Annotated in this window: 99 protein-coding genes (1 of these 99 running past the window's edge); 47 read left to right on the top strand and 52 right to left on the bottom strand. The window is 71.2% G+C overall.

The genetic code is table 11. The annotated features are described in order from the left end of the window. The 4 genes from E1288_RS03565 to E1288_RS03550 all read left to right on the top strand — a co-directional run. Positions 1-543, top strand: partial view of an SRPBCC family protein gene (locus E1288_RS03565; RefSeq protein WP_132480637.1) — the 3' portion only. It extends 309 nt beyond the left edge of the window; the window shows 543 of its 852 coding nt (coding positions 310-852); its start codon lies beyond the left edge, outside the window; it ends in the stop codon at positions 541-543. A gap of 150 nt (positions 544-693) precedes the next feature. Continuing rightward, positions 694-2,010, top strand: coding sequence for a HEAT repeat domain-containing protein (locus E1288_RS03560; RefSeq protein WP_132480634.1), 1,317 nt, complete (start codon positions 694-696; stop codon positions 2,008-2,010). Positions 2,011-2,038: 28 nt separating this feature from the next. Then, positions 2,039-2,686: a DUF6073 family protein gene (locus tag E1288_RS03555; RefSeq protein WP_132480631.1), complete on the top strand. Its 648-nt coding sequence runs from the start codon at positions 2,039-2,041 to the stop codon at positions 2,684-2,686. Between the two features lie 90 nt (positions 2,687-2,776). Continuing rightward, positions 2,777-4,918, top strand: a complete 2,142-nt coding sequence (locus E1288_RS03550) for an SRPBCC domain-containing protein (protein WP_132480628.1) — start codon at positions 2,777-2,779, stop codon at positions 4,916-4,918. A gap of 460 nt (positions 4,919-5,378) precedes the next feature. Here E1288_RS03550 and E1288_RS03545 read toward each other — a convergent pair whose 3' ends face one another. Together E1288_RS03545 and E1288_RS03540 are read right to left on the bottom strand one after the other, a co-directional pair. Then, on the bottom strand, positions 5,379-6,572 hold the full coding sequence (locus E1288_RS03545; RefSeq protein WP_132480625.1) for a KR domain-containing protein: 1,194 nt from the start codon (positions 6,570-6,572) through the stop codon (positions 5,379-5,381). Continuing rightward, positions 6,569-7,852, bottom strand: coding sequence for an ABC1 kinase family protein (locus E1288_RS03540; protein ID WP_132480622.1), 1,284 nt, complete (start codon positions 7,850-7,852; stop codon positions 6,569-6,571). The genes E1288_RS03545 and E1288_RS03540 overlap by 4 nt, the downstream gene beginning before the upstream one ends. A gap of 652 nt (positions 7,853-8,504) precedes the next feature. Here E1288_RS03540 and E1288_RS03535 point away from each other — a divergent pair. The 7 genes from E1288_RS03535 to E1288_RS03505 all read left to right on the top strand — a co-directional run bounded on the left by E1288_RS03535 (position 8,505) and on the right by E1288_RS03505 (position 20,874). Then, positions 8,505-9,488 carry a DUF1702 family protein gene (locus tag E1288_RS03535; RefSeq protein WP_268951790.1) on the top strand — a complete coding sequence of 328 codons (984 nt, stop codon included), beginning with the start codon at positions 8,505-8,507 and terminating at the stop codon, positions 9,486-9,488. A 31-nt stretch (positions 9,489-9,519) separates the two neighbouring features. Then, the gene (locus E1288_RS03530; RefSeq protein WP_132480616.1) at positions 9,520-11,406 is read left to right on the top strand and encodes a CRTAC1 family protein; all 1,887 of its coding nucleotides are present in this window, start codon (positions 9,520-9,522) and stop codon (positions 11,404-11,406) included. Further along, the gene (locus E1288_RS03525) at positions 11,403-12,377 is read left to right on the top strand and encodes an enediyne biosynthesis protein UnbU (RefSeq protein WP_207954157.1); all 975 of its coding nucleotides are present in this window, start codon (positions 11,403-11,405) and stop codon (positions 12,375-12,377) included. Before E1288_RS03530 ends, E1288_RS03525 begins: the two co-directional genes overlap by 4 nt. A 20-nt stretch (positions 12,378-12,397) precedes the next feature. Continuing rightward, entirely contained in the window at positions 12,398-17,959 is a 5,562-nt protein-coding gene (locus E1288_RS03520; protein WP_132480613.1) for a type I polyketide synthase, read from the top strand. 3 nt (positions 17,960-17,962) lie between these two features. After that, complete coding sequence (locus tag E1288_RS03515) at positions 17,963-18,373, top strand: acyl-CoA thioesterase (RefSeq protein ID WP_132480610.1); 411 nt, start codon at positions 17,963-17,965, stop codon at positions 18,371-18,373. 256 nt (positions 18,374-18,629) lie between these two features. After that, positions 18,630-20,102 carry an MFS transporter gene (locus E1288_RS03510; protein WP_132480607.1) on the top strand — a complete coding sequence of 491 codons (1,473 nt, stop codon included), beginning with the start codon at positions 18,630-18,632 and terminating at the stop codon, positions 20,100-20,102. A 73-nt stretch (positions 20,103-20,175) separates the two neighbouring features. Continuing rightward, complete coding sequence (locus E1288_RS03505; RefSeq protein ID WP_235883312.1) at positions 20,176-20,874, top strand: winged helix-turn-helix transcriptional regulator; 699 nt, start codon at positions 20,176-20,178, stop codon at positions 20,872-20,874. Between the two features lie 6 nt (positions 20,875-20,880). Here the strand turns inward: E1288_RS03505 and E1288_RS03500 are convergent, their stop codons facing one another. Both E1288_RS03500 and E1288_RS03495 read right to left on the bottom strand, forming a co-directional pair. After that, positions 20,881-22,779 (bottom strand): Dyp-type peroxidase, encoded by a 1,899-nt coding sequence (locus tag E1288_RS03500; protein WP_165967972.1) that lies wholly within the window; start codon positions 22,777-22,779, stop codon positions 20,881-20,883. Continuing rightward, positions 22,773-24,311: a nuclear transport factor 2 family protein gene (locus tag E1288_RS03495; protein ID WP_165967971.1), complete on the bottom strand. Its 1,539-nt coding sequence runs from the start codon at positions 24,309-24,311 to the stop codon at positions 22,773-22,775. The genes E1288_RS03500 and E1288_RS03495 overlap by 7 nt, the downstream gene beginning before the upstream one ends. Before the next feature lie 198 nt (positions 24,312-24,509). Here E1288_RS03495 and E1288_RS03490 point away from each other — a divergent pair, with 198 nt between their 5' ends. Then, a complete protein-coding gene (locus E1288_RS03490; protein ID WP_165967970.1) occupies positions 24,510-24,968 on the top strand; it encodes a YdeI/OmpD-associated family protein in 459 nt (152 codons plus the stop codon). Between the two features lie 253 nt (positions 24,969-25,221). Here E1288_RS03490 and E1288_RS03485 read toward each other — a convergent pair whose 3' ends face one another. Next, a complete protein-coding gene (locus E1288_RS03485; protein WP_165967969.1) occupies positions 25,222-26,028 on the bottom strand; it encodes a helix-turn-helix transcriptional regulator in 807 nt (268 codons plus the stop codon). A 191-nt stretch (positions 26,029-26,219) separates the two neighbouring features. On the opposite strand from E1288_RS03485, the gene E1288_RS03480 reads away from it, so the two are divergent. Continuing rightward, entirely contained in the window at positions 26,220-27,530 is a 1,311-nt protein-coding gene (locus E1288_RS03480; protein WP_132480595.1) for an ABC1 kinase family protein, read from the top strand. 64 nt (positions 27,531-27,594) lie between these two features. Here the strand turns inward: E1288_RS03480 and E1288_RS03475 are convergent, their stop codons facing one another. Next, positions 27,595-28,446 (bottom strand): NAD(P)H-binding protein, encoded by an 852-nt coding sequence (locus E1288_RS03475; protein ID WP_132480592.1) that lies wholly within the window; start codon positions 28,444-28,446, stop codon positions 27,595-27,597. 266 nt (positions 28,447-28,712) lie between these two features. Between E1288_RS03475 and E1288_RS03470 the strand changes: the two genes are divergently transcribed. The 9 genes from E1288_RS03470 to E1288_RS03430 all read left to right on the top strand — a co-directional run bounded on the left by E1288_RS03470 (position 28,713) and on the right by E1288_RS03430 (position 35,461). Further along, positions 28,713-29,090 carry a VOC family protein gene (locus tag E1288_RS03470; protein WP_132480589.1) on the top strand — a complete coding sequence of 126 codons (378 nt, stop codon included), beginning with the start codon at positions 28,713-28,715 and terminating at the stop codon, positions 29,088-29,090. 158 nt (positions 29,091-29,248) lie between these two features. Further along, positions 29,249-29,695: an ester cyclase gene (locus E1288_RS03465; RefSeq protein WP_132480586.1), complete on the top strand. Its 447-nt coding sequence runs from the start codon at positions 29,249-29,251 to the stop codon at positions 29,693-29,695. 19 nt (positions 29,696-29,714) lie between these two features. After that, entirely contained in the window at positions 29,715-30,557 is an 843-nt protein-coding gene (locus tag E1288_RS03460) for an SAM-dependent methyltransferase (protein ID WP_132480583.1), read from the top strand. Positions 30,558-30,650: 93 nt separating this feature from the next. Then, positions 30,651-31,082, top strand: coding sequence for an ester cyclase (locus E1288_RS03455; RefSeq protein WP_132480580.1), 432 nt, complete (start codon positions 30,651-30,653; stop codon positions 31,080-31,082). Positions 31,083-31,117: 35 nt separating this feature from the next. Then, positions 31,118-31,585 carry an ester cyclase gene (locus E1288_RS03450; protein ID WP_132480577.1) on the top strand — a complete coding sequence of 156 codons (468 nt, stop codon included), beginning with the start codon at positions 31,118-31,120 and terminating at the stop codon, positions 31,583-31,585. A 103-nt stretch (positions 31,586-31,688) separates the two neighbouring features. Beyond that, positions 31,689-32,288, top strand: coding sequence for a flavoprotein (locus E1288_RS03445; RefSeq protein ID WP_132480574.1), 600 nt, complete (start codon positions 31,689-31,691; stop codon positions 32,286-32,288). Beyond that, on the top strand, positions 32,281-33,255 hold the full coding sequence (locus E1288_RS03440; RefSeq protein ID WP_132480571.1) for an ATP-binding cassette domain-containing protein: 975 nt from the start codon (positions 32,281-32,283) through the stop codon (positions 33,253-33,255). The genes E1288_RS03445 and E1288_RS03440 overlap by 8 nt, the downstream gene beginning before the upstream one ends. Beyond that, entirely contained in the window at positions 33,252-34,052 is an 801-nt protein-coding gene (locus tag E1288_RS03435; RefSeq protein ID WP_132480568.1) for an ABC transporter permease, read from the top strand. The genes E1288_RS03440 and E1288_RS03435 overlap by 4 nt, the downstream gene beginning before the upstream one ends. A 131-nt stretch (positions 34,053-34,183) precedes the next feature. Beyond that, entirely contained in the window at positions 34,184-35,461 is a 1,278-nt protein-coding gene (locus tag E1288_RS03430) for a cytochrome P450 (protein WP_132480565.1), read from the top strand. A gap of 74 nt (positions 35,462-35,535) precedes the next feature. Here E1288_RS03430 and E1288_RS03425 read toward each other — a convergent pair whose 3' ends face one another. Continuing rightward, positions 35,536-35,898, bottom strand: a complete 363-nt coding sequence (locus tag E1288_RS03425; RefSeq protein ID WP_165967968.1) for a VOC family protein — start codon at positions 35,896-35,898, stop codon at positions 35,536-35,538. A gap of 207 nt (positions 35,899-36,105) precedes the next feature. On the opposite strand from E1288_RS03425, the gene E1288_RS03420 reads away from it, so the two are divergent. Beyond that, positions 36,106-36,906: a helix-turn-helix transcriptional regulator gene (locus E1288_RS03420; protein WP_165967967.1), complete on the top strand. Its 801-nt coding sequence runs from the start codon at positions 36,106-36,108 to the stop codon at positions 36,904-36,906. Between the two features lie 8 nt (positions 36,907-36,914). Here E1288_RS03420 and E1288_RS03415 read toward each other — a convergent pair whose 3' ends face one another. The 4 genes from E1288_RS03415 to E1288_RS03400 form a co-directional block, all read right to left on the bottom strand. Continuing rightward, complete coding sequence (locus tag E1288_RS03415) at positions 36,915-37,496, bottom strand: DUF5655 domain-containing protein (protein WP_235883311.1); 582 nt, start codon at positions 37,494-37,496, stop codon at positions 36,915-36,917. Positions 37,497-37,575: 79 nt separating this feature from the next. Continuing rightward, on the bottom strand, positions 37,576-38,904 hold the full coding sequence (locus tag E1288_RS03410) for a cytochrome P450 (protein WP_165967966.1): 1,329 nt from the start codon (positions 38,902-38,904) through the stop codon (positions 37,576-37,578). 13 nt (positions 38,905-38,917) lie between these two features. Continuing rightward, complete coding sequence (locus E1288_RS03405) at positions 38,918-40,048, bottom strand: FAD-dependent oxidoreductase (protein ID WP_132480553.1); 1,131 nt, start codon at positions 40,046-40,048, stop codon at positions 38,918-38,920. Next, a complete protein-coding gene (locus tag E1288_RS03400; RefSeq protein ID WP_165967965.1) occupies positions 40,045-40,476 on the bottom strand; it encodes an ester cyclase in 432 nt (143 codons plus the stop codon). Before E1288_RS03400 ends, E1288_RS03405 begins: the two co-directional genes overlap by 4 nt. A 173-nt stretch (positions 40,477-40,649) precedes the next feature. On the opposite strand from E1288_RS03400, the gene E1288_RS03395 reads away from it, so the two are divergent. Continuing rightward, positions 40,650-41,348 (top strand): SDR family oxidoreductase, encoded by a 699-nt coding sequence (locus tag E1288_RS03395; protein WP_132480547.1) that lies wholly within the window; start codon positions 40,650-40,652, stop codon positions 41,346-41,348. A gap of 69 nt (positions 41,349-41,417) precedes the next feature. Here the strand turns inward: E1288_RS03395 and pafA are convergent, their stop codons facing one another. From pafA to dop, 5 genes are all read right to left on the bottom strand, one after another. Then, positions 41,418-42,776, bottom strand: coding sequence for a Pup--protein ligase (gene pafA / locus E1288_RS03390; RefSeq protein ID WP_132480544.1), 1,359 nt, complete (start codon positions 42,774-42,776; stop codon positions 41,418-41,420). A gap of 313 nt (positions 42,777-43,089) precedes the next feature. Continuing rightward, entirely contained in the window at positions 43,090-43,845 is a 756-nt protein-coding gene (prcA, locus tag E1288_RS03385) for a proteasome subunit alpha (protein WP_132480541.1), read from the bottom strand. A 74-nt stretch (positions 43,846-43,919) separates the two neighbouring features. Continuing rightward, positions 43,920-44,753 carry a proteasome subunit beta gene (prcB, locus tag E1288_RS03380; RefSeq protein ID WP_132480538.1) on the bottom strand — a complete coding sequence of 278 codons (834 nt, stop codon included), beginning with the start codon at positions 44,751-44,753 and terminating at the stop codon, positions 43,920-43,922. A gap of 129 nt (positions 44,754-44,882) precedes the next feature. Continuing rightward, positions 44,883-45,074, bottom strand: coding sequence for a ubiquitin-like protein Pup (locus tag E1288_RS03375; RefSeq protein WP_010310552.1), 192 nt, complete (start codon positions 45,072-45,074; stop codon positions 44,883-44,885). Between the two features lie 406 nt (positions 45,075-45,480). Further along, on the bottom strand, positions 45,481-46,980 hold the full coding sequence (gene dop / locus E1288_RS03370) for a depupylase/deamidase Dop (RefSeq protein ID WP_132480535.1): 1,500 nt from the start codon (positions 46,978-46,980) through the stop codon (positions 45,481-45,483). Between the two features lie 117 nt (positions 46,981-47,097). On the opposite strand from dop, the gene E1288_RS03365 reads away from it, so the two are divergent. Beyond that, positions 47,098-47,607 carry an NUDIX hydrolase gene (locus tag E1288_RS03365; RefSeq protein ID WP_132480532.1) on the top strand — a complete coding sequence of 170 codons (510 nt, stop codon included), beginning with the start codon at positions 47,098-47,100 and terminating at the stop codon, positions 47,605-47,607. Between the two features lie 181 nt (positions 47,608-47,788). Here the strand turns inward: E1288_RS03365 and E1288_RS03360 are convergent, their stop codons facing one another. Next, positions 47,789-48,739: an aldo/keto reductase gene (locus E1288_RS03360; RefSeq protein ID WP_132480529.1), complete on the bottom strand. Its 951-nt coding sequence runs from the start codon at positions 48,737-48,739 to the stop codon at positions 47,789-47,791. Positions 48,740-48,819: 80 nt separating this feature from the next. Beyond that, positions 48,820-50,610: a proteasome ATPase gene (arc, locus tag E1288_RS03355; protein ID WP_132480526.1), complete on the bottom strand. Its 1,791-nt coding sequence runs from the start codon at positions 50,608-50,610 to the stop codon at positions 48,820-48,822. A gap of 505 nt (positions 50,611-51,115) precedes the next feature. Here arc and E1288_RS03350 point away from each other — a divergent pair. Both E1288_RS03350 and E1288_RS03345 read left to right on the top strand, forming a co-directional pair. Continuing rightward, a complete protein-coding gene (locus E1288_RS03350) occupies positions 51,116-51,769 on the top strand; it encodes an Rv0361 family membrane protein (RefSeq protein ID WP_132480523.1) in 654 nt (217 codons plus the stop codon). Between the two features lie 37 nt (positions 51,770-51,806). Next, positions 51,807-52,559, top strand: coding sequence for a hypothetical protein (locus tag E1288_RS03345; protein WP_132480520.1), 753 nt, complete (start codon positions 51,807-51,809; stop codon positions 52,557-52,559). A 55-nt stretch (positions 52,560-52,614) separates the two neighbouring features. On the opposite strand, the gene E1288_RS03340 is transcribed toward E1288_RS03345, so the two are convergent. Next, positions 52,615-53,448, bottom strand: coding sequence for a tRNA (adenine-N1)-methyltransferase (locus E1288_RS03340; protein ID WP_132480517.1), 834 nt, complete (start codon positions 53,446-53,448; stop codon positions 52,615-52,617). A 151-nt stretch (positions 53,449-53,599) separates the two neighbouring features. After that, on the bottom strand, positions 53,600-54,739 hold the full coding sequence (locus tag E1288_RS03335) for a site-2 protease family protein (RefSeq protein ID WP_132480514.1): 1,140 nt from the start codon (positions 54,737-54,739) through the stop codon (positions 53,600-53,602). Between the two features lie 89 nt (positions 54,740-54,828). Between E1288_RS03335 and E1288_RS03330 the strand changes: the two genes are divergently transcribed. After that, positions 54,829-55,716: a RecB family exonuclease gene (locus tag E1288_RS03330; RefSeq protein ID WP_132480511.1), complete on the top strand. Its 888-nt coding sequence runs from the start codon at positions 54,829-54,831 to the stop codon at positions 55,714-55,716. Between the two features lie 138 nt (positions 55,717-55,854). Here the strand turns inward: E1288_RS03330 and E1288_RS03325 are convergent, their stop codons facing one another. From E1288_RS03325 to E1288_RS03305, 5 genes are all read right to left on the bottom strand, one after another. Further along, on the bottom strand, positions 55,855-56,700 hold the full coding sequence (locus E1288_RS03325; RefSeq protein WP_132480508.1) for a VOC family protein: 846 nt from the start codon (positions 56,698-56,700) through the stop codon (positions 55,855-55,857). 390 nt (positions 56,701-57,090) lie between these two features. Then, positions 57,091-57,939, bottom strand: coding sequence for an ATP phosphoribosyltransferase (hisG, locus tag E1288_RS03320; RefSeq protein ID WP_132480505.1), 849 nt, complete (start codon positions 57,937-57,939; stop codon positions 57,091-57,093). 260 nt (positions 57,940-58,199) lie between these two features. Next, positions 58,200-58,463, bottom strand: a complete 264-nt coding sequence (locus E1288_RS03315) for a phosphoribosyl-ATP diphosphatase (RefSeq protein ID WP_093260198.1) — start codon at positions 58,461-58,463, stop codon at positions 58,200-58,202. Between the two features lie 91 nt (positions 58,464-58,554). Next, complete coding sequence (locus E1288_RS03310; protein WP_132480502.1) at positions 58,555-59,523, bottom strand: homoserine dehydrogenase; 969 nt, start codon at positions 59,521-59,523, stop codon at positions 58,555-58,557. Continuing rightward, positions 59,523-60,227 (bottom strand): HAD family hydrolase, encoded by a 705-nt coding sequence (locus E1288_RS03305; RefSeq protein WP_268951789.1) that lies wholly within the window; start codon positions 60,225-60,227, stop codon positions 59,523-59,525. The genes E1288_RS03310 and E1288_RS03305 overlap by 1 nt, the downstream gene beginning before the upstream one ends. 248 nt (positions 60,228-60,475) lie before the next feature. Between E1288_RS03305 and E1288_RS03300 the strand changes: the two genes are divergently transcribed. After that, positions 60,476-61,369 (top strand): esterase/lipase family protein, encoded by an 894-nt coding sequence (locus E1288_RS03300; protein ID WP_132480496.1) that lies wholly within the window; start codon positions 60,476-60,478, stop codon positions 61,367-61,369. 1 nt (position 61,370) lies between these two features. Here the strand turns inward: E1288_RS03300 and metH are convergent, their stop codons facing one another. Both metH and E1288_RS03290 read right to left on the bottom strand, forming a co-directional pair. After that, positions 61,371-64,913, bottom strand: coding sequence for a methionine synthase (metH, locus tag E1288_RS03295; protein ID WP_132480493.1), 3,543 nt, complete (start codon positions 64,911-64,913; stop codon positions 61,371-61,373). Positions 64,914-65,086: 173 nt separating this feature from the next. After that, positions 65,087-67,456: a lysylphosphatidylglycerol synthase transmembrane domain-containing protein gene (locus E1288_RS03290; protein WP_132480490.1), complete on the bottom strand. Its 2,370-nt coding sequence runs from the start codon at positions 67,454-67,456 to the stop codon at positions 65,087-65,089. Positions 67,457-67,705: 249 nt separating this feature from the next. On the opposite strand from E1288_RS03290, the gene E1288_RS03285 reads away from it, so the two are divergent. Continuing rightward, a complete protein-coding gene (locus E1288_RS03285; protein WP_132481062.1) occupies positions 67,706-68,599 on the top strand; it encodes a PAC2 family protein in 894 nt (297 codons plus the stop codon). A 111-nt stretch (positions 68,600-68,710) separates the two neighbouring features. Next, positions 68,711-69,811 (top strand): chitinase, encoded by a 1,101-nt coding sequence (locus E1288_RS03280; protein ID WP_132480487.1) that lies wholly within the window; start codon positions 68,711-68,713, stop codon positions 69,809-69,811. Between the two features lie 63 nt (positions 69,812-69,874). Here the strand turns inward: E1288_RS03280 and E1288_RS03275 are convergent, their stop codons facing one another. The 3 genes from E1288_RS03275 to mshC form a co-directional block, all read right to left on the bottom strand. Then, positions 69,875-71,647 (bottom strand): C69 family dipeptidase, encoded by a 1,773-nt coding sequence (locus tag E1288_RS03275; protein WP_235883330.1) that lies wholly within the window; start codon positions 71,645-71,647, stop codon positions 69,875-69,877. A gap of 103 nt (positions 71,648-71,750) precedes the next feature. Beyond that, the gene (locus E1288_RS03270) at positions 71,751-72,980 is read right to left on the bottom strand and encodes a styrene monooxygenase/indole monooxygenase family protein (protein WP_132481056.1); all 1,230 of its coding nucleotides are present in this window, start codon (positions 72,978-72,980) and stop codon (positions 71,751-71,753) included. Positions 72,981-73,278: 298 nt separating this feature from the next. Next, positions 73,279-74,514 (bottom strand): cysteine--1-D-myo-inosityl 2-amino-2-deoxy-alpha-D-glucopyranoside ligase, encoded by a 1,236-nt coding sequence (mshC, locus tag E1288_RS03265; RefSeq protein ID WP_132480484.1) that lies wholly within the window; start codon positions 74,512-74,514, stop codon positions 73,279-73,281. Positions 74,515-75,053: 539 nt separating this feature from the next. Between mshC and E1288_RS03260 the strand changes: the two genes are divergently transcribed. The 3 genes from E1288_RS03260 to E1288_RS03250 are packed head-to-tail and all read left to right on the top strand — an operon-like array spanning position 75,054 to position 77,937. Beyond that, positions 75,054-76,112, top strand: a complete 1,059-nt coding sequence (locus E1288_RS03260; protein WP_408012858.1) for a quaternary amine ABC transporter ATP-binding protein — start codon at positions 75,054-75,056, stop codon at positions 76,110-76,112. Then, complete coding sequence (locus E1288_RS03255) at positions 76,105-77,001, top strand: ABC transporter permease (protein WP_132480481.1); 897 nt, start codon at positions 76,105-76,107, stop codon at positions 76,999-77,001. The genes E1288_RS03260 and E1288_RS03255 overlap by 8 nt, the downstream gene beginning before the upstream one ends. A gap of 36 nt (positions 77,002-77,037) precedes the next feature. Then, a complete protein-coding gene (locus tag E1288_RS03250) occupies positions 77,038-77,937 on the top strand; it encodes a glycine betaine ABC transporter substrate-binding protein (RefSeq protein WP_132481050.1) in 900 nt (299 codons plus the stop codon). Positions 77,938-77,991: 54 nt separating this feature from the next. Here the strand turns inward: E1288_RS03250 and E1288_RS03245 are convergent, their stop codons facing one another. Genes E1288_RS03245 through E1288_RS03235 form a run of 3 tightly spaced genes read right to left on the bottom strand, consistent with a single transcriptional unit; the run spans position 77,992 to position 80,650 of the window. Beyond that, positions 77,992-78,855: an NAD(P)-dependent oxidoreductase gene (locus E1288_RS03245; RefSeq protein ID WP_132480478.1), complete on the bottom strand. Its 864-nt coding sequence runs from the start codon at positions 78,853-78,855 to the stop codon at positions 77,992-77,994. Positions 78,856-78,896: 41 nt separating this feature from the next. Further along, entirely contained in the window at positions 78,897-79,760 is an 864-nt protein-coding gene (locus E1288_RS03240; RefSeq protein ID WP_132480475.1) for an NAD(P)-dependent oxidoreductase, read from the bottom strand. A 20-nt stretch (positions 79,761-79,780) separates the two neighbouring features. Continuing rightward, positions 79,781-80,650, bottom strand: a complete 870-nt coding sequence (locus tag E1288_RS03235) for an NAD(P)-dependent oxidoreductase (RefSeq protein WP_132480472.1) — start codon at positions 80,648-80,650, stop codon at positions 79,781-79,783. A 100-nt stretch (positions 80,651-80,750) separates the two neighbouring features. On the opposite strand from E1288_RS03235, the gene E1288_RS03230 reads away from it, so the two are divergent. Next, entirely contained in the window at positions 80,751-83,891 is a 3,141-nt protein-coding gene (locus E1288_RS03230; RefSeq protein WP_132480469.1) for a BTAD domain-containing putative transcriptional regulator, read from the top strand. Between the two features lie 5 nt (positions 83,892-83,896). Here the strand turns inward: E1288_RS03230 and E1288_RS03225 are convergent, their stop codons facing one another. Both E1288_RS03225 and E1288_RS03220 read right to left on the bottom strand, forming a co-directional pair. Continuing rightward, positions 83,897-84,544 (bottom strand): response regulator, encoded by a 648-nt coding sequence (locus E1288_RS03225; RefSeq protein WP_132480466.1) that lies wholly within the window; start codon positions 84,542-84,544, stop codon positions 83,897-83,899. Next, the gene (locus E1288_RS03220; RefSeq protein WP_132480463.1) at positions 84,529-85,626 is read right to left on the bottom strand and encodes a sensor histidine kinase; all 1,098 of its coding nucleotides are present in this window, start codon (positions 85,624-85,626) and stop codon (positions 84,529-84,531) included. Before E1288_RS03220 ends, E1288_RS03225 begins: the two co-directional genes overlap by 16 nt. Before the next feature lie 192 nt (positions 85,627-85,818). Here E1288_RS03220 and E1288_RS03215 point away from each other — a divergent pair, with 192 nt between their 5' ends. Both E1288_RS03215 and E1288_RS03210 read left to right on the top strand, forming a co-directional pair. After that, entirely contained in the window at positions 85,819-86,427 is a 609-nt protein-coding gene (locus tag E1288_RS03215; RefSeq protein WP_165967964.1) for a class I SAM-dependent methyltransferase, read from the top strand. Beyond that, positions 86,420-86,992 (top strand): DedA family protein, encoded by a 573-nt coding sequence (locus E1288_RS03210; protein ID WP_132480457.1) that lies wholly within the window; start codon positions 86,420-86,422, stop codon positions 86,990-86,992. The genes E1288_RS03215 and E1288_RS03210 overlap by 8 nt, the downstream gene beginning before the upstream one ends. A gap of 56 nt (positions 86,993-87,048) precedes the next feature. On the opposite strand, the gene E1288_RS03205 is transcribed toward E1288_RS03210, so the two are convergent. From E1288_RS03205 to E1288_RS03195, 3 genes are read right to left on the bottom strand one after another with little or no spacing between them, the layout of a single operon-like run. Next, on the bottom strand, positions 87,049-87,561 hold the full coding sequence (locus tag E1288_RS03205; protein WP_132480454.1) for a nitroreductase family protein: 513 nt from the start codon (positions 87,559-87,561) through the stop codon (positions 87,049-87,051). Further along, positions 87,558-89,510 carry a vWA domain-containing protein gene (locus E1288_RS03200; RefSeq protein ID WP_132480451.1) on the bottom strand — a complete coding sequence of 651 codons (1,953 nt, stop codon included), beginning with the start codon at positions 89,508-89,510 and terminating at the stop codon, positions 87,558-87,560. The genes E1288_RS03205 and E1288_RS03200 overlap by 4 nt, the downstream gene beginning before the upstream one ends. Then, positions 89,510-90,910, bottom strand: coding sequence for an ATP-binding protein (locus E1288_RS03195; protein WP_132480448.1), 1,401 nt, complete (start codon positions 90,908-90,910; stop codon positions 89,510-89,512). Before E1288_RS03195 ends, E1288_RS03200 begins: the two co-directional genes overlap by 1 nt. Positions 90,911-91,027: 117 nt before the next feature. Between E1288_RS03195 and E1288_RS03190 the strand changes: the two genes are divergently transcribed. Continuing rightward, entirely contained in the window at positions 91,028-92,266 is a 1,239-nt protein-coding gene (locus E1288_RS03190) for a serine hydrolase domain-containing protein (protein WP_132480445.1), read from the top strand. A gap of 43 nt (positions 92,267-92,309) precedes the next feature. On the opposite strand, the gene E1288_RS03185 is transcribed toward E1288_RS03190, so the two are convergent. The 3 genes from E1288_RS03185 to E1288_RS03175 are packed head-to-tail and all read right to left on the bottom strand — an operon-like array spanning position 92,310 to position 94,665. After that, positions 92,310-93,254 (bottom strand): MBL fold metallo-hydrolase, encoded by a 945-nt coding sequence (locus tag E1288_RS03185; RefSeq protein ID WP_235883310.1) that lies wholly within the window; start codon positions 93,252-93,254, stop codon positions 92,310-92,312. A 44-nt stretch (positions 93,255-93,298) separates the two neighbouring features. Further along, the gene (locus tag E1288_RS03180; RefSeq protein ID WP_132480439.1) at positions 93,299-94,093 is read right to left on the bottom strand and encodes an SCO1664 family protein; all 795 of its coding nucleotides are present in this window, start codon (positions 94,091-94,093) and stop codon (positions 93,299-93,301) included. Between the two features lie 5 nt (positions 94,094-94,098). Next, positions 94,099-94,665, bottom strand: a complete 567-nt coding sequence (locus tag E1288_RS03175; protein ID WP_132480436.1) for a DUF3090 domain-containing protein — start codon at positions 94,663-94,665, stop codon at positions 94,099-94,101. Between the two features lie 371 nt (positions 94,666-95,036). Between E1288_RS03175 and E1288_RS03170 the strand changes: the two genes are divergently transcribed. After that, complete coding sequence (locus E1288_RS03170; RefSeq protein WP_132480433.1) at positions 95,037-95,969, top strand: S66 peptidase family protein; 933 nt, start codon at positions 95,037-95,039, stop codon at positions 95,967-95,969. Here the strand turns inward: E1288_RS03170 and E1288_RS03165 are convergent. Continuing rightward, positions 95,966-96,532: a CGNR zinc finger domain-containing protein gene (locus E1288_RS03165; protein WP_132480430.1), complete on the bottom strand. Its 567-nt coding sequence runs from the start codon at positions 96,530-96,532 to the stop codon at positions 95,966-95,968. The genes E1288_RS03170 and E1288_RS03165 overlap by 4 nt on opposite strands. Positions 96,533-96,610: 78 nt before the next feature. On the opposite strand from E1288_RS03165, the gene E1288_RS03160 reads away from it, so the two are divergent. The 3 genes from E1288_RS03160 to E1288_RS46725 are packed head-to-tail and all read left to right on the top strand — an operon-like array spanning position 96,611 to position 98,296. Continuing rightward, positions 96,611-97,465 carry an alpha/beta fold hydrolase gene (locus tag E1288_RS03160; protein WP_132480427.1) on the top strand — a complete coding sequence of 285 codons (855 nt, stop codon included), beginning with the start codon at positions 96,611-96,613 and terminating at the stop codon, positions 97,463-97,465. Between the two features lie 13 nt (positions 97,466-97,478). After that, the gene (locus E1288_RS03155; RefSeq protein ID WP_132480424.1) at positions 97,479-98,108 is read left to right on the top strand and encodes a nucleoside/nucleotide kinase family protein; all 630 of its coding nucleotides are present in this window, start codon (positions 97,479-97,481) and stop codon (positions 98,106-98,108) included. Positions 98,109-98,140: 32 nt separating this feature from the next. Then, positions 98,141-98,296, top strand: coding sequence for a hypothetical protein (locus tag E1288_RS46725; RefSeq protein WP_165967963.1), 156 nt, complete (start codon positions 98,141-98,143; stop codon positions 98,294-98,296). On the opposite strand, the gene E1288_RS03150 is transcribed toward E1288_RS46725, so the two are convergent. Genes E1288_RS03150 through E1288_RS03135 form a run of 4 tightly spaced genes read right to left on the bottom strand, consistent with a single transcriptional unit; the run spans position 98,297 to position 103,622 of the window. Continuing rightward, positions 98,297-99,901, bottom strand: coding sequence for a dipeptide ABC transporter ATP-binding protein (locus E1288_RS03150; protein ID WP_132480421.1), 1,605 nt, complete (start codon positions 99,899-99,901; stop codon positions 98,297-98,299). Then, positions 99,898-100,794 carry an ABC transporter permease gene (locus tag E1288_RS03145; RefSeq protein ID WP_207954156.1) on the bottom strand — a complete coding sequence of 299 codons (897 nt, stop codon included), beginning with the start codon at positions 100,792-100,794 and terminating at the stop codon, positions 99,898-99,900. Before E1288_RS03145 ends, E1288_RS03150 begins: the two co-directional genes overlap by 4 nt. After that, complete coding sequence (locus tag E1288_RS03140) at positions 100,791-101,828, bottom strand: ABC transporter permease (RefSeq protein ID WP_132480418.1); 1,038 nt, start codon at positions 101,826-101,828, stop codon at positions 100,791-100,793. The genes E1288_RS03145 and E1288_RS03140 overlap by 4 nt, the downstream gene beginning before the upstream one ends. 3 nt (positions 101,829-101,831) lie before the next feature. After that, on the bottom strand, positions 101,832-103,622 hold the full coding sequence (locus E1288_RS03135; RefSeq protein WP_132480415.1) for an ABC transporter substrate-binding protein: 1,791 nt from the start codon (positions 103,620-103,622) through the stop codon (positions 101,832-101,834). Between the two features lie 169 nt (positions 103,623-103,791). On the opposite strand from E1288_RS03135, the gene E1288_RS03130 reads away from it, so the two are divergent. Then, positions 103,792-104,619 carry a M55 family metallopeptidase gene (locus tag E1288_RS03130; protein WP_165967962.1) on the top strand — a complete coding sequence of 276 codons (828 nt, stop codon included), beginning with the start codon at positions 103,792-103,794 and terminating at the stop codon, positions 104,617-104,619. Here E1288_RS03130 and E1288_RS03125 read toward each other — a convergent pair whose 3' ends face one another. Continuing rightward, on the bottom strand, positions 104,620-105,333 hold the full coding sequence (locus E1288_RS03125) for an Imm1 family immunity protein (protein ID WP_132480412.1): 714 nt from the start codon (positions 105,331-105,333) through the stop codon (positions 104,620-104,622). It abuts the gene before it with no gap. A gap of 125 nt (positions 105,334-105,458) precedes the next feature. Next, complete coding sequence (locus tag E1288_RS03120; RefSeq protein ID WP_132480409.1) at positions 105,459-106,085, bottom strand: TetR/AcrR family transcriptional regulator; 627 nt, start codon at positions 106,083-106,085, stop codon at positions 105,459-105,461. 153 nt (positions 106,086-106,238) lie between these two features. Here E1288_RS03120 and E1288_RS03115 point away from each other — a divergent pair, with 153 nt between their 5' ends. Further along, on the top strand, positions 106,239-106,973 hold the full coding sequence (locus tag E1288_RS03115) for a sugar isomerase domain-containing protein (RefSeq protein WP_132480406.1): 735 nt from the start codon (positions 106,239-106,241) through the stop codon (positions 106,971-106,973). Here E1288_RS03115 and E1288_RS03110 read toward each other — a convergent pair. The 4 genes from E1288_RS03110 to E1288_RS03095 form a co-directional block, all read right to left on the bottom strand. Continuing rightward, entirely contained in the window at positions 106,970-107,767 is a 798-nt protein-coding gene (locus E1288_RS03110) for an enoyl-CoA hydratase/isomerase family protein (protein WP_132481041.1), read from the bottom strand. The two genes, E1288_RS03115 and E1288_RS03110, sit on opposite strands and share 4 nt — an antisense overlap. 91 nt (positions 107,768-107,858) lie before the next feature. Next, on the bottom strand, positions 107,859-108,068 hold the full coding sequence (locus E1288_RS03105; RefSeq protein ID WP_093260265.1) for a helix-turn-helix domain-containing protein: 210 nt from the start codon (positions 108,066-108,068) through the stop codon (positions 107,859-107,861). Between the two features lie 188 nt (positions 108,069-108,256). Beyond that, entirely contained in the window at positions 108,257-109,885 is a 1,629-nt protein-coding gene (locus tag E1288_RS03100) for an ABC-F family ATP-binding cassette domain-containing protein (protein WP_132480403.1), read from the bottom strand. 241 nt (positions 109,886-110,126) lie between these two features. Next, positions 110,127-111,695, bottom strand: a complete 1,569-nt coding sequence (locus E1288_RS03095; RefSeq protein WP_132480400.1) for a deoxyguanosinetriphosphate triphosphohydrolase family protein — start codon at positions 111,693-111,695, stop codon at positions 110,127-110,129. 58 nt (positions 111,696-111,753) lie between these two features. Here E1288_RS03095 and E1288_RS03090 point away from each other — a divergent pair, with 58 nt between their 5' ends. The 3 genes from E1288_RS03090 to E1288_RS03080 form a co-directional block, all read left to right on the top strand. Continuing rightward, on the top strand, positions 111,754-112,953 hold the full coding sequence (locus E1288_RS03090; RefSeq protein WP_207954155.1) for a lycopene cyclase family protein: 1,200 nt from the start codon (positions 111,754-111,756) through the stop codon (positions 112,951-112,953). 188 nt (positions 112,954-113,141) lie between these two features. After that, positions 113,142-114,836 carry a GGDEF domain-containing protein gene (locus tag E1288_RS03085; RefSeq protein ID WP_132480397.1) on the top strand — a complete coding sequence of 565 codons (1,695 nt, stop codon included), beginning with the start codon at positions 113,142-113,144 and terminating at the stop codon, positions 114,834-114,836. A 207-nt stretch (positions 114,837-115,043) separates the two neighbouring features. Further along, a partial coding sequence (locus tag E1288_RS03080; RefSeq protein WP_165967961.1) for a helix-turn-helix domain-containing protein occupies positions 115,044-115,343 on the top strand: 300 nt, incomplete at its 3' end.

The following is a 115,343-nucleotide window of genomic DNA, read 5'->3' as shown; positions in this document are numbered from 1 at the left end:
GCGGACGGCGTGTCGGTGACCGTCCGCGACCACGACGACCGCCGGTCCCCCGCCGAGGCCGCCGAAATGCTGGAGGGCTGGACGGATTTCCTGTCCCGCCTGGAACGGCACCTGCGCACCGGCAAGAACACCCGCTACGGCTGGCGCGATGACATCGACGGTTCGGTGGAGCTGCCGGCCGGCGATTTCCACCCGCTGCGCGAATCCGAGTTGTACGAATGGCTGCCGATCGCCAGCGACGGTTTCGAACCGAGCTGGTTCTTCGTGCTCGACGAGGAAGGCCCGCGCCGGTTCCGGATCCGCGACTGGGCGCTGACGCAGGACCGCCTGCTGACCTTCACCGTGGAAATCCCGGACTCGCAGCATAATCCGGCGTGCACCGTGCGGTTGCGGGAAGCGGCCGGTGAAACCTGGAAGCTGAGCTTCGCCCACACCGGCTGGACCCGGCTGGGCTGGTCCGCGCAGCGCGCGCAATCGGTGCGCCGCCGGTTCGCCGCCACCTGGATCGCGGCCCTGGAGTCCGCCCGCACCCGCGCCGCGTGAATCGTGAGCGTTTTGGATTGCCATGGCGATCCAAAACGCTCACGAGTTTTTCCGCAACGCCAGTCGGCAAGTTGGGAGAAGCCCTTCGGGGCCGGTCGTCAATACCTTCGGAAGGGTCGAAACAGCCCGACGCCGAAAGGAATCAGTGCAATGGCGATCGATTTGTGCAACAAATCTCCCGGCGCACTCGCCGAGCACCACCCGGGCCGCTGGGACGCCGCCGTCCAGGATCCGAAGGCACTGGAGGACCTGGCCACCGAGCAGAAGGACGCGCTGAACTTCGCGTACCGCACCACGCTCAGCAACGTCGACCCGCGGTTCGTCGCCGGCGACCCGGCGGCGTGGGCCAGCGACTTCGGTTACGCCCTCGACCGCGTCGCCATCCGGCTGGACAACCGCAGCAACGACCAGCTGCGGGAGCAGGCGTTCCAGCACCCCGACCCTGCGATGCGCGAGCAGGCCCTGTTCGAGTACGCCGACCGCGATCACGAGGACGCGGTGGCGCTGCTGGCCGAAGCGGCCCGCACCGACCAGGACCGGCAGGTGCGGTGGGATGCGCTCTGGGCCATCGAGAAGCTCGGTGGGCCGACCGCGATCGCGGCGCTTGGCGAGTTCCTGACCGACGACGACCCGGAGATCGCCGAGTGGGCGAAGCTGTTCATCAGCGAGCTGCAGACCGGCGACCCGGCGTTCGACGGACGATCCGGGCTGTACACGCCGGACCGCACCTTCGACGAGACGATCTTCCTGCTGATCCACTGCGACCTGTACGTGCGCCTGGACCCGTCCAACACGCACTGGGGCAAGATCTCCTTGGCACCGCAGGGACTCGCGCGCATCTACGGCCAGGCGCACGCCTGCCCGAACGTGGCCACCAGGGAGAAGCAGCTGGTGATCGCCAAGACCATCGACGGGCTGCACCAGGACGGCTCGCCGCACTGCGACAACTACCTGTTCCGCGGGTTCACCGACCGCACCCGCCGCGACCGGGGGAACTTCTTCTTCGAGTCGCTGGTGCCCCGGACGTTCTTCAAGTCCGGGCAGGCCGATGACCCGAGCCAGGGCGTCCGGCAGGCCAACATCGGCTTCGCCCGCTACGGCACCTGGCACCTGGAGCCACGGTTCCAGGTGCGGGAGGAGGCCGCGATCCGCTACGTGCGCGGCCGGTTCCAGGGCTGGGGCTACGTGGACCTGAGCCGGATCGCGGGCAAGTCGCTGGAAGAGGTGCTGGTGCCCGGCAACGGCGTGCTGTCCACATTGCACGATCCCGAGGTCGGGCCGATGACCAACGCCTTCATCCTCGGCACGTTCAAGGGCAAGCTCAACGACTGGGACGGCGACGGCACGATCGACCTCAACTCGCGCGACGTCTACTCCACAGTGGACGGCGAGATCGACATGGACCAGGACGGCGTCGCCGACCGGCCCGGCCTGACCTGCTGCGACCACACCGCCCTGATGCCCTGAACCACCCGACGCCGAAGGGACGACCACCATGTCCACACCGACGCAGAAGCCGTCCGTGGTCTACGGCCGCCCGGTCACCACGGACGGCGTGCCCAACCTCTACTCCGGCACCGAGGTGCAGCCGTGGACGACGCCGGATCCCGGCATCGACAACCTCGGCATCTCCTCGATCGACACCTTTGCGGTGCCCGGCGTGGGCGAGTACACCGTGCCGTTCGACGGCTACGTGCGCGTGGTGCGCTCGCAGCCGACCGCGACCGAGTGGGCCAACGCCGAGGTCTACACGAACCTGATCGAGATGCGGATGACCGGCGAGTCCGAGGAGCTGGGCCGGATCACCGTGACCCTCAACCCGGAATGCCTGTCCGCGGGCCAGATCCGGACCCCGTTCGACCCGTACGCGGGCGAGGGACCGGCGGCGAAGGCCTGCCGGATGGCGGTCGGCGCGATCTTCGACATGCCGAAGCTGGGCCTGCAGCTGATCAACAAGGAACCGATCATCCTGACCATCGACGACGTCCGGCAGATCCCGCCGGCCGGTTCGCCGGGGAAGGGGCAGATCTACCGGATGCTGCCGCTGCACGACATCCGCCGTCCGGATGACGACCCGGTCGCCTACGTGACCAGCCTGCGCTTCACGATGGGCGGCTACCTCCCCAAGGAACAGATCGCGTGATTCAGAACCCAGCTGGAAGCCGGTGGTCGCGACCACCGGCTTCCAGTGGTGTCCGCCTGGTTTTCGTCGACGTGGCGAGGGAGAAGTCAGATGAGCACCGAACAGTTGCACGTCGGCGGTCCGCCCGGCCTGGGCGTACCGGTCGCCGACGAGGCCGCGGGCTTCGCGCCGCTGCGGGGTAGCGCCGTGCCGGTCGCCCAGGACCGGTGGGAACGGCTGGTCAGCACGGTCGTCATCCCGGAGCCGCCGCGGGCGGTGTGGGCCGCGCTCACCGACCCGGACCGGGTTTCCCGGTGGTTCGGGGTGTGCCGGGGGAACTGGGCCCGCACCGGCGCCGAGGTGATGCTCGACTTCGAGGACGGCGAGTTCTTCTGGTGCCGCACCCAGCAGAGCACCGCCCCGGGCGACGGCCGCCCCGGGGTGCTGCGCTACCTGTGGCGGTGGGTCGGCATCGGGCCGGCGACCTCGGTGACCTGGACCGTGGAACCGGCCGGGGCGGGCACCTCAGTGACGGTGGTCGAGGAGGCGGTCAACCCGCCGTCGGACTGGCGGTCCTGGAACGGCATGGGCTGGCCCGGCATCCTCGACCAGCTCGCCGCACACCTGCGCACCGGCACCGAGTGGCGGTGGCCGTGGCGCCGGATGGGCCCCTACCTGCAGATCCCGCTGCCCGCGCCGCCGTTCCAGGCGTGGGAGGCGCTCACCGCGCCGGGCGCGGTGCGGCACTGGCTGCAGCCGTGCGCCGGGTCGCTGGCGGCCGGCGAGGAGATGACCGTGGTGATGGGCGACGCCAGCGGCCGGGCGCTGCTGCGGGTCACCAAGCTGGTCGACAGCGGGCAGGAGTTCCCGTCCTACCTGCCGCGCCTGGAGTTCGAGCTGCGCCGGGCGTCGTGGCCGTCGGCGCTGGGCGGCCGGATCTGGATCGAGCCGGTGGGGCTGCGGGAGAGCCTGCTGCAGGTCTTCCACGACGGTTGGGAGGACCTCGGCATCCCGGACGCGGTGACCGAGCGCAAGATCGTCACCGGCTACTGGGTGTCGGCCGCCGCGCGGGCGCAGATGTTATTGCAGCAGCAGGGCCCGGCGGACGGCGCGCCGGTGGGGCCGCACGGTTGGTCGATCAGCGGCGGCGCGGCCGAGGCGGGCCGGACCAACGGGCACGGCCCGGCGCCGGCGGCCGTGCCGGCGGAGTCGCCCGCGATGGATTTCGCCGGGCGGGCGATGTCCGATCTCGGCGGTGCGATGACCAGCGTGCTGTGCGTGCTCGGGCTACGGCTGGGGCTGTTCCAGGCCTTGGCCGGCGCCGGTCGCGCCACCGCCGCCGAGCTGGCCGGGCTCGCCGGCTGCGACGAGCGGTACCTGGTCGAATGGCTGAACGGCATGGCGAGCGCCGGTTATCTGGAACGGCACGACGGGCAGCAGTTCTCGCTACCGGCCGGGGCGGCCGCCGTGCTCGCCGACGACTCGCCGATGAGCCTCGCAGCCGGTTACGAGCTCGTGCCGCAGCTAGTGGATGCGGTCCGGGACGTGGAGGAGGCGTTCCGCACCGGCGTCGGCGTGCCGCACGACCGCTATTCGCAGCAGTTGTTCCTCGCCATGGAGCGGATGAGCCGGACTTGGCTGGACACCATGCTGGTGCCGCAGTGGATTCCGGCCGTGGACGGGCTTTCCGAGGTGCTGGGGCAGGGCGGCACGGTGGTCGACGTCGGTTGCGGTGGCGGGCATGCGGTGCTCCGGCTGGCGCAGGCCTTCGGGGCCGCCGACTTCGTCGGCTTCGACCTGCACGAGCCGAACGTGCACCGGGCGCGGGCGGCGGCGGTGGAGGCCGGGGTCACCGGTCGGGTGCGGTTCGAGCACCAGGACGCCGCCGAGGGACTGCCCGATCAGGTCGACCTGGTCACGATGTTCGACGTGCTGCACGATGCGCCGGACCCGGGTGGGCTGCTCCGGGCGGTTCGCGGCGCGCTGCGGGAGGGCACTGGTGCGGTGCTCGTGCTGGAGACCAACTGCGCCGAGGACGCGGCGGACAACACCGGCCCCGGCGCGACGATCCTCTACGCCACGAGCACGCTTTACTGCCTGCCGTCGGCTCTTTCGCAGGGCGCGCCCGGATTGGGAACGCTCGGGCTGCCGCCGGGGAAGCTGCGCGAGCTGGCGACGGCGGCCGGTTTCCGCAGTGTCGACCGGATTCCGCTGCCGAGCCCGATGAACGCACTGTACGTGCTGCGACCCTGAGCACCGCTGGGCGTGGGTCTTTTGGGTTGAGAACTCGTTTGCGTAGTGGTGGATCCTGGTTGGCCGGTACGGAGCGAACGGCCCGTCGGCCCCAATAGACGAGACGAACAGTCCGTTCGCCTCACCCACCCGACCTCGGCAGGCACCAGCCGGTACGGAGCGAACGGCCCGCTCGCCCCAATAGACGAGACGAACAGTCCGTTCGCCTCACCCACCCGACCTCGGCAGGCACCAGCCGGTACGGAGCGAACGGCCCGCTCGCCCCAATAGACGAGACGAACAGTCCGTTCGCCTCACCCACCCGACCTCGGCAGGCACCAGCCGGTACGGAGCGAACGGCCCGCTCGCCCCAATAGACGAGACGAACAGTCCGTTCGCTTCATCGCTTTGAAGGCACAACCCGCTCTACCACGGCCCCGCACCACCACATCCGAACAAGCTCTGTAGCAGCCCAAAAGACTCACGGCCCCGGTGGGAAGGTGCGGTCGCCCAGCCCGGTCACCGCCAGCGAGTCGGTGCTCGGGTTGGTGAACAGGCGCAGCAGTACGTCCATGCCCGCTTGGAGCGGGACCGGTGGCATGCCCATGCTCCTGGCCTGGCGGACCGCGCCCATCCGGTGGGCCTGGCCCGCCCCGCTGAACAGCGACCACTCCACCGCCGTGCAGCCGCAGCCCGGGAGGTCGTCGGCAGCGGCGATGGTGCTGCGGCGGAGAAGTTCATTGGCCAGCGCGTATGCCCCCATGTTCGAGTGCGGCGACCGGGCCGTGATCGAGCCGAAGGTGATCAGCCGCCGCAGCGCGCCGCGATCCACCGCCGCCAGCACATTTCGCAGCCCCGTCACCTTCGGGGCTTGCAGCGCGGCGAGCCGGGACGCCGTCGCGCTCGCGACGAAACCGCCACGCACGTCGCCCGCGCAATGCACGATTCCGGTCACCTGCCGCGCCGCCAGTACAGTCCGCACCTGCGCCAGGTCGGTGACGTCTGCGTCGAGAACCGTTGTGCCGCCTGAGGATTTCAGCCTCGCCAGCGCCGCGTGGACGTCGCCGGAGATCTCGCCGCGGCCGAGATCGTCGAGCAGCACCGGCCGGATTCCGGTGCGGGCGCGCAGCATCCCGGCCACCCGGATGCCCAGCCCGCCGAGCCCGCCGGTGATCAGCACCTCGCCGCGCATCCGCGCCGGATCTACGCACGGAAAGTCCACATCGGACCATCCGGTGCGCCAGGCGTTGCCGTTTCCGTCGATCTCCACATGGCGGTAGCCGTCGGCGTGATGACCGGCGAAGGCGATCGCCGCTTCGACGGCCGGCGGCGTCGCACCGCCGGACAGCTCGATCTCGATCGCCGACAGCCGGCCGTCCTCGGCCACCGCGCAGTTCAGCAGGCTCCCGCCGCCGGAGCCGGTGTGCACCAGCACGAGCCGGCCGGATCCGGCGCGGGCGACCGCGAGGCCGCGGAGCAGGAATTCGTTGTCGTCCGGGCGGAATCTGTCGCCCAGCACGACGACCGGGACGGCCGGGCCGGATCGGGCGGCGGATGCGTGCAGGACGGCGCGCAGCGGCGCCGGGCCAGCGCCGATCACGAACCACGGCCGCGCCTCCGACCGGTCGGGCGCCACCGGCACCCGGTGCGCCCGCCACACCGCGATCCGGTTCACCGGTTCAGCGCGGGAAGCAGCGTCGGGATGGCTTCGGCCTGGAAGTCCACGTCCACGTCGAATTCGTTGATCATCCCTTCCAGCACCAGCATCGACAGCAGCGGGAACACGAACTCCGGCGCCGCCGCCACCCCGGAGCGGCGCTGCAGGTCGAACAGCCGGGTGGCGAACGGGGCGAGCCGGAAGTCACCGGCCCGGCGCCCGGCGGTGGTCGCCACCAGTTCGACGATGCCGGCGCGGAATCCCGGCAGATCGGCATCCGGTGGCACATGTTCGGCGCTGCGCAGCACGACCTCGGCGCATTCCGGCCCGCGCCCCAGCGACATGTTCAGGAAGAACTCCGCGAACAGCCGCTTCACGTGCGGTTGCAGCGGCACGACGAAGCCCGCGTCGAGCAGCACGACGTTCCCGTCCGGATTGAGGTAGAGGTTGCCGGGGTGCATGTCGCAGTGCACCAGGCCGTCGACGAACAGCATCCGGTAGACGGCGTGCAGCACCTGGCGCACCAGTTCGCGCCGCTGCTCGCGGGTGAAGCTGTCGGGGCCGAAGCGCCGCAGGTCGGGCACGAACTCCATGACCAGCGCGCCGTCTCCGCAGGCGACGGGAATCGGAGCGGGAATCCGCACCCGCGCGAAGTCGCCCAGGTTCGCGCGCAGCGTCTCCAACGCCCGCGCCTCCAGCTCCAGGTCGAGCTGCCGCCGGATCGCCTGGGACACCTGGTCGACGATGCGGGCCGCGGGCACCCGCCGCATCGCGGGCAGCCGCTGCACCAGCCCGGCACCGGCGGCGACCAGCCGCAGATCGGCACCGATGAGCCGGTGCAGGCCCGGTCGGCGCAGCTTGACCGCCACCTCGGTGCTGTCGTGCAGTTCCGCCCGGTAGACGCAGGCGATGCTGCCGCTGGCCACCGCCGTGGCGTCGAACCGGCGGAACGGCCATTCCCGCTGGGCGGGGTATGCGCGGTGCAGCGCCTGCACCGCCTGCGGGCGGGACATCGGGCGCACCTGGTCGTGCAGGCCGCCCATCGCGTCGCACCACTTCGGGTCGAGCAGGTCCCGGCGGGTGCTGAGCAGCTGGGCGCCCTTCACGAACGCCGGGCCGAGGTCGGCGACTAGCTCGGCCAGCCCGCCGGAGCCGTTCGGCGCCCGCCGCGCCAGGGCGCGGCGCGCGAGCGCCCGGCCGCCGTGCCGCAAAGCCGTTCCGGCAATCACGGCGGACCGCAACGCGAGGTGCCGCTTTCGCACTCCCGGTGCGGCGAGGTCGTCCCGATCGTCTGACACCGCTACCTCCCGACTCCCGGAATCGGCCGCGCAACGCGCGACGGATGTCGTCAATGTCGAGCAATGGCAGAAATCGCTTTACTTTTAGAAACCATTCTCGGACAGCATCGGCTACCGAGCGCGGTCCCCCCACGAGACCTCCCCCGTCCCGTCACGCCTTCGGCACACCCCAGAGCAGATGCGATCCGGACACTCGCGGTAACGTAGCGCACCGCCGCAGCTCGCGTCGAGCGCCGTTCGGACGCAACCGATCCAGTACCGCCATCCGACTGAAATCATCAGCATTTGCTGACAATTCTCAGCTTTCCGAGGCACTCGGAGCGACTTGCGCCGATGCCGCGGAGCCCGGCGGAGAATGCTCTGCGCGACATCGGCGCCGCCGGCGGAAACGCATCGCCGGGGCCGGCAACGGCCTTCCTCAGCAGGGCTGATCACCCCTTGACACCCCCGCGAATACCGATGTAGGAAATAGTAGTGACTGGGGGCAGCTGATTTCTGCTCCGGATCCCGGGGAGACCGGGCGCACGGCCCGCAGGGCCCGCCGCGCCTGGGAGGCACGCGACATCGGCGAAGCCGAGCCCCGGGACAGCGGCCGCGGCCGCGAGCTCCGCAAACCGGGACGCACTCCTTCATTGCCGCGCTGGGGGAATACGTGATTTCTCCGCCCGACCGCACCCGTTCGCACCCATCCGAGGACACTGATCGATCCGCGCCGGGCCACCGCCGGCCGCCCAGGATCCTGCGGCTGCCGATGGCCATGGCCGATTTCGCCCACCGCGGCTTCCGGGTGGACCGCCCGGAAAACCGCGCGCTGCTGGAAGAACACGCGCGATCGTTCCTGCACGGTTTCAACCTGGCCGTGTCGAACTGGCGGCACCCGCATCCGGCATTGGCCGATTTGCCCGACGAGGAAAGGGGATTCGCCTACGAGGGTGCGGCGATGCACGCCGGGATGCGGGATCTCGCCACCTTCGGCCGGGCGCGCGCACTGCACCGGCTGCTGGCCGGCCCCGGCTCCGCCTACGTCCACCTGATCCACGTCGGAGTGGGCTGGGCGCTGGCACCGCTGAGGATCCCGCTGCCGGTGCCGGTTCCCGCGACGCCGCTGCTGCGCTGGCTGGCGCTGGACGGCGCGGGCTTCGCGGAGTGCTTCTTCGCCGGTCCGGCCAGGCTGCGCAAGGCCTGCGCGAACCCGGAGGACGAACGCCGCCAGGCCCGCATCGCCGGTTGCGGCCGGGCGCTGTGGTTCATCGAAAGCGCCGATCCGGGCGGAATCCGGCACCGGATATCCACTGTGGACGAACGGGCCCGGCCGCACCTGTGGTCCGGCGTCGGCCTGGCTTCCTGCTACGCGGGCGGCCTCGACGCAACCGGGTTCCGCACGCTGCAAGAGGCCAGCGGCCCGCACTGGGCGCACCTAGGACAGGGCTGCCTGTTCGGAATCGCCGCCCGGGCGCGATCGGGCATCGTTCCCGAGCACACCGCGCTCGGCGCCAGAACCCTGTTCGCCACCGGCGCGGAAGACGCCGCCGGGTGGACCGACCTGGCCGCCGAAGGTCTCGACGGCAGCACCGGAATCGAGTCCTATACCGAGTGGAAGTCGCGGTTGCGGCGCACCGTGCTCGACAACTCCTGAACCCGGCACCCGATCTTGGAGGTTAACGCCCATGCCGAGCTCGCTGCGCCGCGCCCTCCCGGCCGCCGTCGGCCTGCTGCTGTGCCTCGCACTGGGACTGCTCACCGTCCGCCCGGCCCTCAGCGATGCCGAAACCCGCGATCTGGCAGGGGGTTTCGGCTTCGAATCGGTGCCGATCAACGCGCCACCGCCGAACGCGCGCACCGACCGGACCGTGGCTCCCGGCCTGGAGCACATCCGCGGCTGGATCTCCGCGGTCGGCGCCTCGGTGGGCCTGGCGGATCTGCGCGGACTGGGCCGCTCCGGAGACGCCTGCCTGGTCGATCCGCGCGATGACTCGGTGACCATCCTCCCGGTGCCCCGCAGCGGCGGCCCGCAGTACGAGCCGTTCCGGCTCCGGCCGGACGGGCTCCGCCAGGACGCCACGATGGCGCCGATGGGTTGCGTGCCCGCGGATCTGGACGAGGACGGCGACCAGGACGTCCTGGTCTACTACTGGGGACGCTCACCGGTGCTGTTCCTGAACACCGGCCGGCTGGACCCGGCCGGCTTCCGCCCGGTGGAGCTGGTGGAACCGATGGAGGTCTGGAACTCCACCGCGGTCAACGTCGGCGATGTCGACGGCGACGGCCACCTCGACGTCCTGGTGGGCAACTACTTCCCCGACGGCGCCAAGGTGCTGGACCCGGCGGCGGCCGACGATCCGCGGATGCGGATGCAGGACTCGATGGGCAAGGCGCGCAACGCCGGGACCAACAAGCTGCTGCTCGCCACCCCGACCGGCCGGCCCGACGACAAGCCGCGGCTGGTCGACGCCAGCAACGCGCTGCCGGACGCCTCGGCGCGGTCCTGGACGCTGTCGATCGGGCTGCAGAACCTCGCCGACGGGATGCTGCCGGACCTGTACTTCGCCAACGACTTCGGGCCCGACCAGCTGCTGGTCAACTCCTCGACGCCGGGCCAGGTCCGGCTCACCCAGGTCGACGGGCGGCGCGACGTCACCACGCCACGCTCCGAGGTCCTCGGCCACGACTCCTTCAAGGGCATGGGGGTCAACTACAGCTACTCCCGCGGGCAGCGGTTGCCGATGATGGTGGTCAGCAACATCACCACCCCGTTCGCGTTGCAGGAGAGCAACTTCGCGTTCGTCCCGACCGGCGAGGCGGCGGACCTGCGGCGCGGCGAGCTGCCCTTCGACGAGCGCGCCGAGGAGCTCGGGCTGGCCCGCGGCGGCTGGTCCTGGGACATCAAGGTCGGGGACTTCGACAACTCCGGCACCGACGAGCTGCTGCAGGCCACCGGGTTCCTCAAGGGCGAGCGCGACCGGTGGCCCGAGCTGCAGGAACTCGCGATGGGCAACGACGAGCTGCTGCGGTACCCGGCGGCGTGGCCGAAGTTCCAGGCCGGCGACGACCTCTCCGGCCACGAGCACAACCCGTTCTGGGTCCGCGCCGGCGACGGCCGCTTCCACGACCTCGCCGTCGCGGCGGGCATCGGCGCGCCGGACGTCACGCGCGGTTTCGCGCTCGGCGACGTCAACGGCGACGGCCTGCTGGACGCGCTGGTCGCCAACCAGTGGGAGGATTCGCGCCTGCTGCTCAACACCGCGCGCGGCGCCCCACCGGCCGCCGACCTGCGGCTGCTGCGGCCCGCCGCGGCCGGCGGCCGGACCCCGGCGATCGGCGCCGAAGCGGTGCTCTCCTTCCCCGACGGCGAACAGCGCGCCCAGCTCTACCCCGCCAACGGGCACGCCGGGGTGTCCGATTCGACGCTGCACTTCGGGCTGCCGGACGGCCGCGCCGTGCCGGCCGAGATCACCTGGCGCGACGGCACCGCCGTGCACACCGCCCGGATCGACATCGGTCCGGGAACGCACACCGTGTTGCTGAACCCCGACGGAACGGCGGTCATCCGATGACGAGCACCGCACCGACCACCACCCGCCAGCCCTCCCGCGACGAGCCCGATCCGGCCCCGGCACCACCGGTGGACAAGCGGATCAAGGCCCTGCGCCGGTTCGCCGTCTCGATCACCGTGTTCAACATCGCCGGGCACACCGTGCTCGGGTTCGAACAGTCCCCGATCACCCCGGTCGCCGCGGTGCTGACCAGCTACGCCGTCGCGTTCCTGCTGGAGTTCCTGGACAGCCGGGCGCGCGACGTCCGGCCCGCCTACCTGGGCGGCGCGCAGGCTGCGGTGAACTTCCTGCTGCCGGCCCACATCACCGCCCTGGCCTGCGCGATGCTGTTGTACGGCAACAGCTCGTTGTGGCCGTACCTGTTCGCCGTGGTGGTGGCCAACACGAGCAAGTACCTCGTGCGCATCCAGGTGGCGGGCCGGCTGCGGCACGTGCTCAACCCGTCCAACTTCGGCATCGTGGTGACGCTGCTGCTGTTCCCGTGGGTCGGGATCGCGCCGCCGTACCACTTCACCAACTTCCCCACCGGCACCGTCGACTGGTTGATCCCGCTGGGCATCCTGATGCTCGGCACCATGATCAACGCCAAGCTCACCGGCAAGGTCCCGCTGATCCTCGGCTGGGTCGGCGGGTTCGCCGCGCAGGCCGTGCTGCGCTGGCTGCTGCTGGACCACTCGCTGGTGGCGGCGCTGCTGCCGATGACCGGCGTGGCATTCGTCCTCTACACCAACTACATGATCACCGATCCGGGCACCACGCCGGTGAAATCCCGCAACCAGGCCGTTTTCGGCGCCTGCACCGCGCTCGTCTACGGCGCGCTGGTCGTCTCCGGCGTGGTGTTCGGGCTCTTCTTCGCGCTGGTGATCACCTGCGCCCTGCGCGGCGCGGTCCTGCTGCTGGCCCGTGCCACCGGATCCCGGGAGCGGCGCGCGCCGATGCGCGAGCGGCAGCAGCTCGATCCGATCCGGTGAGCACCGAACGGGAGGTTGGCATGGAAGGGATCGCCGTGGTCGGGATCGGCTGCCGGTACCCGGACGCCACCGGTCCGCAAGAGCTGTGGCAGAACGTGCTCGGCCGCCGCAGGGCGTTCCGCGCGCTGCCAGGGGAACGGCTGTCGGCCGGCTACCGCGGCGACCCGACCGAGCCCGATCTCACCTACGTCGACCGGGCGGCCCTGCTGCGGGACTGGGAGTTCGACCGAAGCCGGTTCGGGGTGCCGGGCGCGCTGCACCGGGCGGCGGACCACACCCACTGGCTGGCGCTGGAGACCGCCGCGGCGGCGCTGGCCGACGCCGGCCGCCCGGACGGCGACGGGCTGGACCGCGCCACCGCCGGCGTGATCATCGGCAATTCGCTGACCGGCGAGTTCACCAGGGCAGGCACGTTGCGCACCCGGTGGCCGTTCGTGCGGGACGCCGCGGCGACGGCGCTGCACCGCAGCGGCGTCGCCGACGACGTGGCCGCCGAAGTGGTGAGCCGGCTGGCGGAGCTGGTGAAGTCGCCGTTCCCGGTGCCCGGCGACGAGTCGCTGGCCGGGGCGCTGAGCAACACCATCGCCGGGCGGATCTGCAACCACTTCGACTTCCACGGCACCGGGTACACCGTGGACGGTGCGTGCTCGTCGAGCCTGCTGGCCGTCATGGCGGCCTGCCGGGCGCTGAGCACCGGAGAGCTGGACTTCGCCCTGGCCGGCGGCGTGGACCTGAGCCTCGATCCGTTCGAGCTGGTGGGCTTCGCCCGGCTGGGCGCGCTGGCCACCGACCGGATGCGCATCTACGACCGCGCGCCGACGGGTTTCCTGCCCGGCGAAGGCTGCGGCCTCGTGGCGCTGGCGCGCGCCGCCGACGCCGAACGGCTGGGCATGCGCGTGTACGCGCGCGTCGCCGGCTGGGGCAGTTCGTCGGACGGCGCGGGCGGACTCACCCGGCCCGCCGAGCACGGGCAGGCGCTGGCGTTGCGCCGCGCCTACCGGATGGCCGGGATCCGGCCCGATGCGGTCGAAATGGTGGAGGGGCACGGCACCGGCACCGCGGTCGGCGACGCGGTGGAGCTGGCCGCGTTGACCGAGGTGCGCGGGCCAGGTGCGGCCAAGGCGGCGCTGGGCAGCGTGAAGGCCAACATCGGCCACACCAAGGCCGCCGCCGGGGTCGCGGGGCTGATCAAGGCCGCGCTCGCCGCGCACCACGGCGTGCTGCCGCCGACCACCGGCTGCGAGACTCCGCACGAACTGCTGGATCGCGCGACCACGCCGCTGCGGGTGCTCACCGGGGCGCAGCCGTGGGATTCGCCGAGGCGGCTGGCGGCGGTGTCGTCGATGGGGTTCGGCGGCATCAACGCGCACGTCGTGCTCGAAGCCGGTGGCGAGCGCGGGCGGCGCCGGATGCCACCGGAGGTGCTGCAGTGGTCCGCGCCGCTCCCGGAGCACGAGATCGTGCTGGTGGCAGGACGCGACGAAACCGAGCTCGCGCACCGGTTGGACGTCCTCGCCCCGATCGCCGAGCGGCTCAGCGATGCCGAGCTGCACGACCTCGCGGCCACCCAGCGGCAGGAGGTGGGCGCGGTGCGCGCGGCGCTGGTCGCCGACAATCCGGCGGCGCTGGCCGATGCGGCGCGCGCCGCCCGCCGCGGGCTGCGGGGCTGGGACCGGCGGCTCGGCTTCGACGAGCAGGCCGGTTACGCGCTCGGTGCCGGCGCGATCCGGGTGGGCCTGCTGTTCCCGGGGCAGGCGGCGCCGGTCCGCACCGAGCTGCCCGGCTGGGCGGCCCGGATGCTGGTCCCGGACCTGCCCGCGGTGGACGAGTCCGAAGTGGACACCCGGCTGGCGCAACCCGCCATCGTCCGGCAGTCGCTGGCCGGGCTGGCCTGGCTCAACCGGCTGGGCTGCCGCGCCACCGCCGCGGCCGGGCACAGCCTCGGCGAGATCAGCGCGCTCGTCTGGGCCGGCGCGTGCACCGCCGGTGCGGGGCTTCGGCTCGCGGCCGAGCGCGGGCGCATCATGTCCGAGCACGGCGCGCCGGAGAGCGGCATGGCCGGGCTGACCGCCACGGCAGAACAGGCCGAACGGCTGCTGGACGGCACCGCGGCGGTGCTCGCCGGCCACAACGGCCCGGAACAGGTCGTGATCTCCGGTCCCACCGCCGACGTGCTGGCCGTCGTCCGGCGGGCCGCCGAGCACGGCATCACCGCGACGCAATTGCCCGTCTCGCACGGGTTCCACAGCCCCGCGATGCTGGGCGCGGTCGAGCCGCTGCGGCGGGCCCTGCGGGACTTCGAGTTCGACGCGCTCGCGGGCACCGTGCTGTCCACCATCACGGGCACCGAACTCCCCGCCGACGCGGCGATTCCCGCGCTGCTGGTCGAGCAGCTGACCCGGCCGGTGCGGTTCACCGCCGCGCTCGAACGCCTGGCGGCCCGCTGCGACCTGCTGGTCGAGACCGGCCCCGGCACCATCCTGTCCGGCCTGGCCCGGTCCGCCACCGCGACCCCTGCGATCAGCCTGGACTGCGGCGGCCCGGCCCGGCGGCATGCGTTCGCCACCGCCGTGCTCGTCGCCGGTGGCGCGGCCGATCTCGGCCCGTGGTTCGCCGACCGGCGGTTCCGGACGGTCCGGGCGGATGCGATGCCCCGGCTGCTGGCCAACCCCTGCGAGCAGCCCGCCGACCGCGTCGACGGCGCCGCCTTGGCGGTTCCCGGTGCCCCACCCGAGCCGGCCGCGCGGCCGCAGCTGCCCGCCGAGCCGCTACCCGCGCTCATCGAGCACCTCGCGGCGCAGCTGGAGCTGCCCGCCGAGTCGATCGGCCCGGGCAGTTCGCTGCTCGGCGACCTGCACCTGAACTCCCTGCAGGTGGTGCAGATCGTCGGCAGGGTGGCCGGCGCGCTCGGCAAGCGGCCGCCGAGTTCCCCGCTGTCGCTGGCGGATGCCACGGTCGGCGAAGCGGCCGCCGTGCTCGCCGAGCTCGACGCGGACGCCGCCGGCAGCGACGCCGAGGCACCGGCCGGGGTCCGGGGCTGGGTGCGCGCCTTCGCCGCCGACCGGCTCCCGGTAGCACCGGCCGAAGGCGGCGGGCTGCGCTGGTCGGTGCGGGCACCGGCCGGGCACTGGCTGCTCGACCACCACGACGACGGTGCCGGGAACCTGGCGGTCGTGCTCGACGAGACGCTCTCCCGCTCCGGGATCGCCGCCCTGCTGCGGGACATCGCGGAGACCGGGCCCGACCGGCTGCTGATCGTCCACAGTGGCCACGAAGCGGCGGCGGCCATCGGCCGCAGCGTCGCGGCGGAGCTGCACCCGGCCTGGGTGGGGGTGGTCGGGCTCGACGAGCCCGGAACGCGCTTCGTCCCGGATCGACTCCCGATCCGCGACGGCTACGCCGAACTGCACATCGACGCCGCAGGCAGCATCACGCGCACCGCGCTGCGGCACCGGGAACTCGTTGGCGGGCAACCACTTCCGCTGCAACAGGGGGACGTGTGCCTGGTGACCGGCGGGGTCCGCGGCATCACGGCGCATTCCGCCCTCGCGCTGGCCGAACGCACCGGTTGCACGCTCGTCCTGCTCGGCCGCACCGCCGCCGACGATCCGGAGATCTCGGCGGCGGTGCGGGACATGCGCACCAGGGTGGACGCGCACTACCTCGGCTGCGATGTCGCCGACCGGGCGGCGGTCGCCGCGATGGTCGCCGAAGCAAGCGCGCACGGGCCTGTCCGGGGTCTCCTGCACGGCGCCGGTGTCAACGAGCCGCGTCGGTTGGCCGACGTGACCGGTGATTCGCTGGCGGCGACGATGCGGCCCAAAGTGGACGGCCTGGAAGCTCTGCTGGCAGCGTGCGAGGACCTGCGGCTGGTGGTCGGCTACGGCTCGATCATCGGCCGGTTCGGGCTTCCCGGCCAGGCCGAGTACTGCCTGGCCAACGACGTGCTGCGGCACCGCCTGGAGGCGTGGGCCGCGCCGGGCCGCCGGGTCCACCTGCTGGAGTGGTCGCTGTGGTCGGGCATCGGCATGGGCGTTGACCTCGGCGTGCTGGAATCGCTGCGCGCGCAGGGCGTGGTGCCGATCGGCCCGGAGCAGGGCAACTCCGCGCTGCTGGACGTGCTCTCCACCCCGGACGCCCCGGTGTCGCTGCTGGTCACCTCCCGGTTCCCCGCGATGCCGACGGCGTCGTTCGACACCGGACCGGAGCCGCTGCTGCGCTTCGACGAGGACCGGCTGACGCGCACGCCGGGCGTCGAGGCCGTCAGCGACGCGCACCTGAGCCCGGGCGCCGACCGCTACCTCGACGACCACCGGATCGCCGGCGCCCCGGTCCTGCCCGCGGTGCTGGGCCTGGAGGCGATGGCGCAGGTGGCGAGCGTGGCCGGGGCCGACGAGGTGCGCTCGTTCGCCGACGTGGCGCTGCGCGAACCGATCGCGGTGGACGGCGCGGCGACCATCCGCATCGCCGCGCTCGCCGGCGGCGGTGACGTGGAGGCGGTGATCCGCGAGGCGCGGGACGACTTCCGCGCCGACAAGTTCACCGCCCGGATCACCACGGCGCCACCGGCCCCGCCCGCGATCCACGCGGCCGAACCGCCCCAGGAGAACCGGCAACCGCACCCGTACTACGGGAACATCCTGTTCCACAGTGGACGATTCCGGCGGTTGCTGCGCTACGACGTGCTGTCGGCCTTCCGCGTGCGGGCGTGGGTCCAGGCCGCCGATCAGGACTGGTTCTCCGAGTTCCACAGCGGCGAGCTGCTCCTCGGCGACCCGGGCGCGCACGACGCGGCGCTGCACGCGCTGCTGGCCTGCGTGCCCCACCGGCTCGCGTTGCCGACCGGCGCCGACCGGATGACGGTGTGGCGAGCACCGCGCGGCCCGCTGCGGGTGATCGCCGACGAACGGGAGCACACCGCCGACACGTACTGCTTCGATGTCGACGTGGTCGATCCCGGCGGCGCGGCGGTCGCCCGCTGGGAAGGGCTGCGGCTGCGCGCCACCGGCGAGCACCGGTCCGGCGAGCTGCCGCTGCGCCTGGTCGGCCCGTGGTTGTCGCGCCGGCTCGTGGAAACCGGGCTGGCCGACGGGATCGAGCTGATCACCGCCGTCGGCGCCCGCGGCGACGCCGCCGGACTCCTCACCCGCGTGCTCGGCGCGCCCGCCGGGCACGATCCGCGCGGCGCCCTGCACGTGCCCGGTGGGCACGCGAGCGCCGCCTACACCGGGGGCTGCCTGCTGCTCGGAGTCGCGGGAACGCCGATCGGCCTGGACTGGCAACGGATTTCGCCGACCGAACCGATCCGGCCGGCCGTGCTGGAACGCGTCGACCGCGGGCTGGTCGACGAGGTGGCGGACAAGCTCGGCGAGGACCCGGCGGCGGCCGCTGCGCGGGTGTGGACGGCGCGGGAGGCGGTGGTCAAGCTCGGGCACGAGCAGGGACATCCGCTGCGCATCGACCACGTCACCGAGGACGGCCTGGTCGTGGTCCGCGCCGGGCGGGTGCGGGTGGTCATCGCCCGCGCGCCGATCGACGAGCTCGGCGACGCGGCCCTGGCCGTCGCCGTGCCGGTGGAGTGAGCCATGCGCGCCTACCACCACCGGCACACGGTCACGCTCGACGAGACCAACCTCGTCGGGAACGTCTACTTCGCGCACTACCTGCACTGGCAGGGCCACTGCCGGGAGCGGTTCCTGGCCGACCACGCGCCAGGAGTGCTCACCGCGCTGAGCACCGGCGAACTGGCGCTGGTCACGCTGTCCTGCTCGATGCAGTACCACGCGGAGTGCTTCGCGCTGGAGACCGTGGACATCGCGATGACGCTGCGGGCGGCGTCCGGCAACCGGATCGCGATGGACTTCGACTTCCGCCGCGACGACGCCCCGGTCGCCCGCGGCGGCCAGACGGTCGCCTGCATGCGCCGCACCGGCGACGCGGTCCACCCCATCCCGATCCCCGCCGAACTCGCGCACGCCCTGCGGGCCTTCAGCTGAAAACCTGTTGGAGAACTCGGTTTTCGCAGGTGGTCACCTAGCGGAACCTCAGACGCCGCCTGGACTGCGGGATCCCGACTTACGTATGCCCAATACGCGGCATCGGGGACTGGCCTCGCCCAGTAGCCCAGCAGGGCGGGCACAGTCTGAGAACCCGCGGGTGGTCAGCTTGCGTAGGTGGGCTAAGTGGCTGCGCCGCTTCAAAGACAAAGGCAAGAACGGGCCTTCGCTCACAGACTCGGAGAAGGAGAAACCCATGTCCGTCGTGGCACCCACCCGCGGCACCGCCGTGGTGGCGGTCGGCACCGCCATCACCCTGATCGCCTCCGCCATCGGCTTCGCGCGGGCGATGACCATGCCCGCATCGATGCCGGGCATGACCGGCGAGCCCCCGGTGTCCCGGCTGCACGGGATGCCCCTGTCGGAGATGCCCGAGATGTTCGTCGCCGCCGTCGGCATCCTCCTCGTGCTCTCCGCCGCGCCCTGGCACCCCGCGCGCCGGCCTGTCGCGGCGGACGCGCTCTCCCGGCGGCGGACGGGCCTGGTCGCCGTCGTCGCCACCGCCGCGCTGACCATCGACATCAGCAAGACGTCCACGCTCGGGTTCGTCATCCCCGGCATGCGGGAGGAGTACGGCATCTCGCCCGGCACCGCTTCGCTGCTGGCCGTCGCGGGCCTCACCGGCACCGCCGCCGGCGCACTGCTGGTCGGCCGGCTCGCCGACCGGTACGGCCGCCGCCGCTGCTACCTGATCGCGACCCTGGGCTTCACCGCCACCAGCATGTGCGGGTGCATGCCGACCTTCGCGGGCAACGTGGTGATGTGCCTGCTGATGGGCGTCGCCGTCGGCGGGCTGGCGCCGCTGCTGGTCACGCTGCTGGCCGACGTGTTCGGCACCCGGGTGCGCGGGCCGGCGGTGGTGGCGCTGTCGGTGGTGGCGACCGCGATCGGCTACCTGGTGGCCGCCGGATCGGCGCTGTGGCTGGAACCGGTCTTCGGCTGGCGGATCCTGTGGCTCATCGGCGCGCCGACCGGGCTGGTCCTGGTGGCGGTGACCTTCCTGGTACCGGAGCGCGCCCCGAGCGCGGCACCGGTCGCGCCCGCCGCGCGCACCGCCGTCGCGCGCTCGACGCTGAGCACCGGGCTGCAACGGGTGTACGCCGCGCTGACCGGCATCCTGACCTTCGGGCTCACCACGTGGGTGCCCACCCTGTCGAGGGCCGACGGGCTGCCGGCGGGCACCGCCAACGCGCTGCTGACCGCTGCGGCGCTCGCGATGGTGCCCTGCGCGGTGCTGCTGGCCTGGTGCTACCGCCGGTTCGGCCCGGTGCCGATCTGCCTCGGCCTGGCCGTGCTCACCGCGACGATGCTGTTCGCGCTGACCTTCTCCGGCGTGGCCGACGGCGCCGCCTGGGTCTCGGCGGGCGCCCTGGTTGCGTCGTTGTTCGCGGTCAACACCATGGCCGCGGTCTTCCTCCCGGTCGCCGCCGACCTGGCCGAGTCGGGACGCCGGGCCGGGGTGGCCGGCAACATCTCGTTCTGCAACCGGCTCGGCGGGCTGGCCGGGCCGCTGGTGCTGGCCGCCCTGGTGGCATCGGTATCGGACGTGTTAGTGGCAGTGGCCGTGCTGGCCCTCTGCAGCGGCCTGCTCTCCTGGTACATCGGCCGGCGCCACCGCACCGCAACGGCCGGGAAATCCGCACTCCTGCCCGAGAAGGCCCCGCTGTGAGGCGAACGCCACGCGATCCCGAACGGTCCGCCCGAACCAGGCTGTTACTATCATTTGCGATTGTCATCTCGCAGTGACTAGCCAGAGGACGGGCGGCGGAGCGATGGCGGGCAAACGCGACTACGGCCAGTTCTGCGGGCTCGCCGCCGGGCTCACCGTCATCGGCGAGCGCTGGACCATGCTGATCCTGCGCGAGCTGCTGATCGGTCCCGCGCGGTTCAACGAGCTGCCCCCGAACCTGCCCGGCATCGGCCCGAACCTGCTCGCCGAGCGGCTGCGCACCCTCATCGAGCACGGCGTGATCGAGCAGCACGCGGTGCCCGGCGACGGCCGCGGCAAGCAGTACCGGCTGACCGAACGGGGCGAGCAGCTGCGCGAGCCCATCCTGGCGCTGGCGCACTGGGGCATGCAGTTCCTCAGCGAGGAGGACAGCGCGGGCATCAGCCGGGCCGAGTGGGGTTTCCTCGCCGTGCAGGCCATGATCTCCACCTCGGACCTGCCGGATCGCGACGAGAGCTACGAATTCCGGGTCGGCGACCGGGTTTTCACCGTCGAGGTCGCCGACGGCCAGGTGCACGTGCGCCGCGGCTCCGGGGAGCTGCCGCCGGCCATCGTGGTCGGCGCGGACCCGGAGACCTTCATCCGCATCGGCGCCCGCATGCTCAGCCCCTTCGACGCCATCATCACCGGCGGCCTGACGATCGACGGCGACCCGGACGCGATCCAGCGCTGCGTCCGGATGCTCCGGCTGTCCACCACCACCGACGGCTGACCGGGCTCAGCACCCGGCGAGGTGGCGCAGCGCGGAGACCGACGGCACGAAGAAGTAGCCGCCCCCGGTGAGTTCGGTCCAGGAGCGCTCCAGATCCACCTCGACGGCCCGGCCGCCGTCGCCAACCGGGATGCGCACGGCCGTGGGGCCGCCCGGCACGACGCCCAGCAACGGATCGACACCTTCCCCCGGCACCCTCAGGGACGGGTTGCGCAGCCACTGCTGCAGGACGAACTCGAACTGCCGCTCGATCGAAACCTGGTAGGAGAGGAACAGCAGACCGCGATCGACACCGGTCGGCGTCTCGTCCGTGTACGGGACTCCCCTGCGCAGCATCCGATGCCGCTGCACGTCGCCCGCGATCGCACCGGGCGGGGTGTCGTCGCGCAGGTATGCCTTGCGGATGTGCGCGCCGAGCGGGCAGCGCAGGCCCGCCGGATCCGCCGGGGCGGGCGGGTACCTGACCGGGCAGACCGCCGACGCGGGCAGCGGCGCGGTCGCCTGCCGGTAGGCGAAGTCGTTGTTGAGACGGCCGCTCCCGCCCAGTTCCGGCGCGTCGGAGCCGGGCGCGCGCATCACCGGCGCACCGCTGCGCCACCTCCCGACCAGCAGCGCGCCCAGGCGGTGCGGGCTGAGGTCGGCCAGCTCCGGTTCCCGCTCCGCGATCGCCGCCCCGGCCCGCGTGAGGAATTCCGCGAATCCCTCGGTGTCCTGCCGGTACCGGGCGTACACCAGGAAGGTGCCGTTTCTGGTCCATTGTGGACCGACGTCGGCCACCGGGCCCGGCAAGGCCGGATCGGCGGCGTCCTGCGCCGGGTACCCCAGCACGAACTCCCCCGGCCACACCAGGCGCTGGCCCGGGTGGCCGCGCTGCACGTCCCGCGGATCCCGGCGCGGCGTGATCGGGTCGAACGGCGGGGCGGCCCGGTGCCCGCGGATGCCGGGCTGCGAAACCCCGTCGCGGAAGCCGAAGTGCTCGCGCTCGCCGGGCAACGCGGCACCACGCTGGATGCCGCGCAGGTCGAACCCGTCACCCAGTTCCGCCTGCAGCGCCGCGCATTCGGCGGCCAGGCCCGGCTCGTCATCGGCGGCGAGCAGCACGACGACATCGGGCACGGACCCCGGCGACCCGACCACCCAGTCCGCCGCCGGCGTGGCAGCGCGGGAGTGCATTCCCTCCTGGAAGGCCGGGGCGTCGATCTGATCGGCGTCGGGGGCGAAGCGGCGCAGGGCATCGCAGGAGAAGGCCAGGTTGCGCCAGGTGGCCGACAGCCCGGGCCGGTGGCCGCGGCGGCGGGTCGCGGCGCCGAACAAACGCATGAAGTCGAGCACCTCGGCGGCGGTGGCGACGACGTCCGCCTGCCGGGCGACCCTGGCGCGGGCCCGCGCCAGGTCCCGGATCTCCAGGTACACCAAGGCGAAGTGGTCCTTGCGGAACCCGGGCAGCACGTTGCCCTGGATCTCGTCGAGCTCCAGCGCCGGCTCGACCGCATTCGCCGGATCGGCGAGCCCGGCCGCCACCACTTGCTCGTCCAATCGCTGCCAGGACTGCACGATCCGGCCGCCGTCGACCCGGAACATGCCGAACAGCGGCGCGGCGATCCGCCGCCCGGTGGGTTCCGCCGCGTCCGGTCCGGGCCCGGCGGCGAGGTGCGTGCCGTGGACGGTCAACCGGGCGACGATCCAGCCGCCGTCGTCGATCAGGTCCTCCAGCACCGGCCGGGCATCGGGGAACCCGGCCAGCAGGTCGAGGATCCGCAGGCACTCCGCGCGGACTTCGGCGGCGTCGTCGGCGACGAGCAGCTCCAGGGCGGCGCGATCCCTGCCGCGGTACACCCGGCGGATCAGCGAGCGCACGACATCGGCGGCCGGAGTGACCGGCCACCGATGGGAACCGGTTACCACGACGACTGCTGCCCGCCCGGCGGCTGCTGACCCGGCGGCTGCTGGGGCGGCTGCTGCTGCCCCGGGGGCTGCTGTCCGGGCGGCTGCTGCACGGTGATCCGCTGCGTGACGTCCGGACGCTGCTGGGCCTGCTGCCCCTGGGGATAGCCCGTGCCCGGCGGCGGGCCACCGCCCGGCGGCTTCCCTCCCTGCGTCGGTGGCGGCTCGGTCGGCAGGGTGAGCAGCCCGAGCTGCATGATCAGCGTCATGTCGTCGAAGTAGCCCCAGTGCGCGGTGATCCGGTCGCCGGGGCCGACGGCGTGGATGCCGATGCCGGTGACCTCGACGGTCTTCCCGGTGGCGGGCACGCCGCGGAAGGAGCCCTGGTGCGTCCCGCGGAATGTGTAGCGGCTGACCACCCGGTCCTCGGTGGCCAGTTGCAGGTCGACGCTGACCGATCCGTCCGGGAAGGCCGAGCGCATGCGGCGGACCAGCTGCCGGACACCGGCCACGCCGGGCCGCTGCCCGGGCAGCGGCAGGCCGTTGGTGAACTCCGGCGCGAACAGCTCGTCGATCAGCTCCAGCTTGCCGTTGCTCCACACGTCGTAGAAGAACCGGCGGGCCAGCGCCTTGTTCGCCTCGTCGCGATCGGTGGCCGGCTCGTCGTCCTCCAGCGGCCCGAGCGGCGAGGGCACCCCCATCTGGGACACCAGGCTCACGGCGTCACGCGCCTCCCACTGCTCCAGGATGCGGTTGTCGCGCACCCGGGTGATGGTGATCCCGCCGATGTCGATCCGGTTCCCGGAGGCGGGGAAGTTCAGGTACGGGCCGGTGTTGACGAACGTCTGCGACCACTGGCCCGCGACCAGGTCGTCCTCCGCGACCTGCTGGTCCAATGTGGTCCGGAATCCGGAGAAGGCGGCGTAGATGCTGCGCAGGAAGTCGGTGGCGCCGGCCAGCCCGGGCTTCTCGCCGGGCGCCGGGTCGTGGTTGCGGAAGTTCTCCACGAAATAGTACCGGGCGTTCTCCGGGGATTCCGCGTCGATGACGTTGCGCACGAACTTCTGCATGTAGCGCTTGTTCTGCTCCGGCGTGCCGGTCTGCGGCTCGCCCGGCTCCGGCGTCGGCGGCGGACCGATCTGCCCGAACGGGCCTTCCGGGGCCCAGTGCTCGACGATGCGGCCGGTGTCGTCGATGCGCACCACCGAGGTCATCTGGAAGTCCACCCGCTGCGGGGTGTCACCCCACCCGCTGGCGGGCGCGAGCGCGCCGGCCCGGTTGGGCGCGTCGGCCGTACCGCGGTGCCGGATCGTCACGCGCTCGCCGTCGACCTCCACCGACTGCACCGCGCCGCTGTAGTTCGGCAGGCTGTTGCGCAGTTCCCCGATCAGCCCCATGCAGCCGCGCGCGCCGCCGCCGTAGGCGTCGATCAGGCCGGAGTGGTCGATCACCGCACCGGACATGAGCTTTTCGAGGGCCTGCAGGTCGCCACTGTGGGCGGCGTCGAGCCATTGCCGTGCGATCACCTGACGCTGCTGGTCGGACAGGGCCATCCCGATCACTCCCCCCAGACCGTGAGATCCCCCGGCCCGCGGGTCACCCCCCGCGGGCGAACGCGGTCCAGTCTCTCGGCCGGGCGGGGCCCGGACTTCTTCCAACTTGCCCTCTTCACCGGCGACCGGGCGATCCGCCGCACCACCGCCGGTACCCGTCGTACGCTGGCGACCCACCGGCACAGGCAGGAGAAGATCGTGCAACGCAAGGAGTTCAGCGCCCGACTGGAGACCGGCGAGCGCGGCCACGTCCGGGTCCGCATGCCCTTCGATCCGACCGCGGAGTGGGGAAAGCGCCCCAGGCATTACGTCCGCGGCACGATCAACGGCACCGAGTTCGAGGGCTCCCTCGGCAGCAGCGGCGGGGAGTTCTTCTTCCCGGTCAACAAGAAGCTGCGCGAGGCCGCGGGCGTCGAGCCCGGCGATGAGGTGGCGGTCGCAGTCGAACCGGCCGACCTGGAACCGGTGCGACCGCCGGCCGAACTCGCCGATGCGCTGCGAGGAGAACCGGACGCGGCGGCGTTCTTCGACGGCCTCTCCGGCTTCTACCAGCGCCAGTACACCGGCTGGATCGCCGGAGCGAAATCGGCTGACACCCGCTCATCCCGCGCCGCCGAGGTCGTCGCGCTCCTCAAGCAGGGCCGCAAGCAACGCTGACGGTGCCTCAGCGCCTGTCTTTGAACCCGTTGCACAGTGGTGAGTCATCGTTGGCTGGTGTGGCGTGAACGGCCTGTTCGCCTCGATAGGTGAGGTGAACGGTCCGTTCGCTACAGCCGCCCGGCGTCGGCGGGCACCAGCCGGTGTGGAGTCAACGGCCCGTTCGTCCCGATACGTGAGGTGAACAGGCCGTTCACTCCACCACCTCGAAGCCACCACCCGACCTACCACGACCCCGCGCCACCACGTCTCTTCAGCCCGCCGGGGCGAGCAGGTCCGCCGCTAGGAGGATCGGGGTGGCCAGCACCAGCGGCGGGTCGACCGGGGCCTGGGGGCGCAGCTGGATGCGCAGCGGGGTCGCGGAAACGGCGCGGCCGTCCCGGATCTGCACCACCTGCGGGGCCGTGCCCACGTGGCAGAGCTCCTCGTCCTCCCCGACCAGCGCATCCGCGACGCTCGCCCGCAGGTCGAAACTCATTGCCAGCGCGTGGAAATCGCCGTCGGGCAACCCGCCCAGGGCGGCGATGCCCGGCGGTCGCACGATCGCGCAGGCCGACGGCACCTCCTGCGGAATGCCGGAGCGGAACAGCCCTACCGCGGCCAGCGCACCGTCCGGCGCACCGGAAACCCAGCCGGTCACCTGCGCCCGCACCGGTTCCGGCAGCACCGCGCGCAGCCGCCCGAGGATCTCGCCGACGGGCTGGTCGGCGTACGGCTCGAGGAGCTTGCGGAACCGGCGTGGCGGCACCCCGACCAGCCTGGTGAACTGGGTGGTGAAGGTGCCGAGGCTGGAATAGCCGACCCGCATGCAGATGTCGGTGACGCTCATCGGAGTGCGCGCCAGCAGGCGCTTGGCCTCCGCCATCCGCGCCGCGGCCAGGAACCGGGCCGGCGTCGCCGAGGTGACGCGCCGGAACACCCGGTGGAAGTGGAACGGGCTCAGCAGCGCGGTGTGCGCCAGGTCCGGCAGCAGGTGCGCGTCGCCGACGTTCTGCCGGATGCACCGGATGGAGCGCAGCACCGCGGCGGTCCGGTGATCGGCGGTCGTTTCAGCGGTCACGTCGTCCCCCTTCACCGGAGAGAATCCGACTATGTGATAGTTAAGCAATCTAGCCGGTGCCGGCACCTGGCGGGAGCGGCGAAACGGGGGACGTCCGGCGCTGCCGGGCGGCGCACCCGGCGCTCCCACCGCCCCGAAATTCGACAAGATGCGAGAAGTCCGACGGCCACCGGCGGGCGCACCGTCGGACCATGGAAGCTGAGCGCCAGGACGACACGTCCACCGCCCGACCGGTGCCCGGTTGGCGACTGCTGATCCGCCTGGTCGTCATCCTCTCGATCGTCGGCTGGGAATCCGCGCGAACGGGGCCCGCGACGCTGTTCAGGCGGATCGCGCGCGGCCGGTCCGACGCGCGCCGGCACGGCTATCGCGGCCTGGTCCGCGCGCTGCAGAACCTGGGGCCGACCTTCGTCAAGTTCGGCCAGATCTCCAGCACCCGGCGCGACACCATGCCCGCCGAGCTGTGCGACGCGATGGCCGACCTGCACGACTCGGTCCGCCCGATGCGCCGCAAGCACGCCGAAGCGGCGCTGCGCGAAGCGCGACTGGCCCGTCCCGCGCTGGCGATCGCCGAGGTCGAGCCGGATGCCGTGGCCAGCGGCAGCATCGCCTGCGTCTACCGCGCGGTGCTCGAAGGCGGGCAGGTCGTCGCGCTGAAGCTCAAGCGGCCGGGCATCGACGACCGGATGCGCGCGGACCTGGAGCTGCTGCGGCTGCTGGTGAAGGTCGCGCAACGCATGCCGAAGATGCGCGGCATGCCGATGGCCGACCTGGTCGGCTACGTCAGCCGTGCCATCCTCGGGCAGCTCGACTTCGAGCGCGAGGCGGCCAACGTGCGGCACCTCGCCCGCTGCCTGGCCGGCATCCCGGCGGTGCGGGTGCCGGCCCTGCACCCGGAGCCGTCCGGCCCGCAATGCCTGGTCTTCGACTACATCCCGGACCTGGACGCGACGACCCCGGATTCGCTGCCCGCGCAGACGCGGCGAGACCTGGCCGGGACGGTGCTGGCCGCGGCGTACCGGATGATGTTCGTGGACGGCTTCGTGCACTGCGACCTGCACCCGGGAAACCTCTACGTGACACCGGAACCGCAGGTGGTGATCCTCGACGCGGGTTACTGCGTGCAGCTGCCGGACCGGGTGCGGGCGCTGCTGGCGGAGTTCTTCGCGCAGCTGGTCGCGGGCAACGGGCGGCGCTGCGGCGAGATCGTCCTCGAAAGCGCGGTCGACGTCGGCCCGAAGGTGGACACCGACGGTTTCACGGCGGCGATGACGGAGCTGGTGGCCGCCGCGGCCGGGCCCGGAAACCGGTTCGACATGGCCGAATTCGGCAACTCGGTGTTCGAACTGCAGCAGCGCTTCGGCATCTACGCCGCCTCGGACTTCGCCTTCCCGCTGATGTCGCTGCTGGTCCTGGAAGGAACCGCCCGCGGCATCAGCCCGGACCTGGACTTCCAGCAGGTCGGCGCGGCGGGCCGGCCGACCGATCTGCGCAACGCGTAGGAGATCACCTACCGGTGGCCCACCAGGTGGGGCGGCGTCCGGCGCCGCCCCACCTGGCGTGCGGTCAGCGGAAGGCTTCGATGTTGTCCTTCGCCCACTCGGCGAAGGTGTGCGCCGGGCGGCCGGTCAGCTCCGCGACGGTGTCGAACAGCTGCGAGTGGATGCCGGTCTCGTCGGCCATGTGCTTCATGATCCCGTCCACCATGCCCGCCGGGTATCCCTCGTTGAGCCACTCCGCGCGGGCCACGCCCGGCGGCACGTTGATGGTGCGGATGGTCCGTCCGGTGACCTCGGCGATGATCGCGACCTGCTCCTCGATGCTGATGGCGTCCGGCCCGGACAGCGAGTACGCCTTGCCCTCGTGGCCGTCGGAGGTCAGCACCGCGACCGCCGAGGCCGCGATGTCGCGCGGGTCGATCGGAGTCTGCTTGACGTGCGCGTAGGGTTCCCGCACGTAGCCTTCCTTGATCGTCTCGGCCCAGGACAGCGCGTTGGTCATGAACTGCCCCGGCCGCAGGAAGGTCCAGCCGACACCGCTGTCGCGGACCACCTGCTCGCCGTGCCGGTGGTAGTCGGTGTGCGGGTCGTCGGCGGCATCGTCCGCCGCGGCGATCACCGAAAGCCGCACCAGGTGCGAGACCCCGCTCCTGCTCGCCGCTTCCGCGACGTGCCCGTCGTAGGTGCGGGTCTCGGGCGCGCCGAAGGTCGGCATCAGCATGAAGACCCGGTCCACGCCTGCGAAGGCGTCCGCCAGCGTCTCCGGCTTGCCGAGATCGCCGCCGACCACCTCGACCGCCGACGAGAACCGCGCGCCCTTCGGATCGCGGGTCAGCGCCCGGACGCCGGCACCGCGCTCGACGAGCTGGCCGACGACCTGGCTGCCCACCGGTCCGGTCGCTCCGATTACCAAGATCATGAAGTTCCTCCTGGGAATGCCGACGAATCCGCGAAGAACGCCGCCCGGACGCGGTGCCGCGATCGGCGGCGCGCAGTTGATTCGGTCGGGTGAACGTTTCATCCATTTTAAAGGCCGGGCGCGCGGATGGCGATGACGCGGTTTATTCCAGATTGCTCAGCTAATCGGCGAGCTGGCGGGACATCTGCGCGATGTGGAAAGCTGCGCGGTGGAGCGGTCGGCGACGAACGCCCGGAATTCATCTGCGTCAATTGCCCGGAGGACACGTGATCTCCCACATTTCCCAGATCGGTGTTTACGTCACCGACCAGGACGCGGCGCTGAGCTTCTACACCGAGAAACTCGGCTTCGAGGTGCGGGAACTGCAGGACGGCGGCGATTTCAAGTGGATCGAGGTCGCCCCGCCAGGCTCGCCGACCACCATCTCGCTGGCCACCAAGGACTTCCCGGTCGGCACCGAATCCAAAATCGGCGGCTTCACCGATATCGCCTTCGAAACCGCGGACATCAAAGCCCTGCACGAAACGCTGAGCCGGCGCGGCGTGCGCTTCACCGTCGAACCGGAGCTGCAGCCCTACGGCAAGTGGTTCGCGGCGTTCGTCGACCAGGACGACAACGAGTTCTTCGTATTCCAGCCGGCCTGAAAGGCGGGCTCCGCGGTCGGTCGATCGCGCCCAGACGGGCAATGCGGAAGAAGAATCCGGGGGCCGCCGGTGCCTACCTTGGCGGCAGGAGCCGACTCCTCGGCGTCGCCGCCGGGTCGGCGCCGTGAGTCAACTCCAGCTCACGAGGAGGCCGGTGCATGACCACCGCAGCGAAGAGCACCCCGGAACGGAACATGGAACTGGTCCGCCACTTCCAGCGCGACTGCATGCACGCCCAGCGCGTGGACCTGATGGACCGGTACCTGGCCCCCGACCTCGTGATCCACCTGCCCAGCGGCGCCGTCCAGCAGGGCCGGGAGAACGCGTTCTCCTGGTTCCTGGAGTGCACCACCTGGTTCACCAGCATCGGCATCGAGGTCAAGATGATGCTCGCCGACGACGACACCGTGTTCCAGCTCATCGAGCTGCACTTCGAGCACACCGGCGAGTACCAGGGGATTCCGGCCACCGGCAAGCGGATCTCCGTTCCCGGCCTGGCCGCGTTCAAGATCCGCGACGGCCTGATCTCCGAGCACTGGGGACTGTACGAAATGGACACCGTCCCGCGCCAGCTCGGCATCGAGGTTCCGACCGCGCAGTGGTAACCGCTGGGAGGCGACGCAGATGACCGCTCGGTTCGTGCCGACGCAAGAGGACGTGACCGCTTTCTACGACCAGTCGATCCCGCTGATCAGCCGAACGGCCGGGCACAACTCGCACAGCGGCTACTGGAGTTCCGCGCAGGACGCCAGCGACCTGCGGCAGGCCTCCGATGCCCTGACCGACGCGCTGATCGAACGCCTGCCGGTCGGCCCGGCCGACCGCGTGCTCGACGTCGGCAGCGGCCTCGGCGGCCCGGCGCTGCGGCTGGCCGGGGCGACCGGCGCCGCGGTCGACGGCATCGACGCCAGCTCGGCGATGATCGCGGAGTCCCGCCGGCGCGCCGACGAAGCCGGCCTGGCCGACCGGGTCCGCTTCACCCAGGCCGACGCGATGGCCGAACTCCCCTTCCCCCCAGGCACTTTCGACGCCGCATGGGTCGTCGAGTCGTTCGTGCACATGGCCGACCGGCAGGCGGCCGTCCAGCAGATCGCACGCGTGCTCAAGCCCGGGGGCCGCCTGGTCCTGACCGACTTCTACGAGCGGTTCCCGTTCACCGGTGATCGGCTGGAGATGAACGAGATGTTCCGCCGGATGACGCTCAACAGCCCGTTCCCCACGATCGCGAGCCTCGCGGACATGGTGCGCGACGCGGGCCTGTATGCGGTCGAGATTGCCGACCTCAGCGAGCAGGTCTCCCGGCACTACCCGGAGATGGTGAAGCTGCTGCGGGAGAAGGAGGCGGAGCTGGCGGGCGACTACGGCGCCGAGGCCATCGCGGCGCTGGAAGCGGTGTGCCGGAACTGCATCGCCACCGGCGAACCGAACTACCTGGTGATGACCGCGCTGCGACCGGCAGCCACCTGAGGCCGCATGCGGCAAGGTCGGAGAAGCCCACCGGTCCCGCCGCCGCGCACGATGGAACCACCACCCGCCCGCCAGCGACCGAGGTGAGCCGACGTGGACACGACCGAGCAGACCAAGCGCGTCGCGCGCGCTTTCTTCGACGCCTGCAACAGCCACGACCTGGACCGGATCATGGACTTCTTCCACCAGGACCTGGTGCACCACGCGCGGCTTTCGGACTACCCGAAGGAAGGCGTCGCGTTCGTCTACGACCTGACCCTGAAGGCCTTTCCCGACCTGCGCTGGAACATCGTGGAGATGGTTGCCGAGGGCGACCGGGTCTGCACGCTCATCCACTACGAGGGCACCCACCGCGGCGACTACCTCGGCCTGGTCGACACGGGCAAGCAGGTGAGCTTCTACTCCATCAACATCGCCCGGGTGCGCGACGGCCGGTTCATCGAACACCGCGGCGTCCTGGACGAACTCCACCTGCTCGCCCAGATCGGCGCGCTGCCGGAACCGTTCCTGGCGCAGATGTCCTGAGAACCGGGTGAACAACATCGGACGGGAGTCACGAGATGTCACAGATCCTGTTAGCGAGCAACGAGAAACCGGCCGTCGAGGAGCTGACCGCCCCGGTCCGCGAGTTCATCGCCGCGGTCAACGCCGACGACCTCCCGGCCGCGATGGACCGCCTGGCCGCGGATTCGGTGCACCACGGGCGGATTTCGAACTACCGCCCGGAGGGCGTGCGGGTGCTGTTCCGGCTGCTGCGCGGGGTGCTCCCGGACCTGCGGTTCGAGATCCGCGACATGCGCGTCGACGGCGACCGGGTGGTGTCGCGCATCGTCGGCACCGGCACGCACACCGGCTCCTACCTGAACAAGCCGCCGACCAACCGCCCGATCGCCTGGGAGAGCGTCGACATCGCCACGGTGGGCCGCGACCAGCACGGCGCGATGGTGATCCTGGAGCGGTTCTGGGACGTCTACGCGGACGCCCGGACCTGGGAGGAGATCGGCTTCATCCCCGCGGTCATGTGCTGACGGGGAGAGAGGGTTGTTCGAAGTCCGAGGGTGGTTCGCGCGGGCGGTGGCGGCAACGCCGCGCCCGCGCGAACCCGTGCCGCGACCGGGGTAGGAGTCGAGGATGGCCACGAACACCGCGCTGCTGTGCGACCGGATGCTGCTGGCGGTGACCGGTTCACCGGCGCTGCTGACGATGCCGCAGACGGTGCTGCTGATGCGGCAGTCGCTGGTTCGGGAACTGCGCGTGATGATGTCCCGATCGGCGTGCCGGTTCCTGCCGCCCTACACGATGCGGCTGTTCGCGGGCGGCTGGGTGCACACCGAGACGCACCGGGCCCGCGACGACGCGCCCATCCCGCACCTGGACCTGACCGACGGCATCGACCTGATGCTGGTCATGCCGGCCACCGCGAACGCGATCGCGAAGGCCGCGCACGGCATCTGCGACGATCTGGTGTCCACCGCGATGGTCGCCAGCACCGCGCCGGTGGTCCTGGTGCCGGCGATGAACGAGGCGATGTGGCGCAGCAGGGCGGTGCAGCGCAACGTGGCGCAGGCCCGGGAACTCGGCTACTCGGTGATCGACCCCGCTATCGGCGTCCAGCTCGCCGACCGCCGCCCGGCGCTGGGCGTGATGCCGCCGCTGGAGCACATCCTCGACCAGCTCATCGACGTCGTCACCGCGGCGAAGGAACGAGGAGGAATCGCGACCGGTGCCTGATGCGCTTCGCGCCGAAGAGCTGCGCAAGAGCTTCGGCGACGTGAAATCGCTGGACGGCCTGGACCTGGCGGCCGCCGAGGGGTCGGTGCTGGGCCTGCTCGGCCCCAACGGGGCGGGCAAGACCACCGCGGTGCGGGTGCTGGCCACGCTGCTCGAACCGGATTCCGGGCAGGCCAGCATCTGCGGGCTGGACGTGGTCGGCCAGGCCCGCCAGGTCCGCCAGCTGATCGGCCTGACCGGCCAGTTCGCCGCCGTGGACGGCATGCTGACCGGGCTCGAGAACCTGGAGCTGATCGGACGGCTCGGGCGGCTCGGCCGCCGCGAAACCCGCCGCCGGGCCCGGGAACTGCTCGACCGGCTCGGCCTCGCCGACGTCGCCGACCGGCAGGTGCGGACCTATTCCGGCGGAATGCAACGCCGCCTCGACCTGGCTGCCAGCATCATCGGCCGGCCCCGCGTGCTGTTCCTGGACGAACCGACCACCGGCCTGGACCTGCCGTCCCGCCGTGCACTGTGGACGGTCATCGACGAACTCGTCGCCGACGGCACGACCATCCTGCTGACCACCCAGTACCTGGAGGAAGCCGACCGGCTCAGCGACCGGATCGTGGTGCTCGACCGAGGCCGCGCCATCACCTCCGGCACCCCCGCCGAGCTGAAGGCCGAACTCGGTGGACCGCGCGTCGAACTGCGGCTGACCGATCCCACCGCGCTGCCGGCCGCCGTGCACGCGCTGCCCGCGCAGGCAGTGCAAGGCAGCCCGCAGCCCGATGAGCACACCGGCACCCTCGTGGTGCCCGTCCGCGCCGACGACGACGCGGTGATCCCGGCTTTGCTGGCCGCACTGCAGGAGAACGGAATCGCGGTCGCCGAACTGGTGTTCCGCCAGCCCACCCTCGACGACGTCTTCCTCGCCGTCACCGGCGCCGGAACCACTGCCGCACCGACGAAAGGACGCACCCCGTGACCCCGGCCGTCCGCGAGCTCACCTGGTGGTGGCTGGACACCTTGCTGCTGACCGGCCGCAGCGTGCGCCGCACCTTCCGCACACCGGACACCATCTTCACGATGACCGCGATGCCGGTCATCTTCTTCGTCTTCTTCGGCTACGTGCTCGGCGGCATGATGCGGCCACCCGGCCAGGACTACCCGACCTACCTGTTCCCGGGCCTGCTGGTCGCCACGATCACCTTCAGCACGATGCCCGCGGTGATCGCGGCCGTCTCGGCGGACCTGCGCAGCGGGATCACCGATCGGTTCCGCGCCCTGCCGACCAGCCCGTCGGCCGTGCTCACCGGGCGCACCGCAGCGGACGGCGCGCGCAACATCATCGGGATCGTGGTACTGGTGCTGCTCGGCGCGATCACCGGCATCGACCTCACCGCACTGGGTTTCGGGCGGGCTGTCGCCGCGCTCGCCCTGCTCCTGCTCTACGGGTTCGCGATGGCCTGGATCGCCGCGTTCCTCGCGGTCGTGACGCGCGGCGGCGAGGCCGCGCAGATGATCGGCACCGCCGTGTCCGGGCCGCTCGGGTTCATCAGTTCCCTTTACGCCACGCCGGAATCCATGCCGTCCTGGCTGCGGATCTTCGCCGAGCACAACCCGGCTTCGCACACCGGCGACGCGCTGCGCGCCTGGCTGGCCGGACAGCCCGCCGGCGCTTCGCCGTGGTACAGCGCGGCTTGGCTGGTCGGCATCATCGCGGTCCTGGGCTGGCTCACCGCGCGCCGCTTCCGGCGCACCACCGCCCGGCCCCCGGAATGAGGACGCACCGCAATTCGTGAGAAGAAAACACCCGCACCCGCTCGGTAGTGTCGCGGTCACTGGTCCCTTTCCCCCGATGACCGTCGTGCCGAACGACGGCAGTTCCGCATCCGCCGAACGCAGGGAGCGCCATGACCGCCCACGATGCCGTCGAATTCGATCCGTTCGCCGCCGAAATGGTCACCGACCCGCATTCCTTCTACCACCGAATGCGGCGCAGCTGCCCCGTTTTCCTCAGCTCCATGTCATCGGACATGTGGATGGTCAGCGACGACGCGAGCCAGGTCTTCGTGGTGACCACCTACGAAGACCTGGCCTTCGTGCTGGAGCACCCGGAGCTGTTCCCCTCCGGCAACAAGACCGGTCCCGAAGACCCGCCCGAGGTCCAGGCCGAACTCGCCCGCGGCCTGCCGAAGGCCACCACGCTCTACGAATCCGACCAGCCCGGGCACACCCGGCTGCGCTCGCTCATCCAGTCCGCGTGGACACCCGGCCGCATCGCCCGCTGGGAACCCCGGATCCGGGAAGCCGCCCGGGAACTCGTCGAAGAACTCGCGCCGCGCGGTTCCGCCGAACTGGTCGAGGACTACTCGGACCGGCTGATGAACACGGCGATCCTGGACTTCATGGGCGTCCCGCGCGAGGACCACGAACGCATCAAGCACTGGGACAAGCTCTGGGTGAAGGTCTTCATCCCCGGGCACCCGCTGGAGGACCAGCGGTCCGCGGCCGCCGAAATCGTGACCTACCAACGGTATCTGGAGGACCTGTTCGAGGAGCGCCGCAGCAACCCCCGGGACGATCTCGCCTCCGCCCTGGTGCACGCCAGGACCGAGGACGGCGAAGCGCTGACCATGCCGGAGCTGGTGTGGGGCCTGATGGAGCTTTACGGCGCCGGCTACGGCAACACCACCGAGGGCCTGGCGAACATCCTCAACCTGCTGCTCGAACGGCGCGAACTCTGGGAGGACCTGCTCGCCGACCCGACCGCGGTGGAGCACGCCGTCGAAGAAGGGCTGCGGCTGGACGGCCCGGTGCAGTGGCTGTCCCGGGAAGCCGCCGCGGACGTCGAGCTGGGCGGCACGAAGATCCCGAAGGGCTCCACGGTGCTGGTCTCCTACGTGGCGGCCAACCGGGACCCGAAGGACTTCCCGGAACCCGATGAGTTCCGCATCCAGCGCCGCGGCGTGAGCACCACGGGCGCCCGGCACGTCGCGCACGGCCGCGGCATCCACTACTGCGTCGGTGCCGGCTGGTCGCGAACCGCGATCCGCATCGGGCTCGAAGAGCTGCTGCAACGCATCCCGGATCTGCGGCTGCAGGACGGCTTCCAGGCCGAATACCACCTGCCAGCGCCGATGATCCGTTGTGTGCAGAGCCTACCGGCGGTGTGGTCGCCACAGGATTGAGCGCTCATCGCCGCGCCTGCGGCCGAATGCGGGGGCACGGATCGCGATCCGTGCCCCCGCCGGCGGAAATGGGCTCACTCCGGAGCGTCCACCTGCAACAGCGAGAACTGGTTCTTGTCCTCATCGGTGAACACCGCGGTCCACCCGAACGGCAACTGCATCGGCGGCTGGGTGAACGGAACACCCCGCGCGCTCAAATCCTCGTACGTCGCCTTGATGTCGCGGGTGACGAACTGCAGACCGGTGAACTCGCGCATCAGATCTTCCTGGTACAGCGGATTGTCCTGCGGGAACAGCACGATGGACGTGCCTCCGCCCGCCACTCCGACCTCGACCCAGCGGATGGGCCCGAACGCGTCGTCGCGCCGGAGTTCCAGACCGAGCTTGTTCGTGTAGAAGTCGACGGCTTTGTCCTGATCGGTTACGAAAATCGTCACGCTGGCCAGCCCTGCGAGCACGGTTTTCCTCCCACCTGACGGCGAACAACGACCATTCATCGGCATTTCCAACCTATTCGAGCCACCCGAACGCGCCCTTCTCCCAAGTTGCCAATGCCCACCGCGAATCGCGGCCGAGACACCGGAGCCCCCCGCGCCCGGCGTATCCTGGGCGGCGCGGTAGCGCGGACCTGGGAAGGACGTGGGGTGACCAGGAGGATCGACGACGCCATCGGGACGGGCCGGGCCGAACTCGCCCAGACCGAGCCGACGTCGGCCGCCACCAGCTGGCACACCGCGGTGGAGCGGGCCGTGCAGCAGATGCGCGAGAACCTCGCCGATCCCCAGTACCTGGCCGACCACGCGCGCGCCGGGCTGTTCAGCCCGTTCCACTTCCACCGGGTGTTCCGCAACGTCACGGCCGCCACGCCGGGCCGGTTCCTGGCTGCGCTGCGGATCGCCGAGGCGCAGCGCCTGCTGATCCGCTCCCCGTTGCGGGTCACCGACATCGCCGCCCGGGTCGGCTATTCGAGCCTGAGCACCTTCACCACCCAGTTCGCCCGCCTGGTGGGCCTGTCACCGCGCCAGTTCCGCGCCATGGCCATCGAGTTCGGCGACCGGCCGCTGGCCGCGCTCGCGGCCCGGGCCCCGGCCGCGCCGTCCGGCCACGACGCGGTGCCCGTCGTCGTCGACGGCGCCGACGACGGCATCCTGTTCGTCGGCCTGTTCCACCACGGGATCCCGCAGGGCGCTCCGGTCAGCTGCGCGGTCCGGCCCACCCCGGGGCCGGTGCGGCTGCGCCGCCCCCGCGACGGCGAGTACCACGTCCTCGCGGTCTGCTTCGACCCGGACGTCCGCATCGCGGAATCGCTGGACCACCGGCACGACTGCCGGGTGGTCGCCGTGGGCTCCATGACGGTGCCCGGCGGGCGGGCCTGCCACCTGCGGCTGCGCCGCCCGCGCCCCACGGACCCACCGGTCGTGCTGGCCCTGCCGCTGCTGGGCTGACGCGCGCGTCAGGAATTGGCCTCGTAGCACTCCCGCAGCAGGGCGACCACCTCGTCGTCCACTCCCGACTCGGCGGTCAGCGCGATGCGCACGTTGCCCTTCGGCAGGCTCTTCGCCGGCAGCAACCGCCCGGCGGGCTGCCTGCCCGGTAAGTGCAACCCGATGTCGAGCCTGGATTTGGTGCTGGGTTTGACGATCGCGAACGTCCGCTTCGGCGACACCAGCGACACGTAGGTCTTGCGGGCCTGGATCGTGACCACGCCGAGGTCCACCACGGCTTCCAGCAGCTCGTCGAACACCGGCCGCAGCGCCTGCCGGTCGGCGAACTGCTCGTCGATGAGCTCCGCCGGATCGGTCCGCATGAACTCGGGGTAGCCGTAGGTCTCGTACACCAGCAGGTCCTGCGAATAGCCCCCGACGCCCTGCTCTCCCAGCCACGCCCGCAACCGCGGTTCCGACGTCGTCCCGGACGCCGCGACCCGCTCCTTCCACTCCGCCAGCCCCGCACCGGTGCGCTGCTCCAGCAAGCCGGCCGCGTGATCCATCATCGACTGCCAGCCGACCAGGTTCATCCCGTCGCGTTGCGCCATGCCGTGCTCACCCTTCCTCGACGCGGACTCCCCACGGTGCCAGATCCGCGCGAGCCGGAGTTCGCCCAGATTGCGGAGCCTAGCGGCGCTCGTAGCGGATCCGGCACGGCGAACCCGGACGGGTGACGCCCAGGTCGACGTCCGGCCGCGGATCCGGCACCGACATGTCCAGCCGGTAGCGCGCCAGCAGCCCGCTCAGCAGCACCTTGGTCTCGTTCGTGCCGAACGCCTGCCCCGGGCACCGGTAGAACCCGCCGCTGAAACCGATCAACGCGTGCGGATTCCGCTTGTCCTCGGCGCGTTCCGGGCCGAACCGGTCCGGGTCGTAGCGCTCGGGATCGGCGAACACCTCCGGCAACCGGTGCGCGACGCTCGGGCACAGCATGGTCAGCCATCCCTCGGGCACCCGGTAGCCGCCGATCTCGTACTCCACCGCTGTCGTGCGCGCATAGTGGCTCATCACCGGCCGCATCCGCAGCGACTCCTTGAACGCGCGCTCCAACCGGGGCAGCCGCGCTCCCGCATGCGGGCACCCCGCAGCGGCACCACCGCGGTCCGCATCGATCTCCGCGACCACCGCATCCAGCTGCGCCGGGTGCTGCAGCAACTGCACCAGCGTCCAGCAGGCCTGCGCGGCGGTGGTGAGGTAGCCGGTGAACAACGTCGCCATCGCCATCCCGACCTGCACGTCCGGCCCTTCGGCCCGCAGTGCCGCGTCGTCGACCAGCGACTGCAGGAAGTCGTCGTAGCCGCCCGCACGGGCCCGCTCGGCGAGGACCGGCCGCAGCATCTCGCCGAGCCGCCGCCGCGCCCGGTCCCGGCGGCGGAAGCGGGGCAACGGCAGGTTCGGCGGCAGGATGAACTCCATGCCCCGGGCCAGGTCCACCAGCAGCGGCCGGAACTCGTCGATCCGCGCCCGGATCTCCGGGCCGAGCAGCGCGCCGGCGGCGATGCGCATCACCAGCGGCTCGAAGGTGTCCCACAGCTCGAATTCGCCCGACCGCCCCAAACCGGTCAGCCACCGCTCGGTCTCCTCGGCCATCACCTCGGTGTACGCGGCGAGCCGGCCGCCCTGGAACGCCGACTGCAGCATCGACACGTGCCGGCGCCGCCGCTCGGTGTCGGTCGCCGCCATCAGCAGATCGCCGAACATCGGGACGGTGAACCGGTAGATCTCCGGCACCGAGAGCTTCCGGTCCACCTCCCGGAAGAAGAACTCGTGGTGCTCGGGCCCGATCAGCATGACCCCCTTCATCGGCCCGAGCCGGATCGTGAAGATCGGCCCGTGCTCCCGGTAGGCCCGCATGAACGTCGCGTGCTGGTCCTTGCGCCACTCGAGGAAACTGCCGAGCAGCGGCAGTCCGCGCACTTCGGGCGGGAGCGCCGGTTCGACGGCGGCAGTGGACACGACGACCTCCTGATCAGATCCGGAACTCGAACATCTGCCGCAGTTGCCGGAGCTGGGCGCGCTGCGGCGCGTGGCTGAGCATCCATTCCCGCAGCCGCCCGGCCACCGGCCCCGGCCAGCCACCTATCCGCGCCAGCATCCGGGCCTGCGACGTCGCCGCGTTCGCGCGCCCCCGCCGCTGCCGCTCGTACGCCCGCAACGCTTCGGGCACGCTCGGCGTCGCGGCCAGGCGGGCCGCGAGCACCGCGGCGTCCTCGAACGCCTGCGAGGTGCCCTGGCCCATGTTCGGCATGCTCGGGTGCGCAGCGTCGCCGACCAGCGCGACCCGGCCGCGGCTCCAGGCGCGCAACGGGCGGCAATCGAAGATCTCGGTAGCCACCACCTGCGCCGGATCGGTGGCCCGCAGCAGCTCCGGGATCGGCTCGTGCCAGTCCCCGAACCGCCGCAGCAGCCAATCCGCACCGCCCTGCCGCGCATCGGCGAAGGGCGCGGAGGCGAACCAGTACACCCGGTCTTCGGCGAGCTTCCAGATGCCGAACGCGTCCGCCCCGCCCATCGAGAGCAGGCCGGGCGTTTCCGGGAGCCCGAACGGGATGGTGGCCCGCCAGACGACGACCCCGCAGTGCCGCAACCGCCGCCCCAGCCCGGCGGATTCCCGCACGACGGACCGAATACCGTCGGCTCCCACCACCAGGTCCGCCCGCACCTCGCTGCCATCGGCGAACTCCGCCACGGCGTGCTCGCCGGCGTCGCGCACCCCGACGCAGCGCGCCCCGAACCGCACCGCTTCGGGATCGAGCAGCCCGCGAAGCGCGGCCAGCAGCTCGGTGCGGTGCACCGCCATACCGTTGCCGCCGACGGATTTCATCGCCTGCTCGGAGACCTCGTAGAGCGTCCGGCCATCCGCCGCGCGCATCGCCATCCCAGCCGCCGGATGGGCCCGTCCGCGCACCGCGTAGCCGGCGCCGAAGGCGTCCAGGGCGGCGAATCCGTTCGGCCACAGCGTCAGGCCGTTGCCGTGGCGGCGGAGCGCTTCGACCCGCTCGTACGCGACGGCCTCCAGGCCCGCCCGGCGCAGCGCGATCGTGGTCGCCAGCCCGGCGGGCCCGGCGCCGATGACGGCGACCTGTGGTCGGCCGGTCATGCCAGGATCGTGGTGAGCAGGTCGTCCGGCACCAGTCCGAGCTGGTTGAGGAAGTGCAGCTCGTCCATCACGTTGTAGTGCTCGACGATCTTGCCGTCGACGATCCGGACCTGGCCCATCACCTGCACCCGGACCCGCCGGCCGGTGGCCCGGACGCCCTGGAAGTCGTGCTGGTGCGTGCAGGTCGCGGTCATCCGCACGAACAGCCGGTCGCCGTCGGCGGCGAGCTCCTCGATCTCGAAGGCGAGGTCCGGGAACGCGGCGCGGAATCCGCCCATCAGCTCGGCGACCTCGTCGCGGCCGTAGGTGCCGAACCGGCCGTGGTGGACCATCTCGGGCGACCAGACCCGGAGCACCTCCTCCTGGTCGCCCCGGTTCATCGCGGCGACGAACCGGCGGAACATCCGCTCGTTGTCCTCTTCGACCATCGGGCACCTCCGTGCGGTGGAACCGGCGACGTGGGAGAACTCGTGCTCGACGATATGGCGACGCGGTGGTGGCGTTCTTCTCGCGCCTTGCCCGATCGACCCGAAGGTTGATTTCGATCGACACTGAAGCATTCGCAGACATGAAAGTTGTTCACCGAGCGTAGGGTGGCGGCATGGCCGAACCCGTCATGTTGATCACCGGCGCGTCGCGCGGCATCGGCGCGGCCACCGCCCGCGCCGCCGCAGCGGCCGGTTACCGCCTCGCCCTGCTCGCCCGCTCCGCGGACTCCCTGGCCCCGCTGGTCGACGAGCTGGGCGACGACGCGCTCGCCCTGCCCTGCGACATCGCCGACTGGCCCGCGCTCTCCGCCGCCGTGCAACGCGTCGAGGACCATTTCGGGCGCCTGGACGCGGCGTTCGCCAACGCCGGGCTGAGCATGGAGACGTCGTTCCTGGGCAACGGCGGCGCGGACCCCGAGCAGTGGCGCGACATGGTCCTGACGAACGTCTACGGCGCCGCCATCACCGCCCGCGCGGCGCTACCGGCGCTCACCCGGACGAGCGGCCACCTGCTGCTGACCGGCTCGAACGCCGGCCGCGGCATCCGCCCCGGGAACCTCTACTCCGCGACCAAGTGGGCGGTCACGGGCCTGGCGCAGAACATCCGCGCCGAATGCGTGGGCACCGGCGTCCGGGTCACCCTCGTCCAGCCGGGCATGGTCGAGACCGAGATGACCGCGTCCACCCAGGACGTCCCGAAGCTCCGCGCGGAGGACATCGCCAATGCCGTCCTCTACGCCCTCCGCCAGCCCCCTGGCGTCGACGTCAACGAAGTGGTCATCCGCCCGGTCGGCCAGGACCCGTACCGCTGAGCCCCGCCGCAGAAGAGGCGCCCCGCACCGAGCTGCTCGGTGCGGGGCGCCTTCGTCCGGAAGCGCCGGTCACAGCGAACTGATCAGGCGCTCCACCCGCTCGTCGACCGCCCGGAACGGGTCCTTGCACAGGACGGTCCGCTGCGCCTGGTCGTTGAGCTTCAGGTGCACCCAGTCCACCGTGAAGTCCCGGCCCGCGGCCTGCGCGGCGGCGATGAAGTCACCGCGCAGCTTCGCCCGCGTGCTCTGCGGCGGCGTGTCCTTGGCCGCCTCGATCTCGCCGTCCTCGGTCGCCCGGTCCACCAGGTCCTTGCGCTGCAGCATGTCGAACAGCCCGCGACCCTGGCGGATGTCGTGGTAGGCGAGGTCGAGCTGGGCGATGCGCGGACTGGACAGCTCCAGGCCGTGCTTGTTGCGGTACCGCTCCAGCAGCCGGTGCTTGATCGCCCAGTCGATCTCCCGGTCGATCAGCGAGAAGTCCTGCTGCTCGATCGCGTCCAGCGTCCGGCCCCACAACTCCAGGATCCGCTCGGTCATCGGGTCCGAACCGCGCCGCGCCACGTGGTCGACCGCCCGGCCGTAGTACTCCCGCTGGATGTCCAGCGCGGACGCCTCCCGGCCGCCGGCCAGCCGCACCGTGCGCCGCCCGGTGAGGTCGTGGCTGATCTCCCGGATCGCGCGGATCGGGTTGTCCAGGCTGAAGTCCCGGAACTGCACGCCCTGCTCGACCATCTCCAGCACCAGGTTCGCCGAGCCCACCTTGAGCAGCGTGGTCACCTCGGACATGTTGGAGTCGCCGACGATGACGTGCAGCCGCCGGTACCGCTCGGCGTCGGCGTGCGGCTCGTCGCGGGTGTTGATGATCGGCCGCGAGCGGGTCGTCGCGCTGGAGACGCCCTCCCAGATGTGCTCGGCGCGCTGCGACAGGCAGTACACCGCGCCGCGCGGGGTCTGCAGCACCTTCCCGGCGCCGCAGATGAGCTGGCGGGTCACCAGGAACGGCAGCAGCACGTCGGCGATCCGGGAGAACTCCCCGGACCGGCCGACCAGGTAGTTCTCGTGGCAGCCGTAGGAGTTGCCCGCCGAGTCGGTGTTGTTCTTGAACAGGAAGATGTCCCCGCCGATGCCCTCGTCGGACAACCGGCGTTCGGCGTCGATGAGCAGGTCCTCCAGGATCCGCTCGCCCGCCTTGTCGTGGGTGACGAGCTGGACGAGGTCGTCGCATTCCGCCGTGGCGTACTCCGGATGCGAGCCCACGTCGAGGTAGAGCCGGGCCCCGTTGCGGAGGAAGACGTTCGACGACCTTCCCCACGACACGACCCGCCGGAACAGGTACCTGGCCACCTCGTCCGGGGACAGTCGCCGCTGCCCGTGGAACGTGCAGGTGACCCCGAACTCGGTTTCGATGCCGAAGATCCGCCGCTGCATGCTTCCACACTAGGCGCAAACAGGGCTTCTCGGCGGTCCGCCGTTCGGGCACCGGTAGTGCGTTTCTCACGCGGGACCGGTTGCACCGCGTCATCACGCCCACGGGCCGGCCCGGCGCAGCCCGGCGCGCGGCGGCCGCCAAGCCGACCCGCATCGCACCAGAGGTGCTCAACGGCACCAGAAACCACAGCATCTTGTGGCCGCCAACCGGATCCGGGCCCGGCACGAGCGGCGGGCGGCCGTCCGGGGAGCCCGGACAGCGGTGGAGGGCACCTCCTCGCCGGAAGATGCCCTCCACCCGTGGCCGAGAGGACTACTTGTCCTTCTTGGTCTCGTCCTCGGAATCGCCGTCCGCGGATTCCGCTTCGGACTCCGGCTCCTTCGCCGGGAGCAGCGCCGTCAGCGCCGCGCCCTGGATGCGGCGGAAGGTGCGGTGCGGCCGGGCGCGGTCGAGCACCGCCACCTCGAGCTGGCCCATGCCCAGCTCTCGGGTGCTGTCCCCGCTCGAGGACAGCGCCTCGACCGCGAGCTTCGTCGCGTCGGCCAGTTCCAGGCCGTCGCTGAACGAATCCTTCAGCGTGCTCGCGATCGCCTCGGCCTGGCCGCCCATCACGACGTACTGCGGCTCGTCCACGATGGACCCGTCGTAGGTCAACCGGTACAGCTGGTCCGTCTCGGCGGTGAAACCGACCTCCGCCACGCAGATCTCCACCTCGAACGGCTTGATCTGCTCGGTGAAGATCGCGCCGAGGTGCTGGGCGTAGGTGTTGGCCAGCGACCGGCCGGTGACGTCGCGGCGGTCGTAGGAATACCCGCGGACGTCGGCGATGCGCACGCCGGCCACCCGCAGCGCCTCGAACTCGCTGTAGCGGCCCACCGCCGCGAATCCGATGCGGTCATAGATCTCGGAGACCTTGTGCAGCGTCGGAGACGGGTTCTCGGCGACGAACAGCACGCCACCGGCGTACTTCAGCACCACCACGCTGCGGCCCCGCGCGATGCCCTTACGGGCCAGCTCGGAACGCTCCCGCATCAACTGCTCGGGAGAGGTGTAGAACGGCATCGTCACGGCTGTGCACTCCTGGTTCGAATCTGCTCGCTCGGGCAGGCGTGATCGGGGCCCGGCGGCACCGGGCCGCGGCGTCAGCCGCCGGGGTTCTCCAACCGGCCGTTGATCACCTCGGTGGCGACCTCGGCCGTCCGCTCCTCGGGCACCCGCACGGCGCCGTCCGCGGCGGTGATGGTGATGACCGACGGGAAGATGCGCCGGGACACGTCGGGACCGCCGGTGGCGGAGTCGTCGTCCGCCGCGTCGTAGAGGGCCTCGACGGCCGCGCGCACGGCGGTGTCGGCGTCGGCGTCCGGGTCGTAGCGCTTCTTCAGCGCCGACTTCGCGAACAGCGAACCCGAACCGACCGCGTGGTAACCGCCGACCTCGTCGTACCGGCCGCCGACGACGTCGTAGGAGACGATCCGGCCGCCCCGCTCGGGGTCGTCGGCGTCGAGGTCGTACCCGGCGAACAGCGGCACCACCGCCAGGCCCTGCATCGCGGCCTGGAGGTTGCCGCGCAGCATGTTGGCCAGCCGGTTCGCCTTGCCGTCCAACGAGAGCGAGACGCCTTCGAGCTTTTCGTAGTGCTCCAGCTCCACCGCGTACAGCTTGACGAGCTCCTGCGCGACCCCGGCGGTGCCCGCGATGCCGACGGCCGAGTAGGCGTCGGTGACGAACAGCTTCTCCATGTCCCGCTGGGCGATCAGGTTGCCCATGGTGGCTCGGCGGTCACCGGCCAGCAGGACGCCGCCGCGGAAGGTCACCGCGACGATCGTGGTGCCGTGCGGGGCCTGCACGGTGCCTTCCGGCGCCCTGCGGCCGCCCGGCAGCAGTTCGGGCGCGGTCGCGCGGAGGAAGTCGGTGAACGAGTAAGACCCCGGCGTGAGGTAGGCGGCGGGCAGGGCCTGGCCCGAGCTCGGATCCATCAGCGACATCGTCTCCCGATCGAAGGGCTTTCGACTTCAACAGCACTTTAGTCATGATCCGGCGCGCAGCCGACAACGCCGGGCCGGAGTTTCCGGCCCGGCGTCGACGTCACGACCGGGCCCGCCGGGCTACTGGCCGCCCTTCTGCACGTAGGCGCGGACGAAGTCCTCGGCGTTCTCCTCCAGGACGTCGTCGATCTCGTCCAGGATGGCGTCGACGTCCTCGCCGAGCTTTTCGCGACGTTCCTGACCGGCGGCCTCCGGACCCTGCTCTTCGTCGCCTTCGCCGCCGCCGTGCCGCTGAACCTTTTCCTGGGACATCTTGCCTCCCGGTGCTCGCCTTTCGGATGTTCTCCCGGCAGTGGGGACACCCTGCTGTGAACACTACCCATCCGACACCCGTTCGCCCACGTCCAGCCGGGCGTCATTTCGATCATCCACACCGGGCTGACGTGCACGAAACGTGTTCACCGGCCGGTTCGCGTTCGGGACACCAACGCGAACCCGTGCTGGCCGTCAGGCAAGCGGCGCCAGCCGCTTTTCGCCACGCACGCAGATGGACCACCCGCGGGTTCTCAGCCTGTGCCCACCCCGTAAGGGGCTCTCTGCGAGGACCTGCCCCGATGCCGCGTATTGGTCATACACAAGTCGGGGATCCCGCAGTCGAGACGGCGTCTGAGGTTCCGCTGGGTGACCACCTACGCAAAACGACCCCGCACCCTCTCTGTCAGCCCTTCGTCAGCGAGTCGACCAGTTCTTCGGCGCTGGCCGCCGCCTCCAGCAGGGCGCCCACGTGGGCCTTGGTGCCGCGCAGCGGTTCCAACGTCGGGATGCGCACCAGGGATTCCCGGCCCAGGTCGAAGATGACCGAATCCCAGGACGCCGCGGCCACCTCCGACGGGTAGCGCTCCAGGCACCGGCCGCGGAAGTAGGCGCGGGTGTCCTCCGGCGGCGTGGTCACCGCGTCCCGGACCTCCTCCTCGCTGACCAGGCGCTTCATCGAGCCGCGCGCGACCAGCCGGTTGTACAGGCCCTTGTCCAGGCGGACGTCGGAGTACTGCAGGTCGACCATGTGCAGCCGCGGCGACGCCCAGCCCAGGCCGTCGCGCGCCCGGTAGCTCTCCATGAGCCGGAGCTTGGCGGGCCAGTCCAGCCGGTCGGCGCAGTCCATCGGGTCGCCGCCGAGCAGGTCCAGCACCTCGCCCCAGGTGTCCAGCACTTCGCGGGCGGGGCGCTCGGCGCCGTGCTCGTCGAGGTGCCGGGCGGCGCGCTCGTGGTAGGCGCGCTGCAGGTCCAGGCCGGTGAACCGGCGCCCGTCGGTGAGCTCGACGGTCTGCTTGAGGGTCGGGTCGTGGCTGATCAGGTGCACCGCCTGCACCGGGTCGGCCAGCTTCAGGTCGTCGAAGCGCTGCCCGGACTCGATCATGTCCAGCACCAGCGCGGTGGCGCCGAGCTTGAGGTAGGTGGAGGTCTCCGCGAGGTTGGCGTCGCCGATGATGACGTGCAGCCGCCGGTACTTGTCGGCGTCGGCGTGCGGCTCGTCGCGGGTGTTGATGATGCCGCGCTTGAGCGTCGTCTCGAGGCCGACCTCGACCTCGATGTAGTCGGAGCGCTGGGAGAGCTGGAAACCGGCCTTCTCCCCCGCCTGGCCGAGGCCGACGCGCCCCGAACCGCAGATCACCTGGCGGGACGCGAAGAACGGGGTGAGGCCGCCGATCACCGAGGTGAACGGGGTGCTGCGGGACATCAGGTAGTTCTCGTGGGTGCCGTAGCTGGCGCCCTTGCCGTCGACGTTGTTCTTGTACAGCTGGATCGGCGCGCTGCCGGGCACGCTGGCGGCCCGGATCGCCGCCTCCTCCATGACGCGCTCACCGGCCTTGTCCCAGATGACCGCGTCGCGCGGGTTGGTCACCTCGGGCGCCGAGTACTCGGGGTGCGCGTGGTCGACGTACAGCCGCGCGCCGTTGGTGAGGATGACGTTGGCCGCCCCGAGGTCGTCGCCGTCCGATCCGTTGGTCTGCTGCGCCGCTGTGCTGAGGTCGAAACCGCGGGCGTCGCGCAACGGCGACTCGACCTCGTAGTCCCAGCGAGCGCGCCGCGCCCGCGGGATGTCGGCCGCCGCCGCGTAGGCCAGCACGATGTGCGTGGAGGTCAGCACCGGGTTGGCGCCGGAATCGCCCGGCACGACGATGCCGTACTCCACCTCGGTTCCCATGATCCGCCGCATACCTCGCAGCGTACGGGGTCTCACCGACCAAGCGGAGTGCCGCACGCCACAGGGATCCGAGTCGACCCGATTCGGCGCAACGCGTGTGCCTCGAAGGGAGGGTGCGACGATTGGGCCATGAGCGCGGGCGAGGAATCGGTGGCGGTGTACGACGCGGCCGGGAGTGTCGTGGGCAGCGCGACGCGGCGGCGGATGCGCGCGGAGGGCCTCTGGCACGCGGCCTCGGCGGTGCTCCTGCTCTCCCCGGACCGCAACAGGATCTACGTGCACCGCCGCACCGACACCAAGGACGTCTACCCGGGCATGCACGACTGCGCGGCGGGCGGCGTGGTCGCGGCCGGCGAGGATCCCGATGTCACCGCGGTGCGCGAACTCGCCGAGGAACTCGGGGTGCGCGACGTGCCGGTGCACTACCTGTTCCGCTCCACCTACGAGCAGGGCACCGTGCGCTACCACGGATTCCTCTACGAGGCGCTGTGGGACGGCCCGATCGTCCACCAGCCGGAAGAAGTCGCCGAGGGCTGGTGGATGCCCCTGGGCGAGCTCCGCGAGCGCCTGAACGACCCTGGCTGGCCGTTCGTGCCGGACGGCCGCCAGTTCGCCGAGGAATGGTTCGCCCGATCGTGAACGGAGGTGTGAAGCGAACGGCCTGTTCACCTCAATAGACGGAACCAACGGTCCGTTCCCTCCAAAACACCCCGTCAAGCGGATTGGAGCGAACGGACCGTTCGCGTCGATAGAAGGGGCGAACGGGCCGTTGACTTCATCCCAGCCCATCCCATCCCGTCCCCGGCTGCGCGGACGCCACTCAGTGCCAGGGGAGTTCGGCGCGTTCGCCCCAGTAGGTCGCGGCGTCGCGGGCCAGCCGGCTCAGCGCGTCGAGGTCCTGGTCCGTGAGCTCCACCCGGCAGGCCGCCAGGTTCGACTCCAGCTGCTCGACGCTGGCCGCGCCGACGAGCACCACGTCGGCCCAGGGCTGGCGCAGGACGTGCGCGAGCGCGATGGCGTCGGTGCCCACCCCGTGCCGGTCGGCGACCCTGGTGAGCTCCGCGGGCGGATCCACCGCGAGCCGCCCGTTCGCCAGGGTTTCCTTCACCAGCACCCGCCAGCCGCCCGTGTGCGCCTCGGCCAGGAAGCGGCTCGCGGACGGCTCCAGGGTGTTCCAAGTGGACTGCACGGCGCTGAACAGCTGCCGCCCGCCCACCTCGATCTCCCAGGCGCGCTCGATGGTTTCGCCCTGCGCCGCGCCGCTGGTGGAGAAGCCCAGCTGCACCCCGGCGTCCCGGATCCGCGCCAGCTCGCGCTGCAGCGCCAGGTCGTCGAACAGCGGGCTGCTGGTGGTCAGCGAATGCACCTGGTAGAGGTCGATGCGGTCGCCGAGCTGCGTCCGGGTCTCGGCCCACTGGGTGCGCAGGCGTTCCACCGAGTGCTCCTTGACCTCGTGCACCTCGGTCTCGATGCGCCACTGCGCGACGTAGGCGTACCCCCACTTGCTGGACACCGCGACGTCCTGGTGGCCGCGCTCGCGCAGCCAGTCCGCGAGGAACTGCTCGGCGCTGCCGTAGGAGCGGGCCGTGTCCACCCAGCGGATCCCGTTGGCGTAAGCGGCGTCCAGCACCGTCCGGGTGCGTTCCCGCATCGCCTGCGCGGTGCGCTGCACGGGCAGCACGGCGGCGCGACCGACGTTGATGTACGCGGGCCTGCCGAGCGCGGCGAGGCCGAGTCCTAGGCGCTGCACCGATCGTTGCGCTGGGAGCATGCCTGGAACCTAACCTCTGTCGGCCCGCGGCACAGCTCGGGGCCGCCACCCCCGCGGAGATGGCGGCCCCGGGCTCGGCCTTACAGGTACTGGCCCGTGTTCGTGGCCGTGTCGATCGCTCGGCCGGATTCCTGGCTCTTCCCGCTGACCAGGGTGCGGATGTAGACGATCCGCTCGCCCTTCTTGCCGGAGATGCGGGCCCAGTCGTCCGGGTTGGTGGTGTTGGGCAGGTCCTCGTTCTCGGCGAACTCGTCGACGATGGCGTCCTGCAGGTGCTGCACGCGCAGGCCCGGCTGGCGGGTCTCCAGCACCGACTTGATGGCCGCCTTCTTCGCCCGGTCCACGATGTTCTGGATCATCGCGCCCGAGTTGAAGTCCTTGAAGTACAGGACTTCCTTGTCGCCGTTGGCGTAGGTGACCTCCAGGAACCGGTTCTCCTCGGTCTCGGCGTACATCCGCTCGACCGTGGTCTGGATCATCGCCTCCACGCACGCGCCCTTGTCGCCGCCGAACTCCTTGAGGTCTTCCTCGTGGATCGGCAGTTCCTTGGTCAGGTACTTGGAGAAGATGTCCTTCGCCGACTCCGCGTCCGGACGCTCGATCTTGATCTTCACGTCCAGCCGCCCCGGCCGCAGGATCGCCGGGTCGATCATGTCCTCTCGGTTGGAGGCGCCGATGACGATGACGTTCTCCAGCCCTTCGACACCGTCGATCTCGCTGAGCAGCTGCGGCACGATGGTCGTCTCCACGTCGGAGGAGACGCCGCTGCCGCGGGTCCGGAAGATCGAGTCCATCTCGTCGAAGAACACGATCACCGGGGTGCCCTCGGAGGCCTTCTCCCGCGCCCGCTGGAAGATCAGCCGGATGTGCCGCTCGGTTTCGCCGACGAACTTGTTGAGGAGTTCGGGGCCCTTGATGTTCAGGAAGAAGGACTTGGCGTGGCCGTCGTCGTCGCCGCGCGCGGCGGCGACCTGCTTCGCCAGCGAGTTGGCGACGGCCTTGGCGATCAGCGTCTTGCCGCAGCCCGGCGGGCCGTACAGCAACACGCCCTTCGGCGGCCGCAGCTGGTACTCGATGTAGAGGTCGGAGTGCAGGAACGGCAGCTCCACCGCGTCCCGGATCTGCTCGATCTGGCCGGCCAGCCCACCGATGTCCTGGTACCCGACGTCGGGCACCTCCTCCAGCACGAGGTCTTCGACCTCGGCCTTCGGCACCACGTCGTAGGCGTAGCCCGCCTTGCTGTCGATCAGCACCGAGTCGCCGGCCTTCAGCCCGGACGCGGCCAGCGGTTCGGTGACCCACACGACGCGTTCCTCGTCGGTGTGGCCCAGCACCAGCGCCCGGGGGCTCTCCCCGGTACCGCTGGACAGCAGCTCCCGGAAGGTGCAGACCTCACCGGTTCGCTCGAACGCACCAGCCTCCACCACAGTCAGGGCCTCGTTGAGGCGCACCGACTGGCCCAGTCTCAGTTCCTCCGTCTCGACGTTGGGTGACACCGCCACCCGCATCTTGCGACCAGACGTGAACACGTCGACCGTGCTGTCCTCGTAGCCGTGCAGGAAGACCCCGTAACCACTGGGGGGCTGCGCGAGGCGGTCGACTTCTTCGCGCAGCGCCATCAGCTGGCCCCGCGCTTCCTTCAGGGTCTCGGTGAGTTTGGCGTTCCGTTCGGTGAGCTGGCTCACTCTCTCGGATGCCTCGGCCAGCCGCTTTTCCAGCAACCGGGCCTGTTGGGGAGACTCGTTGAGCCTGCGGCGCAGCAGTGCAACCTCGTCTTCCAGGAGACGAATCTGGCTGCGGAGTTCTGCGGAGCCACCGCTGTACTGCTCGCCGCCCTCCTCAGGCCGGCTGCCGGGACGGTCGTGCTGCATGTCGGCACCCTCCTCCCGTGCTCGTACCACCACGGTACCGGCGATCACCGACGACGGCGGCGTCGTTGATGCCCGCCGGATCGCCCAGCGTGCCACAAAAATCCGCGAATACCCATGAGGCGGGCCAAGTTGGCGCCAGCGGGTCGCGTTCCGGCCGGGCGGGGCGGATACGTTGCGTTGACGATCATGGTCCGTTCGATACGTTCCCGATCGGACGACGCGGCCCCACGAGCACCGGTTTTCCGTTGCGCCACGCGGATCGGGGCGGTCGGCGGGCATCCGGGTTAACCGATCCGGCAACCGGGTGGCGTTGCGACCGCCCGGCTGCGAGCGCATCCGGCACTTCTCCCATCATTTGGAACAACTGCCCCTGGACGCCACTCCAGCCCGGCGAATTCCCCATGACGATTGAGTGCCGAAAAGTCCACTCCGTGCACCACGCGTCGCGGGCTCTGATCTACTTACGGCCGCCGAAAGCAGCAACGCACCACTCCGGGGAGGAGCCATGACCTATCCGCCGCAGCAGCCTGGACAGGGCGGGTGGGGGCAGCAACCCGCGGGCAACGGGTTCCCTCAGCAGGGTCCGCCGGAAACCCCGCAGCAGCAGCCCGCCTGGTACGGCAACCAGCACACCGGCTGGGGCCAGCAGGGCCCGGACCAGCAGCAGCAGCAGGCGCCCATGGCCCCCCAGTGGGGCAGCGAGTTCGGCCCCGGCTCCTGGATCCAGGAGCCCAACGGCTTCGCCGACGTCGAGCCGCCGCAGCGGAAGAAGTCGAAGCTACCGCTGATCCTCAGCCTGGTCGGGGCGCTGGTCGTCCTCGCAGGGGCCGGTGTCGGGGTGTTCTTCTGGCTGAACAGCGGGCCCGGCGAGGCCCGGCCGGTCGCGCAGGAGGTCGTCCAGAAGGTCAACGCCGGCGACTTCAACGGCGTGAGCAGCCTGTTCTGCGACTCCAACAAGGCCGAGCTGAGCAAGGCGATGAGCCAGCTCAGCCAGTGGAAGTTCAACGTCAAGCTCGGCGAGGTGACCGAGCGTGGCGACCAGGCCACCGCGAAGTTGACCGGAACCTACGAGGCCGACGGATCGTCCACACCTGTGGACCAGACGATGGGCCTGGTCGTGGAGGACGGCACCTGGAAGGTCTGCCAGCTCGACCAGTGAGCCCGCAGCAAGAGCATGTGAGCAAGGGGGAGGACCCATGACGTACCCACCGCAGCAGCCGCCCGGGCAGGACGGCTGGGGGCAGCAGCCCGGCGGCCAGTACCCGCCCAGCGGTGGCCAGCCGCAGCAGGGCTTCGGCGGCCAGCCGGGCGGCGCCTACCCGCCCAGCGGCGGCCAGCCCCAGCAGGGCGGCGCGTACCCGCAGAGCGGCCCACAGCCGCAGCAGGGCTTCGGCCAGCAGCCCCCGTACCCGCCGCAGGGCGGCGGCTTCGGCCAGCCGGGCTTCGACGCGCCGAAGAAGAAGTCCCCGCTGCCGTGGATCCTGGGCGGCATCGGCGGCCTCCTCGTGATCGGCCTGGTGATCACCCTGGTGATCGTCTTCACCGGCGGCCCCGGCGACCCCCGCAAGGTCGCCCAGCAGGGCATCGACGCGATCAACCAGAAGGACTTCGCCAGCCTGCAGCCCATGTCCTGCAAGAAGGAGCAGGAGAAGTTCCAGGAGATGCTGGACACCTTCGAGGGCAAGGGCGGTTCATTCGACGAGCTCAAGGAGTTCGGTCTCACCGACGCCGACATCCAGAAGCTGATCGACGGCATGAAGATCGAGATGAAGCTGGGCGAGGTCAAGGACAACGGCGACAACACCGCCACGGCCAAGGTCACCGGCACGATGAGCATCACCGCCGACGTCGAGATCATGGGCCAGAACGTGGCCGACCTGATCCCCGACGAGAAGATCGACGAAGAGTTCAAGATGGTCGTCGAAGACGGCTCCTGGAAGCTCTGCTGATCGACGCCCGATCACGTGCAAAGGCCCGCCCCGGTCCGGGGCGGGCCTTTCGCGTTCAGCCTTTGCTGGGGCGGCGCTGGACCCGGGGCGGGGTCACGCCGTCCGCCAGGCGGCGGGTCGTCAGGAGGAACGCCGTGTGCGCCACCATCCGGTGGTCCGGGCGGACCGCCATGCCCACCACGTGCCACGGGCGCAGCAGCGTTTCCCAGGACTGGGGTTCCGTCCAGTTCTGCTGCTCGCGGATGGCCTCCGTGATCCGGGACAGCTGGGTCGTCGTGGCCACGTAGACGACCAGGACGCCGCCGGGCAGCAGCTTCTCGTGGACCTTGTCCAGGACGTCCCAGGGCGCGAGCATGTCGAGCACCACCCGGTCGACCGGGTCGCCGTCGTAATCCTGGACGTCGCCCAGCTGCAGCGTCCAGTTGTCCGGCTTGTCGCCGAAGAAGCGCCGCACGTTGCGCTCCGCGTGCTCCGCGTGGTCCTCGCGCACCTCGAACGACGTCACGCTGCCCTCGGGGCCGACCGCGCGCAGCAGCGAGCAGCTCAGCGCGCCCGATCCGGCGCCCGCCTCCAGCACCCGCGCGCCCGGGCGGATGTCGCCCCACATGAGGATCTGCGCCGCGTCCTTCGGGTAGATGACCTGGGCGCCGCGCGGCATCGACAGCACGTAGTCGGCCAGCAGCGGCCGCAGCGCCAGGAACGACGTGCCGCCCGCCGAGGTCACCACCGAGCCCTCCGGCTTGCCGATCAGGTCGTCGTGCGCGAGGGCACCGCGGTGCGTGTGGTACTCCCCTCCCTGCTCCAGGACGACCGTGTACTTCCGGCCCTTCGGGTCGGTCAACTGGACCCGGTCGCCGGGCTGGAACTCACCGCTGACGGTGCTGCTCAACTGCTGCCTACCTTCTCCACGCTGGTACAGCGCACCATCGTCGCAGAGCGTCCGAAGAAGGCTCGGGTCGGCTTCCGCCACCCCATTGCCGCTGCGCAGGTCACGTGAGCGTTTTGGGGCGCTATGACACCCCAAAACGCTCACGGGCTGCTCACCCGCGACGGGAGCGCAGCGCGTTGCGGAGGTCCTCGCGGCGCAGGACGCCGCTGGGCCTGCCCTCGCCGTCGACCACGAGGAACTGCCAGGCCAGCACCGACTGCACCCGCTCCAGGATCGCGTCCGGGGTCTCGCTGTCGAGCAGGATCGTGTCCGGGTCGACCGGTTCGGCCGCTCGCTCGGCCGGTTCGTTCGGCGCGTGGGTGGCCAGGCGCTCCGCCGCGGTCTGGTCGAGCAGGCCGACCGCGATGCCGTCCGCCCGCACCAGGACCACGCCCCGGCCCGCCGCCGCCAGCAGCGCATCGCCCACCGGGCTCTCCGCCGGGAGCTGCAGGACCGGGCGCACCAGGTCGCCCAGCTCCAGGCCCGCGGGCCAGCGCTTGCGCTGCTCGGCCGCGTGCTCCGCGCTCGCACCGGCCACCACGAACCACGCCATCAGCACGCACACGCCCAGCCGCAGCCACTGGTCCTGGGCGTTGTTGAGCAGGCCGACCAGCGCCCAGCCGATCAGGACCGCCGCCACCGCTCCCGCGCCGATCACGCCCGCCGTGGTGCCCGTGGCGCGCTTGCCGGTGAGCCGCCAGGTCAGCGCCCGCAGCATCCGGCCGCCGTCCAGCGGCAGGCCCGGCAGCAGGTTGAACACCGCCACCGCGAGGTTCGCCACGCAGGTCTGCGCGACCAGCAGCCAGATCGCGCCGCCGGGCACCAGCGCGAACCAGCCGATGCCGGTCGCCAGCGCCAGCACCATCGACACCGCGGGCCCGGCCGCCGCGATCAGGCCCTCCTGGGTGGGTTTCGGCGGCGTCCGGGAGATCTCCGACAGGCCGCCGAGCAGGAACAGGCGAACGCGCCGCACCGGCAGCCCCAGGCGCAGCGCGACGATGCAGTGCCCGAGCTCGTGCAGCAGCACCGAAACCGCCAGCAGCACGGTGAACACCGCCGCCAGCAGCGCGCTCTCCCAGATCCCCGCTCCCGGCAGTATCCGGCCCACCAGCGGCGTGTAGAGCAGCACGATCAGCGCCGCCCCGAGCCACCACGACGGCGACAGCAGCACTGGCACCCCGGCGATGCGGCACAGCAGCAGGCCGCCGTCGTTCAACTTGGGCCGGGTGGGCGGGGACGCGGTCGACGGCATGCACGCAGGGTAGTGCCCCACCCGTGAGGCAGTCGTGATCCGTGCAGGGGGTGATCGCGTGTCGGTCGGCTCGATTAGGGTCTCGGGCCATGGCGGAACCTGCGCAGGCGACAGGCGGGACACTCCAGGACGGCAGGCCCAGGCGGCCGGCGCTGTCCCCGTCCCGCGCGAGCGATTTCAAGCAGTGCCCGCTGCTCTACCGGTTCCGCGCCGTGGACCGGCTGCCGGAAACGCCCAGCAAGGCGCAGGTGCGCGGCACCGTGGTGCATTCGGTGCTGGAGCGGCTGTTCGGACTGCCGACCGCCGAGCGCGACCAGGCGCAGGCGCGGGCGCTGCTGCAGCCGGCCTGGGAGGAGCTGCTCGCGCAGCAGCCCGAGCTCGGCGAGCTGTTCGACGGGCCCGACGATCCCGAGCTGACGGGCTGGCTGGAGTCGGCGAACGCGCTGCTGGACGCCTACTTCGAGCTGGAGGACCCGCGTCGGCTGGAGCCGGAGGCCTGCGAGCTGCGGGTGGAGACCGAGCTCGACTCCGGGGTGCTGCTGCGCGGGTTCATCGACCGCGTCGACGTGGCCCCGACCGGCGAGATCCGGCTGGTCGACTACAAGACCGGTGCCGCGCCGCGGGAGATCGGCGAGGCCAAGGCGATGTTCCAGATGAAGTTCTACGCCCTGGTGCTGTGGCGCACCCGCGGCGAGATCCCCCGCCAGCTGCTGCTGATGTACCTGGCCAGCAAGCAGCGGCTGGCCTACACGCCGGACGAGACGGAGCTGCGCCGCTTCGAGCGCACCCTGGAGGCGATCTGGCAGGCGATCCTGCGGGCGGGCAAGACGGGCGACTTCCGGCCGAACCCCAGCCGCCTGTGCGACTACTGCGACCACAAGCCGCTGTGCCCGGCCTTCGGCGGCACCCCGCCGCCCTACCCGGGCTGGCCGGAACCCGACCCGGGCCCGGAATCCGTCCTCGACCGCACCGACTGACCCGCCGCCGCCCGGGGGATCGCAGTTTCAATCGAAACTGCGGAGGTTGTGGACAACTCGCGCAATTTCAATGGAAATCGAAGGTCCGATTTCCATTGAAATTGCGGCACCCCGGACGGCAGCCGGGCCCTCGGGCGGTCAGTCCTCGTAGGGGTCGTAGTTGGCGGCGGTACCGAAGTCGCCGGCCTGGGTCGGGTCGATGACCGCGAAGCGGGCGCCGCTGGGATCCCGGAGGACCGCGACCCGGCCGATGCTGGAGTCGTACGGATCCACCCGCACGCGACCGCCGAGGCCGATCGCGCGGCGGACCAGCTCATCGGTGCCGACCTCCGCGTCGACGCCGAGGTAGAGCAGCCAGTGCGGCTTGGTGGACTCGGTGATGAAGTCGCGGATCATGCTGACCCGGGCGCACACCGACTCGTCCCCGAGGTACCAGACGGAGTAGTCCGAGCGGTGCTCGGTGCCGAACTGCTCGGCGCTGTAGCCGAAGAGCTCCTGGAAGAAGTTGTCCGCGGTCTGCGCCTTGATGGTGACCAGCTCGGCCCACATCAGGGTGCCCGGCAGCCCGACGTCGAACTGCCAGGACTCCTCGGGTTCCAGCAGCCCGAACTCGGCCCCGGCCGGCCCGACCAGCACCGTCTTGGCGCCCAGCCCGGGCACCTCGTTGCGCGGCACGGTCACCGTCGCGCCCAACGCCACGGCCCGCTCCGCGAAGGCCTCGCAGTCCGCGGTGGCCAGGTAGAGCCGCCAGCTCGACTGGTCACCGGAGGCGGCCCGCAGGCTGGCCACCGGGAAACCCTCGCGCATGGCGATCACGTGTTCGCCGGAGACCGGATCGCGATGAGTTTCGTACGTCCAGTCGAACAGCCCGGAGTAGAATTCCTGGGCCCGCTCGAGATCCGTGGTGATCAGCTCTATCCAGCATGGCATCCCCTCGTAGAGCTCCCACCGCGGCGGGGTAGTTCCCGGTACCACGACGGCCATTTCCTCACCCCCACCGGCTCGTCCAAGATCGTCCCGGATTCCATTATCCGCAATCGGCACGGCCGACTTGGGGCACTCGGATCACAATCCGGTGGAGCAACCGGGCATACAGGACGAACTCGCGAGGACGCGGCGTTCGCCTGAACAGAGCAGTGCGTTGACAGGCTGTGGCGCTGCAAGGGCGCTTTTGAAGCGGCGCAGCCGCTTAGCCCACCTACGCAACTCGCACCGCCGCGGGTTCTCAGACGGTGCCCGCCCTTCTGGGCTACTGGGCGAGGACAGCCCCGACGCCGCGTATTTGGACATACGTAAGTCGGGGCTCCCACAGTCCAGACGGCGTCTGAGGTTCTGCCACCCGCACCGACAAGCAAGGCGAGCCTGGAACAGGTTCTAAAGGCGGCAGGCCCTGATGTCGGAGGACAGGATGGCCTTGGCACCGACCGCGGCGAGGCGGTCCATGATCGCCGGGGCGTCCTTGCGGGAGACCATCGCGCGCACCGCCACCCAGCGGTCGTCGGCCAGCGGCGACATGGTCGGCGACTCCAGGCCCGGCGTCACCTTCGTGGCGTCGTCGAGCAGGTCGCGCGGGCAGTTGTAGTCCAGCATCACGTACTGCTGGGCGAACACCACGCCCTGCAGGCGGGCGATGAGCTGGTTCTTGGCCTGCTCGTCGTCCGAACCGCGGCGCTCGATCACCACCGCCTCGGAGTTGCAGATCGGCTCGCCGAAGGCGACCAGGCCGTGCTGGCGCAGCGTGCGGCCGGAGCCGACCACGTCGGCGATGGCGTCGGCGACGCCGAGCTGGATGGAGATCTCCACCGCGCCGTCGAGCCGGATGACGTCGGCCGTCACGCCGTGCTGCGCGAGGTCGTCGGTGACCAGCCTCGGGTAGGACGTGGCGATCCGCTTGTCCTGCAGGTCCGCGACGGCCCAGTCGTGCTGGCCCGCCGGGGCGGCGTAGCGGAACGTGGAGCCGCCGAAGCCGAGCGCGAGCCGCTCCTCGACCGGGGCGCCGGAATCGCGGGCCAGATCGCGGCCGGTGAGCCCGAGGTCGAGCTCGCCGGAGCCGACGTAGATCGCGATGTCCTTGGGGCGCAGGAAGAAGAACTCGACGTCGTTGGTGGTGTCCAGGACGGTGAGGTCCCGCTGCTCATGGCGCTGCCGGTACCCGGCTTCCGCGAGCATCTCGGATGCGGGACCAGCGAGGGTGCCCTTGTTGGGCACAGCCACACGCAGCATGGAACTCGATCTCCTTCTTCTAAATTGCAGCAGTCGACTTGAGCAGCGGTGCCGGTAGCGGAACCTCAGAGGCCCTCTCGGTCCGGGATCCCCGACTCATGTATGACCAATACGCCACGCCGGGGCTGTCCTCCCGAGAGGCCCTCTGAGAACCCGCGGCGGTGCGAGTTGCGCGCGTGGCGAAAGAGAAAGCGGCTGACACCGCTTGCCTGACGGCACGTGCACTCACGCGCACCTCCACCCCGATCAGCATGACCAGTTCACAGGTAGCGGTAGACGTCCTCAAGGGACAGTCCGCGCCCCAGCATGATGACCTGCAGCCGGTACAGCAGCTGCGAGATCTCCTCGGCGAGCTGTTCGTCCGATTCGTGCTCGGCGGCGATCCACACCTCGCCGGCCTCTTCGAGGACCTTCTTGCCCTGGGCATGCGTCCCGGCGTCGAGCGCGGCCACCGTCGCCGAGCCCTCCGGACGGGTCCGGGCTCGTTCCTGCAGTTCGGCGAACAACTCGTCGAAGGTCTTCACAGTCCACGATCCTTGCATCCCGGGCCGCCGAACCAGAAGGCGGACCCGCTCGTTTGCGGGTTTCATCACGGCGCGTCACCCGCCGGACACCTCAGTGGAACCCGGTGGTCGCCTCCAGCACCGCCCCGAGCGTGTCCTTGACCATGGCCAGCGCGGCGCCCCGCGGGCTCGACCGGCCGCCGGAGACGGCGATCATCCCGGCTTCGCCGCAGTCGTAGCTGATCGCCTTCTCCGGCCCCAGCAGCGCGCCGAAGGTGCTCGCCGCGGGTTCGGCGCGCAGCTCGACGCGCACCAGCCCAGGCTCCTCGCGCTGCGCGCCGGCGACCTGCCGGAGCCGGTGGCCCTCCGGCACCGGCGGCAGCGGTTCGCGGATCGGCTCCGCCTCGACCGCGACGTCCGCCGGGTCCCAGCCCCACAGCAGGCCGGTGATCAGCCGGAGCTTGGTCGCGGCGTCCTTGCCGGAGAGGTCGGCGGTGGGGTCGGCCTCGGCGATGCCGCGCCGCTGGGCCTCGACGACCGCGCCGGCCAGGCCGTGACCTGCGGCGATCCGGTCGAGGACGAAGGTCGCGGTGCCGTTCGGGCAGCCCTGCACGGCGCGGACGTCGAAGCCGCGCAGCACCGAGCGGGCCAGGTCACCGGCCGGCATCGCGGCGCCGGTCGCCCCGGAGATCCGCACCGACCGCCCGGCCCGGCGCGCGGCCTCGTCGAGCTTCCGCCAATGCGTGAGCAGGTGCGACTTCGTCGCGGTCACGACGTGCGCGCCCTGCTGCAACGCCTGCAGGGCGTCCAGCGCGGGCTGGTCGCTGCCGTCCGAGGGCACGGCCTGCGCCAGCACCCGGGCGCCGGCGAGGAGTTCGGCGATCTCACCGGCGGGATCCCACTGCCCGCGGGACGGCACGGCGCCATCGATCCGGACCTGCGACTGCCGGCCGCGGACGGCGACGACGTGCAGGTCGGCGCCGTAGGTGTCGCGCCAGCGCGCACGGTGCCGCCGGACGAGCTCGACGTACTCCCGCCCCACCGGCCCGTACCCGGCCAGGACGATCGGCACGTCGATCATCACGCCGCCCGGGCGAACAGCTCACCGAGGGCGGCGAAGTCCACGTCCGCCAGCGAGTCGCGCAGGACCCGGTGCGGGCCGGGCTGCAGCGGCACCTCGCAGGGGATGGCGATCACCAGGCAGCCGGCGGCCTCGGCCGCGGCCACCCCGGTCGGGGAATCCTCGATCGCGACGCACTGCGCCGGGTCGACGCCGAGCAGCCGCGCGGCCTTCAGGTACGGCTCCGGCTCGGGCTTGTTCTTGCCGTCCACCTCGTCGCCGCAGACCGTCACGTCGAACGAGTCCCGGCCGAGGGTTTCCAGCGCCAGCTCCGTCAGGGGGCGGATCGTGGAGGTCACCAGCGCGGTGGGGATGCCCAGCTCGCGGGCCTCGCGCAGCGCCTCCGGCGCGCCCGGCCGCCACGGCAGGCCCAGCTCGAACAGCTCCTCCATGCGGGCCGCGACCCACTTCGCCGCCGCGTCGACCTCCGCAGTGCCGACTTCTTCCGGGACACCCGCGATCCCGACATCGGCCAGCAGCATTCGCATGCTGCGGGTCATGTTGGAGCCGACCATCGCCTCCCGGGTCGCGTCGGTGAGCGCGCCCCCGCGATGCCTTGCGTAGTCGTCCAGCGCGATGGTCCACAGCTTCTCGGAGTCGACGAGCGTGCCGTCCATGTCGAACAGCACTGCGGCGGGCGAGTTCTGACCGGCGTCGCGGGTCACTCGGGGATCTCCGTTCCGGGAAGAGGTGTGGACCATGACCACTACCAGTACAGCACCCGAGGTCCGGCCTCCCCCAGCGAAAGTGTTCAATCCCTCGTCGCCCCTCGATCGGAGCAATCGACGCGCGGCCCGGGCCCGGTCGGCCCAACGCGGCGGCCCGAACGAGCGACGCGTGATCGTTCGGCCGGAAGGCGAGATCGGCTTCACCTACCTTGGAAGGCCGCATTCCCGTTGGGAGGAGGACGCGCATGGTGTTCAGCAGGACGGGCCGGGCCGCGGCGGCGTTGCTCGCGGTCGCGATGCTGGCGCTCAGCGGAACGGCTGCGGCGCAACCGGAAAGCCCGGAAACCTCGGCGGCGGGGAACAATCCGGTCTACTTCGTGCACGGCTACAACCCGGGCAGCGACGCGAACTGCAAGACCATCTGGGGCAACGCCGTCGACTACTTCGAGAAGCGCGGCTGGCCCGGCGGACAGCTGAAGACCGTCGGCTACTACAAGGGCGACACCGGCTGCGACGTCTCGATCAGCGACGACAACACCACCGGCACGCGGATCAAGCACGTGGCCGCCGACTTCGCCAACTACATCTACGAGCACCACACGAAGAAGGGCAAATCGGTCGACATCGTGGCGCACTCGATGGGCGGGCTGGTCACCCGCGTCGCGCTGCTGGGTTCGGCCAAGGGCTGGTCGGGCTTCCCGAAGGGGCCGTTGAAGGTCGGCGACGTCGTCACGCTCGGCACCCCGCACCGGGGCGTGCGCAACCCGGACGCCTCGGACACCACGCAGTGGAAGTCGATGGACCCGGACTCGGAGTTCATGCGCGTCCTGCACGCGCCGGAGAACCGCCTGAGCCAGTCCTGGGCGGCCGGGACGGACTGGACGTTCGCGGGCGCCAACGAGGACGAGACGGTCAGCGGCACGTCCGCGATCGACAAGGGCTACCACGCCGACCACAAGTTCCGGTACCTCAACGGGAACAGCCCGAAGGTGACGCACTCCGGCATCCGCGAGATCGCCGGCGGCAAGCACGAACTCCGCTACTGGCACTCCAGCGAAGGCGTCCCGCACGACACCGGCAACGGCTGGGCTCCGGTCAAGACCGCCTACGAGGCGGTGAACCAGAACGGCAAGTGGTAGCTCAGGTGTTGAAGTACTTGGCCTCCGGGTGGTGGGCGACGATCGCGTCGGTGGACTGCTCCGGGTGCAGCTGGAACTCCTCGGACAGCGTCACGCCGATGCGTTCCGGCCGCAGCAGCTCGACGATCTTGGCGCGGTCCTCCAGGTTCGGGCAGGCGCCGTAGCCGAGGGAGAAGCGGGCGCCGCGGTAGCCCAGCCGGAAGAACTCCTCCACAGTGGACGGGTCTTCGGCCGCCACCGGAACGCCGGAGGCGAACAGCAGTTCCTGGCGGACGCGGCGGTGCCAGTACTCCGCCAGCGCCTCGGTGAGCTGCACGCCGAGGCCGTGGATCTCCAGGTAGTCGCGGTAGGCGTTGCGGGCGAACAGCTCGTTGGCGAAGTCGGCGATGGGCCGGCCCATCGTGACCAGTTGCAGCGGCAGCACGTCCACCTGCCCGGACGCCTCGGCGCGTTCCCGCGAGCGGAAGAAGTCCGCGAGGCACAGGTGCCGGTCGCGGGCCTGGCGCGGGAACGCGAAGCGGCAGCGCTCCGGCGCGTCCGCTGCGGGCCCGGCCAGCACGACCAGGTCGTCTCCCTCGGACACGCACGGGAAGTAGCCGTAGACCACCGCCGCGTGCTGCAGGATCCCCTCGGTGGCGAGCTGGTCCATCCAGTACCGCAGCCGCGGCCGCCCCTCCGATTCGACGAGTTCCTCGTAGGTCGGGCCGCCCTTCGCGCCGCGCAGCCCCCACTGACCGAAGAACGTGGCCCGTTCGTCCAGGTAGGCGGAGTACTCGCCGACCGGCACGCCGCGCACCTCGCGCCCGCCCCAGAACGGCGGCGTGGGCACCGGAACACCGGCGGCCACGTCCGAGCGGGTCACCGGCGCGGGCTCGGCCGCCGCCTTGCGCTTCTCGGCGATCCGCAGCGACCGCTCCCGGCGGGCCTTGCGCTCCGCCTTCTTCGCCTCCTCGGCCTGGTCCGGGACGATCACGCCGCCGCGCTTGCGGGCCATGATGGAATCCATCAGCCGCAGGCCCTCGAAGGCGTCCCGGGCGTAGCGCACCTCGCCGCGGTAGAGCTCGTCGAGATCACCCTCCACATAGGACCGGGTCAGCGCGGCGCCGCCGAGCAGCACCGGGTACTTCTCGGCCACTCCCCTGGCGTTGAGCTCCGCCAGGTTCTCCTTCATGATCACCGTCGACTTCACCAGCAGCCCGGACATGCCGATGGCGTCCGCGCGGTGCTGCTGCGCGCTGTCCAGGATCGTGCCGATCGACTGCTTGATGCCGAGGTTGACCACGTGGTAGCCGTTGTTGGACACGATGATGTCGACGAGGTTCTTGCCGATGTCGTGCACGTCGCCCTTGACGGTGGCCAGCACGAGAGTGCCCTTGCCGGCGGCGGATTCCCGCTCCAGGTGCGGTTCGAGGTACGCGACGGCGGCCTTCATCACCTCGGCGGACTGCAGCACGAACGGCAGCTGCATCTGACCGGAGCCGAACAACTCGCCGACGACCTTCATGCCGGCCAGCAGGTTCTCGTTGATGATCTCCAGCGGCGGCTTCTCGGCCATCGCCGCGTCCAGGTCGGCTTCCAGCCCGTTGCGCTCGCCGTCGACGATCCGCCGCTCCAGGCGCTCGAACAGCGGCAGCGCCGCGAGTTCCTCGGCCCGCGACGCCCGGCTGGACTTCGCGGTCTGCCCCTCGAAGAGCTCCATCAGCTTCTGCAGCGGGTCGTAGCCCTCGCGGCGCCTGTCGTAGACCAGGTCGAGCGCGACCTCCCGCTGCTCGTCCGGGATCTTGTTCATCGGCAGGATCTTCGAGGCGTGCACGATCGCCGTGTCCAGCCCCGCTTCTCGGCACTCGTTGAGGAACACCGAGTTCAGCACCTGCCGCGCCGCCGCGTTCAGTCCGAAGGAGACGTTCGAAATGCCCAGCGTGGTGCGGACTTCCGGGTGCGTGCGCTTGAGTTCGCGGATCGCCTCGATGGTCTCGACGCCGTCCCGGCGGACCTCCTCCTGGCCGGTGGAGATCGGGAACGTCAGGGCATCGATGATGATGTCCGACTCCGCCATCCCCCAGTTCGAGGTCAGGTCGTCGATCATCCGGTCGGCGACCCGCAGCTTCCAGTCCCTGGTGCGGGCCTGCCCCTCCTCGTCGATGCACATCACCACCACCGCGGCGCCGTGCTCGCGGACGAGCTCCATGACGCGGCGGTAGCGGGAACCCGGGCCGTCGCCGTCCTCGTAGTTGACCGAGTTGACCACGCACCGGCCGCCGAGGCGTTCGAGCCCGGCGCGCAGCACCGGCGGCTCGGTCGAGTCCAGCATCACCGGCAGCGTCGAGGCGGTGGCCAGCCGCGCGGCCAGCTCGGCCATGTCGGAGGCCCCGTCGCGGCCCACGTAGTCCACGCAGAGGTCGATCAGGTGCGCCCCGTCGCGGGTCTGGGCCTTGGCGATCTCGACGCAGGAGTCGTAGTCGCCCTCCAGCATCGCCTCGCGGAACGCCTTGGAGCCGTTGGCATTCGTGCGCTCGCCGACCACCAGCACCGACGCGTCCTGGGCGAACGGCACGGCCTGGTACAGCGAGCTGACGCCCGGCTCGGGCTGCAGCTCGCGCCGCGGCGGCGCCAGGTCGCGCACCGCCTCGACGACCTGGCGGATGTGCTCGCCGGTCGTGCCGCAGCAGCCGCCGACCAGCCGGGCGCCGTACTGCGTGACGAACTCGGCGAGCGCCTCGGCCAGCTCCTCCGGCGTCAGCGGGTACACCGCGCCGTCGGGGCCGAGCTGCGGCAGCCCGGCGTTGGGCATCACCGAAAGCGGCACCCGCGATTGCTTGGCCAGCTGCCGCAGGTGCTCGCTCATCTCGGCCGGACCGGTCGCGCAGTTCATCCCGATCAGGTCGATGCCCAGCGGCTCCAGCGCGGTCAGCGCCGCGGTGATCTCGGTGCCCAGCAGCATCGTGCCGGTGGTCTCCACGGTCACCTGAGCGATGATCGGCACCCGCCGCCCGGCCCGCGCCATGCCGCGCTTGGCCGCCAGCACCGAAGCCTTGGTCTGCAACAGGTCCTGCGAGGTCTCCACCAGCACGGCGTCGATCCCGCCGTCGAGCATGCCGACGGTCTGCTCCGCGTAGGCATCGCGCAGCGCCTCGAAGGTCACGTGCCCCAGCGTCGGCAGCTTGGTGCCCGGCCCCATCGCGCCCAGGACGAACCGCGGCTGCGCGGCGGTGGCGAACTCGTCGGCGCATTCCCTGGCCAGCCGCGCGCCGCGCTCGGAGAGCTCGCGGATGCGGTCGGCGATGCCGTACTCGCCGAGGTTGGCCAGGTTCGCGCCGAAGGTGTTCGTCTCGATCGCGTCCGCCCCGGCCACCAGGTAGCCGCGGTGCACGCCGCGCACCACGTCCGGGCGGGTGGCGTTGAGGATCTCGTTGCAGCCCTCCAAGCCCGCGAAGTCGTCGAGTCCCAGCGGCACCTCCTGCAGCAGGGTGCCCATCGCGCCGTCGGCGACGAGAACCCGGCGCTCCAGCGCCTCCAGCAGCGGTGACCAGGGAGAATGCGGCATACCGACCAGCGTACGAGCGCATCCCAACCCAATTCCCACAGTGTGGTACGAGGCTCCCAGCGGCACGGTTCCCCGTCTTGTTCCCGCAATTTCCATTGAAATCGAAGGTTCGATTTCAATGGAAATTGCGGGACCGCACGGGGCCGCACGAGCGTGAGGCTTCGGGCCGGCGCTCAGATGAGGCCGCGGTGTTGCAGGTAGCGGAACACCGCGATGCCGGGGAGGACCGGCAGCCAGTACGTCAGCAGGCGGGAGATCAGCACTCCGGTGATCGCCGCCGTCGCCGGCACGCCCATCGCTCCGAGGCCCGCGAGCAGCACCGCCTCGACCGCGCCCAGCCCGCCGGGCGAGGGCACCAGGTGACCGAGGGTGTTGCCGATGATGAACACGACCGTCACGGCCGTCCAGGAGAAGTCCGTGTGCAGCGCGGCCAGCGACGCGGCCAGGCCCAGCCCCGACACCACGAGGTAACCCAGCGCGCCGCCGAAGAGCTGGAGCGCGCGGACCGGGTGCCTCAGCGTCTCCAGCAGCTCCCGGCCGACCTCCAGCGACGGCGCGACGATCCGGCGGCGGCCGAACGGCGAGGCGACCACGGCCGCCGCGACCACCACGAACGCGGCCGTGCCGACCAGCACCGGCCAGCCGGTCGGGATCGAGATGTTGGTGAACGTGCCGGCCAGGCCGACCGCGAACACGCCGATCACGGCCACGACGAACGCCACCGCCCCGGTGCCGGCCTGGTTCAGCAGCGTCACCCCGACCGCCAGCGGCCGCCGCAGCCCGAGGCGTTCCATGTAGACCACGTTGATGCCGAAGAACCCGGCGCCGCCGGGCGTGGTGCGCCCGGTGAACGCGGCCGCCATCTGCACCAGGAACGTCCGCCAGAACGGCAGCGGGATCCGGCTGGAGCCCTGCACGGAGATCGACGACAGCAGGATCGCGACGAACCCGGTCACGACCGCCACCGCCAGCCAGCCCCAGTTGGCGTGCCGCGCCGCCGTGAGCACCTCGCCCATGCTGGACAGCTCCGGGAGCAGCAGGTACACCGCAGCGGCGATGAGCAGCAGGCCGATCACGGTGATCGGGCGGACCGGCGAGCGGAAGCCCGGGATCGGCAGGCCCAGCCCGTCCGCCAGGGTTTCGCGCAGCTCGGCCAGCAGGAAGCGCCCGCGCTCCGCCTGGCTCCTGATGCGCCGCGGCAGCGCCAGCGGCATCAGGTTCCGCAGCGCCGCCGCGAGCTGCTCGGCCGGCAGGGAGCTGATCGCGCTTCGCACCGCGCGCTCGGTGCCGACCGCCGCCGCCATCGACACCAGTGCCTCGGCCAGGTCCTGGGCGAGGCGCGCCGAGTCCGCGCCCGCGTGGCTGAACGTGAAGCTGAGCAGCCACGGCCGGTTCTCGTCGTCCACCAGGATGTTCTTCGCGCGAAGGTCGTGATGGGCGATGCGGGCCGCGGCCAGGGCCGCGAGCTGCGCCCAGATCGCCGCGAGCAGCTCGTCGTCGATCTCGGCGCCGCGCAGCTCCGAAAGCCGGCGCCCGGTCACCTGGCGGACCACCAGCAGCGCGGGCGCGTGCTTGACGTCGCAGGCCAGCACGACCTGCGGGGTGCGGACCCCGGCCCGTTCGGCGAGCAGCGTCACGTAGGCCTCGTGCTCCACCTCGTGGTGCGGCGTCGACAGGCTCGGCTCGTCCTGGACGTCGAGCAGCGTGAGCAGGCGCTTGATCTTGTACCAGGGCCCGGCGCGGCGGCTCATCCGCCGCACCACCTTGGCCCGCAGCGTCCACCCCGCCGTGGTGCCCACGGCGAACTCCCGCGGCTCCAGCAGCCGGTGGCGCAGCGCGACGATCCAGGTCGGTTCCAGCCCGGCCAGCTCCAGCTCGCCCAGGATCACCTGGCCGGAGATCTTCCGCCCCGGCGCGCCCCAGACGACGTGGCAGAGCATGCCGACACCCCAGCCCAGCAGCGCGCCGCCCACGGCGTCCAGCGGCAGGTGCCCGCCGAGGTGCACCACCGCCACCCCGACCAGCACGGCGAGCGCCCACCCGAGGTACCGCGCGGCGCGGCCCAGGTAGGGCGCGGCGACCACCGCCAGCACGGTCACGATGGCCACTTCGCCCGCCGGGAACGGGAAACCGCCCGGCGGCCCGGTGAACGGCACGGGCACCGGGCGAACGCCCAGGACGTGCTGCATGAGCCCGGCCAGGGCCCAGGTCGCCGCGCCCGACGCCGCGCACAGCAGCGCCACCCGGATCCAGCCGAAGTACATCGCCACCGCGGTGGCCCCGGCGATCCCGGCCCAACCACCGACCCAGGTGAGCACCACCCACAGCGGGTCGGTGACCGCCGGGATCCGCACCAGCTGCTGGTAGACGGCGAGCTCGACGGGGTTGGCGGGCACCAGGACCAGCAGCACGCTCAGCGTGAGCAGCCCGCCGACGAGGGCCAGCTGGGCCAGGTCCTTCGGGCGGCGGCCGATCGACAGCCGCAGCCGGGACCTCGGGGATATCCCGGTCCCGTCGCTCGGTGACGCTCCGGTGCTGTCCACTGGCTGGATCGGATTCCCTCGGCCGCTGACACCCACGGTGACTCGGGTAAAGGGTCTGGCCCCGGCACCGTCCCGTCAAACCGGGATGCGGATCGTTCCACGACGGCACCGCACTGCAAGCGGCCACCGCCGCTGGGAAACAGCGGCCCCCGGGTGTTCGCGCCCGGCGGATGATGTTCGGCGGGGACGTCGGGCGCTCGCGTCGGCGTGGCGTCGTAGGCTGGCGCCGTGACCGATCGCGACGCACACATCACCGGACAACAGCGCGCCGAACTGCCCCCGCTGACCGACCCGATCGTCGTCAGCGCCTTCGAGGGCTGGAACGATGCAGGCGACGCCGCCAGTTCCGCGATCGAGCACCTGCAGCTCATCTGGGACGCGGAGCCGCTCAGCGAGGTGGACCCGGACCCGTACTACGACTTCCAGGTCACCCGCCCCACCGTCAAGCTGGTCGACGGCATCACCCGCCAGGTCTCCTGGCCGACCACGCGGCTGACGGTCTGCCGCCCGCCCGGCTGCGATCACGACGTGGTGCTGGTGCACGGGATCGAGCCGAACATGCGCTGGCGGGCGTTCTGCGCCGAACTCGTCGAGCAGATCGAGCGGATCGGCGCCCGCACCGTGGTCACCCTCGGCGCCCTGCTCGCGGACGCGCCGCACACCCGGCCGGTGCCGGTCAGCGGCGCGGCCTACGACACCGAGTCGGCGGCCCGCTACGGGCTGGAGCGCTCCCGCTACGAGGGCCCGACCGGGATCGTCGGGGTGTTCCAGGACGCCTGCGTGCAGGCCGGGATCCCGGCGATCTCGTTCTGGGCGGCGGTGCCGCACTACGTGTCGCAGCCGCCGTCGCCGAAGGCCACGCTGGCGCTGCTGCACCGGGTCGAGGAGGCGCTCGACGTGGAGGTGCCGCTGGGCAACCTGCCCGAGCAGGCCGAGGAGTGGGAGCAGACCGTCAGCGAGATGGCGGAGGAGGACGAGGACGTCCGCAACTACGTCCGCGCGCTTGAGGAGCGCGGGGACGCCGAGGTCAAGCTGACCGAGGCCAGCGGGGACGCGATCGCCGCGGAGTTCGAGCGCTACCTGCGCCGCCGTGGTCCGGGCGGCCCCGGCGGCAAGGGACCGCTGGGCCCCGGCCCGGGCTGACCGGCGCTTTCGCGGCCGTTGGCGACAAATGGACTGGACCTTGACGCGCGCAATGGTCTAGTCCATTTTTTGTTGTGCCCCAGATCACTCCCAACGGATCGGAGCACTCCCATGCCACGGATGCGCACCGCGCTCGCCGCCCTGGTCGGCCTGGTCGGGCTGACGCTGCCCGCCACCGCCGCGGCCGCCCCCGAACCCGCCGCGCCGGACATCCCGGCCCACGCCCTGGTCGGCTACCTGCACGCCAGCTTCGCCAACGGCTCCGGCTACGTGCGCATCGCCGACGTGCCCGCCGAATGGGACGTCATCGACCTCGCCTTCGCCGAACCCACCTCCCCCACCTCCGGCCGGCTGGAGTTCAACCGCTGCCCGGCCGCCGAATGCCCGAACGTCGAGACCGACGAGGAGTTCATCGCCGGCATCAAGGCCAAGCAGGCCGAGGGCAAGAAGGTGCTGCTGTCGGTCGGCGGCGCCAACGGGCAGGTGCGGCTGGAGACCGCGGGCGCGCGCGACGCCTTCGTCGAATCCGCCGCCGCGATCATCGACCGCTACGGCCTCGACGGCATCGACATCGACTTCGAGGGCCACTCGCTGGAGCTCGCCCCCGGCGACACCGACCTGAAGAACCCGACCACGCCGGTCGTGGTCAACCTGATCGCCGCGCTCCGGACGCTGAACGAGCGCTACGGCCCGGACTTCGTGCTGACCATGGCGCCGGAGACGTTCTTCGTCCAGCTCGGCTACCAGCACTACGGCGGCGGCTCCGGCGCCGACCCGCGCGCCGGCTCGTACCTGCCGGTGATCGACGCGCTGCGGGCGGACCTGGACCTGCTGCACGTCCAGAACTACAACTCGGGCCCGATCATGGGCCTGGACGACCAGTACCACACGATGGGCACCGCGGACTTCCACGTGGCGATGATCGACATGCTGCTGACCGGCTTCCCGCTGGCGAAGAACCCGGACAACGCCTTCGCGCCGCTGGCGCCGGAACAGGTCGCCATCGGCCTGCCCGCGGCCAACCCGGCGGGCAACGGCTTCACGCCGGTCCCGGAGGTCCACAAGGCGCTCGACTGCCTGCGCGCGGGCACCGGCTGCGGCCCGTACCAACCGCACGGCACCTATCCGGCCCTGCGCGGCCTGATGGCGTGGTCGATCAACTGGGACGCCTACCACGGCAACGAGTTCGCCAAGGCCCACGACGACTACTGACCCGGGGGCGCCTGCCGCCGAACCGCTCGGCGGCAGGCGCCCCAGATCACCGCATCCGGCGGATCAGGTGGCTCGGCGGCGGGCGAAGAACATCGCCGCCGCTCCGAGGGCCAGGCCCACGACCGCCGCGATCGTCACCGGGAGCCAGGGGAAGGACCGATCGGCGCGGGTGGCCGCGCGGAAGTCGGGGACCGCGTTCGGGTCGCCGACCTGGCCCTTGCGATCCACCGTGGTGCCGTCCGCCCAGCCGTTGCCCAGGTCGCAGTTGACCCGGTCGCGCGCGGAGATCGAACCCTCCGGCAGCGACATGTCCAGGCTCTCCGCCCTGGCCGTCACCCCCGGCGGCGGCTCGACCGCCGGCTTGCGGATGCCGAACTGCTCCTTGGTGCGCGCCTCGACGTCCGCCACCAGGTACTCGGTGAGGTCCAGGCCGTCCATCGCCCACTTGTTGCTCCAGTCGGTGAGCAACGCGCGGGCCCGCGGGGCGTCGCCGGCCCGGTACGCCTCGGCCGCCTGCTGCTCGACGCCGCCGATCTCGCCGAGCATCTGCGCCTCGAAGCCCTCGAACGCCTTGGTGACGTCGCCGAGGAACACCTCCGGCCGGTCGCAGGTGTAGTACATGAGCCGCTTCGACACGTAGGTGGCCGAGCGGGTCGCCTCCTGCGCCGCGTACTCCGGGCTCAGGTAGTTGGCCGCCGCCCCGGACGTCAGGTAGCGGTGCTGGCCGTACTCCGGCGGCACGGTTTCGGCACCGATGTGGAACGGGATGTACGGCGCGGTGATCGCGGCGGTGTTGGCCACCCACAGCGTCGCGAGCTCCGGATGCGCCAGATCCGCCTTCAGCTCGGCGACCTGCCCGTAGCCGGAGCGGTCGTCGGACCAGCGCGGGTCGCGGACCATGCGCTGCATGTCCACCAGCGAAACCTCGCCCAGCCGCCGCAGCTCCTCCTCCAGCGTCGGCGGATGCCGCCACGGCGCCTCGTCGTCCGGGGTGGACTTGCCGGGATGCCCCGGGAACGGCGTGCCGTAGACCTGCTGGACGTTGAACGGCCTGCCGTCGGCCGGGTTCCACCAGCCCTGCTGGACCGCGAAATCGACCAGGTTCGGCGAGCCCATGTGGTCCGGGTCGTTCCGGTAGTCCACCGGGAAGTCGCCGATGTAACCCGGATAGGACACCCGCACGTCGTCGGGCCCGAGCCGTTCGGCCGCCCACAACCCCTTGCCGCCGGCGAACTCGATGAACACCCAGCCCTCGTTGGCATCGGCGAACAGGTGCGAGTTCCCGCCGTAGGTGGTGTAGCCGTGCCGGTCGATCAGGTCGCCGAGGATCTGCACGGCCTCGCGCGCGGTGTGCGCCCGCTCCATCGCGATCCGCGACAGGTCGCTGTAGTTCGGCCCGGTCTGGCCGGGCGGGGTCATCTCGACCAGCTCGGGCCGCGAGTCCGACCACACGTCGCGCGCCGCCACCTGGTACTCGTTCAGCCCGCCGTTGGTGAGCGGGGCCGGGAACCCGGCGAACTCCGAGTAGTTCGAGGTGATGTACTTCGCGGTCTCCGGCACCTGCGGGATCTGCGTCAGCCGCCCCGGCAGGTCGGCCTCCTCGGTGGCGCCCACCGTGATCGTCGAGCCGGGTTCGTGCTGCTGCCGGGGCACGATCTCCAGCCAGTGGCTGGAGGGCTCGTGCCCGAACCCGCCGAGCAGCGTCGCCCCGCTCTCCGTCCGGTTCTTGCCGATGTAGAAGGCGATGCTCTTGTCCGGCATCGGCCGGACCTGCTGCTGCGGCGGGGTGGCCGGATCGGCGACGGCGATCGGCGCGGCGAGCACCGCCACCGTCACTGCCAATCCGAGAGCACCGCACCGATGTCGGAGCCGCGACACGACAACCTCCTGGATTGAGATGATCAGTCGCGCCTTTTCTAGCCCAAACGGGCGAATATTCTCAACTGAGGCGGCTGAGGTACTCCTCGGCTCCGGCCGGGTCGAGGAACCAGGACTCGAAGTCCGCCGGGTCGTCGAAGCCGTTCACGAAGCGGTTCCGGATCGCCGGGATCTCCACCGCCGCGCCGAGCAGCCGCTGCACGTGCGGCGGCGACGGTTGCAGCATCGCGTTGCTCCACACCGTCACGTGCCGGGCGTAGTCCCAGAACCGGTCGAAGGTCTCCTGCATCCACTCGGCGTGGAACGGCCGGTCCGCCCGCCGCACGATGCTGTCCAAATAGGACTCCGCCGCCTTGCTCGCGCTGTTGACGCCCTGCCCGGTGACCGGGTCGGTGACCACCACCGCGTCCGCCATGCCCAGCACCGCCGCCCCGGAGGGCAGCCGCGCGACCGGCTTGCGCACCACCGGGGTCACCCCGCCGGCCAGGACCGCCCGGTCGTCGGTCAGTTCCGCGCCAGCGAACCGCTCGTGCTCCCACGGCATGTGGGCGCGCAGCAGCTCCAGCATCCGCGCCCGGTGCTCCTCGGGACCCGGGCGATCGGCCCAGCAGTCCAGCGGCCCGCCCGGGAGGCCCTCGAAGAACAGGATGTCGCACGGCCCGCCCTCGGTGTAGCCGGGAATGACGAAGACCTCGCCCACGCCCGGCACCGAGTTGAACCGGACCAGCCCCGAATCGTCCACATCGGACGATGGTGCGGCGCCGCGCAGGTAGGACACCGCGAGCGCCCGCTGCGGCTCGGCGAACGGGGACCACCCCGGGTCGCGTTCGAAGATGCGGCCGAGCTTCCCGGCACCCGCCGCGACCAGCACCAGGTCGTAGCCGCGGCTCAGCTCGTCCAGGTCGGACGCCTCGATGTCGCGGTACTCGACGGCGCCGCCGCGCTCGGCGAAGAGCTCCAGCCACCCGGCCATCTTCAACCGCTGGTCCACCGACTGCGCGAAGCCCGTCAGCTCGCCCCGCCAGTCCAGCACCCGGGAGCCGTCCGGGCCGCCCACCGACAGCCGCAGCCCGGTGATCTTCGGCGCCTGCTCCTCCCACAGGTTCAGGCCGTGCTCCCGTTCGCACCCGAGCGCGGTCCGGAACATGACCTGCGTGGACATCACCCGGCCGCCCCGGATCTCCGCCGGCGTCCGCGCCGAGATCAACGTCACCTCGTAGCGCAGCGCCTGCAGGCTGAGTCCCAGCTGCAACCCGGACTGTCCCGCCCCGACGATCAGGACCTTCCGCATCTCCCCGACCACCTTCCCGTTGGTCTCCCCGAACTCCCGGGCACAGCAGACCCATTCCGCCATTCGTCGCAGCAGATTGGTCCATTGCTCCCAGTAACCGAGCAAGATCCAACCAGACGGGGTTTGCGAAGTCCATGCGGCATGCGAACTCGTTCCACGAATGGTGCATACCATGCGCTGACCGGCTACTTTTGCCGGATTTAACGCAGCTCCGGAACCGGATCGAACAAGTCCACCAGAAAAGTGAACGGAAGCCGAACAATCGGCTTCCGCTCACTCTCCGTGTTGATCGCCGGTTCTAGAGCTCGACGCCCAGCAGCGCGTCGACGGCGGCGCGGATCAGCCCCGGAGCGCCGCGGTCGGAACCACCGGCGGTCAGCGCCTCGTCGGCCCAGGCGTCGATCGCGCGCAGCGCCTGCTGGGTGTCCAGGTCGTCGGACAGCCGCTCGCGCAGCCGCGCGACCGCCTGCTCCGCCACCGGAGCCGACTCCAGCGCGACGGCCTCCCGCCAGCGCGCCAGGCGCGCGGCGCCGCCGGTCAGCGCGTCCGCCGTCCACTCGCGGTCGGCGCGGTAGTGGCCGTCCAGCAGCGCCAGCCGGATGGCCATCGGATCAACCCGGTCGCCGCGCAGCCGCGACACGAACACCAGGTTGCCCTTGGACTTCGACATCTTCTCGCCGTCCAGGCCGATCATCCCGGCGTGCACGTAGTGCTTGGCGAACGGGAACTCGCCGGTGAGCGATTCGGCGTGCGCGGCGCTGAACTCGTGGTGCGGGAAGATCAGGTCCGAGCCACCGCCCTGCACGTCGAAGCCGAGCCCGAGCCGGTTCAGCGCGATCACCGAGCACTCCAGGTGCCAGCCCGGCCGGCCGGCGCCGAGCTCGGACTCCCAGGACGGCTCGCCGTCGCGGGCGGCCCGCCACACCAGCGCGTCCAGCGGGTGCTCCTTGCCGCCGCGGTCCGGGTCGCCGCCGCGCTCGGCGAAGAAGGCGCGCATGGTCGCGTCGTCGTAGTTGGACTCGTAGCCGAAGCGGCCGGAGGCCTGGTGCCGGAAGTAGATGTCGGGGTACTCGTCGTCGACCCGGTAGGCCGCGCCGGAGGCCAGCAGCTTGCCGACGGCCTCGACGATCTCCGGGATCGACTCGACCGCGCCGACGAAGTCCGCCGGCGGCACCACCCGCAGCGCCGCCATGTCCTCGCGGAACAGCGCCGTCTCGCGCATCGCGAGCACGATCCAGTCCTCGCTGTCGCGCTCGGCGCGCTCCAGCAGCGGATCGTCGATGTCGGTGACGTTCTGCACGTAGTGCACCTGGTGACCGTTGTCCAGCCAAACCCGGTGGACCAGGTCGAACGCCAGGTAGGTCGCGGCGTGGCCGAGATGGGTCGCGTCGTACGGCGTGATGCCGCAGACGTACATCCGCGCGACGGGCCCGGGTTCGGTGGGCCTGATCTCACCGGCGGCGGTGTCGAAGAGGCGCAGGGGACTTCGTGTGCCCGGCACCTGAGGCACGGGAACCGATGACCAGGGTTGCATGCATCCGACCTTAAACGCCCGTGGCCGGTGGACGCCCCCACCCGGGTCATCGCCCGTATCACATCGTGGGAAGATCGGCAGCTCGCCGACGCGACCGGAAACCAGATCTTGTCGGAACTATTCGGATCCCAGTCAGGAACTTACCAAATCCGGCCCCGGAGGAGATCGATTCAACGCCTTCGGAAAATCAACCGGAACAACGCGGGAAAACCGCCTTTGATCTTTTGAAACCGCCGCTTCGCAACGTCGGCGCCGAAGTGGGATGATTCACTTGGACAAGTTGAATATTCGCACGTCAGAGGATTGTCAAAAAATCCGTCGAACCGGACCTGGTCCCGAAATAGAACACCCGTACCGGTATCAGATCCGCGCCCGAACGACCGGACATGAACAACTCGCCGCACATGATCAATACCCGCACGAAAGGACGCGAACGCAAATCCGCGGACCGCCTGAATTGATCGGCTGGATCCGGCAATTCACGCGGCCCCGGCGACCGGGCGAAGCTCCCGGCACCGGCGAAGCAGTGGAGGCGATCGGTGACATCGGTACGCGTGGAACGGCTCTACAAGATCTTCGGGCCGCAGCCGACCGAACTGGTTCGCCGCCTGGAGGCGGGAGCCGGCCAGGGGGAGCTCGACGCGGCGGGCGCCACGGCCGCGGTGGTGGACGCGACGTTCGAGGTCGAGGAGGGCGAGACCTTCGTCGTCATGGGGCTGTCCGGCTCCGGCAAGTCGACGCTGATCCGCATGCTCAACGGGCTGCTCACGCCCACCTCGGGCAGCGTCCTCGTCGACGACGTGGACATCACCGGGATGTCCGCCGCGGCACTGCGCGCGATGCGGCAGCAGAAGATGAGCATGGTCTTCCAGCACTTCGCCCTGTTCCCGCACCGCACCGTGCTGGACAACGCCGGCTACGGGCTGCAGATCCGGGGCGTCACCAGGTCCGAGATCGCCGAGCAGGCGCGCGACGCGCTGAGCCTCGTGGGCCTGGAGGGCTGGGAGGAGCGTTATCCCCAGCAGCTCTCCGGCGGCATGCGGCAGCGAGTCGGGCTCGCCCGCGCTCTGGCGGCGCAGACCGATGTGCTGCTGATGGACGAGGCGTTCAGCGCGCTGGACCCGCTGATCAAGCGCGAAATGCAGGACCAGCTGCTGAATCTGCAAGCCAAGCTGGGAAAGACGATCATCTTCATCACCCACGACCTCAACGAGGCGATGAAGCTGGGCGACCGGATCGCGATGATGCGAGCAGGCCGGATCGTGCAGATCGGCACCGCGGAGCAGATCCTCAACGAACCGGCCGACGACTACGTGGCGAAGTTCGTCCAGGACGTCGACCGCAGCCGGGTGCTCACCGCGGCATCCATCGCCGAGCCGCCGGGCACCACGCCGCCCGACGGGGAGCCGGTGCCCGCCGACACCCCGATGAAGGACCTGTTCACGCGGATGAGCGCCCGCGCGGCACCGGTCCCGGTGGTCGACGAGCAGCAGCGGGTGATCGGCGTGGTCACCCCGGCCGCGGTGTTCGAGGCCCTGTGCCGCGAGGCCAGGGTGCACAGCCCCGCGCCCGCGATCGAGGAGGCGTCCGATGTCTGAGGCACTCCGGCTCGCCGCCCAGTTCGACCTGCCGCGCATCCCCGTCGGGGACTGGTTCGCGGCCCTGGTCACCTGGCTGAACAGCAACATCGGTCCGGTGTTCGACTTCATCGATCTCGTGCTCCGGTCGTCGGTGGACGGCCTGACCTACGTGCTGAACTGGCTGCCCGACCTGGCCATGGTGCTGGTGTTCACCGCGCTGGCGCTGTGGCTGCGCAGCTGGCGGTTCGGGCTGTTCAGCCTGATCGGATTCGGGCTGATCGCCAGCATGCAGATGTTCGAGTCGGCCATGCAAACCCTGTCGCTGGTGCTGGTGGCCAGCATCATCGCGGTGGCCATCGGCATCCCGGTGGGGATCCTGGCAGCCCGCAGCCGCAAGGTGAGCGGGGTGGTGCGGCCGGTGCTGGACCTGATGCAGACCATGCCCGCGTTCGTGTACCTGATCCCGGTCATCTTCTTCTTCAACATCGGTGAAGTGCCGGGTGTGGTGGCCACCGTGATCTTCGCGCTGCCGCCCGGTGTGCGACTCACCGAGCTGGGCATCCGGCAGGTGGACGCCGAGGTGGTCGAGGCGGGCGAGGCGTTCGGGGCGCCGACCCGCAAGATCCTCACCGGCATCCAGCTGCCGCTGGCGATGCCGTCGATCATGGCCGGCATCAACCAGGTGATCATGCTGGCCCTGTCGATGGTGGTCATCGCGGGCATGGTCGGCGCGGAGGGGCTGGGCACCGACATCTACGAGGCGGTCACCCGGGTCCGGCTCGGCCAGGGCTTCGAGGCCGGGGTGTCGGTGGTGATCCTCGCGGTCTACCTGGACCGGATCACCGCTGTGTTGTCGGACCGCTCGCCGGTGGCGCGGGCGGAACGCAAAGCGGCCAAGACCGGCTGAGTCCGCTCGGCGGTCGTTCTGGAAAGGCAGGTGGGAATGTTGAGCAGAAGACCACGAAGACTCGTCGCACTCCTCGCCGCATTGTTCGCCTTGGTGCTGGTCGCCGCCGGCTGCGGTGGCCGGGAAGCCGGGACCGGCCAGGAGGCCAAGGCGATCAACATCGGCTACATCGCCTGGGACGAGGACATCGCCGTCACCTACCTCTACAAGGAGCTGCTGGAGCGGCAGGGCTACCGGGTCAACGTGACCGAGCTCGAAGTCGGCCCGATCTACGCCGGCCTCGCCCAGGGCAACCCGGACCTGTTCCTGGACGGCTGGCTGCCGGAAACCCACGGCGACTACTGGCGGCAGTACGGCCCGCAGCTGGAAGACCTCGGCGTTTGGTACAACCAGGGCACGCTGAACATCGCGGTGCCCAAGTACCTGACCGACGTGAACTCGATCGCCGACCTCAAGGGCAGGGGCGGCGAGTTCAACGGTGTGATCACCGGTATCGACCCGGGGGCGGGGTTGAGCCGGACCACCAAGGACAAGGCCATCCCGGCCTACGGGCTCAGCGGCGAGTACACCCTGCAGAGCTCGTCGACCACCGCGATGCTCGCCTCGCTGGAGAAGGCGATCGGCGAGCAGAAGCCGATCGTGGTGACGCTGTGGCACCCGCACTGGGCGTACGCGAAGTACCCGCTCAAGGACCTGCAGGACCCGCTGGGAGCGATGGGCAAGGCCGAGGAGCTGCACGCCATCGGCCGCGCGGGCTTCAGCCAGGACTTCCCCGAGGTCACCGAGATGATCAAGAAGTTCAGGCTGACCGACGAGCAGCTCGCGTCGCTGGAGAACGAGATCAACAGCGCGCAGCGTGGCCAGGAGCAGCAGGCCGCCAGGAAGTGGGCCGACGCGCACCCGGAGGTGATCAACTCCTTCGCACCGGGGCGGTGACGTGAACCCCGAACGGCCGGCGGGGCGTGCCCCACCGGCCGTTTCGCGTTGCCGCTACTGGGGATTCCGGATGCTGTCGATGAGGCGGGTCCAGTTGTCGCCGCCCTTCCCGGCGGCGATGGCCCGGTCGTAGTGCGCCTTGATGGCGCGCGGGAGTTCGAGGTCGATGCCCGCGGCCTCGCTGGCGGCCAGGATGTGGTCGGCGGTCGCGCCCATCATCTTGGCCGTGCTCAGGTCGCCGGGGTGCTCGCCGCTGTCGACCTGCTCGGCGGCTCGCGGCAGCAATTGGGCGGCGAGCTGGAGCACCTTCACCGCCCACGGCTCGAACTCCTTCGCCGGCACGCCCGCCGAGCCGAGCAGCGCCGCGCCGTGCAGGAAGGCCGACAGCGCGGTCAGGAAGACGTCCAGGTTGGCCTGGTAGAACAACTGCGCCAGGCCGGGATCATCGCCCATGTAGTGGGTTTCCCCGATGCGCCGCAACGTCTTCTCGTGCGCGTCGTAGACGTCCTTCGGCCCGCTGTAGTACACGTAGGACGCTTCGGTACCGACCGCCGGGGCGGGCACCATGACGCCGCCGGTGAGGAATCGGGCGCCGCGCTGCTCGGCCCACTCAGCCGCCTCGCGAGTCTTCTCCGGGGTGTCCGAGCTGAGGTTGACGATCACCTTGCCGCCGAAGTCCTCGACCTGGCCCAGGATGTCGTACATCGCCCGGTAGTCGGTGAGGCTCAGGATCACGATGTCGCTGGCCCCAACGGCTTCGGCGGGGGTGGCGGCGCGCACTGCACCGCGCGCGACCACGTCGTCGGCACGGCTCGCGGTCCGGTTCCACACCGTCACCGGATGCCCGCCATCGAGCAGGGCCCCGACCATCGCCTGCCCCATCGGACCCAATCCGATCAGGGTGACGTGCTCATTCATGTTGTGCTCCAAGGAGATTTCGTTGGGATGTTGTGAAGGATTCACGCGGGTTGGCGGATCCCGTCGATGAGCCGGGTCCAGCTGTCGCCGCCCTTCCCGGCGGCGATGGCCCGGTCGTAGTGCGCCTTGATGGCGCGCGGCAGGTCGAGGTCGAGGCCCACGGCCTCGCTGGCGGCCAGCAGGTGATCGGCGCTCGCCCCCATCATCCGGGCGGTCCCCAGGTCTCCGGGGTGCTCGTCGCGGTCGATCTGCTCGGCGGCGGCCGGCAGCAGGAACGAGTTGGTGTTCAGGTTCTCCACCGCCCAGGGCAGGAACTCCAGCGCGGACACGCCGGCCGAGCCGACCAGCGCGGTGGCGTGCAGGTAGGCCGCCAGGCTCACCAGGAAGAGATCGATGTGCGCCAGGTAGAACAGCTGCGCCAGGCCGGGGTCCTCGCCCACGTGGTGCGGTTTCCCGATCAGCCGCAACGTCTGCTCGTGGGCCTCCAGGAGTTCCGCCGGCCCGCTGTAGAACACCTTGGCCGCCTCGGTGCCGACGATCTCCGCGGAGGCCAGCACGCCGCCGGTGAGGAAAGCGCCACCGCGCTGCCGCACCCACTGCGCCGCCTCGCGGGACTTGTCCGGGGTGTCCGAGCTGAGGTTGACGACCACCTTGCCGCCCAGGTCCTCGACCGGACCCAGGATGTCGTACATCGCCTGGTAATCGGTCAGGCTCAGGACCACCAGCCCACCGGCCGCGACGGCCTCAGCAGGGGTTGCGGCACGCACGGCACCGCGCGCGACCACGTCGTCCGCACGGCTCGCCGTCCGGTTCCACACCGTCACCGGATGCCCGCCATCGAGCAGAGCCCCGGCCATCGCCTGCCCCATCGGCCCCAGACCGATCAGGGTGACGTGCTCATTCATGTTGTGTTCCAAGTAAATCGTCACTTCTTGAGGAGTTCGATGACGCCGGTGAGGTCTTCGTGGGCGTGACCGCCGGCGACGCGGCGCTGCATCAGGGCGTGCAGCGGCGCGAGGAGTTCGGCGCTGATGCCCGCCTCGTCGGCGGCCGTGAAGTGGTTGACGTACGCGGCTTCCTGCATGCCGAGGTTGGAGACGACGTCCTTGCCGTAGTCGCCCGAGTCGATCTGCTCGGCCGCGCCGACCGGCCACCCGCTCATGGTCTGCAGCCACCGGTTCAGCAGCGGCGCGAACTCGCGCGCCGACGCGCCTGCCGAACGCACCAGGGCGAAGGCGTGCAGGGCGCCGCTGATCATCCCGTACATGCCGCTGAGCAGGGCGAGGTCTTGCAGCGCGGCGGAGCCCGGATCGTCGCCGAGGTAGTTGCTCTCGCCGAAGGCGTCCAGCACCGGCCGCGCGGCGTCGAAGGTTCCGCTCGGCCCGCTGTAGAGCACGAACGCCGCCGGGGTGGCGATCATCGGCGGGACGGCCATGATGCCGCCGTCGAGGTAGTCGGCGCCGTGGTCGGCCGCCCAGGTCGCCATCTCGCGGGCCTGCCCCGGGGTGCCGTTGGTCAGGTTGACCAGCGTCCGCCCGGCCAGCACGTCGGTGTGCGGGGCCAGCACTTGGCTGACCGAGTCGTAATCCAGCAGGCAGACGATCACCAGCCGGCTCGCGAGGACCGCGTCGGCGGCCGTGTCCGCGCGGGCGGCGCCCTTGGCCACCAGCGGATCGGCCTTGGCCGCGGTGCGGTTCCACACGGTCACCCGGTGGCCGGCGGCGAGCAGCGCCTCGGCCAGCGCCGCGCCCATGTCGCCGAGCCCGAGGACGCTCACTGCTTTCTGGTCGGTCATCTCGCTCCCTTTCGTCGACATCAACCCTGCTGGGGGCCGCGCACGAACCGCGCACGGTCGGCTGGGGGTGGTGTCACGGGCGCGGACTAACGTTGCGGACGTGCGTTTCGGAGTGCTGGGCCCGCTGGAGGTGCGGACCGCCGACGGCGAGGCCGTCGCGGTGCCGGAGGCGAAGGTCCGTGCCCTGCTCGCGGCGCTGCTCGCGCACGACGGGCCGGTGTCGGCGGACCGGTTGATCGACGACCTGTGGGGCGTCGAGCCGCCCGGCAACCCGACGAACACGCTGCAGACGAAGGTCTCCCAGCTGCGCAAGGCCATCGGCAGGGGCCTGGTGACCTACCGTTCCCCCGGGTACGCGCTGGACATCGAGCCGGACGCGGTGGATGCGCACCGCTTCCGCCGCCTCGTCGCGCAGGCCCGCGAGGCCGCCGCCCCGGAGGCCCGCCGGGCGCTGCTGGCCGACGCGCTGGCGCTGTGGCGGGGTTGCGCGTTCGCCGAGTTCGCCGACGAACCGTTCGCGCAGGCCCCCGTCCAGCGGCTGGCCGAAGAACGCCTCGCCGCGCAGGAGGAGTTCGCCGAGACCCGGCTGGAGCTGGGCGAACACGCCGCGCTCGCGGGCGAGCTCGGTGAGCTGGTCAGAGCGCATCCGCTGCGCGAGCGGCTGCGCGCGGTGCACGTGCGGGCGCTGTACCGCGCCGGACGGCAGGGCGAGGCGCTGGCGAGCCTGGCGGACCTGCGGGAGCGGCTGGCCGACGAGCTGGGCGTCGACCCGAGCCCGGAGCTGGCCGAGCTGCAGCAGGCCGTCCTGACGCAGGACGCCGCGCTCGCCGCCCCCGTCGCTCCGGTGCACGACCTGCCGGTGCCGGTCACCGACCTGGTCGGCCGGGACCGGGAGTTCGCCCAGGTCAAGGCGTTGCTGAGCGCCTCCCGGCTGGTGACGTTGACCGGGCCCGGCGGGGTGGGCAAGACGCGGCTGGCCATCGAATCGGCCCGCAGCGCGGCGTTCCGCGACGGCGTGCGGCTCGTCGAGCTGGCCGGCATCCGGGCCGATGGGGACGCGACGTGCTCGCTGGAGCACGCCGTGCTGGCGGAGCTGGGCGTGCAGGAAACCGGAGCGGCGCCCGTCGCACCGGCCGATCCGCTCGTCGATGCGTTGCGCGGCAAGGAGATCCTGCTCGTCCTCGACAACTGCGAGCACCTGATCATCGGCGCCGCCGGGATGGCCGCGCGCCTGCTGCGGGCGCTGCCCGGGTTGCGGATCCTCGCCACGAGCCGGGAGGCGCTCGGCATCTCGGGCGAGACGCTGCTCCCGGTGCCGCCGCTGGACGTTCCGCCGCCCGGATCCGGGCTCGACGACGTGCGGGCATCGGGCGCGGTGCGGCTGTTCGCCGCCCGTGCCGCCGCGGCGTCTCCGGGCTTCGACGTCGACGGCGACAACGCCGCATCGGTGGCCGCGATCTGCCGCCGTCTGGACGGCATCCCGCTGGCCCTGGAGCTGGCCGCCACCCGGGTTCGCGCGCTCGGCGCGAAGACCCTGTTGTCCAGATTGGACGATCGATTCGCACTGCTCACGTCCGGCCACCGCGATGCCCCCGAGCGGCAGCGGACGTTGCAGGCGGTGATCGACTGGAGCTGGCGCCTGCTGCCGACAGCCGAGCGAACAGTGTTGCGCCGCCTGGCCATCCACCGCGACGGATGCACTTTGGACAGTGCCGAAGCGGTGTGCTCCGGCGACGGCGTCCGGCCCACCGAAGTGCTGGACCTGCTGGCGCGGCTCGTGGACCGGTCGCTGGTGGTCGCGACGGAAACACCCGCCGGAGGTCGCCGGTATCGCCTGCTGGAATCAGTTGCGGCGTACTGCCTGGAGCGGCTGGAAGAGGCCGACGAGCACGAAACCCTCCGCCAACGGCACAACGAGCACTACCTGGCGCTAGCGGAGCGAGCAGACCCGAACTTGCGCGGCCGCGAACAACGGCACTGGCTGGAGCGGCTCGACGCGGAGGCGGCGAACCTGCGGGCGACGCTGGACGACGCCGTCCAGCACTCCACCGAGGCGGCGTTGCGGCTGGTCAACGCGTTGTTCTGGTACTGGTTCCTGCGCGGCAGGCTCAGCGAGGCCAAGCGCTCGCTGGCCGCGGCCCTCGCGACGGGCGGCGGCGGAGAAACGCGGGCGAAGACGGCGGCCTGGTACGCCGGGATAGGACTGCTGACCGGGGAACCCGTCGAGGAGGTCGACGCGTGGCGGAACATCACCGATCCCACGGACCGCGCCCGCGCGCGGTGGTTCCTCATCCACGCGAGGACCACCGTCGCCGACCTCTCCAGCACCGAACGCGACGTGGACGACCTGGTGGCGGAGTTCGCCGAGCTGGACGACCGCTGGGGACTCGGCGTCGCGCTCAGCGACCGGACGACGCACCAGATGACGCGCGGCGACCTGGCTGCGGCGAAGCGGGATGCCGAGCGCAGCGCCGAACTCTTCCAGGAGCTGGGCGACAGCTGGGGCCTGGCGCAAGCGTCGTACGGGCTCGGCACGGTCGCCGGGATCACCGGCGACTACGCGAGCGCCGAACGCCATCACGCCGAGGCGCTGCGCGGCGCGGAAGCCCTCGGCCTGTGGGCGGAGGTGGCCTACCAGACGTCCTGGCTGGGCCGCGTCGCGCTGCTCAGGCACGACTACGCGCGGGCGCGCGAGCTGCACACCCGCGCGATGCGCGTGGCCGCCGAGCGCGGCTTCACCCCGGCTGAGATGTACGCGGAAACCGGCCTGGCGCTGGGCGCGCGCCGCGAAGGCAGGTTCGACGAGGCTGAGCGGCACCTGCGCAGGGTGCTCGAATGGCACCGCCGCGTGGAGTTCGAGCCGGGGAACGCCCTGATCCTCGCCGAACTCGGCTTCGCCGCCGAAGAACGCGGAAACGCCGAGCAGGCCCGCGAGCTGCACCTGTCGGCCTACCGGATCGCCCGCCGCGGCACCGACCCCCGGGCGATCGCCCTGACCTTGGAGGGTCTGGCAGGCGCCGAAGCGCTCGCCGGTCGCGCGGCGCGGGCGGCCCGCCTCCTCGGTGCCGCCGCGGCAGCGCGCGACTCCGTCCGCACGCCGCTCCCGCCCGCGGAACGCCTGGACGTCGATCGGATCGAGTCCGCCGCCCGGAAATCCCTGGGCGACGAGGCATTCGACGCCGAGTACGCCAGCGGATACGCAGTGCCGCTCGCCGATGTCGACACCTTGGTCAGCGGCTGAACACTTCACATGGACTGGAGGAAGGCCAGGACCGCTAGGACTCGGCGGTTGTGGTCCTCTGTGGCCGGCAGCCCGAGCTTGCCGAAGATGTTGTTGGTGTGCTTGCTGACTGCCTTGTCCGAGACGTACAGGCGATGCGAAATCGCCCGGTTCGACAGGCCCTCGGCCACCAGCGCCATCACCTCGCGCTCGCGGGGCGTGAGCGCGTCGACCGGGTCGTCTCGCCGGGGGCGTGCGAGCAGCTGGGAGATCACCTCGGGGTCCATCGCGGCCCCGCCCTCGGCGACCCGGCGCACCGCGTCGACGAAGTGCCGCACATCGCCGATCCTGTCCTTGAGCAGGTAACCGATCCCGCCGGAGCGGTCGGAGAGCAACTCGCGCGCGTAAAGCTGCTCGACGTGCTGCGAGAGGATCAGGATCGGCAGCGCGGGGTTCTCCCGGCGCGCGTCGAGCGCCGCACGCAGTCCCTCGTCGGTTTGCGTGGGTGGTAGCCGCACGTCGACCACCGCCACGTCCGGCCGGTGCCTGCGCAGCGCGTCGAGCAGCATCGGAGCGTTGTCCACGGCGGCGACGACCTGGAAATCGTGCGCTTCGAGCAACCTGGTCAGCCCGTCCCGCAGCAGTGCAAGGTCTTCGGCTAGGACAACGCGCACGGCACCTCCATGGTGAACTCGCTCGGCCCGCCCTTCGGGCTGCTGATCGTCAGCTTGCCATCGAAAGCGGCGAGCCTGCGTTCGATCCCGTGCAGTCCGGCGCCTGCGGTGAGCTCCGCCCCGCCCCGGCCGTCATCGGTGACGACCACCCGGATCCTGTCGGCTCCGCCGGTCAGCCGGATCACCGCGCCGTTGGCGCCGCTGTGCTTGGCGATGTTGACGAGCAACTCCGTGGTGGCGAAGTACAAGGCGGATTCGACGGGCGCTTCGGGTCGGCCGGCGAGCTCGACGTACACCCGGACCGGCACCGGGCAGCTCAACGCCGCCGCCTCGATCCCGCCGGCCAGGCCGCGTTCGGCGAGCACCGGCGGGTGGATGCCGCGCACCAGCGTGCGCAGATCGTCGAGCGCCTGCCCTGCCGACTCGTACGCCTCGGCGAGGAATTCCTGCAGCTGCGCGGGATCCGAACAGTCCTGCGCCATGCCGAGCGACATCCGGAGCGCCACCAGCCGCGCCTGCACACCGTCGTGCAGGTCCCGCTCGATCCGCCGCAGTTCGGAGGCACGCGCGTCCACCGTTTCCGCACGCGACTCGGCCAGTTCCGCGACGCGCCTGGCCAACTGGGACGGGCTCAGCAACCAGTCGGTCAGCAGGGCCAGCAGGCGCACGAACCGGTGCGCCAGCAACCAACCGAACGCCAGCAGGACGACCAGGACCACGGTTTCGGTCAAGGTCACGCCGCCATCGGAGGCAGCCGCGAACAACACGGGCATGACGACGACAGTGAGCACCACGAGGAGGCACAGCGGCGCGAGGACGCCGAAAGCACCCGCCCACGGGAGCGGACGGTGCACGTCCTCGGCCTGCTTGCCCAGCATTCGGGCCGACCACGCGTGCTGGTTCCGCGCGATGTCCTGGATCAGGACCAACGCGCCGGGGCGCGCGGTGTCGCCGGTACCGAACAGCCGCTTCGCCGCCGCGAAAAGGCCGACGGAGATCAGCAACACCAGCAGCGCCACCCCCTTCAGCGCAAGGGTGAACAGCTTTTCCGGAGCCGCAAGCCCTGTCCGCAACGCGCTCATGCGGTCCCCCGATTCCCAGTGCAGTCGGCTCGATCAAGGCGACCCTACCGCCGGGATTCGCCCTGCACGGTAGGGAAATACCTACCTCTCGGGTGGCCGAACGCCACCTCGCACCGTGGTCATCGGCCGATGGCCGACGGCTGCCCGCATCGGCACGCTCGGTGCATCGACGCCAGTGAGGAGCGTGCACCAGTGACCACCATCGAATACCGCAACGATCTCCGCCTGTTCGTGCGGACGGCATTGCAGAGCCCGGCACGTGTGGGGGCGCTGACCCCGACAGGGCCCGCGGTGTCCGCGCTCACCGCATCCGTCGTGCCGGACCACCCGGATGCGACGGTCGTCGAACTCGGGCCTGGCACCGGCTCCATCACCGACGCGATCACGGCCAGGATGGCGGGGTCGGGACGCCAGTTCGCGGTGGAGCTCGATCCCGGACTGGCCGCGCATCTGCGGAAAACCCGGCATGGCGTGCGCGTGCTGCAGGCCGATGCGCTGGCGCTGGACGAGGTGCTCGCCGGTGCCGGGGTCCGGCCCGGCGGCATAGATGCCGTCGTCAGCTCGTTGCCGTGGACGCTGCTGGCGCCGGAGGATCGCGCGGCGCTGCTCCGCTCGGTGGCCGGCGCGCTGTGTCCGGATGGGACGTTCAGCGCGATCGGGTACCTGACCGCGTTGCCGCACAAGGCACGCTCGTTCCGGCGGCAGCTGGAGGCCACGTTCCGGGAGACGCGAACGTCCTCTGTGGTCTGCTCGAACCTGCCGCCAGCGAGGGTCTACCGCTGCCGGGGTCCCGTTGTTTGACCTCGTGCACTCGCTGCTCGCCGGGGTGCCGCCGATCCTGTTGCTGACCGGGGCCTGCCTCGTGCTGATCGTCGAGGCGGGCTTCCTCGTCGGGCTGGTGCTGCCCGGAACGAGCGTGCTGTTCGCGGCCGGACTGTGCGCCCGTCACGGCATCGTGCCGCTCGGGCCGACGATGCTCGTCGTGGCCACCGGCGCGGTTCTCGGCGCGCAGCTCGGTTATCTGTGTGGCCGGCAATGTGGTGTTCCATCCAGGATCGCGGTGCCGATCCTGGCTCGCCGTCTGGGACTGGCGGCTGTGGCGGGCGGTCAGTGGCTGTCCGGCGCGCGAGTGCTGACGCCGCGGCTGGCGGCGTCGACGGGCATGCCGTACCGGCGGTTCGTCGTGGCGAGCATCCCGTCCACGACGCTGTGGGCGGGTTGCCTCGCCGGTACCGGGTACGTCGCCGGCGTGCACGTCGCCCAGCTGCTCAACTCCGCACTTTCCGGCGTGGGCGCCTTGTTCGCACTATCGATCGCGGTCGTGGTGTGGCGGGCGCGACGAACGCCCCTGCGTGCACGCTCGTGAGCGGTTGGAGACGTGCGGAGTTCCCAATTTTAGGCAAAATCGGGAGCCTGGCGATGCTAGTCCGAGGTCCAGAGGACGTCGAGCGGGTGGCGGCCGGTGGGGATCGCCGAGGTTCCCGGCGGCCGGGGCGCGGGATGCCCCAGCACGATGCCGGTGCGCACCTGCCAGGGCGGCGAGCATCCGGCGATGGCCGTGACGCGTTCGGCGTTCTCCGCGGGGAAGAACGTGACCGGGCACGACCCCAGCCCGAGCAGGTGCGCGGCGAGCATGATGTTCTGCGCGACCCGGCCGCCGTCGAACTCCGAGTCGGCCCAGCCGTGATCGAGCGCCAGCAGCACGACGACGGGCGCGGACCGCAGGTGCACCGCGTAGGCGCCGCAGCGGCTCAGCTCATCCCGCGTCGCGGCGTCGCGGACGGTGTGGAACCGCCAGGGCTGCCTGTTGCGCGCCGAACCGGTCCACCTCGCCGCGTCCAGGATCCGGTGCAGAGCGGCGTCGTCGACGTCCTCGTCGGTGAACCACCTGGTGGCTCGCAGCGAAGCCAGCGCGCGGAGCGGATCTTCGGTCATCGGCGGCGCTTGGTCCGCAGGTAGTCGCCGACGACCGCCGCGCCGAGGCCGTCCGCGGTGGGCGACAGGACCCGGCCGCCGCCGCGGCGGGCGACGATGTCCACGAACGCCTTCAGGCGCGGGTTCTCGCCGAGCATGAAGACGCTCAGCGTGGTCCCCAGCCGGTGCAATGCGTCCACTTCGGACAGGGTCACGCCGAGGGTGTGCGGCGTCGGCGGGTACTGGAACACCGCTTCGCCGTCGGGTTCGAGGTGCGCGGTCGGTTCGCCGTCGGTCACGACGAGCACCACGGGCTGGGCGTCCGGATGGCGGCGCAGGTGGCGGCCCGCGAGCAGCAGGGCGTGGTGCAGGTTCGTGCCCTGCTCCCAAACCCCTTCCAGCGCGGCGAGCTCACCTACGTCCACAGTGGACGCGTAGCGGCCGAAGGTGACCAGCTGCAGCGCGTCCGACCGGAACCGGGTCGCGACCAGGTGGTGCAGCGCGAGCGCGGTGCGCTTCATCGGCACCCAGCGGCCGTCCTGCACCATCGACCACGACGTGTCCACGCACAGCACCACAGCCGCGCGCGAACGCTGCTCGGTCTCCGCCACCTCCAGGTCCGAGATGTCCAGCAGCGCCGAGTCGGGGCCCTCCCCCGCTCGCCGCAGCACCGCGTTGCGCACCGTGCGCACGGCGTCCCACGGCTCCGCGTCGCCGTAGCTCCACGGCCGCGTGGTGCCGGTCAGCTCCCCCGCCGCGCCCGCGCGATCGGTGTCGCGCTCGCCGCTCCGCGACCGCAGCTGCGAGATCACCGACCGCAGCGCGGTCTCCCCGAGCCGCCGCATCGCTCGCGGCGACAGCCGGAGGCTGCCATCGGGTGCGCGCTGCAACAGGCCCTGCTGCCGCAACTGCTGCTCGATCTCCGAAAGCCGCTGCGCATCGACGACCGCCTGCGGGCCGAGCTGCCGTTCCAGCGCCTCCAGGTCGATGTCCTCCAGGCTCGCGCCCGGGTACGCCTGCCCCAGCTGCTCCGCCAGCCGGTCCAGCTCGCCGAGCTCGGCCATCGCCGCCGTCGCCTCGGCCAGGCCCATCGGCTGGTCGCCGCGGAACCGCGCCTGGCCCGTCCAGTCCTCGCCCGGCCGCAGCCCCTGCAGCTGCTGATCGAGCCGCTGCAACGCCTGCGCGATCCGCGGATCGCCGAATGCCTGCTGCGACAACGACATCAGCTCGGCGCGCTGCTGCTCGCTCATGGAGTTCAGCAGCCGCTGCGCCGCGGCCGAGCGGGCCGCCAGCGCGTCGATGAGCTCGTCGACGTTGCGCGGGTTCTCCGGGAAGAACTCGCCGTGCTGGGCCATGAACTGCTCGAACTTCTGCTGGACCTCGGCGTCGCCGCGGGCGTGCGCGGCCAGCAGCGCCGACAGGTCGTCGAGCATCTGCCGCACCCGCTCGACGTCCTCGGGCGTGACGTGCTGCATCGCCTGCTTCATGCCCTGGAAGCGCTGTTCGAGGAACTCGGTGCCCAGCATCTGCCGGATCTCCTCGAAGGTCTCCCGCGCGTCCGGCGAACGCCAGTCGTAGTTCGCCAGCTCGGCGACCTGACCGGCGACATCCGGCGGCAGCGCGTCGAGCTGCAGTTCGCGGAACCGCGCGTCCTCACTCGTGTCGGCAGCGAGCGCCAGCCGCTCCTGCTGCAGCGCGCGGACCAGAAGCCGGCGGACCTCGGAGAGCGTCCCGTCCAGCCGGTGCCGCCGCTGCAGCTCGCTGCGCCGCTGCCACAGCCGCCGGGTGAGCTCGTCGAGCCCGGCGGTGTCTCGGGTTCCGGTGCGCAGCATCTCCTCCAGCGCGGAGCGCGGCGATGCGCCTTCCATGACGTCGCGGCCGATCTGGTCCAGCGCGGCGCGCAGATCCACCGGCGGGGCCAAGGGGTCGGTCCCGCCGTGCCACGCGTCGTACCGGAACCGGCGGCTCATCAGCTGTACACCGACCGGTCGTCCTCGGCGTCCTTGCCGAGCCGCTTCGCCAGGTACAGCGACTCCAGTGCGAGCTCGACGGCGCTGGCGATCCGCCCCGGCGGGTCCCCGGCCCGCACGCCGAGCCGCTCCGCAACCTGGTGCAGCACCGGCAGTTCCGGCAGCGCCGTGAGCACGTCGTGCCCGGCGATGCGCTCGCCGGTGGCCACCGGGTGGCCGTCGACGACGGCCTGGGCCAGCGACTGCAGGTCCAGCCCGGCGAACAGGCCGCGGGCGGTGTCGGCCACCGAGCGGCGCAGCAGGTAGCCGAGCAGCTCGTCCTCGCGGCCCTCCTCGCCGGCCTCGAACTCGATCTTGCCGCGCAACACGGCGGGCACCGCCGCCAGGTCGACCGGCCGCGCCACCGCCGGGTGCTCGCCGGTCACCGCGGAGCGGTGCAGCGCGGCGGCCGAGACCGTCTCGGCGGCGGCGATGGCGAACCGGGCCGACACGCCGGAGCGCTGGTCGACGGCGTTGGACTCGCGCAGGTGGCCGACGAAGCGCGCGAGCACCTCCAGCAGGTGGTCGCCGACCTCCGCGGGCAGGTCCGCCTCCTGGCGCACCAGCGAAATCTCGTCGTCGACGTCCAGCGGGTAGTGGGTGCGGATCTCCGCGCCGAAGCGGTCCTTCAGCGGCGTGATGATCCGGCCCCGGTTGGTGTAGTCCTCCGGGTTGGCGGTGGCGACCAGCAGCACGTCCAGCGGCAGCCGCAGGCTGTAGCCGCGGATCTGGATGTCCCGCTCCTCCATCACGTTCAGCAGCGCCACCTGGATCCGCTCGGCCAGGTCGGGCAGCTCGTTGACGGTGACGATGCCGCGGTGCGCGCGGGGCACCAGTCCGAAGTGGATCGTCTCCGGGTCGCCCAGCGAGCGCCCCTCGGCGACCTTCACCGGGTCCACGTCGCCGACCAGGTCGCCGACCGAGGTGTCCGGGGTCGCCAGCTTCTCCACGTACCGCTCGCTGCGGTGCCGCCAGGCCACCGGCAGGTCGTCGCCGAGTTCGGCGGCGCGGCGGCGGGAGGCCGGGGTGATCGGCTGCAGCGGGTGCTCGCCGAGCTCCGAACCCTCGATGACCGGCGTCCACTCGTCCAGCAGTTCGGTGAGGCTGCGCAGCAGCCGCGTCTTGCCCTGCCCGCGCTCCCCGAGCAGCACCACGTCGTGCCCGGCGATCAGGGCGCGCTCCAGCTGCGGCAGCACGGTCTGGTCGAAACCGACGATGCCGGGCCACAGCGAGCGGCCGGAGCGCAGCGCGGTCAGCAGGTTGGCGCGCAGCTCCGCCTTGACGCTGCGCGGTGCGTGGCCGCTGGACCGCAGCTCCCCCGCCGTGCGGGGCAGCCCTTCGGGTGGAGTCGGGGTCGTCACCCCCTCGACGCTACCGGCACGCACCGACACGCGCTGCCATAGCAGAAAGGATTTCGCATGCGGTCGAGCGAGAGTAGAAAACCAGGTAACCCGCGACGGCACGCGCAGGAGGATCAAGTGGCCCTGGAGATCGAGGTGAACCCCGCCGAGGCCGGGTTCGACGCCGCCCGGCTGAACCGAATCGACCAGCACTTCGCCAAGTACGTCGAGGCCGGCAAGCTGCCCGGCTGGCTGGCGCTGGTGTCCCGGCAGGGCAAGATCGCGCACCTGTCGACGCACGGCATGCGCGACATCGCCGCCGGCGCCCCGGTGCAGACCGACACCCTGTTCCGGATCTACTCCATGACCAAACCGGTCACCTCGGTGGCGATCATGATGCTGCACGAGGAGGGCGCGTTCGAGCTCACCGACCCGGTCAGCGACTTCATCCCGTCGTTCGCCGAGCTGCGCGTCTACAACGGCGGCACCGCCCGCGCCCCGCAGACCCGCCCGGCGGGCGAGGACATGCGGATCTGGCACCTGCTGACCCACACATCGGGCCTCACCTACGCCTTCCACTACCTGAACCCGGTCGACGAGCTCTACCGCCGCGCCGGCTTCGAGTACGGCATGGCCGACGACCTCGACCTGGCGGGCTGCTGCGACGAGTGGGCGAGCATGCCGCTGCTGTTCGACCCCGGCACGGCCTGGAACTACTCGGTGGCCACCGACGTGCTGGGCCGGATCGTGGAGGTGGCGTCCGGGCAGACGCTGGACGAGTTCTTCCGCACCCGCATCTTCGAGCCGCTGGGCATGACCGACACGGGCTTCGCGGTGGATCGCGCCGACGCCGACCGGCTCGCCACCCTCTACGTCGCCGACCCGCAGGGCAAGGCCCGCCCGCACCCGAAGCAGGCGGAGCTGGGCGCGGCGGCGTTCGAGCTGCCGAAGGCCCTCTCCGGCGGCGGCGGGCTGTTCTCCACGGCGCACGACTACCACCGGTTCACGCAGATGCTGCTGCGCGAGGGCGAACTCGACGGGGTCCGCCTGCTCGGCAGCCGCACGGTGCAGTACATGACCCGCAACCACCTGCCCGGCGGCGCGGACCTGGAAACCCTGGCGCTCGGCTCGTTCTCGGAGGTGGCCAACGCGGGCAAGGGCTTCGGGCTGGGCTTCGCGGTGATCGACGACCCGATGGCGGCGAAGGTGATCAGCTCCCCGGGCGAGTTCTCCTGGGGCGGCCTGGCCAGCACGGCGTTCTGGGTGGACCCGGCGGAGGACCTGACGGTGCTGTTCCTGACCCAGCTGATGCCGTCGAGCACCCACCCCATCCGCTCCCAGCTGCACCAACTCGTCTACCAGGCCCTGGTGGACTGACGGGGTCGTGAGTGCGTAACCGGGTTGGAGCCCGGTTACGCACTCACGACCCCAGAACGCGGGATTCGCCGACCGCCAGGTCCCACAGCCGCTCCGGGTCGCGGCCCGCGTCGCGCCAGGCCTTGCGGATCCGGGTCAGCGGCTCCGTGACCGGCTCGCGGGTCAGCACGAACGTCCCCCAGTGCATGGTCGCCGCGTACTCCGCGCCCAGGTCGGCCACCGCCTGCGCGGCCTCCTCCGGGTCCATGTGCACCGGCTTCATGAACCAGCGCGGGTCGTACGCGCCGATCGGCACCATCGCCACGTCGATGCCCGGGTAGCGCTGCGCGATCTCCGCGAAGTGCGGCCCGTAGCCGCTGTCCCCGGCGTGGTAGACCCGGTGCTCCGGCCCGGTGATCACCCAGCTGCCCCACAGGCTGCGGCAGGTGTCCCGCGGGCCGCGGCGGCTCCAGTGCCGCGCGGGCGCGAAGTCGAACGTCAGCCCGGCGACCTCCGCCGACTGCCACCAGTCCAGCTCGACGACCTCGGTGAAGCCGCGGCGCCGGAACCAGCGGCCCAGCCCCGCGGGCGCCAGCACCGGGGTGGCGCGGGGCAGCCGCTGCACGGTGGGCGCGTCCAGGTGGTCGTAGTGGTTGTGGCTGATCACGACCGCGTCGATGGGCGGCAGCTCGCTGAAGGCGACGCCCGGCGGCGTGAGCCGTCGCGGCACGCCGGGGATCCGCGACGACCACACGGGATCGGTGAGCACCGTTGCCCCGGCCATCCGCACCACGTACGTCGAGTGCCCGACCCAGGTGACCGAGGTGTCCCGCGCCGTCACCGGCGGCAGACCGGTGCGCAGCACCGGGATCCGGTCGGCGTCCTCCACCCGGCCGCGGAACCCGCCGGTCCACATCAGCCGCATCACGGCTCGGAAGCTGGGCAGCGGCTCGTGCAAGCGGTCCGCGTAGGAGGACTGGATCATCAGCTGCTGGTACTCGGGTCGCACCCGAACAGATTGCCCTGCGCGGCCGGGGGTCCGCACCCGCGGCGTCAGAAGGCGGGCCAGGGGATGGCCGGCCATTCCCCGGACGGCGCGGGGAACACGCCGTCCACCAGCAGCCGCTCGATGCGCGCGTTGACCGCCTGGACTTCCTTCGGGGTGACGTGTTCGGCCAGCTCAGCGGCCAGCTCGCCCTCCATCAGGGCGCGCAGCTCGCCCAGCCGGTCGACGACGTCGCCCGGCAGCGGCTGCCCGATCCAGCCCCACAGCACGGTGCGCAGCTTGTCGTCGGTGTTGAGGCTCACGCCGTGGTCGACGCCGAGCACCCGGCCGTCCGGGGCGTGCAGGATGTGCCCGCCCTTGCGGTCGGCGTTGTTGATCACGATATCGAGCACCGCCAGCAGCCGCAGCTGCTCGTGGTCGGCGTGCGCGAGCACGACCGGGTCGCCGTGGTGGTCCTGGGCGCGCAGCACCGCCAGCCAGCCGTCCGGGACCTCGCCGGGGGCGACGATGTCGACCAGCTGCGAGTCCTCCTCGACGTCCACCCACAGCTGCACCATGCCCGGCCCGAACGGGCCGTCGCGCAGCAGCGTCGGCGGGATCAGCCCCCAGCCGGTGGCCTCGGACAGCAGGTAGGACGCGACCTCGCGGCCGGCCAGCGTGCCGTCCGGGAAGTCCCATAACGGCCGCTCGCCGCGCACCGGCTTGTAGACGCACTCGGCGGACACGCCGTCGGACTCGATCCCGCAGAACAACGTCGCGTTGGACGCCTCCACCAGCCGCCCCTGCACGTCCAGCCGGCCGTGCCGGAGCAGCTCCGCGACCGCGGGATCGCCCGCGTGCACGACCGTCAGACCTCTTCCGAGCGGCGGTAGCCGTTCTGCCGCGGGCAGATGTGCCCGGCAGGGTCCAGCGGTTCGGCGCACAGCGGGCACGGCTTGCGGCCCGCGTTGATGACGCGCTCGGCGCGCTCGGCGAACGCCCGCGCGTGCGCGGGGCTGAGGAACACCCGCAGCGCGTCGGGGCCTTCCTCGGTGTCGTCGAGCACCACCGACTCGTCGATCTCCTCCTCGGTGACCGCGAGGAGCTCGACGACCACCGCCTCGGTTTCGGCGTCCCAGCCCAGCCCCATGGTGCCGACCCGGAACTCCTCGTCGACCGGCACCGCCAGCGGGTCGGTGTCGACGAGGTCGTCGGGGGTCTGGCTGGGCAGGTCGGTGTTGAACCGGCGCTGCACTTCTTCCAGCAGCGCGCCGATGCGTTCGGCCAGCACCGACACCTGCTGCTTTTCGAGCTGCACGCTGACCGTGCGAACGTCCTCGGACGCCTGCAGGTAGAAGGTGCGATCGCCGGGTTCCCCGACCGTTCCGGCGACGAATCGGTCGGGTTGACGGAAGACGTGGATGACACGAGCCATGACTCCTCCGACCCTAGGCCACCGCGCGCCGTGCGTGCGCGGCTGGCCCCCGTTTCCTTCATCACCGTTGCGAACCGGCCCGGCTTCCGCCGGGTCATCCGCCGGTTTACTCGCTGAACGGGCTCGTCGACCACCTGTTTCAGCGTTGTTCGCCATCGGCGAACTCCGGCGCGTCACGCCTGGTGCGGATACCCTCACGGGCGGTGGTCAAGATCGCGGGATGGAGCAGGCATGAGTAACCCTGTGTCAACCTCAGTCCTCCTTCACCGCACCCCAGGGGACCGTGACGCAAGCCAGCCACAGGAAACCACGCAACGGGAGATCGGGCTGGACGCAACCACCACTGTGGATCGCGGAGAGGCGGACCAGCCATGACCATGCGCGAACTACGTCGCCCGCACCGGCTGCGCAGCGGGGACACCGTGGCGCTCGTCGCGCCCGCCGGACCGGTGCCGGAGGACCTGCTCGAAACCGGGCTGGAGCAACTGCGCTCCTGGGGCCTGAACACCAGGGTCGGCAAACACGTCCGGGATCGCCACCCGCGCCTGGACTACCTCGCGGGCACCGACGCCGACCGCGCCGCCGATCTGCAGGAGGCGTGGTGCGATCCGGACGTCAGCGCGGTGTTCTGCGTGCGCGGCGGATACGGCAGCATGCGGATCCTCGACCTCCTGGACTGGACCGAGATGGCCGCGGCCGGGCCGAAGCTGTTCACCGGCTCCAGCGACATCACGGCCCTGCACGACGCGTTCGCCACCCAGCTCGGCCTGGTCACGGTGTTCGGGCCGATGGCCGCGACGAAGGCGTTCACCGAAGACGCGGCCGCGCGGGAACACCTGCGCCGCACCCTGTTCCAGCCCGAGTCGGTCACCATCCTGACGCGCTCCACCGCGGACGCGCTCGTGCCCGGGCGGGCGCGGGGCATCACCTACGGCGGCAACCTGAGCATCGTCGCGGGTTCCTTCGGCGCACCGGACGCACCGACTCCGCCGGAGCGCGGCATCGCCATGCTCGAGGACGTCACGGAGGACCCGTACCAGCTGGACCGGTTCGTCACGCAGCTGCTGCGCGCGGGCTGGTTCGACCACGCCGCCGGGATCGCGCTCGGTTCCTGGACGGAGTGCGGACCGCTGGAGGAGGTGCGCGCGGTGATGTCGGACCGCCTGGGCGGCCTGGGCGTGCCGATCCTGTGGGAGCTGGGCTTCGGCCACTGCACGGCTCAGCGCACCATCCCGCTCGGAGTGGCCGCCGAACTCGACACCGACGCGCAGCGCCTCTCGATCCTGCAACCCGCACTGCTCTAGTTCGCTTTCTTCCGCGCGTAGTGCTGGCGGGCCTTCGCGCGGTTGCCGCACCGCGCCATCGAGCACCACTGCCGGTTTCGCGCCGGAGAAACGTCGACGAACCGGATCCCGCAGAGGTGGAAGGCGCAGACGGCGACGCGCGGGAACGGCTCGGTGGCGAGCAGGTCGATCGCGTCGACCGCGACCACCGCCAGCGCGGCCCGCACTGGGTCGTCCGGCGGCGGTCGCCGGGCTTCCACCGACCCGTCCGGGCGCACCAGCAGCTGAGCCGCGGCGCGGTTCTCCGCGCGGGCGGCTTCGTTGATCAAGTCCACATCGGACTCCGCGATGCCGAGCCCCTGGGCCCGGACCTGCAGCGACCGGTCGATCGCCTCGCGCAGCTCGCGCGCGAATTCAACGTGCGCGTCCGCGGGCGCGCCGTCGGCGCGGAGCCCGGCTTCGCGCAGCCATTCGGCCAGGCGATCCGGCGTCACCAGCAGTTCGCGGCCGCCGCAGTAGCGGTCGCGCAGCGTGTTGACCAGATCGAGGCTGGGACGACCGCCGTCCCAGATCCAATCACCCATTCTCGTCCCCTCCGCCGGCCGTCGGTATGGCATTCTAAGTTCTAACCCCCCAAGACGGTTAGAATCGGAGTTCGCCGGATGCCGACCGAAGAAGTCGCCCTGATCAACGGTTTGCGCGTGCACTACACGCGGGCGGGCAGCGGCCCGGGCCTGGTGCTGCTGCACGGCTGGCCGCAGACCAGCCACTGCTGGCGGAAGCTGATCCCGGAACTGGCCCGCACCCACACCGTGATCGCGCCGGACCTGCGCGGCTACGGCCGGACCGACAAGCCCCGCACCGGCTACGACAAGCGCACGATGGCCTCCGACGTGGCCGCGCTGGCCGAATCGCTGGGCTTCGAGTCGGTCAGCGTCGTCGGCCACGACCGGGGCGCGCGGGTGGCGCACCGCTGGGGCCTGGACCGCCCGGCGCAGGTCGACCGGCTGGCGCTGCTGGACGTCGTGCCGACCCGCGAGATGTGGAAGCGGCTGAACACCGAAGCCGGCATGGCCTACTGGCACTGGTTGTTCCACATGCAGCCGGACCTGCCGGAACGCCTGGCCGGCACCGACGTCGCGGGCTACCTCGGGTACTTCTTCGAGCGCTGGACGGTCAACCGGCACGGCCTGGAAGCGGCGGCGATCGACGAGTACGTGCGCGCCTTCTCCGCGCCCGGCGCGCTGCGCGCCGGTTTCGACGACTACCGAGCGTCGTTCCCGCACGACAGCGAGCACGACGACGTCGACGCGGCGGCGGGCCGGAAGCTGACCATGCCGGTGCTGGCGCTGTGGGGCTCGGCCGGCCTGCCCGCCCGGCTGCCGATGCGCGAGATCTGGCTCGACTACGCCGAAGACCTCACCAGCGCCGAAATCCCGGAATGCGGCCACTTCCTGCCTGAGGAACGCCCGGAAGCGGTGCTGACGCACCTGCGGGAGTTCCTGAAGGCGGCTTGATACCTTCGGGCCCATGCGCGTCCGCCCCATCTCCCCCGACCTGCTGGCCGAGGAGGTGGTGGAACGCATCGACGCCCTGCAGGGGCGCTGGGCGCGGGTGGCAGTGGACGGCGCGTCCGCCGCCGACACCGGCGAATTCGCCGACGCTCTGGTGGAACCGCTGCGGGCGCTGGGCCGCGAGGTGGTCCGGGTGCGCACCGCGGACTACCTGCGCCCGGCCTCGCTGCGACTGGAACACGGCCACCACGACCCGGACTCGTTCTACGAGAGCTGGTTCGACCTGAAAGCCCTGACCCGCGAGGTGCTGACCCCGCTGTCCGCGAGCGGGAACGGCCAGGTGCTGCCCGCCTTCTGGGACGCCGAGGCGGACCGCTCGCCCCGACTCGCCCGCATCGCCCTCCCGCCCCGCGGAGTGGCCGTTGTGGACGGACCGCTGCTGCTCGGCGCGGGCCTGGACTTCGACTTCGCGATCCACCTCTGGCTCCCGGAAGCGGCCCTGCAGCGGCGAACCCCGGAACCGGACCGCTGGACGCTGCCCGCATTCCGGCGCTACGCCGAAGAAGTCACCCCGGAACGCCTCGCGGACCTCGTGGTCCGAGTCGACCGCCCAGGCCGCCCCGCGGTCGTCGACAGCCTGGACTGAACGGCCGAACCAACACGTGGCACGGTTTGCAGATGGATGAGTCTGTTTTGGCTGCGGAACACACTCCGCAACCCGGTGGGAAAACCCTGCTCGAACAAGCCCGAGCAGATGCCGAACGCCTGGGGAATGATCCCGTCGATGTGGCGGAGATCCTCGCGATTCAATCGTTCATGGGATTCGACGAGTAACTAGGCCACGCGGCGCTCGACGGACGGGACGGCGGCCAGGAGCGTCTTCGTGTAGTCGTGCTTGGGGTCGAGCAGGACCTGCTCCACCGGGCCGACCTCCACCAGATCGCCCTGGTACATCACCGCCACCCGGTCCGCGATGTTCCAGGCCAGGCCGAGGTCGTGGGTGATCACCAGCGTCGACAGGCCGCGTTCGACCCGCAGGCGCAGCAGCAGCGCCAGGATCTCGCCGCGCACCGTCGCGTCCAGCGACGCCACCGGCTCGTCCGCGATCAGCACCCGCGGTTCCAGCACCAGCGCGCCCGCGATCACCACGCGCTGCCGCTGGCCGCCCGAGAGCTCCTGCGGCAGGCGGCCGAAGAACTTCTCCGCCGGCCGCAGCTCCGCCGCCTCCAGCGCCGCCGCGACGCGACCACGCTCGTCATCGGTGATGCCGTGGATCCGCAGACCTTCCGCCACCGCTTCGTAAACCGTGTGCCGGGGGTTGAGCGCGCCGGACGGGTCCTGCAGCACCAGCTGCACCTGCTTGCGGTAATCGCGCAGCCCGGCGCTGCCGGTCGGCAGCGGCACGCCGTCGAAGCGCACCGCACCGCCGGTCGGCTGCTGCAGCCCCAGCATCGTCCGGGCCAGCGTCGTCTTGCCGGAGCCGGACTGGCCGACCAGCGCGACGATCTCGTTCTCGCCGACCTCCAGGTCCACCCCGCGCACGGCGCGCACGGTCTGCCCGGAGCGGCTGGTGAAGTCGACCGACACCGCCTCCGCCGACAGCAGCGCGGGGCCGGCCCCGCTCGGCGCCCCTTCGGTGAGCCGGAACCGCGGGTCGCCGACGGTCGGGAAGGCACTGGCCAGGGCCTGGCTGTGGGCGTGCTGCGGCTCGGTCATGACCTGCCGCGACGGACCGTGCTCGACGACCTGCCCCTGGTACATCACCGCCAGCCGCTCGCAGCTGGCCGACAGCACCGACAGGTCGTGGCTGATCATCAGCAGCGCGATGCCGCGCTCGGCGACCAGCCGGCCCATCAGGTCCAGGATCTGGGCCTGCACCACCACGTCCAGCGCCGTGGTCGGCTCGTCGGCGATGACCAGGCGCGGCTCGCAGGCCAGCGCCATCGCGATCATCACCCGCTGCTTCTGCCCGCCGGACAGCTCGTGCGGATAGGCGTCGGCCCGCTCCGCGGGCAGCTCCACCTGCGCGAGCAGCTCCGCGACCCGCTTGCGCAGGTCGCCGTTGGCCCGGCCGTGCAGCTTGATCGGCTCGGCGATCTGATCGCCGATGGTGCGCACCGGGTTCAACGCGTGCATGGCGCCCTGGAACACCACCGACGCGCTCGCCCAACGCACCGCGCGCAGCTGCCCGAACGTCATCTCGCGCACGTCCTGACCGTCCAGCAGGACCTCGCCGTCGATGCGCGCCGAACTCGGCAGCAGCCGCAGCACGGACATCGCCAGCGTCGTCTTGCCGCAGCCGGATTCCCCTGCCAGGCCGAGGGTTTCGCCCTCGCCGAGGCTCAGGCTCACGCCGCGCACCGCGGCTGTTCCCGGCGAGGCCTCCTGAGCGCCCCGATAGGTCACCGACACGTCCCGGAATTGCAGAATCGGAGTCACCGCCGCCCCCGCAGCCTCGGATTGAACACGGCCTCCAGCGCCCGCCCGCAGAGCGTGAAGCCGAGCACCACCACCACGATGCCCAGGCCCGGCGGCAGCAGGTACCACCACGCGCCGCCGGTGACCGCGCCGGTGTCCATCGCGGACTTCAGCATCGAACCCCACGAAACCATGCTCGGATCGCCCAGGCCCAGGAACGACAGCGTCGACTCGGCGATGATCGCGCTGGCCACCGACAGCGTCGTGTTGGCGAACACCAGCGGCAGCACGGCGGGCAGCACGTGGCGGCCGATGACGTGGCCGTGCCCCGCGCCCAGTGCCCGGGCCCGCTCGATGTAGGGGCGGGCCTCGATCGTCAGCGTCTGCGCGCGCACCATCCGCGCCGTCGGCGGCCACGCCGTCACCCCGATGGCCAGCACGATCGTCCACAGCCCGCGAGCGAGCACCGTGGACAGCGCGATGGCCAGCACCAGCGACGGCAGGACCAGGAAGAAGTCGGTGAAGCGCAACAGCACTCGGGAGGTCCAGCCGCCGAAGTGCGCGGCGAGCACCCCCACCACGGTGCCGATCAGCACCGACAGCACGGCCGCCGACAGGCCGACGACCAGCGACACCCGCGCGCCCCACCAGGTCAGCAGCAGCACCGAACGCCCGGATTCGTCGGTGCCGAGCCAGAATTCGCCGCTCGGCGCTTGCAGCGGGCGGCCCGGCGCCCGCGTGACGTCCAGGCCGCCGGCATCGGTGAGCAGCGGCGCGAACAACGCCAGCAAGCCGACCACGACCAGCACCACGAGGCCCACCAAACCGGCCCGGTCCGCGCGGAAGACGCGCCACGCCTCGGCCATCCTGGCCCGGCGGCGGGCCCGGATGATCTGCCCTGCGGTGGCCGTCATGATTCCCGCACCCTCGGATCGAGCACCCGGTAGAGCACATCGGCCAGCACGTTCATCACCACCACGCTCCCCGCAAGCACGATGAAAATGCCCTGCAGCAACGGAAGGTCCGGCACCCGCAGCGCCTCGTAGGTGAGCAATCCGAGACCCGGCCAGGAGAACACCGTCTCCACCGTGATCGCGCCCCCGACCACCAGACCCAGCCGCAGGAAGATCAGCGTGACGGTGGGCAGCAGCGCGTTGGGCACCGCATGCCGCCGCCGCACCAGGTCCTCGCGCAGGCCCTTGGCGCGCGCGGTGGTCAGGTAGTCCTCGCCCATCTCCTCCAGCAGCGACGAGCGCATCACCATCAGGTACTCGGCGTAGATCACCGCGACCATCGTCAGCGCGGGCAGCACCAGGTGGTGGGCGATGTCCAGGACCTGCGGCAGCAGCTCCGGCGGCGTGTCCGGCGAGGAGATCCCGCCGACCGGGAACATGCCCGGGATCGGCCCGACGCCGACGCCGAAGGCCATCAGCACGATCAACCCGAGCCAGAACGTCGGCACCGACCACAGCGTCAGCGCGATCGACGTCGAGGTCTTGTCGAAGGCGCCGCCGTGCTGCCACGCCGCGCGCGAGCCCATCCACAGCCCCAGCAGCACGGCGATCAAGGTCGCCGTGCCCACCAGCAGCACGGTCGGGCCGATGCGGTCGAGGATCAGCTCGCCCACCGGGCGGCTGTAGGTGTAGGAGGTGCCGAGGTCACCGCGCAGCAGGTTGCCCAGGAAGTCCAGGAACTGCTTCCACAGCGGCTGGTCCAGGCCGAACCGCTCGCGCAGCACGGCGATCTGCTGCTCGGTGACCGGTGCGCCGTGGGTCATGGTGCGCACCGGGTCGCCGGGCATCACCCGGAACAGGAAGAAGCCCAGCACCGCCACCAGGAACAGGCTCACCAGGCCGCCGCCCAGCTTGCCCGCCACGTAGCGGACCGCCCGGCGGCCGCCGCCGGTGGGCGGCGCCGGTTCTGCGACTGTCGCGAGTGCTTGGGACACGGTTCACTCCCGGGTGTCGGCGGTCGCCCGGCGGCGGACCACCACCAGCGCCACGACGACGCCGACCAGCACCACGACCCCGCCGAGCACCCAGGCGGCGCCGGTGTAGTCGGTGCCCGAGCCGCTCAGCGCCTTGTCCGTGGGCTGGGCGCCGTAGTAGCCCCAGTAGCCCTGCTGCGCCACGATCACGCCATCAGCCTTCGGTTGCAGGGTGAACCCGCTGTAGCGGTCGGCCCGGTAGGCCTCCAGCGAGTTCTGGTACCACAGGATCAGCCCGGCGGCCTGGTCGTAGAACCGGGCCTGCGCCTGCTGGACCAGGTCGACGCGCTTGTCCTTGTCGAACTCGCCGAGCTGCCGGTTGTACAGGTCGTCGTACTGCTGGTCGCACAGGAACGTGTCCGGGTTGCCGCCGCCGCTGGGCGTCGGCCGGGACGCGCAGGTCTGCAGCCGCAGCACGTAGTCCGGGTCCGGGTTGGCCGACCAGCCGCTGATCACCATGTCGTAGTCGGCGCTGGTGGTGCGGTCGTTGAGCTGGTTGTCCGACACGGGCTGGAGTTCGACGTTGATGCCGAGATCGGCCAGCCACCGCTTGACGAACTCGCCGACCTGGGTGTCCTCCGACCGGGACCCGTGCAGCACGAGGTTGAATTCCAGCGGCTCGCCCTGCGGGGTGCGGCGGATGCCGTCGGCGCCTCGGGCGTAGCCAGCCTCGTCGAGCTTGCGGTTGGCGGCGGCCGGGTCGAAGGTCCGCGGCTGCGGCGGCGTCCACTGGTAGTCGGAGAAGATCGGCGGCAGGTACCCGCCGCCCTCCTGGCCGTAGCCGCCGAGCACCCGGTCCACCAGGACCTTCCGGTCGATCGCCTGGTCGATGGCCTGCCGCACCCGCACGTCCTTCAGCGCCGGGTGACCGCTGCCGATCGACTCGTTCTCGCTGTTGGTCGCGCCCGGGTTGAGCGACAGCTCGAAGAACCGCCGGCCCTGGCCCTTGACCTGCTCGATGTCGGCCTCGCCCGCCAGCGCGTCGAACTGCGCCGGGGTGAGCTTCTGGACGACGTCGACGTCGCCCTTGCGCAGCGCCTGCACCGCGGCGTCGCTGTTCTTGAACTGGACGAACTGGAGTCCCGCGACCTTCGGTGCGCCACGCCAGAAATCGGGGTTGGCGGTCAGCGTGACGTCCTGCTCCGCGCGGTAGCCCGTGAGCGTGAACGGCCCGCTGCCGACCACCGGCATCTGGTCGTTGGCGAAGCCCGCGACGTCGGCGACCTTCGACCACACGTGCTCGGGCACGATCGGCGCGTCGATCGCCAGCATCGTGGCCTGCGGCGTCTTGGTGCGGATGACCAGCGTGGTGTCGTCCGGTGCGGTGACGGTCTCGAAGTTCTCCACGAAGTTGCCGTTGGCGGTGCTCGCGGCCGGATCGGTCATCATCCGGTTGAACGTGTAGGCGGCGTCGCGGGCGGTCACCGGCTGCCCGTCGGACCACTTGACGCCGGGCCGGATCCGGAAGGTCCAGGTGAGCTTGTCCGGGGAGGGCTCCCAGCTCTCGGCGAGCTCCGGCATCACCGAGAAGTCGTCCGGACTGTAGGTCGTCAGCGTCGGGTAGATGGATCGGAAGATGTCGGTGGAGGCCAACGTGTACCCCAGGAAGGGGTTCAGCGAGTCGATCTGCTGCTGCAGCCCGATCCGCAGCGTCGCGCCTTCCTGGCGCGCGCCGTCCTGCTGCGCGGTTGCCGGCATCGGCACCAACAAGGCGACCAGCAGCGCAGTCCAGAGCACGGCGAATCGTCTGCCCACGGCGACCCCTCCTTCGTGGCGAGTGAGAAGAAGGAACCACCTTCAGGCGCTGTTCGTCAATGGTTAACCGGCGGTTGTCTCCGAGCGGCATCACACACAGGTACCGAACCGTTACCCGATCGGCGAGCCGCGCCTCGAACGTCTGGCCGTGGGGCATAGATTGGGCGGCGTGCGGATCTTGCTCTCAGCGGACATGGAAGGCGTCACCGGCGTCACCTGGACCGACGACGTGGTGCCCGGAACCGAGCAGTGGCAGCGCTTCCGGCGCCTGTTCACCGGCGATGTCAACGCGTGCGTCGAAGGGCTCTGCGCGGCCGGCGCCACCGGCGTGCTGGTGAACGAGGCGCATTCGTCCCAGCGGAACCTGCTGCTGGAGGACCTCGACGAGCGGGCGGTGCTGCTGACCGGGCGGCACAAGCCGCTGTCGATGATGCAGGGCATCGAGTCCGATGTGGACGGTGTGGCGTTCGTCGGCTACCACGCGGGCGCGGGCGAGGAAGGCGTCCTTTCCCACACCTACCTGGAGAACTCCATCACCGGGGTGTGGCTCGACGGCGCGCCCGCCGGGGAGGGCGGCCTCAACGCGGCGCTCGCCGCCGAGTACGGGGTGCCGGTCCTGCTGGTCACCGGCGACGACCGGGCCTGCGCCGAGGCCGCCGGGTACGCGCCCACGGCGAAGACCGTCGTGGTGAAGGAATGCGTCAGCCGCTACGCGGCGATCTGCCGCCCGCCGGCCCGCACCGCGGCCGACATCCGCGCCGTGGCAAGCGAAAGCCTGCGTCTGGCCGGGCGGACCGAAGGCGTGGTCCGCCCGCACCGCATCGAGGTGGAGTTCGACGCCGCGCACCTCGCCGCGGCCGCCGCGGTGATCCCGACCGTCGAGCAGCTGGGCGTGCGGCGGGTCGGGTTCGACGCGCCGGACATGACCGAGGCGATGAAGGCGTTCAAGATCGTGACGACCATCGCCGCGCGGGCCGTCCAGGGCATCTACGGCTGATTACAGATCGCCCCAGCGCGCAGCCTGCCACTGCACGGCCGACGGCCGCTGCCCGGTTCGGGTGAATTCGTCCAGCGCCGCCCGGAGTTCCCGGAACGGCAGCACCGCGTTGCGCGGGAACTTCAGCGTGCTACCCGCGTCGAACGGCAGTGCGGGCGCGTCCGCCGACGGCTCCGGGTTGAGCGTGTGCCAGGAGTCGAGGTCGCCTTCCTCGGACTCCTCGGTGAAGTTCAGGACGCCGACCTCGGCCTCCGCGTCGGTGACGATCCGGATCTGCTGGTACGGCCCGGCCGCGTCCGGATCCTCGTGCGGACGGTCCCAGACGTAGAGGTGGCTGGCGCCCGGCGCCTGCGGCCGGAGCACCCGGTCCACCAGCTCGGCCTTGTCGTCCTCGGTCTGCGCGTAGTACCGCTCGCCGTCGGCCACCGCGGTCGCGACCGTGATCCCGAGTTCGGTGTTGCGGGCCCCGATCGCCTCGGAGCGCAGGCCTTCCAGGCAGATCCGCGCCTCCTTCAGCGCCTTGATCGCCGCGCCCTGGTGGAACACCAGGTCTCCCCAGTACGGGTGGCCGAGCACCTTGTTGAGGTCGGCGTAGACCTCGTGCGTCGCCTCGATCAGCTTGTCCAAGGCGTCCACCGGGACGTCCGTGAGGCGGGCGAACACGACCGCAGGCGGTTCGATCGGGCCGGTCTCGTCCGGTGCTGGATTCGACATGCGTTCCCTGCATCCACTTCGATCGTGGGCGACCCCCAGGACGCCCTGCCCAGATCTCGTTCCCCTCAAAGGCTACCGTGCGTCATCCGGCGGTCCCCCAGCGCCACCGCACGGTCGCCCGGCGATCAGCTGGCGTTGTCGCGCAGCACGCTGATCGCCGGTTCGTCCCGCACCGAGGCGAGGGACAATAACGCCCGCGCGAGCCCGTCCGGGTCGTCGAACCCGAGCTCCTCGACCAGATCGTCGGGCAGGCTGAGCATCGACAGCGCGACGCCGAGCATGCCCGCGTCCAGCAATCCCGCGCCGCGCCGGCTCATCCGGCGCCCCACCGCGGCCTGCAGCTGCACCGCCGTGTCCACATTGGCCTCGGTGATGTCCCCGAGCTCCTCGCGCACCTCGGGGTTGCGCACCGCCTCCAGGTGCAGCTCGAACAGCGCCAGGAACTGGGATCGCGCACTCGTCGACATCCGGCGCAGCATCGCCGCGTACAGCGCGGTGATGTCCTCGCCGGTGACGTCGGTGGGAACCTGGCTGCGCAGGCCGCGCAGCGCCTCGGTGTGCTGGGCGGCGAGGTAGCGCGCAACGGCCAGGAACACCGCGCTGCGCGTCGGGTAGTAGTTCTTGGTCGTGCCCTCTGGAACCTCGGCCTCGCGATCGATGGCGCGGTGCGTCAGCCCGCGGCCGCCATCGCGCGCCAGCACCTCGATGGCGGCGTCGGCGAGCAGTTCCCGGCGGTTGCCTCGTTGCGGCATGCATCCCCTGGCTGTTCGATCTTGCAGGCTGATCAACAGCGTAGCCCGCGCACCACACCAGTGGTGGACAGGGGCACGCCGCGCGCCTTGACCAGCATCCCCACGATTGGTATAGACCTCATGTCCGCGATCACCTCGCCACGGGAGCGCAAGATGTCGGAAACAGGCCCGGTTCACGCCGAGCAAACGCTGGAACACCTGCGAAAGATCGGCACCCACAACGCCGAGGCCCTGCGGGCCGCCGCCGACCGCCTCTTCGCCGCGGTCCGGGCGGACGGCCTCGTGTTCACCGCGGGCGCGGGCCACTCGCTGGCCGGCGTGATGGAGTCGTACTACCGGGCGGGCGGCCTGGCCGCGGTGCGGCCGCTGTACCACCCGGACCTGCTGCCCCTGCACGGCGCGGTTGCCAGCACCAGGACCGAACGCCGCACCGGCCTCGCCGAGGAGGTGCTCACCGGGGCCGGTTTCCGGGGCGGCGCGGACGCGCTGGTGGTGTTCTCCAACTCCGGGGTGAACCCCTACCCGGTGGAACTGGCCAGGCTCGCCCGCGCGGCGGGCTCGACGGTCGTGGCGATCACCTCGCCGACGGCCAGCGCCGAGGCCCCGAAGCGCGCGGGCACGACGCTGGCCGAAGAAGCCGAGATCGTGCTGGACACCCTGGTCCCGGGCGGCGACGCGAGCTACCCGCCGGCGGAGCCGGTGACGGCACCGCTGTCCTCGATGGCGAACGCGTTCCTGTGGAACATGCTGCTGGTGCAGATGTACGACCTGGCCGGCGCGGCCGGCGTCGACCTGCCGGTCTGGCGCAGCTCGAACACGGTCGGCGGTGACGAAGCCAACGCCGCCAACCTCGCGCACTACGGAGCGCGGGTGCCCGGCCTGAACTAGTCCGAGCCGAACTGCTCGGCCAGCTCCGCGATGCAGCGCAGCTGCGCGGCGCGCTCGGCGGCGAGCTGCTGCTCCGGGTCGACGGCCTCGTCGGCCTGGACCAGCAGCGCCAGGGTCTCCCGGACCGCGCCGTCCGGCGGTTGCGCGACGGCCTCGGCGAGCCGGTCCACGGCATCGTCGAGCCGGTCGGGTTCGACGACGGAATTGGCCAGACCGAGCCGCAGTGCCTCGTCCGCCTGAATTTCCCGCCCAGTCAGGCAGATTTCCACTGCCTTTGCGTAACCAACGGTCCTGACCAGGGGCAACGTGCCGCCAAGATCCGGCACGAGCCCCAGGCCGGTCTCCGCCATGCGCAGCCGGGCATCGGTGGCGAGCACGCGCAGGTCGCACGCCAGGGCGAGCTGGAACCCAGCGCCGATGGCGTGCCCCTGCACGGCCGCGATGGTCACCCGATCGGGTTCGCGCAGCCAGCTGAACCCCTGTTGGAAGCCGGCGATCTCGGCGTCGGCCTGCTCGGTGGGGCGCTGGGCCAGCGCCGCCAGCCCGGGCGCCCCGTCGACGTCGGCGAAACCGAAGAGCCGGCGATCCAGGCCGGCCGAGAACGACCGGCCCGCGCCGCGCACCACCACTACCCGGACCTCTGGGCCCAGGGATCGTCCGATCTCCCGCAGCGCCTGCCAGGTGTGCGGTGTCTGCGCATTCAGCTTGTCCGGGCGGTCCAAGGTGATCGTGGCCCGCCGCCCGTGGATCGTGAACCCCACACCGCCACGATCCAACAGGCCGGCGTCCACCATCGAATCCGCCAAGCGGACCTCCGTTGCAGATCTGAGCAGATCTCTGGAGTCGTGCTATGTCGTCGGTGCAGACGGCCGGTGGCCGTCGTGCTCACTTCTTCTTCGAGCGCGTCGCGCCCCCGCGGCCCCGCAACTGCACGCCTGATTCGCTCAGGACGCGGTGCACGAACCCGTAGGACCGGCCGGTCGACTCGGCCAGAGCGCGGATGCTCGCCCCCTTCTCGTACTTCTTTCTCAGGTCACTGGCAAGCTTGTCCCGCGCGCTACCCGTGATGCGCGCGCCTTTCTTCAGCTCAGCCACGGTGTCCCCGCCTTCCCTCTGAGCAGGTCGGGCCTCGCGACCCCTGTCAGCGCAATGATCGAACAGGAAACGCAGGAACGCCAGGCGATCATGGAAAAAAGATCGGCCAACGGTCGAGATGACCGCGCGGCGATCACCGGAATGCACTAATCCATCCGTAGTAGCGGACGTTGCGAGCGCAACCTCTGCTAGGCCAACTGGACGAGGTCCAAGTAGTCGTCCGACCAGTGGTCTTCGGTCCCGTCCGGCAGCAGGATGACCCGTTCCGGTTCGAGTGCCTGAACCGCGCCGGGATCGTGCGTGACCAGCACGACGGCGCCGGCGAAGCTGCGCAGCGCGTCGAGCACCTGCTCGCGGCTCGCCGGGTCGAGGTTGTTGGTCGGCTCGTCCAGCAGCAGCACGTTCGCCGCGCTGGAGACCAGGCCCGCGAGCGCGAGCCGGGTCTTCTCGCCGCCGGAGAGGGTGCCGGCGGGCTGCTTCAACTGCTCGCCCTGGAACAGGAACGCGCCGAGCAGGGTGCGCAGCTGCTGTTCAGGGGTGTCCGGCGCGGCGCTGCGGACGTTCTCCCACACCGTCGCGTCGTGGTCCAGCGTTTCGTGCTCCTGCGCGAAGTACCCGACGCGCAGCCCGTGACCAGGCACGATCTCACCCGAATCGGGCTTCTCCATGCCGCCGAGCAGGCGCAGCAGGGTGGTCTTGCCCGCGCCGTTGAGGCCGAGGATGACGACCTTGGCGCCGCGGTCCACCGCCAGGTCGACGCCGCTGAAGATCTCCAGCGAACCGTATGACTTGGACAGCCCGTCGGCGGTCAGCGGGGTGCGCCCGCACGCCGCCGGCTCCGGGAAGCGGATCCTGGCGACCTTCTCCTGGGCCTGCTCCGTCTCGGCCTCGGCCAGCAGCTTCTCCGCCCGGCGGGCCATGTTCTGGGCCGCGACCGCCTTGGTCGCCTTGGCCCGCATCTTGTCGGCCTGCGCCATCAGGGCCGACGCCTTCTTCTCGGCGTTGGCGCGCTCGCGCCGGCGGCGCTTCTCGTCCGCGGCGCGGGCGTCCTGGTAGCGGTCCCAGTCCATGTTGTACACATCCGCCTCGCCGCGGATGGCGTCCAGGAACCACACCTTGTTGACCACGGCCGCCAGCAGCTCCACGTCGTGGCTGATGACCACCAGGCCGCCGTCGTGGTTCTTCAGGAAGTCGCGCAGCCAGTTGATCGAGTCGGCGTCGAGGTGGTTGGTCGGCTCGTCGAGCAGCAGCGTGCTGGCCGAACCGCCGCCGGGCCCGGCCTCCGACGCGGCGAACAGGATCCGGGCGAGCTCGACGCGGCGGCGCTGACCACCGGAAAGCGTGCGCAACGGCTGGTTGAGCACCCGGTCGGGCAGGCCGAGGTTGCTGCAGATGCGCCCCGCCTCGCTCTCCGCGGCGTAGCCGCCGCGCGCGGCGAAGCGCTCCTCCAGCCGGCCGTAGCGGGCGATCGCCTTGTCCCGCTCCCGGTCGTCGACCAGCTCGGCCATGGCGGTCTGGGCCTTCTCCATGTCGCGGATCAGCTGGTCCAGCCCGCGCGCGGAGAGCACCCGGTCCTTCGCCGTGACGGTGAGGTCGCCTTCGCGCGGGTCCTGCGGCAGGTAGCCGATCTCGCCGCGGCGGATCACGTCACCTGCGTAGGGCTGGCCCTCGCCGGCGAGCACGCGCAGCGTCGTCGTCTTGCCCGCGCCGTTGCGGCCGACCAGGCCGATCCGGTCGCCGGACTGGACACGAAGGGTCGCGTCGGAGAGCAGGATGCGGGAGCCGGCGCGCAGCTCCAGGCCGGTGGCAGAAATCAAGGGGAACTCCGAAAGTCAGTGGTCAAGCGATTCCATGAGCGCGCCCACCGGCGGACCGGGTGGGCGTGGGCACTGCTGAGCGGCTCGGTCGCTAAACGACGACCGGGCGAATCAGCGATGGAGTGGCGCGGGGAACGCGAACCACGTAACGCTTGCTAACCACGAACCCAGTGTATCGGGCGTTGTCCACCGATTTGATCGCAGACCTCATCACGTCGGTCACAACCGGCGGTGCTCCTGCTCACAGCACGAACGTGTCGTTCCACAGCTGCGTGGTCCGGCCCGACAGGGCCTCCAGCAGCGCGGCGGCCTGGTCGTCGGTCAGCGAGGCGACGAAGTCGATCACCGCTCGGCCGCGCGCCATCCGCTCCAGGCGCTCCGCGTCGACCGGCTCCGCGTCGCCCGGCGCCAGCAGCTCCGGGTCGTCGCTGCGCAGCTGCGAGAACTCGGCGCGGGCCCGGTCGAACAGGTCGCGCAGGCGGTGCGGCAGCCGGGCGGCCTCGCTGCGGTCGATCAGCCAGTTGTCCAGGGCCTCGACGAGCTTGCTCAGCAGCCGGTCCTGGCCGCGCTGGTGCAGCGCGAGGTCGGGGCGCTGCAGCACGAACCGGCGGTGCACGAACTTCAGCACCTGCACCTCGTGCCACTGCTCCACCGCGAGCGCCACGTGCCCGGACCGCGTGTTCGGGTGCTCGTCGACCTGGATGCCCTCGACCAGGCGCTGCGTCCACTCCCCGGAGAAGGCCGCGATGGACCGCTCGGCGAGCTGGGACCGGTCGAAGGGCACCTCCAGCAGCTTGTTGACGAGGTTCGCGACGACCTTCTTTACCGCGCTGACGAACGCCTCGTCGTCGGCGATCCAGTCGTCCTTGGCGTGCAGCCGGCGGCGCAGCCGCTCCAGCGAGCAGCCGGGGCGCATGCCGTCGCCGGCGAGCTCGGCATCGGAGCGGGCGGCGAACTCCGCGACGTGCCCGAGCCACTCGGTCAGCTCGTGCGAGACGCTGGTGTGCTGCAGGACCCCGACGCGGTGGAAGTCCTCCAGGTCGTGGATCGCGTAGGCGATGTCGTCGGCGGTGTCCATGATCGACGCCTCGACGGTCTGCTGCCAGTCCTCGATCCGGCCGCCGAACGCCGCGCGGGCGTCGATCAGATCATCGATTTCGCTGCTGTAGCAGGAGAATTTCGCCGATCCGGTGCCCGGCTGGTCCTCCGGCTCGGACGCGCCGCGCGGCGGCGAGGCGAGGTGCCGGGGGTGCGGTTGCGGGCGGGACAGCCGGGTCCACGGGTACTTCAGCAGCGCGGCCCGCACCGCCGCGGTCAGGTCGAGGCCCTCGCCGCCGACGCCGCGCACGTCGATGCGGGTGACCACGCGGTAGGTCTGGGCGTTGCCCTCGAAGCCGTCCGGCAGCGAGAAGCGCTGCCGCGCCAGCCTGTCCAACACGCTCTCGCCGAGGTGCCCGAACGGCGGGTGCCCGAGATCGTGGCCGAGCCCGGCGGCCTCGACCACGTCCAGGTCGCAGCCGCCGAGGCGGTCCAGGCGCGCCACGTTCTCCCGGTTGGCCATCAGCCGCTCCGCGATGGCCCGGGCCACCTGCGCGACCTTCAGGCTGTGGGTGAGCCGGTTGTGCAGGAGCAGCCCGGAGCCGCTGGGGCTGACGACCTGGGTCACGCCGCCGAGGCGGGCGAAGAACGCGGAGCTGGACACCCGGTCGCGGTCCGCGCGGAACGGGCTGGCGGCTAGGTCACCTGGGCCGTGGGCGGATCCGGAGCGGCTGCTGCGCCGACCGGTCCGGGTTGGCTGCACATCCTGCATGGGCTCACGTTAGCGGCCCTGGCGGCGCGATTGGTGGCCGACGTGATCTGATGCTCCGGTGGATGTCGTTGTCGTGGGCGGCGGCCCGGCGGGCCGTGCGGCGGCGGCTGCCTGCAGCGATACCGGCCTGCAGGTGACGCTCGTCGATCCCGCGCCGCGACGCGTCTGGCCGCACACCTACGGGACCTGGCGCGACGAGCTGCCGCCGTCGGTGCCACCAGCGGCGATGGCGTCGGTGATGCCGTGGATGGCAGTGCGCGGCACCGAGCGGCACGAATGGCAGCGGCCGTACGCGGTGCTGGACAACACGGCGCTGTGGAAACACCTCTGGCGTCCCGACATCGTCGAGGTGACCGGGCGGGCAACGGCCGCCGAGCACGGGCCGACGGGTTCGACGGTGGTGCTCAAGGACGGCCGGCGGATCGCGGCGGCCGTCGTGGTCGACGCGACCGGCGCCGCGCGGGCTCTTTCCGGTGGGCGCCCGGCGCACCCCGCTGCCCAGCAGTCCGCGGTGGGCTGGGTGGTCGACGCCGCGGCTGCGGAACCGTTCTGCGATCCGGACGCCGGCGTGTTCATGGACTGGCACCCCGCTCCGCAGACCCGCGGCGGCTGGCCCACGTTCCTCTACGCGGTCCGTCTCGGCCCGGACCGGGTACTGCTCGAGGAGACCTCGCTCGCGCGCCGCCCGGCGCTGCCGCTGGCCCTGCTGCGCAGGCGGCTCGCCGGCCGGCTCGCCGCCGCCGGAGTGACCGAGCAGGAGCGGATCGGCGAGGAGCGGGTCCGGTTCCCGGTGGACGATCCGCTGCCCCGGCCCGGGCGGGTGATCCCCTTCGGCGCGGCGGCGGGCTTCGTGCACCCGGCGACCGGGTTCAGCGTGGCGGGCTCCGTGCAACGCGCGCCGTGGCTGGCAGCGGCGATCAGCGCCGCGCTCCCCTCCGGCCCGGCCTCCGCCGCCAGGGCGAGCTGGTCGATCTTGTGGCCGCCGCGCGCGGTGGCCGCGCACTCGCTGCGACACCGGGCGCTGCAGGCCCTGCTGTCGCTCCCCCCGGACCTGGTGCCGGAGTTCTTCGAGCTGTTCTTCCGGCTGGACGAGCCGCACCGGGCGGCGTTCCTGGCGGCCGAGGGCAGCGCCGCCGGGACGACGGCCGCTATGTCGGCCCTCTTCCGCAGCGCGCCGTGGCGGATCCGGCGCAGACTGATGCTCGGCGGCCTCACGGTCGGACACCCGCCCGCCCGGCACGGACTCGGCGGCGGCTGAACCCGCACACCACCTGTAGCGGAACCGCTCCGTTTCGTTGTGTCGATGGCCACAGGGTCGCCGACTGGCCGATGCTTCACGCTGGCAAAACAGGCTAGGTTGGGCCGCGGGGAGAGGCGGTGTCCTCCGCCGGGGATGAGGAACTGAGATGTCGGTGAACAGGTCGTGAACACCGTCGATGGAGCGGCATGAGTCCGGGCAACATCGACTCCGTGCTTGCGCTGGTTGACGAAGTGCGCTTCGCGTTCCAGCCGTTGATCAACATCAAGACCGGTGCCATCGTCGCGATCGAGGCGTTGGCCCGGCCGGCGGGCGCGCATGTCCAGGACCTCTTCCGGGAGGCCGCCCGGCAGCGGCGGCTGACCGAGCTGGACGTGGAACTCGCGACGGCCGCGTTGACCTCGGCCGCGGAGCACGAATCCCTGCTCCCCCTCCACCTGAACATCTTCGGCGGCACCGTCACCCACGACCTCCCCCGGCTCGACCTGCTGCGCGAGAAGCTCCGCGAGATCGGCCGCCGCGAGCAGGAGGTGACGCTGGAGATCGGCCCGCCGTTCGCCCGGCTGGACTCCGCCGAACTGCTCAGCGGGGTGGAGAAGCTTCGCGCCGACGGCTTCCAGGTCGCCTTGGACGGCGTGGGCGAGGGCGACGTGCCGCTGACCCTGATCGCCGACATCGGGCCCGCCGTGGTCAAGCTGGACCGCGGCGTGGTCGCCGGGCTGCCGGACAGCCCCGCCCGGGTCGCGGTGGTGGAGGCGGTCCGCCACCTGTGCGAATCGACCGAGAGCCAGCTGGTCGCCGAGGGCGTGGAGAACGAGCGCCAGCTGACCGCGCTGCGCCGCAACGGCATTCGCCTGGTGCAGGGGAACCTGCTCGCCCCGGCGGCCCGGCGACCCCCGACGGCGAGCAGCGTGCCCGGCGTGGCGGCGGAGGTGACCGACCCGCACGGCCCGTCGATCAGCACCCTCGCGACCGGGCCCCGGGTGACGGAGTTCCTGTCGCCCGCGACGATGCTGCCGATCGACGCGACCGCCGACAAGGTGCGCGGCGTGCTGGCCGACCACCCCGAGATCAGCGGCGTGGTGCTGGTCGACGAGCAGAACCGGCCGCGGTGGACCATCGACCGCAACCGGTTCCTGCTCGCGGTGACCGGCCCCTACGGGCACGCGCTGCACGCCAAGCGCGCGGCATCGCGGCTGGCCGACGAGCCGCGGGTGGTCAACACGGCGACGACGGCGATGGAAGCGCTGAGCCTGGTGACCCGCTCGGACCAGTACCGGATGTACGACGACGCGATCGTGGTCGACGAGTCGGGCCGCTGCCTGGGCGCGGTGCGGGCCGGCGACCTGATCCGCGGCATGGCGGAGCTGAAGGTGGAGGAGGCGGCGGCGCTCAACCCGCTGACGCGGCTGCCGGGCAGCGACGCGATCGCCCGCGACGTGGCGCGCCGGATCGCCGCCGGCGAGATCTTCGCGGTGAGCTGGCTGGACATCGACAGCTTCAAGAAGGTCAACGACACGGCCGGGTTCTCCGCGGGCGACGACCTGATCCGCGCGATCGGCCGCAGCCTCACCGACGCGGCGACGGCGCTGCGCTCGGTGCAGGTCGGCCACGTCGGCGGCGACGACTTCTTACTGGTGAGCGATCTCGACGACCTGGTGCAGCTGGCGAGCCTGGTGCTCGACCCGTCGCGCTCGGCGGGCGATCTCGACGTGACCGTCTCGCTGGCGACGCTGGTGTGCACGCCGACCACGGTCCACGGCTACGACGAGGCCTCCAGCCGGCTTGCGCCGCTGAAGCAGCACGCCAAGTCGCTGTCCGGTTCGAGCTGGGTCATGTCGCGGCCCGGTTCGGATCGCATCGAAGTGCTCCGCGGCGCGTAACACGCACGGCGGATTGCCGAACCCTCCCCGGATCACCCTAGGCTGGTGATCAAGCTCCACATGACAACGTTGTCGCCAATGTGGGAGGGCCGACGATTGGACCTATCTGGACGACCGGATGGTGCTCCGTCCTTTTAGGACCAAAATGAAGCCTGGCCGGTCCTTCCGTAGCCCGCGCTGTCATACCCCGGCCGTAAAGTGATCAGTATGAAGGCGAACACGGCGGCGAGGTTCCGCCTGTACCCCAGCCAGGTGCAGGCGAAACGACTCACGGTGTGGTCGCATACCTGCCGGGCGGTGTGGAACATCGCGCTGGCGCAGCGCATTTGGGCATACAAGTCCGCGCGGCGAGCCACCGTGCGCTCCATGGAGCAGTGCATCGGACTCACCGAGGCACGCAAGGACCACGCCTGGCTTCGAGACCTTCCCGCACAGTGCGCCCAGCAAGTTCTCCGGCAGCTCGATACCGCCTATGACAACTTCTGGAACCCCAACCGCCCAGCTGGG

This window comes from Saccharopolyspora elongata (assembly GCF_004348985.1).
Classification (GTDB): domain Bacteria; phylum Actinomycetota; class Actinomycetes; order Mycobacteriales; family Pseudonocardiaceae; genus Saccharopolyspora; species Saccharopolyspora elongata.
The sequence above is the reverse complement of the archived record's forward strand: the minus strand, read 5'-3'. Positions and strand labels throughout refer to the sequence as shown.

What these genes read in the sequence shown, in the direction of transcription:
- E1288_RS03430 (WP_132480565.1), top strand. Translation starts at nt 34,184, where the DNA reads ATGACCGCCCACGATGCCGTCGAATTCGATCCGTTCGCCGCCGAAATG.
- hisG (WP_132480505.1), bottom strand. Translation starts at nt 57,939, where the DNA reads ATGCTGCGTGTGGCTGTGCCCAACAAGGGCACCCTCGCTGGTCCCGCA.
- E1288_RS03550 (WP_132480628.1), top strand. Translation starts at nt 2,777, where the DNA reads ATGAGCACCGAACAGTTGCACGTCGGCGGTCCGCCCGGCCTGGGCGTA.
- E1288_RS03145 (WP_207954156.1), bottom strand. Translation starts at nt 100,794, where the DNA reads ATGACGGCCACCGCAGGGCAGATCATCCGGGCCCGCCGCCGGGCCAGG.
- arc (WP_132480526.1), bottom strand. Translation starts at nt 50,610, where the DNA reads ATGCAGCACGACCGTCCCGGCAGCCGGCCTGAGGAGGGCGGCGAGCAG.
- E1288_RS03480 (WP_132480595.1), top strand. Translation starts at nt 26,220, where the DNA reads ATGGAAGCTGAGCGCCAGGACGACACGTCCACCGCCCGACCGGTGCCC.
- E1288_RS03360 (WP_132480529.1), bottom strand. Translation starts at nt 48,739, where the DNA reads ATGCTCCCAGCGCAACGATCGGTGCAGCGCCTAGGACTCGGCCTCGCC.
- E1288_RS03085 (WP_132480397.1), top strand. Translation starts at nt 113,142, where the DNA reads ATGAGTCCGGGCAACATCGACTCCGTGCTTGCGCTGGTTGACGAAGTG.
- E1288_RS03460 (WP_132480583.1), top strand. Translation starts at nt 29,715, where the DNA reads ATGACCGCTCGGTTCGTGCCGACGCAAGAGGACGTGACCGCTTTCTAC.
- E1288_RS03510 (WP_132480607.1), top strand. Translation starts at nt 18,630, where the DNA reads ATGTCCGTCGTGGCACCCACCCGCGGCACCGCCGTGGTGGCGGTCGGC.
- E1288_RS03160 (WP_132480427.1), top strand. Translation starts at nt 96,611, where the DNA reads ATGCCGACCGAAGAAGTCGCCCTGATCAACGGTTTGCGCGTGCACTAC.
- E1288_RS03345 (WP_132480520.1), top strand. Translation starts at nt 51,807, where the DNA reads ATGACGTACCCACCGCAGCAGCCGCCCGGGCAGGACGGCTGGGGGCAG.
- E1288_RS03170 (WP_132480433.1), top strand. Translation starts at nt 95,037, where the DNA reads ATGACCATGCGCGAACTACGTCGCCCGCACCGGCTGCGCAGCGGGGAC.
- E1288_RS03300 (WP_132480496.1), top strand. Translation starts at nt 60,476, where the DNA reads ATGGTGTTCAGCAGGACGGGCCGGGCCGCGGCGGCGTTGCTCGCGGTC.
- E1288_RS03270 (WP_132481056.1), bottom strand. Translation starts at nt 72,980, where the DNA reads ATGCGGAAGGTCCTGATCGTCGGGGCGGGACAGTCCGGGTTGCAGCTG.
- E1288_RS03250 (WP_132481050.1), top strand. Translation starts at nt 77,038, where the DNA reads ATGTTGAGCAGAAGACCACGAAGACTCGTCGCACTCCTCGCCGCATTG.
- E1288_RS03115 (WP_132480406.1), top strand. Translation starts at nt 106,239, where the DNA reads ATGTCGGAAACAGGCCCGGTTCACGCCGAGCAAACGCTGGAACACCTG.
- E1288_RS03125 (WP_132480412.1), bottom strand. Translation starts at nt 105,333, where the DNA reads ATGTCGAATCCAGCACCGGACGAGACCGGCCCGATCGAACCGCCTGCG.
- E1288_RS03205 (WP_132480454.1), bottom strand. Translation starts at nt 87,561, where the DNA reads ATGACCGAAGATCCGCTCCGCGCGCTGGCTTCGCTGCGAGCCACCAGG.
- E1288_RS03555 (WP_132480631.1), top strand. Translation starts at nt 2,039, where the DNA reads ATGTCCACACCGACGCAGAAGCCGTCCGTGGTCTACGGCCGCCCGGTC.
- E1288_RS03520 (WP_132480613.1), top strand. Translation starts at nt 12,398, where the DNA reads ATGGAAGGGATCGCCGTGGTCGGGATCGGCTGCCGGTACCCGGACGCC.
- E1288_RS03280 (WP_132480487.1), top strand. Translation starts at nt 68,711, where the DNA reads ATGCCACGGATGCGCACCGCGCTCGCCGCCCTGGTCGGCCTGGTCGGG.
- E1288_RS03395 (WP_132480547.1), top strand. Translation starts at nt 40,650, where the DNA reads ATGGCCGAACCCGTCATGTTGATCACCGGCGCGTCGCGCGGCATCGGC.
- E1288_RS03525 (WP_207954157.1), top strand. Translation starts at nt 11,403, where the DNA reads ATGACGAGCACCGCACCGACCACCACCCGCCAGCCCTCCCGCGACGAG.
- E1288_RS03155 (WP_132480424.1), top strand. Translation starts at nt 97,479, where the DNA reads ATGCGCGTCCGCCCCATCTCCCCCGACCTGCTGGCCGAGGAGGTGGTG.
- E1288_RS03560 (WP_132480634.1), top strand. Translation starts at nt 694, where the DNA reads ATGGCGATCGATTTGTGCAACAAATCTCCCGGCGCACTCGCCGAGCAC.
- E1288_RS03330 (WP_132480511.1), top strand. Translation starts at nt 54,829, where the DNA reads ATGGCGGAACCTGCGCAGGCGACAGGCGGGACACTCCAGGACGGCAGG.
- E1288_RS03165 (WP_132480430.1), bottom strand. Translation starts at nt 96,532, where the DNA reads ATGGGTGATTGGATCTGGGACGGCGGTCGTCCCAGCCTCGATCTGGTC.
- E1288_RS03465 (WP_132480586.1), top strand. Translation starts at nt 29,249, where the DNA reads ATGACCACCGCAGCGAAGAGCACCCCGGAACGGAACATGGAACTGGTC.
- E1288_RS03445 (WP_132480574.1), top strand. Translation starts at nt 31,689, where the DNA reads ATGGCCACGAACACCGCGCTGCTGTGCGACCGGATGCTGCTGGCGGTG.
- E1288_RS03415 (WP_235883311.1), bottom strand. Translation starts at nt 37,496, where the DNA reads ATGGCGCAACGCGACGGGATGAACCTGGTCGGCTGGCAGTCGATGATG.
- E1288_RS03335 (WP_132480514.1), bottom strand. Translation starts at nt 54,739, where the DNA reads ATGCCGTCGACCGCGTCCCCGCCCACCCGGCCCAAGTTGAACGACGGC.
- E1288_RS03200 (WP_132480451.1), bottom strand. Translation starts at nt 89,510, where the DNA reads ATGAGCCGCCGGTTCCGGTACGACGCGTGGCACGGCGGGACCGACCCC.
- E1288_RS03325 (WP_132480508.1), bottom strand. Translation starts at nt 56,700, where the DNA reads ATGGCCGTCGTGGTACCGGGAACTACCCCGCCGCGGTGGGAGCTCTAC.
- prcB (WP_132480538.1), bottom strand. Translation starts at nt 44,753, where the DNA reads ATGGATCCGAGCTCGGGCCAGGCCCTGCCCGCCGCCTACCTCACGCCG.
- E1288_RS03450 (WP_132480577.1), top strand. Translation starts at nt 31,118, where the DNA reads ATGTCACAGATCCTGTTAGCGAGCAACGAGAAACCGGCCGTCGAGGAG.
- E1288_RS03220 (WP_132480463.1), bottom strand. Translation starts at nt 85,626, where the DNA reads ATGAGCGCGTTGCGGACAGGGCTTGCGGCTCCGGAAAAGCTGTTCACC.
- mshC (WP_132480484.1), bottom strand. Translation starts at nt 74,514, where the DNA reads ATGCAACCCTGGTCATCGGTTCCCGTGCCTCAGGTGCCGGGCACACGA.
- E1288_RS03515 (WP_132480610.1), top strand. Translation starts at nt 17,963, where the DNA reads ATGCGCGCCTACCACCACCGGCACACGGTCACGCTCGACGAGACCAAC.
- E1288_RS03375 (WP_010310552.1), bottom strand. Translation starts at nt 45,074, where the DNA reads ATGTCCCAGGAAAAGGTTCAGCGGCACGGCGGCGGCGAAGGCGACGAA.
- E1288_RS03530 (WP_132480616.1), top strand. Translation starts at nt 9,520, where the DNA reads ATGCCGAGCTCGCTGCGCCGCGCCCTCCCGGCCGCCGTCGGCCTGCTG.
- E1288_RS03365 (WP_132480532.1), top strand. Translation starts at nt 47,098, where the DNA reads ATGAGCGCGGGCGAGGAATCGGTGGCGGTGTACGACGCGGCCGGGAGT.
- E1288_RS46725 (WP_165967963.1), top strand. Translation starts at nt 98,141, where the DNA reads ATGGATGAGTCTGTTTTGGCTGCGGAACACACTCCGCAACCCGGTGGG.
- E1288_RS03310 (WP_132480502.1), bottom strand. Translation starts at nt 59,523, where the DNA reads ATGATCGACGTGCCGATCGTCCTGGCCGGGTACGGGCCGGTGGGGCGG.
- dop (WP_132480535.1), bottom strand. Translation starts at nt 46,980, where the DNA reads ATGCGGCGGATCATGGGAACCGAGGTGGAGTACGGCATCGTCGTGCCG.
- metH (WP_132480493.1), bottom strand. Translation starts at nt 64,913, where the DNA reads ATGCCGCATTCTCCCTGGTCACCGCTGCTGGAGGCGCTGGAGCGCCGG.
- E1288_RS03400 (WP_165967965.1), bottom strand. Translation starts at nt 40,476, where the DNA reads ATGGTCGAAGAGGACAACGAGCGGATGTTCCGCCGGTTCGTCGCCGCG.
- E1288_RS03175 (WP_132480436.1), bottom strand. Translation starts at nt 94,665, where the DNA reads ATGGCTCGTGTCATCCACGTCTTCCGTCAACCCGACCGATTCGTCGCC.
- pafA (WP_132480544.1), bottom strand. Translation starts at nt 42,776, where the DNA reads ATGCAGCGGCGGATCTTCGGCATCGAAACCGAGTTCGGGGTCACCTGC.
- E1288_RS03350 (WP_132480523.1), top strand. Translation starts at nt 51,116, where the DNA reads ATGACCTATCCGCCGCAGCAGCCTGGACAGGGCGGGTGGGGGCAGCAA.
- E1288_RS03235 (WP_132480472.1), bottom strand. Translation starts at nt 80,650, where the DNA reads ATGACCGACCAGAAAGCAGTGAGCGTCCTCGGGCTCGGCGACATGGGC.
- E1288_RS03245 (WP_132480478.1), bottom strand. Translation starts at nt 78,855, where the DNA reads ATGAATGAGCACGTCACCCTGATCGGATTGGGTCCGATGGGGCAGGCG.
- E1288_RS03095 (WP_132480400.1), bottom strand. Translation starts at nt 111,695, where the DNA reads ATGCAGGATGTGCAGCCAACCCGGACCGGTCGGCGCAGCAGCCGCTCC.
- E1288_RS03475 (WP_132480592.1), bottom strand. Translation starts at nt 28,446, where the DNA reads ATGATCTTGGTAATCGGAGCGACCGGACCGGTGGGCAGCCAGGTCGTC.
- E1288_RS03495 (WP_165967971.1), bottom strand. Translation starts at nt 24,311, where the DNA reads ATGGCCCTGTCCGACCAGCAGCGTCAGGTGATCGCACGGCAATGGCTC.
- E1288_RS03255 (WP_132480481.1), top strand. Translation starts at nt 76,105, where the DNA reads ATGTCTGAGGCACTCCGGCTCGCCGCCCAGTTCGACCTGCCGCGCATC.
- E1288_RS03120 (WP_132480409.1), bottom strand. Translation starts at nt 106,085, where the DNA reads ATGCCGCAACGAGGCAACCGCCGGGAACTGCTCGCCGACGCCGCCATC.
- E1288_RS03110 (WP_132481041.1), bottom strand. Translation starts at nt 107,767, where the DNA reads ATGGTGGACGCCGGCCTGTTGGATCGTGGCGGTGTGGGGTTCACGATC.
- E1288_RS03240 (WP_132480475.1), bottom strand. Translation starts at nt 79,760, where the DNA reads ATGAATGAGCACGTCACCCTGATCGGTCTGGGGCCGATGGGGCAGGCG.
- E1288_RS03405 (WP_132480553.1), bottom strand. Translation starts at nt 40,048, where the DNA reads ATGACCGGCCGACCACAGGTCGCCGTCATCGGCGCCGGGCCCGCCGGG.